This window comes from Embleya hyalina (genome assembly GCF_003967355.1).
Lineage (GTDB): Bacteria > Actinomycetota > Actinomycetes > Streptomycetales > Streptomycetaceae > Embleya > Embleya hyalina.
Genome location: NZ_BIFH01000014.1, coordinates 341,795 through 457,137 on the forward strand (window position 1 = coordinate 341,795; position 115,343 = coordinate 457,137).

The 115,343-nt window shown below is 72.7% G+C and carries 86 protein-coding genes and 2 pseudogenes (1 of these 88 cut by a window edge); 43 read left to right on the top strand and 45 right to left on the bottom strand.

Annotated features, from left to right (window positions below; all coding sequences use genetic code 11):
• The 3 genes in view from EMA17_RS05895 to EMA17_RS05905 are tightly spaced (each overlapping or abutting the next) and all read left to right on the top strand, a layout consistent with a single transcriptional unit that may run on beyond the window.
• On the top strand, window positions 1-466 hold the 3' portion of the coding sequence (locus EMA17_RS05895) for an ABC transporter ATP-binding protein (protein ID WP_246126470.1). It extends 365 nt beyond the left edge of the window; 466 of the gene's 831 nt are visible here — the last part of the coding sequence; the start codon falls outside the window, past its left edge; its stop codon occupies window positions 464-466.
• Window positions 467-1,381 (top strand): ABC transporter substrate-binding protein, encoded by a 915-nt coding sequence (locus EMA17_RS05900; RefSeq protein WP_126635836.1) that lies wholly within the window; start codon window positions 467-469, stop codon window positions 1,379-1,381. It begins immediately after the preceding gene.
• Entirely contained in the window at window positions 1,378-2,457 is a 1,080-nt protein-coding gene (locus tag EMA17_RS05905; RefSeq protein ID WP_126635837.1) for an LLM class flavin-dependent oxidoreductase, read from the top strand. The genes EMA17_RS05900 and EMA17_RS05905 overlap by 4 nt, the downstream gene beginning before the upstream one ends.
• Before the next feature lie 64 nt (window positions 2,458-2,521).
• On the opposite strand, the gene EMA17_RS05910 is transcribed toward EMA17_RS05905, so the two are convergent.
• Window positions 2,522-3,313 carry an SDR family NAD(P)-dependent oxidoreductase gene (locus EMA17_RS05910; protein ID WP_126635838.1) on the bottom strand — a complete coding sequence of 264 codons (792 nt, stop codon included), beginning with the start codon at window positions 3,311-3,313 and terminating at the stop codon, window positions 2,522-2,524.
• Between the two features lie 172 nt (window positions 3,314-3,485).
• Between EMA17_RS05910 and EMA17_RS05915 the strand changes: the two genes are divergently transcribed.
• Window positions 3,486-4,091: a TetR/AcrR family transcriptional regulator gene (locus tag EMA17_RS05915; protein WP_218042669.1), complete on the top strand. Its 606-nt coding sequence runs from the start codon at window positions 3,486-3,488 to the stop codon at window positions 4,089-4,091.
• Window positions 4,092-4,152: 61 nt separating this feature from the next.
• Window positions 4,153-4,848: a glycerophosphodiester phosphodiesterase gene (locus tag EMA17_RS05920; protein WP_246126471.1), complete on the top strand. Its 696-nt coding sequence runs from the start codon at window positions 4,153-4,155 to the stop codon at window positions 4,846-4,848.
• Between the two features lie 4 nt (window positions 4,849-4,852).
• Here EMA17_RS05920 and EMA17_RS05925 read toward each other — a convergent pair whose 3' ends face one another.
• Window positions 4,853-5,632: a helix-turn-helix domain-containing protein gene (locus EMA17_RS05925; protein WP_126635839.1), complete on the bottom strand. Its 780-nt coding sequence runs from the start codon at window positions 5,630-5,632 to the stop codon at window positions 4,853-4,855.
• Window positions 5,633-5,857: 225 nt separating this feature from the next.
• Here EMA17_RS05925 and EMA17_RS05930 point away from each other — a divergent pair, with 225 nt between their 5' ends.
• The 4 genes from EMA17_RS05930 (at window position 5,858) to EMA17_RS05945 (ending at window position 10,368) form a co-directional block, all read left to right on the top strand.
• Window positions 5,858-6,523, top strand: a complete 666-nt coding sequence (locus EMA17_RS05930; RefSeq protein ID WP_126635840.1) for a DUF4097 family beta strand repeat-containing protein — start codon at window positions 5,858-5,860, stop codon at window positions 6,521-6,523.
• A 15-nt stretch (window positions 6,524-6,538) separates the two neighbouring features.
• The gene (locus EMA17_RS05935) at window positions 6,539-7,495 is read left to right on the top strand and encodes an ATP-binding cassette domain-containing protein (protein WP_126635841.1); all 957 of its coding nucleotides are present in this window, start codon (window positions 6,539-6,541) and stop codon (window positions 7,493-7,495) included.
• Entirely contained in the window at window positions 7,492-8,286 is a 795-nt protein-coding gene (locus EMA17_RS05940) for an ABC transporter permease (RefSeq protein WP_126635842.1), read from the top strand. The genes EMA17_RS05935 and EMA17_RS05940 overlap by 4 nt, the downstream gene beginning before the upstream one ends.
• A 168-nt stretch (window positions 8,287-8,454) precedes the next feature.
• The gene (locus EMA17_RS05945; protein WP_246126472.1) at window positions 8,455-10,368 is read left to right on the top strand and encodes a serine/threonine-protein kinase; all 1,914 of its coding nucleotides are present in this window, start codon (window positions 8,455-8,457) and stop codon (window positions 10,366-10,368) included.
• A gap of 24 nt (window positions 10,369-10,392) precedes the next feature.
• Here the strand turns inward: EMA17_RS05945 and EMA17_RS05950 are convergent, their stop codons facing one another.
• Window positions 10,393-12,975, bottom strand: a complete 2,583-nt coding sequence (locus EMA17_RS05950; RefSeq protein WP_126636113.1) for a right-handed parallel beta-helix repeat-containing protein — start codon at window positions 12,973-12,975, stop codon at window positions 10,393-10,395.
• A gap of 20 nt (window positions 12,976-12,995) precedes the next feature.
• Window positions 12,996-20,615, bottom strand: coding sequence for an RHS repeat domain-containing protein (locus EMA17_RS05955; protein ID WP_126635843.1), 7,620 nt, complete (start codon window positions 20,613-20,615; stop codon window positions 12,996-12,998).
• A 171-nt stretch (window positions 20,616-20,786) separates the two neighbouring features.
• Here EMA17_RS05955 and EMA17_RS05960 point away from each other — a divergent pair, with 171 nt between their 5' ends.
• Window positions 20,787-21,632 carry a hypothetical protein gene (locus tag EMA17_RS05960; RefSeq protein ID WP_126635844.1) on the top strand — a complete coding sequence of 282 codons (846 nt, stop codon included), beginning with the start codon at window positions 20,787-20,789 and terminating at the stop codon, window positions 21,630-21,632.
• A 99-nt stretch (window positions 21,633-21,731) separates the two neighbouring features.
• Window positions 21,732-22,031 carry a hypothetical protein gene (locus EMA17_RS05965; protein WP_078978201.1) on the top strand — a complete coding sequence of 100 codons (300 nt, stop codon included), beginning with the start codon at window positions 21,732-21,734 and terminating at the stop codon, window positions 22,029-22,031.
• Between the two features lie 81 nt (window positions 22,032-22,112).
• On the opposite strand, the gene EMA17_RS05970 is transcribed toward EMA17_RS05965, so the two are convergent.
• From EMA17_RS05970 to EMA17_RS05985, 4 genes are all read right to left on the bottom strand, one after another.
• On the bottom strand, window positions 22,113-26,774 hold the full coding sequence (locus EMA17_RS05970; protein ID WP_126635845.1) for an FtsK/SpoIIIE domain-containing protein: 4,662 nt from the start codon (window positions 26,772-26,774) through the stop codon (window positions 22,113-22,115).
• Window positions 26,775-26,999: 225 nt separating this feature from the next.
• Window positions 27,000-28,124 (bottom strand): hypothetical protein, encoded by a 1,125-nt coding sequence (locus EMA17_RS05975; RefSeq protein ID WP_126635846.1) that lies wholly within the window; start codon window positions 28,122-28,124, stop codon window positions 27,000-27,002.
• Window positions 28,121-28,648, bottom strand: coding sequence for a sigma-70 family RNA polymerase sigma factor (locus EMA17_RS05980; RefSeq protein ID WP_126635847.1), 528 nt, complete (start codon window positions 28,646-28,648; stop codon window positions 28,121-28,123). Before EMA17_RS05980 ends, EMA17_RS05975 begins: the two co-directional genes overlap by 4 nt.
• A 149-nt stretch (window positions 28,649-28,797) precedes the next feature.
• A complete protein-coding gene (locus EMA17_RS05985; protein ID WP_126635848.1) occupies window positions 28,798-29,214 on the bottom strand; it encodes a winged helix-turn-helix transcriptional regulator in 417 nt (138 codons plus the stop codon).
• Window positions 29,215-29,343: 129 nt separating this feature from the next.
• On the opposite strand from EMA17_RS05985, the gene EMA17_RS05990 reads away from it, so the two are divergent.
• A complete protein-coding gene (locus EMA17_RS05990; RefSeq protein ID WP_126635849.1) occupies window positions 29,344-30,273 on the top strand; it encodes an NADP-dependent oxidoreductase in 930 nt (309 codons plus the stop codon).
• Window positions 30,274-30,824: 551 nt separating this feature from the next.
• On the opposite strand, the gene EMA17_RS05995 is transcribed toward EMA17_RS05990, so the two are convergent.
• Window positions 30,825-31,643 carry a DUF2127 domain-containing protein gene (locus EMA17_RS05995; protein WP_126635850.1) on the bottom strand — a complete coding sequence of 273 codons (819 nt, stop codon included), beginning with the start codon at window positions 31,641-31,643 and terminating at the stop codon, window positions 30,825-30,827.
• A 102-nt stretch (window positions 31,644-31,745) separates the two neighbouring features.
• Entirely contained in the window at window positions 31,746-32,363 is a 618-nt protein-coding gene (locus EMA17_RS06000) for a TetR/AcrR family transcriptional regulator (protein ID WP_126635851.1), read from the bottom strand.
• A 303-nt stretch (window positions 32,364-32,666) separates the two neighbouring features.
• Between EMA17_RS06000 and EMA17_RS06005 the strand changes: the two genes are divergently transcribed.
• Both EMA17_RS06005 and EMA17_RS06010 read left to right on the top strand, forming a co-directional pair.
• Complete coding sequence (locus EMA17_RS06005; protein ID WP_126635852.1) at window positions 32,667-33,848, top strand: thiolase family protein; 1,182 nt, start codon at window positions 32,667-32,669, stop codon at window positions 33,846-33,848.
• 91 nt (window positions 33,849-33,939) lie between these two features.
• The gene (locus tag EMA17_RS06010; RefSeq protein WP_126635853.1) at window positions 33,940-34,701 is read left to right on the top strand and encodes a 3-hydroxyacyl-CoA dehydrogenase; all 762 of its coding nucleotides are present in this window, start codon (window positions 33,940-33,942) and stop codon (window positions 34,699-34,701) included.
• A 301-nt stretch (window positions 34,702-35,002) separates the two neighbouring features.
• Here EMA17_RS06010 and EMA17_RS06015 read toward each other — a convergent pair whose 3' ends face one another.
• Window positions 35,003-35,686 carry a TetR/AcrR family transcriptional regulator gene (locus EMA17_RS06015; protein WP_126635854.1) on the bottom strand — a complete coding sequence of 228 codons (684 nt, stop codon included), beginning with the start codon at window positions 35,684-35,686 and terminating at the stop codon, window positions 35,003-35,005.
• Window positions 35,687-35,830: 144 nt separating this feature from the next.
• The gene (locus tag EMA17_RS06020) at window positions 35,831-37,855 is read right to left on the bottom strand and encodes a hypothetical protein (RefSeq protein ID WP_126635855.1); all 2,025 of its coding nucleotides are present in this window, start codon (window positions 37,853-37,855) and stop codon (window positions 35,831-35,833) included.
• A gap of 494 nt (window positions 37,856-38,349) precedes the next feature.
• On the opposite strand from EMA17_RS06020, the gene EMA17_RS06025 reads away from it, so the two are divergent.
• Complete coding sequence (locus EMA17_RS06025; protein ID WP_126635856.1) at window positions 38,350-39,159, top strand: GntR family transcriptional regulator; 810 nt, start codon at window positions 38,350-38,352, stop codon at window positions 39,157-39,159.
• Here the strand turns inward: EMA17_RS06025 and EMA17_RS06030 are convergent.
• Both EMA17_RS06030 and EMA17_RS06035 read right to left on the bottom strand, forming a co-directional pair.
• On the bottom strand, window positions 39,134-39,865 hold the full coding sequence (locus tag EMA17_RS06030; protein ID WP_126635857.1) for a GntR family transcriptional regulator: 732 nt from the start codon (window positions 39,863-39,865) through the stop codon (window positions 39,134-39,136). The genes EMA17_RS06025 and EMA17_RS06030 overlap by 26 nt on opposite strands.
• A gap of 108 nt (window positions 39,866-39,973) precedes the next feature.
• A complete protein-coding gene (locus tag EMA17_RS06035; protein WP_170222112.1) occupies window positions 39,974-41,506 on the bottom strand; it encodes an ArnT family glycosyltransferase in 1,533 nt (510 codons plus the stop codon).
• Between the two features lie 702 nt (window positions 41,507-42,208).
• Here EMA17_RS06035 and EMA17_RS06040 point away from each other — a divergent pair.
• The 3 genes from EMA17_RS06040 to EMA17_RS06050 all read left to right on the top strand — a co-directional run bounded on the left by EMA17_RS06040 (window position 42,209) and on the right by EMA17_RS06050 (window position 43,814).
• The gene (locus EMA17_RS06040; RefSeq protein ID WP_126635858.1) at window positions 42,209-42,748 is read left to right on the top strand and encodes a TetR/AcrR family transcriptional regulator; all 540 of its coding nucleotides are present in this window, start codon (window positions 42,209-42,211) and stop codon (window positions 42,746-42,748) included.
• Window positions 42,745-43,233 (top strand): DUF5360 family protein, encoded by a 489-nt coding sequence (locus tag EMA17_RS06045; protein WP_246126474.1) that lies wholly within the window; start codon window positions 42,745-42,747, stop codon window positions 43,231-43,233. Before EMA17_RS06040 ends, EMA17_RS06045 begins: the two co-directional genes overlap by 4 nt.
• A 98-nt stretch (window positions 43,234-43,331) precedes the next feature.
• A complete protein-coding gene (locus EMA17_RS06050) occupies window positions 43,332-43,814 on the top strand; it encodes a peroxiredoxin (protein WP_126635859.1) in 483 nt (160 codons plus the stop codon).
• A gap of 24 nt (window positions 43,815-43,838) precedes the next feature.
• On the opposite strand, the gene EMA17_RS06055 is transcribed toward EMA17_RS06050, so the two are convergent.
• Window positions 43,839-44,771, bottom strand: a complete 933-nt coding sequence (locus EMA17_RS06055) for a S1 family peptidase (protein WP_126635860.1) — start codon at window positions 44,769-44,771, stop codon at window positions 43,839-43,841.
• A gap of 255 nt (window positions 44,772-45,026) precedes the next feature.
• Here EMA17_RS06055 and EMA17_RS06060 point away from each other — a divergent pair, with 255 nt between their 5' ends.
• Both EMA17_RS06060 and fes read left to right on the top strand, forming a co-directional pair.
• Complete coding sequence (locus EMA17_RS06060; protein ID WP_126635861.1) at window positions 45,027-46,049, top strand: ABC transporter substrate-binding protein; 1,023 nt, start codon at window positions 45,027-45,029, stop codon at window positions 46,047-46,049.
• Between the two features lie 127 nt (window positions 46,050-46,176).
• Window positions 46,177-47,394, top strand: a complete 1,218-nt coding sequence (fes, locus tag EMA17_RS06065) for an enterochelin esterase (protein WP_126635862.1) — start codon at window positions 46,177-46,179, stop codon at window positions 47,392-47,394.
• On the opposite strand, the gene EMA17_RS06070 is transcribed toward fes, so the two are convergent.
• From EMA17_RS06070 to EMA17_RS06080, 3 genes are read right to left on the bottom strand one after another with little or no spacing between them, the layout of a single operon-like run.
• Window positions 47,380-48,960 carry an MDR family MFS transporter gene (locus EMA17_RS06070; protein ID WP_246126475.1) on the bottom strand — a complete coding sequence of 527 codons (1,581 nt, stop codon included), beginning with the start codon at window positions 48,958-48,960 and terminating at the stop codon, window positions 47,380-47,382. The genes fes and EMA17_RS06070 overlap by 15 nt on opposite strands.
• 23 nt (window positions 48,961-48,983) lie before the next feature.
• Window positions 48,984-49,199: an MbtH family protein gene (locus EMA17_RS06075; protein WP_126635863.1), complete on the bottom strand. Its 216-nt coding sequence runs from the start codon at window positions 49,197-49,199 to the stop codon at window positions 48,984-48,986.
• The gene (locus tag EMA17_RS06080) at window positions 49,186-56,490 is read right to left on the bottom strand and encodes a non-ribosomal peptide synthetase (protein WP_126635864.1); all 7,305 of its coding nucleotides are present in this window, start codon (window positions 56,488-56,490) and stop codon (window positions 49,186-49,188) included. Before EMA17_RS06080 ends, EMA17_RS06075 begins: the two co-directional genes overlap by 14 nt.
• 177 nt (window positions 56,491-56,667) lie before the next feature.
• On the opposite strand from EMA17_RS06080, the gene EMA17_RS51630 reads away from it, so the two are divergent.
• On the top strand, window positions 56,668-56,805 hold the full coding sequence (locus tag EMA17_RS51630) for a hypothetical protein (RefSeq protein ID WP_160161325.1): 138 nt from the start codon (window positions 56,668-56,670) through the stop codon (window positions 56,803-56,805).
• Complete coding sequence (locus EMA17_RS06085; RefSeq protein WP_126635865.1) at window positions 56,802-57,968, top strand: M20 family metallopeptidase; 1,167 nt, start codon at window positions 56,802-56,804, stop codon at window positions 57,966-57,968. Before EMA17_RS51630 ends, EMA17_RS06085 begins: the two co-directional genes overlap by 4 nt.
• 157 nt (window positions 57,969-58,125) lie before the next feature.
• Here the strand turns inward: EMA17_RS06085 and secA2 are convergent, their stop codons facing one another.
• From secA2 to fhuB, 3 genes are all read right to left on the bottom strand, one after another.
• Window positions 58,126-60,546, bottom strand: coding sequence for an accessory Sec system translocase SecA2 (gene secA2 / locus EMA17_RS06090; protein ID WP_126635866.1), 2,421 nt, complete (start codon window positions 60,544-60,546; stop codon window positions 58,126-58,128).
• Between the two features lie 411 nt (window positions 60,547-60,957).
• Window positions 60,958-61,893 carry a SigB/SigF/SigG family RNA polymerase sigma factor gene (locus EMA17_RS06095; protein WP_246126476.1) on the bottom strand — a complete coding sequence of 312 codons (936 nt, stop codon included), beginning with the start codon at window positions 61,891-61,893 and terminating at the stop codon, window positions 60,958-60,960.
• A gap of 134 nt (window positions 61,894-62,027) precedes the next feature.
• Window positions 62,028-64,415, bottom strand: coding sequence for a Fe(3+)-hydroxamate ABC transporter permease FhuB (gene fhuB / locus EMA17_RS06100; RefSeq protein ID WP_246126477.1), 2,388 nt, complete (start codon window positions 64,413-64,415; stop codon window positions 62,028-62,030).
• 160 nt (window positions 64,416-64,575) lie between these two features.
• Between fhuB and EMA17_RS06105 the strand changes: the two genes are divergently transcribed.
• The 5 genes from EMA17_RS06105 (at window position 64,576) to EMA17_RS06125 (ending at window position 69,380) form a co-directional block, all read left to right on the top strand.
• On the top strand, window positions 64,576-65,355 hold the full coding sequence (locus tag EMA17_RS06105) for a 2,3-dihydro-2,3-dihydroxybenzoate dehydrogenase (RefSeq protein ID WP_126635868.1): 780 nt from the start codon (window positions 64,576-64,578) through the stop codon (window positions 65,353-65,355).
• Between the two features lie 254 nt (window positions 65,356-65,609).
• A complete protein-coding gene (gene dhbC, locus EMA17_RS06110) occupies window positions 65,610-66,797 on the top strand; it encodes an isochorismate synthase DhbC (protein WP_170222113.1) in 1,188 nt (395 codons plus the stop codon).
• Window positions 66,794-68,461 carry a (2,3-dihydroxybenzoyl)adenylate synthase gene (locus EMA17_RS06115; protein ID WP_126635869.1) on the top strand — a complete coding sequence of 556 codons (1,668 nt, stop codon included), beginning with the start codon at window positions 66,794-66,796 and terminating at the stop codon, window positions 68,459-68,461. Before dhbC ends, EMA17_RS06115 begins: the two co-directional genes overlap by 4 nt.
• A gap of 48 nt (window positions 68,462-68,509) precedes the next feature.
• On the top strand, window positions 68,510-69,142 hold the full coding sequence (locus EMA17_RS06120) for an isochorismatase family protein (RefSeq protein WP_126635870.1): 633 nt from the start codon (window positions 68,510-68,512) through the stop codon (window positions 69,140-69,142).
• A gap of 7 nt (window positions 69,143-69,149) precedes the next feature.
• A complete protein-coding gene (locus tag EMA17_RS06125) occupies window positions 69,150-69,380 on the top strand; it encodes a phosphopantetheine-binding protein (RefSeq protein WP_126635871.1) in 231 nt (76 codons plus the stop codon).
• A gap of 9 nt (window positions 69,381-69,389) precedes the next feature.
• On the opposite strand, the gene EMA17_RS06130 is transcribed toward EMA17_RS06125, so the two are convergent.
• Together EMA17_RS06130 and EMA17_RS06135 are read right to left on the bottom strand one after the other, a co-directional pair.
• The gene (locus EMA17_RS06130) at window positions 69,390-70,631 is read right to left on the bottom strand and encodes a serine hydrolase domain-containing protein (RefSeq protein WP_126635872.1); all 1,242 of its coding nucleotides are present in this window, start codon (window positions 70,629-70,631) and stop codon (window positions 69,390-69,392) included.
• Window positions 70,628-71,869, bottom strand: coding sequence for a serine hydrolase domain-containing protein (locus EMA17_RS06135; RefSeq protein WP_246126478.1), 1,242 nt, complete (start codon window positions 71,867-71,869; stop codon window positions 70,628-70,630). Before EMA17_RS06135 ends, EMA17_RS06130 begins: the two co-directional genes overlap by 4 nt.
• Before the next feature lie 146 nt (window positions 71,870-72,015).
• Here EMA17_RS06135 and EMA17_RS06140 point away from each other — a divergent pair, with 146 nt between their 5' ends.
• The gene (locus tag EMA17_RS06140; protein ID WP_126635873.1) at window positions 72,016-72,390 is read left to right on the top strand and encodes an RNA-binding S4 domain-containing protein; all 375 of its coding nucleotides are present in this window, start codon (window positions 72,016-72,018) and stop codon (window positions 72,388-72,390) included.
• A gap of 48 nt (window positions 72,391-72,438) precedes the next feature.
• Here EMA17_RS06140 and EMA17_RS06145 read toward each other — a convergent pair whose 3' ends face one another.
• The 3 genes from EMA17_RS06145 to EMA17_RS06155 all read right to left on the bottom strand — a co-directional run bounded on the left by EMA17_RS06145 (window position 72,439) and on the right by EMA17_RS06155 (window position 76,232).
• Window positions 72,439-74,076, bottom strand: coding sequence for an APC family permease (locus EMA17_RS06145; protein WP_246126479.1), 1,638 nt, complete (start codon window positions 74,074-74,076; stop codon window positions 72,439-72,441).
• A 238-nt stretch (window positions 74,077-74,314) separates the two neighbouring features.
• On the bottom strand, window positions 74,315-75,526 hold the full coding sequence (locus tag EMA17_RS06150; protein WP_126635874.1) for a Cmx/CmrA family chloramphenicol efflux MFS transporter: 1,212 nt from the start codon (window positions 75,524-75,526) through the stop codon (window positions 74,315-74,317).
• Between the two features lie 124 nt (window positions 75,527-75,650).
• Window positions 75,651-76,232: a TetR/AcrR family transcriptional regulator gene (locus EMA17_RS06155; RefSeq protein ID WP_126635875.1), complete on the bottom strand. Its 582-nt coding sequence runs from the start codon at window positions 76,230-76,232 to the stop codon at window positions 75,651-75,653.
• Window positions 76,233-76,329: 97 nt separating this feature from the next.
• Here EMA17_RS06155 and EMA17_RS06160 point away from each other — a divergent pair, with 97 nt between their 5' ends.
• Window positions 76,330-77,571 carry a HEAT repeat domain-containing protein gene (locus EMA17_RS06160; protein ID WP_126635876.1) on the top strand — a complete coding sequence of 414 codons (1,242 nt, stop codon included), beginning with the start codon at window positions 76,330-76,332 and terminating at the stop codon, window positions 77,569-77,571.
• A 24-nt stretch (window positions 77,572-77,595) separates the two neighbouring features.
• Here the strand turns inward: EMA17_RS06160 and EMA17_RS06165 are convergent, their stop codons facing one another.
• Complete coding sequence (locus EMA17_RS06165) at window positions 77,596-78,246, bottom strand: TetR/AcrR family transcriptional regulator (protein WP_126635877.1); 651 nt, start codon at window positions 78,244-78,246, stop codon at window positions 77,596-77,598.
• Window positions 78,247-78,460: 214 nt separating this feature from the next.
• Between EMA17_RS06165 and EMA17_RS06170 the strand changes: the two genes are divergently transcribed.
• A complete protein-coding gene (locus EMA17_RS06170) occupies window positions 78,461-79,456 on the top strand; it encodes an alpha/beta hydrolase (protein WP_126635878.1) in 996 nt (331 codons plus the stop codon).
• Window positions 79,457-79,463: 7 nt separating this feature from the next.
• Here the strand turns inward: EMA17_RS06170 and EMA17_RS06175 are convergent, their stop codons facing one another.
• Together EMA17_RS06175 and EMA17_RS06180 are read right to left on the bottom strand one after the other, a co-directional pair.
• Window positions 79,464-80,093 (bottom strand): hypothetical protein, encoded by a 630-nt coding sequence (locus tag EMA17_RS06175; protein WP_126635879.1) that lies wholly within the window; start codon window positions 80,091-80,093, stop codon window positions 79,464-79,466.
• Between the two features lie 130 nt (window positions 80,094-80,223).
• Window positions 80,224-80,808: a TetR/AcrR family transcriptional regulator gene (locus EMA17_RS06180; protein ID WP_160161326.1), complete on the bottom strand. Its 585-nt coding sequence runs from the start codon at window positions 80,806-80,808 to the stop codon at window positions 80,224-80,226.
• A gap of 101 nt (window positions 80,809-80,909) precedes the next feature.
• On the opposite strand from EMA17_RS06180, the gene EMA17_RS06185 reads away from it, so the two are divergent.
• Window positions 80,910-81,407, top strand: coding sequence for a pyridoxamine 5'-phosphate oxidase family protein (locus EMA17_RS06185; RefSeq protein WP_126635881.1), 498 nt, complete (start codon window positions 80,910-80,912; stop codon window positions 81,405-81,407).
• Here the strand turns inward: EMA17_RS06185 and EMA17_RS06190 are convergent.
• The 5 genes from EMA17_RS06190 to EMA17_RS55925 all read right to left on the bottom strand — a co-directional run bounded on the left by EMA17_RS06190 (window position 81,383) and on the right by EMA17_RS55925 (window position 86,031).
• Window positions 81,383-82,201, bottom strand: coding sequence for a polysaccharide deacetylase family protein (locus EMA17_RS06190; RefSeq protein WP_246126480.1), 819 nt, complete (start codon window positions 82,199-82,201; stop codon window positions 81,383-81,385). The two genes, EMA17_RS06185 and EMA17_RS06190, sit on opposite strands and share 25 nt — an antisense overlap.
• Window positions 82,202-82,327: 126 nt before the next feature.
• A complete protein-coding gene (locus tag EMA17_RS06195; protein WP_126635882.1) occupies window positions 82,328-82,891 on the bottom strand; it encodes a rhodanese-like domain-containing protein in 564 nt (187 codons plus the stop codon).
• A 102-nt stretch (window positions 82,892-82,993) separates the two neighbouring features.
• Complete coding sequence (gene metX / locus EMA17_RS06200; RefSeq protein ID WP_126635883.1) at window positions 82,994-84,229, bottom strand: homoserine O-acetyltransferase MetX; 1,236 nt, start codon at window positions 84,227-84,229, stop codon at window positions 82,994-82,996.
• 36 nt (window positions 84,230-84,265) lie between these two features.
• Window positions 84,266-85,642 (bottom strand): bifunctional o-acetylhomoserine/o-acetylserine sulfhydrylase, encoded by a 1,377-nt coding sequence (locus EMA17_RS06205; protein WP_126635884.1) that lies wholly within the window; start codon window positions 85,640-85,642, stop codon window positions 84,266-84,268.
• A gap of 308 nt (window positions 85,643-85,950) precedes the next feature.
• On the bottom strand, window positions 85,951-86,031 hold the full coding sequence (locus EMA17_RS55925) for a putative leader peptide (RefSeq protein ID WP_371862968.1): 81 nt from the start codon (window positions 86,029-86,031) through the stop codon (window positions 85,951-85,953).
• Between the two features lie 520 nt (window positions 86,032-86,551).
• Between EMA17_RS55925 and EMA17_RS53235 the strand changes: the two are divergent.
• The 10 genes and pseudogenes from EMA17_RS53235 to EMA17_RS06250 all read left to right on the top strand — a co-directional run.
• Window positions 86,552-87,379, top strand: a pseudogene (locus EMA17_RS53235) (isopenicillin N synthase family dioxygenase); the annotation flags it as partial.
• 180 nt (window positions 87,380-87,559) lie between these two features.
• Window positions 87,560-88,915, top strand: a complete 1,356-nt coding sequence (locus EMA17_RS53240; RefSeq protein ID WP_218042713.1) for an O-acetylhomoserine aminocarboxypropyltransferase/cysteine synthase family protein — start codon at window positions 87,560-87,562, stop codon at window positions 88,913-88,915.
• The gene (locus EMA17_RS06215; RefSeq protein WP_126635886.1) at window positions 88,912-89,754 is read left to right on the top strand and encodes an alpha/beta fold hydrolase; all 843 of its coding nucleotides are present in this window, start codon (window positions 88,912-88,914) and stop codon (window positions 89,752-89,754) included. The genes EMA17_RS53240 and EMA17_RS06215 overlap by 4 nt, the downstream gene beginning before the upstream one ends.
• 102 nt (window positions 89,755-89,856) lie before the next feature.
• Entirely contained in the window at window positions 89,857-91,410 is a 1,554-nt protein-coding gene (locus EMA17_RS06220) for an ABC transporter substrate-binding protein (RefSeq protein ID WP_126635887.1), read from the top strand.
• 19 nt (window positions 91,411-91,429) lie between these two features.
• Window positions 91,430-92,398 (top strand): ABC transporter permease, encoded by a 969-nt coding sequence (locus EMA17_RS06225; protein ID WP_126635888.1) that lies wholly within the window; start codon window positions 91,430-91,432, stop codon window positions 92,396-92,398.
• On the top strand, window positions 92,395-94,146 hold the full coding sequence (locus EMA17_RS06230; protein WP_126635889.1) for a dipeptide/oligopeptide/nickel ABC transporter permease/ATP-binding protein: 1,752 nt from the start codon (window positions 92,395-92,397) through the stop codon (window positions 94,144-94,146). Before EMA17_RS06225 ends, EMA17_RS06230 begins: the two co-directional genes overlap by 4 nt.
• A complete protein-coding gene (locus tag EMA17_RS06235; protein ID WP_174861313.1) occupies window positions 94,143-94,955 on the top strand; it encodes an ABC transporter ATP-binding protein in 813 nt (270 codons plus the stop codon). The genes EMA17_RS06230 and EMA17_RS06235 overlap by 4 nt, the downstream gene beginning before the upstream one ends.
• A gap of 72 nt (window positions 94,956-95,027) precedes the next feature.
• A complete protein-coding gene (locus EMA17_RS06240) occupies window positions 95,028-95,510 on the top strand; it encodes a (2Fe-2S)-binding protein (protein ID WP_126635890.1) in 483 nt (160 codons plus the stop codon).
• A 5-nt stretch (window positions 95,511-95,515) separates the two neighbouring features.
• Entirely contained in the window at window positions 95,516-96,505 is a 990-nt protein-coding gene (locus tag EMA17_RS06245) for an FAD binding domain-containing protein (protein ID WP_126635891.1), read from the top strand.
• A complete protein-coding gene (locus tag EMA17_RS06250; RefSeq protein WP_126635892.1) occupies window positions 96,502-98,709 on the top strand; it encodes a xanthine dehydrogenase family protein molybdopterin-binding subunit in 2,208 nt (735 codons plus the stop codon). Before EMA17_RS06245 ends, EMA17_RS06250 begins: the two co-directional genes overlap by 4 nt.
• On the opposite strand, the gene EMA17_RS06255 is transcribed toward EMA17_RS06250, so the two are convergent.
• Both EMA17_RS06255 and EMA17_RS06260 read right to left on the bottom strand, forming a co-directional pair.
• A complete protein-coding gene (locus tag EMA17_RS06255; RefSeq protein ID WP_174861314.1) occupies window positions 98,677-100,374 on the bottom strand; it encodes a sensor histidine kinase in 1,698 nt (565 codons plus the stop codon). The two genes, EMA17_RS06250 and EMA17_RS06255, sit on opposite strands and share 33 nt — an antisense overlap.
• Window positions 100,375-100,489: 115 nt before the next feature.
• Window positions 100,490-100,996: a DUF2269 family protein gene (locus EMA17_RS06260; RefSeq protein WP_126635893.1), complete on the bottom strand. Its 507-nt coding sequence runs from the start codon at window positions 100,994-100,996 to the stop codon at window positions 100,490-100,492.
• A 221-nt stretch (window positions 100,997-101,217) separates the two neighbouring features.
• Here EMA17_RS06260 and EMA17_RS06265 point away from each other — a divergent pair, with 221 nt between their 5' ends.
• Together EMA17_RS06265 and EMA17_RS06270 are read left to right on the top strand one after the other, a co-directional pair.
• Entirely contained in the window at window positions 101,218-102,939 is a 1,722-nt protein-coding gene (locus tag EMA17_RS06265) for a glycoside hydrolase family 13 protein (RefSeq protein ID WP_126635894.1), read from the top strand.
• 228 nt (window positions 102,940-103,167) lie between these two features.
• Window positions 103,168-104,004, top strand: coding sequence for a Gfo/Idh/MocA family protein (locus EMA17_RS06270; RefSeq protein ID WP_218042671.1), 837 nt, complete (start codon window positions 103,168-103,170; stop codon window positions 104,002-104,004).
• Between the two features lie 14 nt (window positions 104,005-104,018).
• Here EMA17_RS06270 and EMA17_RS06275 read toward each other — a convergent pair whose 3' ends face one another.
• The 9 genes and pseudogenes from EMA17_RS06275 to EMA17_RS06310 form a co-directional block, all read right to left on the bottom strand.
• Window positions 104,019-105,197: an MFS transporter gene (locus EMA17_RS06275; protein ID WP_126635896.1), complete on the bottom strand. Its 1,179-nt coding sequence runs from the start codon at window positions 105,195-105,197 to the stop codon at window positions 104,019-104,021.
• A 368-nt stretch (window positions 105,198-105,565) separates the two neighbouring features.
• Complete coding sequence (locus EMA17_RS06280) at window positions 105,566-106,600, bottom strand: N-acetylglucosamine kinase (RefSeq protein ID WP_246126481.1); 1,035 nt, start codon at window positions 106,598-106,600, stop codon at window positions 105,566-105,568.
• Complete coding sequence (locus EMA17_RS06285; RefSeq protein ID WP_126635897.1) at window positions 106,588-107,874, bottom strand: family 4 glycosyl hydrolase; 1,287 nt, start codon at window positions 107,872-107,874, stop codon at window positions 106,588-106,590. Before EMA17_RS06285 ends, EMA17_RS06280 begins: the two co-directional genes overlap by 13 nt.
• The gene (locus tag EMA17_RS06290) at window positions 107,871-108,776 is read right to left on the bottom strand and encodes a carbohydrate ABC transporter permease (RefSeq protein WP_126635898.1); all 906 of its coding nucleotides are present in this window, start codon (window positions 108,774-108,776) and stop codon (window positions 107,871-107,873) included. Before EMA17_RS06290 ends, EMA17_RS06285 begins: the two co-directional genes overlap by 4 nt.
• Before the next feature lie 83 nt (window positions 108,777-108,859).
• A complete protein-coding gene (locus EMA17_RS06295; protein WP_126635899.1) occupies window positions 108,860-109,825 on the bottom strand; it encodes a carbohydrate ABC transporter permease in 966 nt (321 codons plus the stop codon).
• Between the two features lie 4 nt (window positions 109,826-109,829).
• A complete protein-coding gene (locus EMA17_RS06300; RefSeq protein ID WP_126636123.1) occupies window positions 109,830-111,119 on the bottom strand; it encodes an ABC transporter substrate-binding protein in 1,290 nt (429 codons plus the stop codon).
• A 305-nt stretch (window positions 111,120-111,424) separates the two neighbouring features.
• Window positions 111,425-112,636, bottom strand: a complete 1,212-nt coding sequence (locus tag EMA17_RS06305) for an ROK family transcriptional regulator (protein ID WP_126635900.1) — start codon at window positions 112,634-112,636, stop codon at window positions 111,425-111,427.
• A gap of 350 nt (window positions 112,637-112,986) precedes the next feature.
• Window positions 112,987-113,415 carry a carbohydrate-binding protein gene (locus EMA17_RS56320; protein WP_246126518.1) on the bottom strand — a complete coding sequence of 143 codons (429 nt, stop codon included), beginning with the start codon at window positions 113,413-113,415 and terminating at the stop codon, window positions 112,987-112,989.
• A 36-nt stretch (window positions 113,416-113,451) separates the two neighbouring features.
• Window positions 113,452-115,335: pseudogene (locus EMA17_RS06310) on the bottom strand (M4 family metallopeptidase); the annotation flags it as partial.
• Between the last annotated feature and the right edge of the window lie 8 nt (window positions 115,336-115,343).

Sequence of the window (115,343 nt, forward strand, 5' to 3'; positions counted from 1 at the left end):
GTCCGGCGGCGAGGCACAACGTGTGGCGCTGGCCCGGGCGTTGGTGCGCGAGCCGGAACTGCTGCTGCTCGACGAGCCGTTCGCGGCGCTGGACGCGCTGACCCGGATGCGCATGCAGGACCTGGTGGGCGAGCTGTGCCGGGTGCACCGGCCCGCCGTGCTGCTGGTCACGCACGACGTCGAGGAGGCGATCCGGCTCGCCGACCGGGTCGCGGTGCTGCGCGACGGCAATCTGGTCACCGACGAGATCGTCGCCGTGGACCGACCGCGCGACCCGACGGATCCGGCCTTCGCCGCACTGCGCAGGCGGCTCCTGGCGGACCTGGGGGTCCGGGTCGCGGACGGTCCTGCCGCGCCTTCCGCCTCCCCGAAGATCCCCACTGCCTCCCTTCCGGTCGCCACGGCCGCTCCCACCCCTTCCCCCGCGACTCCCGCCACCGTCCCGTCCACGTCCGGAGTGATCTGAATGACCGTCACCATCGGTGTCCACGGCAGCAATCCGTCGCTGTACCTGCTCGCCCGACTGGGCATCCTCGAACGTGCCCTCGAACCGCTCGGCGAGACGGTGACCTGGTTGCCCGTGGAGGGCACCCGGGTGGGCGAACTGCTCGGCGCCGGCACGATCGACTTCGGCGGTACGGGGTCGACGCCGCCGATCGTCGGGCAGGCGCAGGGCCACGACCTCGTCTATGTCGCGGTGTCCGCGCCGCGTCCCGAGCACGGCGCGCTGCTGGTCGCGGACGAGGGACCGGTGCGCACCCCCGCGGACCTCGCGGGCGGCACGGTCGTGCTGAGCATCGGGTCGTGGCAGACCCACTTCGTGGCCAAGGCGCTGAACGACGTCGGCCTGTCCTATCGGGACGACATCACGCCGGTGCGGCCGGCGGCGGGCCAGGACCAGGCGGCGCGGCTGCGCGCCGGCGAGATCGCCGGGTGGGTCGCGCAGGGTCCCGAACTGGTGGCCGCGCGGCGCGAGTCGGGCCTTCGGGTGCTGCACCGGGTCGGCGACGTGATCACCGACCGCTCGGTGTTCTTCGCCCGCCGCGCGTTCGCCGAGGAGCGCTCGGAGGTGGTCGCGACGGTGGTGGCCGCGCTGCGCGAGGCCGACGCCTGGGCGGCGGCGCATCCGGAGGAGGCGGCCGAACTGCACGCGGCCGAGTTGCCCGGCACCCGGGCCGATTGGGTCGAGGCGCTGGCGGCGCTGCCGTGGCGGCTGGAGCCGGTGCCGGCGTCGTTCATCGCCGAACAGCAGGAGGCCGCCGACATCTTCGCGGCCAACGGGTTCATCGACCGCCCGATCACGGTGGCCGACGCGCAGGCGGCGGAGTTGTCCGCGCCGGTGGCCCGGGTGCTCGCGGCTGCGGACGGTGCGGGCCGATGAGTCCCGAGGTGTTGTGGTATGTGATCCCGCGCGAGGGACCGTATCCGTGGGAACCCGCCGGGCGGCGGCCGGTCGACCTGGCCTACCTCCAGCAACTGGGCGGCGCGGTCGATCGTTTGGGCTTCAGCGGGGCGCTGCTCGCGACGGACCTGTACGACGTGTGGTCGCTGGGCAGTGTGCTGGCCGCGGCGGCGCCGACGTTTCGGCCGCTGCTCGCGGTGCATCCCGGATTGATCGCGCCGACGTTGCTGGCGAAGATGGCGCTGAGCTTCGAGGCGCTGTTCGGCCCGGGGCGGTTGCGGTTCAACGTGGTCAACGGTTCGACCGAGGGACTGCGCGAGTACGGGCTGCATCTCGAACACGACGAGCGGTACGAACTCAGCGCCGAGTACTGGGACATCGTCAAGCGGCTCACCTCGGGCGAGGTCTTCGACCACAAGGGCACGTTCTACGACCTCAAGCAGGCCGGTGCGGGGCTGCGCGAGCTGCATCGGGACGGCGGGCACGTACCACTGTGGTTCGGTGGTTCGTCGCCGGCCGGGATCGAGATGGCCGCCGAGCATGTCGACGTGTATCTGACCTGGGGCGAACCGCCGCACCTGCTGGCGGAGAAGCTGGCGAAGGTGCGCGAGCGGGCGGCGGCACACGGGCGTTCGTTGCGGATCGGGTTGCGGCTGCACCTGATCGTCCGGGAGAGCGAGGACGAGGCCTGGGCGGCGGCGGATCGGCTGCTCGAGGTGACCAGTCACGCGACGTACGCCCGGCAGTTGGGGCAGGCGGCCGACGCCGACGGGGTGGGCTGGGAGCGGCAGTTCCGCCAGCACGGGGGCCGGGTACCGGCGCGGGCCCGGGAGTTGGAGGTGTCGCCGAACCTGTGGCCCGGGATGGGCCTGTTCCGGCCGGGACCCGGCACGGCCGTGGTCGGCAGTACCGCTCGGGTGATCGAGCGGTTGCAGGAGTTCGAGGCGCTGGGCGTGGATACGTTCATCCTTTCCGGCAATCCGCTGCTGGAGGAGGCGTATCGGATCGGCGAGACGGTGTTGCCCGCGCTCGGGGTGCGGCCTCGAGTGGGGTGATCCGCCGTGTCGATCGGCAGGGCCGGTGCGGTCGACCGCACCGGCCCTGCCCCGGCCGCGGGGGTCAGGCCGCCTTGAGCGCGCCTCCGTCGACGAGGTGGTCCGTGCCGGTGACGCTGCCGGCGAGCGGGGAGGCCAGGTAGGCGACCGCGGTGGCCACCTCGGCCGGGTCGACGAAGCGGCCGGTGACCATGCCCGACGCGCCGGGCAGGGCGTCGAGCAACTGCTCGTGGGACAGGCCCATGACCGCGGCCAGTTGGGCGCCGTAGCCGTCCGGCGCCTCCCACATCGCGGTGCGCACCGGACCGGGGGAGACCGTGTTGACCCGGACACCGCGCGGGCCGAATTCCTCCGCGACGGCCTTGCCGAACGCGGTGAGCGCGGCCTTGGCGGTCGTGTACGGCACCGGCCCGCTGTGCGGCACTCGGCCGCCGAGCGAGGAGATGTTCACGATCGCGCCGCGTGTGTCGACCAACGCGGGCAGCGCGGCCCGGGTGGCTCGTACGCCGGCCAGGAAGTTCAGCTCGAACGAGGCGAGCCACTGCTCGTCGGTGAAGCTCAGGAAGCCGCCGGCCTGCGACTCGCCGCCGGCGTCGCCCCCGCCGACGTTGTTGACCAGGACGTCGAGCCGGCCGAACTCGGCGACGGCCCGATCGACCAGTCGGCTCGGGCCGTCGGGTCGGGTCAGATCGACGGCCATGGTCGCGGCGCCGGTCGCGGCCAGTTCCGGGGTGATCGTGCGGGACGCGGCCAGGACCCGGGCCCCTTCGGCGACGAGCGTGGACACGACGGCGAGCCCGATGCCGCGGCTCGCACCGGTCACGAGGGCGGCCTTGTCGGTGAGGCGCAGGTCCATGGGAACTCCTTGAGGCAGTGGCAGGCAGGTGGCAGGCAGATGGCGGGTGGGCAGGTGGTGCCGATGATCTTCGGTGACCGACATGCTGCTTCGGTGATGCGTTGAACCTAGAACATGCATCATTAATGTCGCAAGTATGAATCGACCGGCGTCGTTGCCGTACAGTTCGAAGGTGACTTCCCCAACAGACGGAACCGGTGGCCGGGCGCGACCGCTGCGCGCGGACGCGGAGCGGACCGTGCGCGCGATCCTGGAGGCCGCCGAGCGGGTCCTGAGCGCCAATCCCTCGGCCACGATGGAGCAGATCGCCGAGGCGGCCGGCGTGGCGCGGACCACCGTGCACCGGCGCTTCGCCACCCGCGACGCGCTGATCGTGGCGATGACCCGGTGGGCCACACAGCAGTTCCACGACGCGGTGACGGCGGCCCGGTCGGACGCCACGCCGCCGGCGGTGGCGCTGTACCAGGTGACCGCGAACGTGCTGCGGGTCAAGATCGCGTGGGGCTTCGCGATGAACGCGCTGCGCACCGACGACCCCGAGGTCGCACACCTGCACACCGACGTGCTCGATCGTTGCGATCGGCTCTTCCGCCGGGCGCGCGAGAGCGGGCTGCTGCGCCCGGAGGTGGACCTCGACTGGACCCGGCGCGTCTACTACGCGCTGATCCACGAGTCGGCGCAGGACGACCGGGGCGAGGACGCGGACGTGCTCGCGACCCGGATCGTGGACACCCTGCTGCGCGGATTCGGCGCCTCGGACGGGCCCACGACGCGATGAACCCGGGGTGGTCGTGGCGCGTGTACGGTGTGCCCGCCGGTCCCCGATCGAGAGGTTTGTCGTGACCCTGGCCGTGGCCCACCGAGGCGATCCCCGGCGCTACCGGGAGAACACCCTGCCGTCGCTGTCGAGCGCGCTGGACCGCGGGGCCGACCTGGTCGAGATCGACCTGGAGGTGACCCGGGACGGACACCTCGTACTGCTGCACGACGCGACGCTGCGCCGGTTGTGGTGGCGCAACGCGCGGGTGCGCGAGTTGACCCTGGCCGAGGTCCGGGAGATCGGCCGGCGCGGGAGGTATCGGGTGCCGAGCTTCGACGAGGCGTTGGACCTGATCAAGGGCGGCCCCGGTGGGTTGATGGTCGACTTCGGCGAGATCGAACTGGCCGGTCCCGCGACCGAGGCGGTCGCCCGGCACGGGCTGAACGAACAGATCCTCTACGTCGGTGGACCGGTCGCGATGGGCATGGTCCGCGAGCACGCGCCCGAGGCGCACATCGGACTCAGCGGCGAGTCGTTCGCGGGGGTGCCGGGCGAGGACGTGCTGCGGACGCTCCGGCCGGAGTACATCAACCTGCGCTGGCGGGCGTACGACGCGGAGTCGGTGGCCCGCTGCCATGCGGACGGATACGGCGTGAGCGCCTGGACGGTGGACTCGCCCCGGGTGATGCGCAGGCTGTTGGACATGGGTGTGGACATGATCATCAGCAACCGGATCGGTCGATTGCTCGACGTGGTGGCGGCACGGCGGGACTGAGCGGTCACCGCGCCCGGCGCTCGGCGGACGGACCGCGATCCGTGCCCGGTTCGGTCGGTGGGGTGGGGGTTGCCTCGGTGTTTATGTAGAGGATCTCGCGGGCCTGCTCGGCGGCGCGGGTGATGCTCTCGCCGACGAAGTCGACGAAGCGGGCGACGTTTTCGAGGCGGACGGCGGCCGGCGTGTCGGGGCCGAGGATGCCGACGCCCTGCCGTGCCGTCTCGGCCAGTCGCGCGTTGGCTCGGGCGGTGGCGACCATCGCCTGGAACCAGACGTCGTTGTCGACGCTGTAGTGCTCGCGGCGGCGTTCGTCCCGCTCCCGGCGGATGAGGCCCTGGACCTCCAGGAACGCGATCGCCTTGGACACCGACGCCGGGCTGACCCGGAGGCGCCGGCCGAGTTCGGCCGCGGTGAGGCTGCCCGCGTCGGTGACGAACAGGCAGGTCAATACCCGGGACATCATCTTGGGCAGGCCCTGCTCCATGAGGAGGGTGGTGAACGTCTCCTCGTATTCGCGCACCGCCGCCTCGTCGCGCCCGGGCGTGTCCGCCGGTGCCTGCGCGTCCCGGGGCGCGGCCTGCCGGCGCCGGTGGGCGCGGCGCTCGGTGGCGCGGTGGGCCAGGTCGGCGCGGTAGCCGGTGGGCCCGCCGTTGCGCGTCACCTCACGCGTGACGGTCGAGGTGGGCCGGTCGAGACGTCTGGCGATCTCCGCGTAGGCGAGGCCGTCGGCCACCCCCAGTGCGATCTGCCGCCGTTCCTCCTGGGTGAGTCTGCCTCCCGGCATCACGATCTCCCTCCACGCTTCCTTGATCGCGCAAGCATAGCGTTCACTCTTCGGTCAATGCAACGATCATGGAGTCTTCGTTGCATTGAAATCGAATCTGTTGCAACGAATAATGGGCTCTGAGCTGGGCTTATATGATCCTTATGCAACATGGACGTTGCGGGATCCACAAACGCAACGTAGCGTTTCCCAAGTCAGAAACGACAAGCGCAACAGGAGAGCACGATGCAGACGTTCGACACCCCCGGACCGATATCCGCCGTCCTGCACATCCCCGCCGGGCGGGTACAGGTCATCGCCGCCGATCGCACCGACACCACGGTCGAGGTTCGGCCCGTCAACCCCGCCAAGGGCCGCGACGTGGAGGCGGCGCGGCGGATCACGGTCGAATACGACGACGGCGTGTTGCGGATCGCGGCCCCGAAGGCGAAGGCCCCGCTCGTCGGCGCCTCCGGGTCCGTCGAGGTGACCGTTCGGCTGCCCGCGGGCTCCCGGATCGAAGGCAAGGCCGTCGCCGCCGAGTTCCGGGCCGTCGGGCGGTTCGGCGACGTCGTCTTCGACGGCGCGAACGGCGCGATCAAGCTCGACGAGGTCGCGAGCGTCCGCCTCACCGCCCTCGCCGGCGACGTCTCGGTCGGCCGCCTGGCCGGCTCCGCGGAGATCAGCACCCAAAAGGGCGACATCCGGATCCACGAGGCGGCGCGCGGCACGGTCGTCCTCCGCACCCTGATGGGCGACGTGTCGGTCGGCGCCGCCCGAGGCGTCTCCGCCGCGCTGGACGCCGGCACCTCCTACGGGCGGATCGACAACGCGCTCGGGAACACCGGCGTCGCCGAGCTGCACATCCGCGCGACCACCGACCACGGCAACATCGACGCCCGCAGCCTCTGAGGAGCAGCGACCATCATGACGATCCCGGCCATCGCGGCGAACGGGCTGCGCAAGTCGTACGGCGACAAGGTCGTCCTCGACGGCATCGACCTGACCGTCGCCGCCGGCACGGTCTTCTCCCTGCTCGGCCCGAACGGGGCCGGCAAGACCACCGCCGTGAAGATCCTCTCCACCCTCGTCACCGCGGACGCCGGCGAGCTGTGGGTCGGCGGTCACGACCCGGCCGCGAACCCACAGGCGGTGCGCGCCGCCATCGGTGTCACCGGGCAGTTCTCCGCCGTGGACGGCCTGATCACCGGCGAGGAGAACATGTGGCTCATGGCCGACCTGAACCACCTGTCCCGGCGGGACGGGCGGCGCACGGCCGCCGAGTTGCTGGAGCGCTTCGACCTCACCGACGCCGCGAAGAAGCCCGCCTCCACCTACTCCGGCGGCATGAAACGCCGCCTCGACATCGCCATGACGCTGGTCGGCGATCCGCGGATCATCTTCCTCGACGAGCCGACCACCGGCCTCGACCCGCGCAGCAGGCACAACATGTGGGGGATCATCCGCGAACTCGTCTCCGACGGCGTCACCGTCTTCCTCACCACGCAGTACCTGGACGAGGCCGACGAACTCGCCGACCGCATCGCCGTGCTCGACGACGGGAAGATCGCCGCCGAGGGCACCGCGGAGGAGCTCAAGCGGCTCGTCCCGGGCGGCCACGTCCGGCTGCGCTTCACCGACCCGGCCGCCTACCGGGCCGCCGTCGCCGCGCTGCGCGAGGTCACCCCGGACGAGGAGTCGTTGTCGCTGCAGATCCCCAGCGGGGGCAGCCAGCGCGAACTGCGCGCCATCCTCGACCGGTTGCACGCCGCGGCCATCGAGGCGGACGAGCTGACCGTGCACACCCCCGACCTGGACGACGTGTTCTTCGCCCTCACCGGCGGCACCGGCATCCCCGACCAGCCCAAGGAGACCGCGCGATGAGCTCGTTCACCCTCGCCGTCCGCGATTCGTCCACGATGTTGCGCCGCAACCTTCTGCACGCGCGGCGCTACCCGTCCCTGACCCTGAACCTGCTGCTCACGCCGGTCATGCTGCTGCTGCTCTTCGTCTACGTCTTCGGCGACACGATGAGCGCGGGCATCGGCGGCGGCGGTGCGGACCGCTCGGACTACATCGCGTACCTCGTCCCGGGACTGCTGCTGATGACCGTCGGCAGCACCACGATCGGCACCGCCGTCTCGGTCGCCAACGACATGAACGAGGGCATCATCGCCCGCTTCCGCACCATGGCCATCCACCGCGGCTCGGTGCTCGTCGGGCACGTCATCGGCAGCGTGTTGCAGTCGATCCTGAGCGTGGCCTTCGTCGGCGTCATCGCCGTGGCCATCGGCTTCCGGTCCACCGACGCCACCGTCCCGGAGTGGATCGCCGCGTTCGGGCTGCTCGCGCTGTTCTCCCTGGCGCTCACCTGGATCGCCGTCGGCATGGGTCTGATCAGCCCGAGCGTCGAGGCCGCGAGCAACAACGCGCTGCCGCTGATCTTCCTGCCGCTGATCTCCAGCGCCTTCGTCCCGGTCGACGCGATGCCGGGCTGGTTCCGGCCGATCGCCGAATACCAGCCGTTCACTCCCGCCATCGAGACGCTGCGCGGTCTGCTGCTCGGCACCGAGATCGGACAGCGGAACGGATGGTTGGCCATCGCCTGGTGCCTGGGGCTGACCGTGCTCGGCTACCTCTGGGCGACGGCGAAGTTCGACAACGACCCGCGATGACCGCGCGGACCACCTCCGCCGCCGGTCCCGCCCCGGGGCGGCGTACCGCCGACACCACGTCGGTGTACGCCGCCCCGGCGGCGTGCGTCGGCCGCCTCGGCGAGGGATCTGCCCACGATGCGGCCGGCGGTGCCTGTTGTGGGAGTCCTGATTTGTAGGGTGTGCCGCATGACCCCGGGCATACCTGGCAGACGCGTGATCGACGGCCGCTTCGAGTTGCTGGAGCGGCTCGGTGGTGGCGGCATGGGCTTGGTCTGGCGGGCGCGCGACCTGGCCCTGGAACGCGAGGTCGCGCTCAAGGAGGTCCGGCCGCCCGACCCGGCTCTCCTCGAGGACGATCCGACCGCCGCCCGGATGTTGCGCGAACGGGTGTTGCGCGAGGCGAGGTCGCTGGCCCGGCTGAACCACCCCCACGTGGTGACGATCCATCACATCGTGGACGCGGCCGAGGTTCCACACCCGTGGCTGGTGATGGAACTGGTCCCCGGCGGATCCCTGCACGACCGGCTGGCCAACGGGCCGATCGCCCCGGCCGAGGCCGCCGCGATCGGTCGGGGCGTACTGTCCGCGCTGAGCGCCGCGCACGCGGCCGGGATCCACCACCGCGACGTGAAGCCCGGCAATGTGCTGCTGCGCGCCGACGGCAGCCCGGTCCTGACCGACTTCGGCATCGCCGCGCTGCGCGAGTCGACCAGCCTGACCGCGACCGGGGACCTGATCGGCTCACCCGAATACATCGCGCCGGAGCGCATCCGCGGCGAGGAGGACAACGCCGCGTCGGACCTGTGGTCGCTCGGGATGATGTTGTACGTGGCGGTGGAGGGGGAGCACCCGCTGCGCCGGGCGACCAGCCTGGCCACACTCGCCGCGGTGCTGACCGAGACGGTGCCGGCGCCGGGCCGCGCGGGGGCGTTGCGACCGGTATTGGAAGCGCTGCTGGTTCGGGACCCGGCGGCTCGGCCGGACGCGGCGCGGTTGGACGCGCTGCTCGCGGCGGCCGCGGGCGAGCCGGGCGCGCGGCCCTCGTCGCAACACACGACCTCGGCGCTGCCGGTGGCGGACGCCCTGGCCTGGCAGCCGGGCGATCTCGGCGGTGGTCGGGCGGTCGACCCGGGGTGGGACTCCGGGTCCCGTTCCGGTCTCGATGCCGCGTTCGGGGCCGACACGGGTTCGCGGTCCGGGCCCGCCTGGACGGGGGCGGATCGGGTCGGGCCCGCCTGGGCGGGCGCGGATCGGGTCGGCGGGGGATCGAACTCCGGCTCGTGGCAGGGGGCTTCGGCGGACTCCTCGGACGAGGTTCCGGTCGGGTCGGCGGCGGCCGGGACGCCCGGAGCGGGCTCGCCGTACGGCTCGGCGTTCACCCCGGCGACGCCCGAGTCGGCGGCCCGGCAGCGGGCCCGGCGCAACCGGATCGTCGGTGGCTCGGTGGTCGCCACCGCCCTGGTCGGCACGCTGGTCGCGGTGCTCCTGGCGTCCCAACTCCGCGACTCGGGGTCGGACTCGGCCGGGGCCGGGGCCAAGCCGACGGCGACGCGACCGACCATGACACCCGATGCGCGGGGGAGTTCGCCGGACGACGAGCCGACGGAGCCGGCCGAGCGACCGTCGCCGACCCGGTCGGCGTCCAAGCCCGCCGCGGACAAGGAGAACCTGATGACGCCGGCCGGGATCCGCGGCGTGATCGAGTCGATGAAGCCGGTCATCGGCGGCACGAAGGTCAAGTCGATGAGCATCCACGACAGCTTCGCCTCGGTCGACGCACCGGTGCCCGGCAATGCCCGCCTGCAGGACCGTTATTCCTATCGCGACGGGAAGACCACGAAGGACACCGGTTTCGGCCGAACGGGTGACGACGAGAAGACGATCGACCTCACCAAGGTCAACTGGGACGCCTTGCCCGCCCTGTTCGCCAAGGCGGACAAGGAACTCGGCATCACCACGCCGAAGACCCGCTACGTGATCGTGGACCTCGGCCTGGTCGACCGGGTGCCGTCGCTGAAGGTATATGTCGGCGACGACTACGGCTCCGGCTATCTGCGGGCCGACCTGGACGGCAAGGTGCTCAAGATGTACCCGCGCTGAACCCCGCGCCGGTGCGGCGCGGCGTCACGAGGCCAACGACGTCGGCAGATCCGCGACCTCCAACGCGATCAGCTGGGCCGCGTCCGGGTGTTCGAGTTCGGCGACCCGGCCGGCCTGGCGCTCCGTCATCTCCTGGAACGCCTGGCGGGCCGAACGCCCGTTGCCGAAGCCGCCGCCCCGGGACATGCCGGCGAACAGCGCGAGCAGTGCGGTGCGCGCGGCGGGGGTGAGTTCGTAGCGGTGCCGCTCGGCCTGGTGCTCGACGATGGCCACCAACTGCTCGGCGTCGTAGTCCTCGAAGAGCAGCGTGCGGGTGAACCGCGACGCCAGGCCCGGGTTGGAGGACACGAAGCGGTCCATGTCGTCGGGATAGCCCGCCGCGATCACCACCACGTCGTCCCGGTGATCCTCCATCAGCTTCACCAGCGTGGCGATCGCCTCGGAGCCGAAGTCGTTGCCGCCCGCGAGCGGGGAGAGCGAGTACGCCTCGTCGATGAACAACACCCCGCCGATCGCCCGGTTGAACGCGGCGGCGGTCTTGGGCCCGGTGTGACCCACGTATTCGCCGACCAGCGCGCTGCGGTCGACCTCGACCAGGTGCCCGTGGCCGAGCAGGCCCAGCGCCTTGAGCAGGCGGCCGTACAGCCGGGCCACCGTGGTCTTGCCGGTGCCCGGGTTGCCCGCGAAGACCAGGTGCCGGCTCAGCGGCGGCGCCGGCAGCCCGGCCTCGACCCGCAGCCGGACCGTCTGCATCAGCTTGGCCATCGACGCGACGTCGCGCTTGACCCCGTCCAGGCCGACCAGTTCGCCGAGTTCGGCCAGCAGGTCGGTCAGCTTCTCCTCGACCACCTCCGGCCGATCCGGCACCGGCGGCGCGGCGGCCGGGTCCGGCCCGACGCCCACGGTCGCCGCGGGGGCCGGTCGCGCGCCCGGCACCACGCCGCCGAGCGCCGGATCGCAGTCGTCGAACACCGGCGCGGCCTCCGGGTCCGTGCTCAGGTCGTCCGTACAGTCGCGCAGCCGACAACGCCGGAACAGCGGATCCGCGCCGCCGCCCACGTGCAGCGCGGCGTAGCCCGCGCCGATCACATCGCAGCCGGTGTAGGTGCCGCCGGCCTGCTCGGCCACGAACAGCCCGTTCTTTCCCGGGCGTTCGATCCGCACGCCGTGCACCGTCGGCCGGGCGCCGGTCCACACCACCAGGCCCGACCCGGTGCAGTCCTCGATCGAGCCGCCCGCCAACTCGGCCCGCGAGCCCGCGTCGAAGACGATGCCCGCCGCACCCGCGCCGGTGACCCGGTTGCCGGTCAACTCGGCGACGCCCTCGCCGGTGACCTCGATCCCGGTGCGCCCGGCGGCGCGCACCGTACATCCCGACACCCGCGACCCGGTGGGCGACGCGATGCCGATCCCGGTCGTGGTGTCCGCGACCAGGCAGCCGGAGAGCGCGGCCGAGGAGCGGCCGGTGATCGCGATCCCGCTCATCGCGGCGGCGGAGACCGTGCAGTCGGTCAGCTCGACCCGGGCGGTGTCCGCGGTGTGCACGCCGTGTTCGGGGGTGCCCGCCACCCGGCAGTCGGCCAGCCTGAGAACGGCGGTACCGGCCGCGTGGACCGAGCCGAAACCGGAGTCGAGGATGCGGCAGTCGGTCAACTCGGCCGCCGCGGCCTCGGTGAGCAGCACCCCGTTCGTCGCCGAGCGGCGCACCGCGCAGCCCTGTGCGAGCACCCGCGCGTTGCCGTCGAGCACGATGCCGGCCGCGGCGGCGTCCAGGATCCGACAGTCGGTCAGTTCGGCCCGCGCGCTGCCGCCCAGCCGGATCCCGGCCGCGCCCGGCGCGCTGACCCGGCTCTCGCTCGCGGCGGCCGAGGAGGCGTCCTCCAGGAGCAGGCCCACCCGCCCGCAACCGTGCAACACCGAGTCGACCAGGCGCAATACGGCCCGGCCGCGCAGCCGGATCCCGGAGCCGGAGGTGGCGTCCAGGCGCAGCCGGGCGATGCCGACCCGGGCGCTGCCGGAGACCACGATCCCGGTGCCCTCGATCGTGCCCACCTCGACGTCCTCCACCCGGGCCCGCGCGTCGCCGGACACGTGCAGTCCCGCGAGCCGCGCGCCGGTCACGCGCGTGCCGGTGAGCAGCAGCGCCGACGTGGTGCCGCCGGCGGTCGGCGGTGCGTCCAAGTCCGGGTCGGCGCCGTCGGGTTCGTCCCGATCGGGCCCGCCGCGCACCTCGATCCGGCCGCCCCGGACCGCGCAGTCGGCCACGATCAGGCCCGCGCCCGGACCCACGCTGACCGCCGGCGCGTCCCCGCCCGCGCCCTGCACGGTCAGCCCGTGCACCGCGCAGTCCGCCGCGTCGACCGTGATCGCCGGCCCCTCCGCGCTCGCGGTCAGCACCACCTCGCCCCCGCCCGGTTCCGGACGCAGCGTCACCGACCGGGCCAGCACCAGGGATTCGGTGTAGTGGCCGGCCTCGATCAGGACGGTCGCGCCCGGCGCGGCGGCCCGTACCGCGTCCGCGATCCGGCGGTGCGCGCCCCGGCCCTTGGCGGCCACCCGGACGGGCGGCGCGCCGGCGCCGCCGGTGTGCCGCTCGACGCTCGACATCTGTGCGCTACGCACCTTCGCTACGCATCCTTCTGCTGGTACCAGGCCGGGTCGATCCCCGCGCGCACCTTGGGCAGCAACCACCCGTTGAACATCTTCTCGCCGATCTTGAAACCGATGTTGAGCAGGAACTCGCTGACGCCCTGGCGGTGGAAGAACCGACCGCCCGCGGCGTTGAGGAAGCCGATCCGGGCAAGGGAGACACTGCCCGTGCTGACCACGCCGGACAACGAGGCGATCCCGCCGTCGCCCAGCGCCTCCCAGCCGAAGACCTTGTGGGTGAGGCCGTCGGCGCCCTTCACGCCGAACACGCTCGCGTTGATGCTGCCGTTGACCAACCCGGCCAGCATGCCGACGCCGGCGCTGTAGCCGAAGTCGTAGGTGCCGCTGCGCCAGCGCACTGCGGTCTCGTTGCCCGCCCACTCGTTGGCCCACGTCTTGTCGTGGTTGCCCGGCCGGCGGTTCCAGTGCTTGCCGCCGTCGATGTTGCCGTAGCCGCTCTTGAAGTCGCCGAGCTTGCGGAAGCCGTCCCACTTGTTCTCGTGCACGAAGGCGCCCACGCCGCCCTTGATCACGCCGCCGACGGCCGCGTTCAGCGCCGCCTTCTGCCAGTCGGTCTCGGTCAGGCTCTTGCCCTGCGCCCTGGCGTTGATGTCGGCGACGATGATGTTCGCGGTGAACTCGATGGCGAACTCCTGGGCGAACTCCAGCGCGAGCTTCTTGCCCAGGACCGACCCCCCGCTCTGGTAGGCGGCTTCGGCCAGGTGGATCGAGCCGGTCGGCAGGACTCCCGGGATTCCCGTCAACGCGGTGCGGAACCGCGTCACGTCGATCCCGGTCATGTCGCCCTTCCAGGGCATGCGCTGACCCTCGCGGACGCGCCGCACCCAGCCGCGCACCTCGGTCACCTGGCCGCGGAAGTCGTACTCGCTGCCGACCACGCGCCACCTGCCCAGCGAGTCGGTGGTGATCACCGCGCCGCCGTCGGTACGCCGGGCCAGCAGGTTGCCGTCTCCGTCGTAGCGCCGCCACTGGCCGCGCCACGCGTCCCGTTCCAGGAACTGCCCGTCGGGCAGGGCCGATCGGGTGCGCACGGCGGCGCCGTGGTCGAACTCCTTCCAGGTGGCGGTGTTCGGCGACGTGGCGCCGCCCGGCCCGTACTCGCGTACCCGCGCCGGAGCGTCGGTGATGTGCGGCGGGGTCTCGCGGATCACCAGCGTCTCGCCCGTGGTGGGCACGAACCGGTCGCGGAAGAGCAGGTTCCGGCCGTCGAGCGGGGTCGCCTGCCAGCCGCCGGCGCCCTCGGCCGCCTTCGGGTTCCACCACACCCGCTCGTGGGTGCCCGTGCCCGGCTGGGGCATGATCGCGCCCGCCCGGTCGAACTTCCGCCAGGTCCAGGTATCGGTGCCGGGCGCCTGCCACGCGTCGACGTAGCGGCCGTCGTCGAGCATGCGTCGTTCGCGGACCAGGTTGTTGTGCGCGTCGAAGTCCCGGAACGAGTCGTCGAACGGCAGCTTGGGGTCGTCCGAGCTGCGGAACAACACCCGTTTGCCGGACTCCCGCACCTGCCCGGCGGCATCGAGCCGTTCCCACTGCCAGGTCTTCGCGGTCGACGAGCCGTGCGCGACGATGGTGACCGACCGGTTGTCGGCGAGCTGCCAGGTGTCCCGCCGGCCGGCCACGTAGCCGTGGGCGTCGTATTCGACCCAGTTGCCGCGCGGGTTGGGCGCGACCGGGGCCTCGGGGGCCGGCGTCGCCGCGCCCGGGGTTCCGTGCGTGGGCGAATCCGGCGTGGCGTAGTGCCGGATGTTGCCGTTCTCGAAGCCCTCGCGAACCATCTCCCAATGGGTGACGACGCCGTCCGCGTTCGTCACCGGCCGGAAGTCCTGCCAGTTCCGCCCGCCGGGCCCGCCGGGGGTGTCCAGGCGGTAGCCGGTGACGTCGCCCTTGCTCCACGGGGTCGTTCCGGCGGGGGCGTTCGCGTGCGGCCGTACCGTGTCGCCGGCCTTGAGGGTCGTACCGTCGGCCAACTTGGTCTGTGAGCGGGCGAAGGTGCCGTCGGCGAGGATGTCGAAGGAACTGCCGTCGTCGCCGACGAAGCGTGTGCCGTTGCCGTGCGGGACCAGGTTGCCGTCCGCGCCGACGACCGACTTCTCCCAGGTGAACACCTGGTAGCGGGTGTCGGAGGCGAGGAAGGCGTGGTTGCCGGCCGGGTCCGTCCGGTTGTCGGCCAGCCACTTGCGGGCCCAACTCGGCGGGCGCTGTTCGGAGACCCGGGTCGTGGTGAACGTCGAACCGTCCGCCTCCACCACGTGTTTCCCGGCCTCCTTGCCCTGCGGCGACAACTCGTCCCAGGACGCCTTGCGGAAACCGTCGGCGCCCAGCGGGTGTTCGAGGTAGTGCCGGGCGTGGTCGGTCCGGTGCAGTTCCCCCCACTGCTTCTGGACCAGTTCGCCCGCGTGGTTGCCCGCGCCCGGGCCGTGTCGGTCGCTCCAGCCGCCGTCCCAGTGCGTGGTGCGCGGACCGCTCGCCAACTCGTTGCCGGCGCCGTCGAAGCGGTGCCAGGTCCAGCCGTCGGTGCCCTTGACGCCGAGGGTGTGACCGGCCCGACCGTCGAACTTCTGGATGGTGTCCCGGAATTCGCGCACCGTGACGAAGTGTCCGTCGACGTCGGTGTAGCCGAAACCGGATGTGTCGAACTTGCGCGAACCCTGGCCGAGGGGCGTGCCGTCGGCGCCCCACTCGATCCACTTGGTGCGGTGGCTGAAGGTGCCGAAGCCGCTGAGGTCGGTACGCCGGAACGCGTCGAGGGTGGTTCCGCCCGGCAACATCCGGCGCTCGAAGATCACCACCCGGTCGGGCGAGCTCGACTTCAGCCGCAGCCCGCCGTTGGCCGCGCCGCTCGTGTCCACCGTGCCGTGCTGGAACTCGTTGTGGGTGAACGGGTCGCCGGGGGAGTCGGGGTGGAAGTCCTGACGCCAGGTCGGTGTCGGGGTGCTGTGGTCGACGACGTACTGGTGCCCGGTCATCCGACCGTCGTCCAGCACGTTGAAGGCCTCGCGGGTGACCGTGCCGTTCGTGCCGAACTCGTGGAACTCGCCGTGGCGCGGGGTGTTCGGGTGCACGACGTCGATCCGGTAGCCGGTGTGCGTGCCGTCGGCGGCGGTGAGCCGGGTGAGCCGCTGCTCCGCCGGAAGCGGGTTGCCGTGCAGGTCGGTGAGGGTGTCGCCGACCGCGAACGGGCCCTGGCCGGTGCGACCCAGCCTGGTGCCGTGCTCGAAGGTGTTCGTGACGGTGTCGTGGCGGAACGAGTGGCCGGTGGCCGGATCGGTGACGCGGTAGCCGTTGTCGACGACGGTGACGGCGCGGTCGGTCACGCGGGCGCCGTTGGCGTCGGTGAGCACCCGGTCGGCGCCCTCGCCGACCACGAAGCGGGCCTCGCCGGGGCCGCCGACGGCGATGCCGCGTTCGATCAGGGCGCCGTCGGCACCGTGCAGGGTGGACACGTTCGTGCGGGTGTCGACGACCCGGAAGCCCTGATCGGTGACCGTGGCGGTGTGGTGCGGCACCGGGGTGCCGAGCATGTCGGTGACGTGGCGGTTGGTGCCCTCGCCGACCACGAAGCGGGGCTCGGCGCTGCCGCCGAGGGCGATGCCGTGTTCGCCGACCCAGCCGTTCGCGGCGTAGCGGGTGCTGTGGCCGCCGGCCGTCTCGGTGACCCGGTAGCCGCCGGCGCCGAGCGGGGTGACCTCGACGCCGGCGACGGGGGTGCCGCGTACGTCGGTGAGCACGGGGCCGGCGCCGCGGTCGACGATGAAGTGCGGCTCGCCGAGTTCGGTCAGGCCGAATCCGCGCTCGATGGCGACGCCGTTGGCGTCGTAGCGCACGGAGCGGCCGGTGGCCGGGTCGGTGATGTGGTAGCCGTTGTCGAACTCGGTCAGCCTGCGGTCGGTGATCGGCTTGCCGTGCACGTCGGTGAGGACCGAGGGTCGGCCTTCGCGGAACAGCACGAAGTGCGGGTCGCCGGAGAATCCGGTGAGTACGAGGCCGCTTTCGGCGATGGTGCCGTCGCCTCGGTAGCGGGTGGTTTGTCCGCTGGTGGGTTCGGTGACGCGGTAGCCGCCGTTGGTGGTCGGGGTGACGTGTACGCCGTCGATGGCGTTGCCGTGGAGGTCGGTGAGTGTGGGGCCGTGTTCGCCGGGGACGACGATGTGCGTGTCGCCGGCGCCGTGGAGCGCGAGGCCGCTTTCGGCGATGGTGCCGTCGCCTCGGTAGCGGGTGGTCTGTCCGCTGGTGGGTTCGGTGACGCGGTAGCCGCCGCCGTCGGTCGGAGTGACGTGCACGTCGTCGATGCGGGTGCCGTGCAGGTCGGTCAATACCGGGCCCCGCTCGCCGCGGACGACGAAGTGCGGCTCGTCGAGACCGCGGAGCGCGACGCCGTGTTCGACGACGCGGCCGTCCGTGCCGTATCGCACCGAGCCGCCGGTGGCGGGATCGGTCACCCGGTAGCCGTTTTCGAACGGGGTGAAGACGCTGTCGGTGATCGGCTTGCCGTGCGCGTTGGTCAGTATCGGCGGCCGGGCGTCGTTGCCGTGCACCACGAAGCGGGGCGCGCCGGTCCCGCCCAGGGCGATGCCCTGCTCGGCGACGGCCCCGTTGGTGCGGTAGCGGACCGTCTGCCCGCCGGTGGTGTCGGTGACCCGGTAGCCGCCGCGCACCACGGTGACGTCGAAGCCGAGGACCGGGTCCCCGTTCGCATCGGTGAGGAACGGCCGACCGCCGCCGTCGTCCACGACGAACCGGGGCTCACCCGGCGAGTGCAGCGCCAGGCTCTCGTCGAGGAGGCGGCCGTCGTCGCCGTACCGGACGGAGTGGCCGGTCGCGGGGTCGGTGACGCGATAGCCGTCGCGCACCGGTGTGCGCACGGTCGCGCCGTCGAGGTTGGTCGAACCGGCGCCGACGTGCGCGGTGAGGTTCGGGTTCGGCGGCGGGACGGTCCCGGCGACCGACGTCGTCGGCAGCGTGTTGCCACCGCCGAGGTCGTGGGTGCCGCCGACCAGCCGCGGGCGCTCCAGCAGGCTCTGCGCCTGGATCTGGGCCATGCCCTTGTCGATCCGGGCCGGATCCACGCCCAGCGAGTCCAGCCGCGTGGTCGCGGTCTCCACCTTCGCCGAGGCGGTCTGCACCGCGATCTTGGCGTCGCGCTCGTACACGGACGGCGTGGACGAGCCGCCGGGGCGGACCTCCAGGTCGTGCAACACCTGCTGGGCCCGGCCGAGTTCGTTGCGCGCCGAGGTGAGGTCGCGCCAGGCCTCGATCCGGTTGGCCCGCAGCGGGTCGTCGGCTTTGCCGAACAGCGCGCCGATCCGGTCCGCGTCGCGCTGCCACAGCTGTTCCAACTGCGCGCCGGTGAGCCGGTTGGGCGGGCCGGCCAGGTGGCCCACGGGCGGCGGGGTCGGCGCGACGGCGACCTGGTTCCCGGTCGGCGTGCCGGGCCGCAACTCGCCGCCGCCGCCCGGGCCGTGCGGCGGCGGGGCGGTCGGCAGCGCGCCGGCATGCGCGGGCCCGTCCGGACGCGGCATCGTTTTCGGGCCGTGGTCGAGCAGGTCGAGCGCGTTCCCGGCGTGGTCCGGGACCAGGGCCGTCGGCGGCGGGCCGCCCGCGAGCGCCGTCGGGCTCGGCGCGGACAGGTTCGCCGTCGAACCGAACCCGGTCGACTGGAGCTCCACGTGCGGGGCGGGGGCGCCGTGGCCGGGCAGACCCGGGCCGGACAGGCCGTGGCCGGCCACGTTCGGCGCGGGCAGGCTCGGCGCCGGCAGGCCGTGGTTCAGGCCGGCCGCGGGCAGGCTCGGCGCGGTCACGTGGCCGGTCGGGGCGGGCAGGTGCGCGATACCGGCGCCGGCGCCCGGGGTGTTGGCGGTGACCAGGGACGGCACGCTCGGCGGGTGGCCGGCCCCGGTCCGGACCAGGTCGAGCGCGGACAGCGAGGACAGCGACGGGGTGTGCGTGACGCTCGAAAGCGTGGACGGGGTGGGCAGCGCGTGTACCGCGCCGGCCGCGCCGGTGGTCGGCGAGAGCTGCCCGATCGAGTGGACCGCGTTGAGCTCCATCCGGCCACTGCCCGCCGGCGTCGGCAGTTTGGCCCAGTCGCCGATCTGCACCATCTTCATGTCGCGCGCGCCGATGTCCAGGAGCGCGTCCATGCGGCGCACCGCGTCCGGCGCGAACTGCATCACCTCGCCGAGGGTGGTGGGGATGTGCAGGCCGGCGGGGGAGGTGACGGTCAGGTTCGTCGTCGGCAGGTCCAGGGCCTTCATCCGCAACTCGTTCGCGCCGAACCCGGACCAGTCGCCGGCCCGGATCCGGGCCAGGTCGCCCACCGGCATCTCGGGCAGCGCGCCCAGGTGCGGCGTCGTCGGGATCTGGCTCAGGCCGCGCCCGCCCGCGCCGAGCAGCGGCGAGGCGTAGCGGAACTTGCCGAGCACACCACGCTCGTAGAAGCCGATCTGCAACGCGCGCTTGAGCCCGAACCGGCTGATCTCGGCCGCGTCCACCGGCAGGATCAGCCGCAGCCACTTGGTGCCGCCGAGTTCGGACTTGAGGAACTTCCAGGTGCTGCCGGCCGCGCCCTTGACCATGTTCGGGATGGCGCGGAAAAGGGCCGGTATCGCCTTGAAGCCCTTGATCACCAGGAGGCCGCCCTTGAGCAGCGTGCCGCCGACCCACGACGGCAGTTTCAGCGCGGCCCCGCCCAGCCACAGGGCACCCGACTTGACCCAGCCGCCCGCGAGCCGGGCGAAGTCCTTCAGGCCCGGGATGAACGCGAACGAGCGGAACGCCCCCGCGTTGAAGGCGCCCTTGAGCGCGCCCCACGCGCCCTGGGCGAAGGGCTTGATGCCCTTGGTCCAGAGGAACTTCGCGCCGTCCTTGAACAGTTTGAACAGGTTCAGGCCCTTGGTGGTCGGCGCGATCATGCCCAGACCCGCCAGGAACAGGTCGAGCAACCCGGCCTTGCCGTTGGCGACGTCCACCGCGGTCTTGACGAACAGGACCAGGTTGATCCCGATCGCGAGCAGCGCCAGCGGACCGCCGAGGAGCAGCGCGGGCAGGATCAGGATGATCGCCAGCCAGTTGAACGCCTCCCAGAACAGGTCGCAGTTCGACACCGGCTGCTTGATCCCGGTCGCCGCGCTGTTGAGCACCTTCGCGGCGGTCTCGGCCTGGGTGCGCTGGGTGCCGCCCGCGTTGCGCGCGGTCGTGCCGTACGTGGCGCGCTGCGGATCCTCCAGGGGCAGGTCCCGGCCGTTCGCCAACGCCGTGTCGGCGACCCGCTGCTGGGCCTCCATTACGTCCACGTACGTGTGCAGCGCCTTGGCCGAGTGCTCGAACGCGTCCGCGATGCTGGTCACGAACTCGCGGAGCGGGCCGCTGATCTTCTCCCGCAGCGCGTCGGCGGTCTGCCCGACGAACGCGCCATTGCCCGTCTTGTCCAGGACCGAGTTCAACGCGTCGTCGATCTCGCGGGCGACCTTGCCCAGGCTCTCCATCGAGGTGATCAGTGTGCGCAGCCGAACGGGGTCGCCCGGGGTGGGATCGGTGCTCAGGCCGATCGCGTTCCAGTCGGTGGGGCGATTGCCCATGACCCGTCGTCTCCTCGCCGTGCTCGCCGGACCTCGCCGTGACCACGCCCGGGCCCACCGGACGGTTCATCCGACGACGTGTCGCGGCCGCGATGAACCGTCCGGTGGGCCCGGGCGTGGTCACGGCGACGGATCCGGCCGAGGGATCCGCGATGCCCGACGGGAGCGGACGTGGTCGACTTCGCGCTGGACTACAGCACGCTGGCCGAGGCCAAGAAGGACATGTACGACCTGGCCGACCGCATCTCGCCCACGCTCAAGTCGAGCGACTTCGCGACCCTGGGCAAGGGCGGCTACACCGACGCCCAGGCGGTGTTCGGCGACCCGACGCTGACCACCGCGTTCCGCAGCCTGTACCGGCTGTCCGCGGGCCCGATGACCCGCGCCGAGGACCTGCTGAAGAAGCTCGGCGACTGCTTCGGCAAGGTCGGCGACGCCTACTTCAACGCCGACGCGCAGATCACCGAGGGCCTGGGCGTGATGGGCGCCACGATGGGCCTGGCGGAGTGGCGCAACAAGGTCGCCGCCTGGAAGTACAAGCAGGACCACCTGGACGAGTGCGCCAAACCCGGACCCGACGGCACACTCCCGGAGTTCTGCAAGGCCACCGACCCCGGCGACAAACCGCCGCTGGACAAGGTGATCACCACGCCCAACGGCGGCCGGATCGAGACCCACCTGACCCTGGACGCGGACGGCAACGTGATCAAGGAGGAGACCAAGGTCGTCAGCAACGGCCAGACCTACACCTCGGTCACCACCTACGACTCGAGTCGGCTGAACTACACCACCGTGTCCACCGCGCCGGACGGTGGCGTGACCACCACCGAGACGCACCTGAACGCCAACGGGGGCGGCACGCAGAAGGTGGTCGACTCCGAAGGAAAGACGCACACCTACGCGCGCGCCGACGGCAAGCACGAATGGGTGGACACCACACCCAAGCCGCCGGAGAAGCCCGTCCCGCCGGGCGGTGGCGGCGGTGGTGGCGGCGGGCGCATCCCGCGCCGCGACTGAGCCGCCGTCGTACACCCCCATCGCCCGGCAGCCCCTGTAGCTCCCCGTAGTCCCCGTTCGTCGTACCCCCACGACGAGCCGATCTTCCCTGGAGGAACCATGCCCGATATCGCACTCGACTTCGGCCGCATCGACGAGGTCGCCGGCAAGTTGACCAAGGCGAAGGAGACCATCACGCCGATGATCAACACGCTGCTCTCCGACGTGAACGGGCTGCTGGACAACGGCATGGTCTTCAAGGAGTCGAGCCCGGCCATGCGCGAGGCCTACTCGAAGTTCAACACCAGCCTGACCGCCGCCGTCGACGGCATCCTGATCTTCTCCGAGATGTTCGCCAAGATTCGCACCCAGATGCACGAGATGGACGTGGAGATGGCGAAGAACCTGAAGAAGAGCTGAGCCGGCGCCGAACCCGTTCGGGCCGCTTCCCTCGGCGGGAAGCGGCCCGAACTCGTGTGCCCGACGCGGGGGTTCGTCCGGCTACTCGGCCGATCGCAACACCGTCAGCGGCACCTGCACCGCCATCGGCGCGCCGCCCGGCCCCGCGGTCCACGCCCGCCCGGGTACGGGCGGCGCCGAGCGCACCACGTTCGTCGGCAGTCGTACGCCGATCATGTCGCCCTCCTGCATGTTCTTCGGCGCGAGCAGGACGCCGCTGCGACTGCCGCGTCGGGCCGCGGTGAGCCAACTGCCCATCGCCACCTGAAGGGCGTCGTAGGACCCCGCGTACAGCAGCCCCTGCCCCCGGTCGCGGCCCGCGATCGCCAGGTCGCGCAGCACCCGGTCGGCGGCGGGCATCCCGAGCAGTTCGGCGTCGTCCACGACCACCACGCGCGGACCGGACAACTCCTCCAGGGCCCGCTCGACGGCCTCGGCGGCGGGATCCTCCTCGGTCAGCAGCCGCACCTGGGGGTGTTGTGCCAGCCCGCGCAGCGGCGACTCGCGCGGGGTGAGCACCACCAGCGAGGTGCCGCCCGCGAGCAACGACACCGACAAGGACGCGAGCGTGGTGCTGCGCCCGGTCCCGGCGGGCCCGATCACGCAGAACACCGACCTGGCGGCGAAGTCCGCCCCGATCGGCTCCGCACGGTCGCCACCGATGCCGAGCAGGCCCCACATCGGGCGGCGCGACTCGGCCGGCACCCGCTCGTACGCGGCCGCGAACTCGACCACGCGAGGCAGCGTCGGGATCGGCACCGGCATACGCTCGCGCGGCACCGAGGCATCGCGCCGGGCCGCCGCCGTGCCGATCCGGCGCAGCGCCTCGGCCTGCTCCTGTCCGCTCGGATCGGGCGCGAGCAGCGCGACCTGACTCTCCGTCTGGGACAACACGTGCCAGCCGCGACCGGGTGAGATCACCGCCGGCACCTTGCGGATCGGCATGCCGGCCATCTGGTAGTCGCTGCGATCCGCCTGGCGCAACAACAGTTTGTGGTCGTTGTGCGCGGACAACCGCCCGCTCAGCAGCGCCCGTTCGGACGTCGCCACGATGTGGATGCCGGCCGCCGCGCCCTCGCGCAGCAGGCGCATCGTGTCGTCCACGAGCCGGCCGCCGTCGTGGTCGTCGAGCAGCGCGACCAGGGAGTCCCAGCCGTCGAGCAGGATCACGATGTGCGCGGGCCGCTCGGCCGCCGGGAGGATCCGGCGCAACTCCACCAAACCGGCGGCGTTGTGCGCACTGCACCGTTCCTGACGCTCGGTCAACTCGCGGACCAGATAGCCCAGCAGCCGCCCCATCCGCTCCATGTCGTGCCGCGAGACCACCGCGCCGCAGTGCGGCAGGGTCTCCAGCGCGGCCAGTCCGCCGCCGCCCGCGTCGATCCCGTACAGGTGCACGTCGGCGCAACTCGCCGTGGCCGCCGCGGAACCCCCGAGGGTGCGCAACACCTGGGTGCGGCCCGAGCGCGGCGAGCCGATCACGTACAGGTGGCCGAACGTGGCCAGGTCCATCGTGGTCACCCGCTGCTCCTGGAGTTGCGGAACGTCCTCCAGGGCGTAGGGGATCGGTGGCGGGCAGGAGTCGGACGCGTCGACGTCGGCCCGCTCCACCGGCGGCAGGTCGTCCACCAGTACGCGCTCCGCCAGGGGCGGCAACCACGGGCTGGGCAGCGGGCGGTAGTCGGGCAGCGTCTCGGCCGCCTCGCGCAGCGCCAGGACCAGGGCGTTGAGGTCGGTCGGGTTGGGCGTGTCCGCGGTGTCCGGGCCCTCGTCGATCGTCGGCAGCGACGCGGGCCGGCCCAGGCCGGCCAGGGTCAGTTCGGTGGCGCGCACCGCGCGGGTCGGACCGGTCTTCTCGGCGGCGCCGCCGGGGACGGGCCGCTCGGCGCCCACCCACGCGGCCTGGAACGGCACCGCGGCGTTCGGTCCGGTGCGGATCAGCGCCCGGCCGGGCGTGCCGGCCGAGATGTGCACGGCCTCCATGGTGTCGATGATGTCCTGGCTCTCGCCCGCGTCGGTCACCCGCAGGGCGATCCGCAGGTTGGTGTTCGCGCGGATGTCCCCGGTGACCACGCCGGCCGGCCGCTGGGTGGCCAGCACCAGGTGGATCCCGAGCGAACGGCCGCGCTGGGCGATGTTGATCAGCCCCGCGACGAAGTCGGGCACCTCGCGGACGAGGGTGGCGAACTCGTCGATCACCAGGATCAGTCGGGGCAGCGGCGCCAGGGTGGGGTCGCCGGCGCGCTTGCCCCGGTACTCCGGGTGGTCCTTGGCGCCGACGTCGGCCAACAGCTGTTCGCGGCGCCGCAGTTCCGCCGCCAGCGACTCCAGCGCCCGGGTGGCCAGATGCTCGTCCAGGTCGGTGACCATGCCGAGGGTGTGCGGGAGTTCGGCGCACTCGCTGAACGCGCTGCCGCCCTTGTAGTCGACCAGCACGAAGGTCAGCTCGTCCGGGCGGTTGGCCACCGCGAGCGCGGACACGAAGCTCTGCAACAACTCGGACTTGCCGGACCCGGTGGTACCCGCGATCAGGCCGTGCGGACCGTCGCGCACCAGGTCGATGCGCAGCGGACCGTCGTAGCCGGCACCCAGGGTGAACGTGGTCGAGGCCGGGCGGCGGGCCCAACGGGCCAGGAAGTCGGCCGCCTTCGGCGGTTCGGCGTCGACCAGGTCGAGCAGCTTGACGGTCTGCGGCAGGCCGCTGTCGTGTTCGGGGCTGACGTCGCGCAACGGGGCCAGGGCCCGGGCCAGTTGCTCGCACCACGCGGCGTCCACGTGGTCGGCGCGTACGTCCGTCACGTCGGGCAGTCCGGTCTGGCGCACGGTGAGGTGGCGGCCGGCCGCCAGCACGACGGCGGTGCACTCCTCCGGCAGCAGCCGCTCGCGTTCGTCCAGACAGACGCTGAACACCCGGGCCGCCGGGCCCTCGGTGAGCACCTGGACCATGCCGGGCACCTCGCGCAACTGCCGGGCGCCGTCGGCGATCACCAGGATGTCGGGGCCGCTGAACATGGCCTGGCCCATCGACGAGCCCATGCTGCGCTGTCGGCTCTGGATCTGTGCGACCAGTTCGGAGATGCGGTTGGCGGTGGATTCCGGGTCGGTGCCGAGCAGGGCGACCGGCGCGGCGGAGCGGGATTGCGGGCGCAGGTGCGGCAACCACCGCACCCAGGCCCAGTCGCCGGCCCGCTCGGGATCGGTCAGCACCACCACGCGCAGGTCGCGCGGGCTGTGCAGGACGGCGGACTGGATCACCAGCCAGCGGGCCAGCGCCTGGATCGGCTCGGTCGCCCCGGCCACGCCGAGCACCCCGTGGTCGGGGATCTCGACGCCGATGGGTGTGTCGGGCAACGTCCAGCTCGCGGTGCGGTGATGCTCGTCCCGGGCCGGGTCCTCGACCTCCTTGACCGACGGCTGGTCGACCGTACCGATCCGCAGGACCAGGTGGTCGGCGTCGCGGCGGCGTCGCTCCCACAGCCTGCTGCCCGGTCCGGTCGCGATCAGCGCGACGGCGGCCGGGTCGGGGCCGACCTCGGCGCGGACGATGCGCTCGCGGCGCACGGCGGTGCGGATGTCGTCGTGCAACACGCGCAGCCGGCGCCGGTACTGGACCCCGTCGAGCTGGTGTTTGACCCGATTGCTGCGGCGGCCGGAGACCCAGTTCGCGATCGCCATGAACGGGCTCATGATGCAGAAGATCAGATAGAAGTACGAGTGGAAGAACCCGACCATCGCCAGGCCCATCACCAGCGGGGCGATCATCACCAGCAGCGGGAACGGCACCCGGTTCGGCTCCAGCGGCGGCGAGGGCAGCCGGATCTTCTCCGCGTCCAGGTGCGGGGCGATCCGGGGCGGCCGGTTGTAGTCCAGGCCGATGCCGTCGTCGGAGGGCGTCACGTCGGCGTCCGCCTCGACCGGTCCGCGCAGGCGCAGCAGCGCCGGGCCGACGACCAGGTCGGACGCGTGCGGCCAGGGGGTGCCGGGCGGCGCCTGGGGGCGGATCACCGGCTCCTTCGGCGGGGCGATCCGGGCGCTCTCCCGCTCGACCTTGCGGTCCGCCTCGCGCTCGTCCTCCAGGATGCGTTCCTCGTGCTTGCGGGGCAGCGCCGCGGCGGCGGTGATCGCGTCGGTGGGTGGCGGCGCCACCTCGCGGCCGTGCACCGCGCCGTCGTCGGGGCCGGTGCGATGCCAGTACGCCGAGCCGTCCGGGCACACCGTCACCCACAGGCCCCGGGCCGGTACGCCGGGAACCGGCAGCCGGATCGCACAGCCCTCGTCGGCGCCGATCTCGTGGCTGCCCGGGCCCAGCGGCCAGACCCGGCCGGTGTACGGGCCGGACACCGCGTGCACCTGGACCAGGGTCTGCGGATCGAAGGGATGCCGGGGGGCGTGCACGCGGTCGGGCTCGGCGGGCGGGGCGCCCAGGCCCAGGACGGTGGCCTCGCGGATCCCGGAGACGGTCAGCGGGGCCTGCGGGTCGAGCACGGCGTCGCCGAGGTAGAGCGACCGTCCGGTCGCCGGCGCCTCGCCGTCCAGGAACGCGCCCAGGTCGGCGGCGCCGGCCCCGGGGGCGTCGTCGGCGGGCGCGGCCGGGCGGTGCACGGCGGTTGCGAGGTCCGCCACGATGCTCCCGGGCGGGAGGTCCAGGAGATGGTCGCGGCGCAGGCCGTCCGCGGCGTCCACGGTGGTGACGGTGAGTCTCACGTTGGTCGTGCTCCTGGGGGGTGGGGGACGGGGACGGGTCCGGTCGACCGGGGGTGTCGGCGGGGAGGGGTCGGCGTGGGCCGGGGCGTCGGCCGGGACGGGCCGGGATGTCGGCGCACGCCGGACCGGTGCCCGCCGGGCGTGTCCCGAAGCCCGCGTGCCGGTGCCCGGCGGGGGATCGAGGACACGCCTTCGGGCCGCCCGTCCGGCGTGTGGGGACGCGGGTCACGCGTCGATGGAGACGCCGCTCGGCTTGTCGGTGTCGGCGGGCTCGGTGAGGTCGTCGTGCGCGGGGGGCGGGACCTGTGCCGGGACCCGCGCCCGGGCCGTGGGGGGCGGCGCGGCCGGAGTCGGGTCGGGGTCCAGGTCCGGGTCGATCCCGGCCGGGGTCGGGTGTACCGCGTCCTCCGTGGACCAGGGCGGCAGGCGCCACACCGTCGCCGCCACCGCGCGCGGCAGGGGGCGTGCGTCCACCCGCAGCGGCGTGCCGTGCACGAGCAGCGCGCCGTTCGGCGCGACCGCCAACAACCGGGCATGGCCTCGGGGTCGGCCCGTGGTCAGCACCGACACGGGCGAGGCGGCGGGCAACTCGGGGGTGTCGGCGCAGGCCACCACCTGCGGGTAGCGGCGGGTCGCGGCGACGGTCGCGGCGTGCGCGAACGCCTCGGCGGCGGTCGGGCCCGCGTAGCGCGGATGCACCCCGGCGGCGACGGTGACCGCGCCGGCCGGCAACCTGGCGTCGAGTTGGGCGGCCAGCGACTGCACGGTCGCCCGCGCGCCGCGCCGCTCGCCGGAGACCGCCAGCACGCGCGGTCCGGTCAGCAGGTCCAGGAAGACCACCGCCTCGTGCCGGGTGCCGATCGCGACCAGCAGCGGCGTGGGCCCGGATCCGGGCTCCAGGTCGGCGCGGGCGATCCACCACAGGCGCGGGTCGAGTTCGTCCACCGCCCACGGCTCGGCGGGCACGGGCAGGTCCGGGCCGCAGCCGACCAGCACCCCCACCACGTCGCGCTCGACCAGGACGGCGTACGGGCGCGCGTTCGCGCTCACCTCGGCCGCCAGCATCGCCGCGTGCTCCGCGTCCGTCCAGGTGCCGGGCGCGCGCAGCGTGCGGACCAGGAGTCGGCGGCGCCGGCGGAACCGCACGAGTGCGGCGATCGGCTCGGCGAACGCGGCCGCGGTGAGCGCGATCTCGCGGCGCAGCCGACGCCGGACGAAGCGCCAGCCGCCGCGCCGCATGGCGGCCCAGTGGGCCAGCGCGAACACGAGGACCAGGATCCCCGTCCAGCCGAGCAGGGTCATCACATCGTGTCCGGCGACCCGCATGGCAAGGTCCTCGGAGCCGGTCATCCGCTCTCCTCGATCGCGGCCGGCTCGCGCCGGATCGCCGCGATCCCGTGGTAGGTACGGGACTTGACCGTCCCGTGCGGTATCCCCAGGGCGCGTGCGACGTCGGCGCCGCTGCGGTCGAGCAGGTGCACGTGCGCGACCGCCTCCCGGTGCGGCGGCGCCAGTCGGCGCAACGCCCCCACCAGTACGCAACGATCGACCACCGACGCCGCCGGGTCGGGCACCGTGGGCAGCCCGGTGAACTCGCTCGGGTCGATGCCCACCGGCAACGAACGATTGCGCCGTCGGGCGTCCACGGCCAGATTCCGGGCGACCCGGAACAGCCACATGCGGATCGGGCGACCGTCCCAGTCCAGGCGGTCCGCGGCCTCCCAGGCCCGTAACAGCGTTTCCTGGACGACGTCTTCGACCGTGTGCAGATCCGCCCCCAGGATCCCGCTCACATATCTGCGCAACGGCATGCTCTCCGCCATCAGCAGGTCGATCCGCCGCTCGCGCTCGTAAGTCTCCCGGCCAGGCGACACGAAACTGGGCTCCTCGGAGGCTCGGCCGGCGTCCGTTCCGCCGGTCAAGATCACGATAGGGAGCGGGAATCACCCCCCGGCGGACCGGGAAATGAACAGCGGGCGATCTTCTGGCGGACCCTCGGTGTCCCGGGTCGGTGCTACCCGAATCACCGACGGTCCGGGCCCATTCGTGCGGCGTCGTAGCGTTCGCGGGCGCGGTCCACCTCGGGGATGTGCTCCTCCGCCCAGGTCTTGACCGCCCGCATGAGCGGCAGCAGGCTCGCGCCGAGCGGGGTCAGCGCGTAGTCGACGCGGACCGGGACGGACGGGGTGACGGTGCGTTCGACCAGTCCGTCGCGCTCCAGGTTGCGCAGGGTCTGGGTGAGCATCTTCTGACTGACCCCGGCCACCCGTCGGGACAGGTCGCTGTAGCGCCGCGGGCCGTCGGCGAGTGCGTTGACGAGCAGGCTCACCCACTTGTCGCTGATCCCGTCCAGGAGTCGGCGGGCCGGGCAACTCGCCATGTACGCGTCGAACTCCGTGCGGGCCTCGGCACGGCGTTCGGCGGCGGTGCGCGTGGCCATGGCTCTCCTTCGGGTGGGATACGCACTTCCGGGTGGGTACTTACTCCCAGAGAGTAGCTTTTCCTAGGTTGGCGGTCGAGGGGCCGGGAGTCCGGCCCGTGGCCGCGGAGAGTGCGGGAGTGGTGGGTCATGCGTGCGGTGGTCGCTCGGGCAGGTGCTTCGGTGGTCGAGGTCGTGGACGGGCCGGTGTGCGAGCCGGGGCCCGGTCGGGTGCGGATCCGGGTCGCGGCGGCGACGGTGAATCCGGTGGACCTGATGGTGGTGGAGGGCGCGCCGGTGCGGTTCGGACTGGTGCGGGAACGTGAGGTGTTCGGGCTCGGGTGGGACGTCGCGGGCGAGGTGGACGCGGTCGGGGCGGGCGTGGCGGGGTTCGCGGTCGGCGACGCGGTGCTCGGGTTGCGCGACCGGTTGGACGTACGGACCGGCGCGCTGGCCGAGTTCGTGGTGCTGGACGCCGACGCGGTGGCGCCGCGACCGGTCGACCTGGATCCGGTGGCGGCGGCGACCATCCCGCTGAACGGCTCGACGGCGCGGCAGGGGCTCGACCTGCTCGGCTCGGCGGCGGGGGACACCCTGCTGGTCACCGGGGCGGCGGGCGGGGTCGGCGCGTTCGCGGTGGAACTGGCGGCGGCGCGCGGGATCCGCGTGGTTGCGGTCGCGGGGGCCGCCGACGAGGCGTCGGTGCGCGACCTCGGCGCGAGCCGGTTCGTCCCGCGCGGCGCCGACCTGGCGGACCGGATCCGGGCGCTGGTACCCGGCGGGGTGGACGCCGCGCTCGATGCGGCGATGCTCGGCCCGGACGCGTTGGACGCGGTTCGCGCCGGCGGGGCGTTCGTGGCCGTCAACGCGGGCGCGGCGCCGCCCGGACTGCGCGGGATCCGGGTGCATCAGGTGTGGGTCCGCGCCGATGCGACACAGTTGGCCGAACTCGCGACGGCGGCCGGGAAGGGCGAACTGACCCCGCGCGTGGCCCGGACCTTCCCCTTCGCCGACGCCGCCCGGGCCTTCGCGGCGGTGGCGGAGGGCGGCCTCCGCGGGCGGGTGGTCCTGGTGCCGTAAGCCGAACACGGATCGCAAGACCCCGACCCCAACCACCGGACCCACGCCGAAAACCCTCGCAGCCCACCGACCCGCCCGCGACCCGGCCCCCGGGCGGGGTGCCGGACCCGGGGGAGCCAGCCCCCCGGGCGAGGAGCCGATCCCCGGGCGGGGTGTCGGGTCAGGGCGTGGTCCGGCTTCCGGGCGGGGTGTCGGGCCAGGGTGCAGTCCGGGCTCCGGGCGGGGTGCCGGGTTTGGGTGCGTGCCGGCCTCCGGGCGAGGAGCCGATCTCCAGGCGAGGTGCCGGACCAGGGCGTGGTCCGGCTTCCGGGCGGGGTGTTGGCCCCCGGGCGGGGTGTTGGGCCAGGGTGCGGCCGGGCTTCCGGGCGGGGTGCCGGGGCCCGGGTGCCGGGCGAGGAGCCGATCCCCGGGCGAGGTGCCGGGCCTTGGTGCGGTCCGGGCTTCGGGTGTGGGTCGGGGTTCGGGTGGCGTGCCGGGTTTTCGGTGTGGCCGGGGCCGGGTGGATCGATTTGGCGCGCCGCGTGGCGACAAGCGGGTGCCTCGGCCGGCGTTCACGTGGTGCGTGCGGACGGCGGCTTGGTCGTGTGTACCTGCTCCTCCCACGGCTGCCGGGGCGGCCCGGGGTGGATCGCCTCGTCGATCTCCAGGAGCGATTCGCTGTGCCGCTCGCGCTCGAACGCCTCGGCCCCGCCGCGCACCCCGAACAGCCGCTTGGCGACGATGATGTAGACCACCGCGAGGATGTTCAGCACCAGCGTGCCGACCTTGAACCAGCTCACGTGCTCGCGCATCTCGTAGCCCTCCAGCGGCAGGAACGCCGCCGTGGCGACCACCGTGAGGTATTCCGCCCAGCGCTTGAGGTACCACAACCCGACCGCCTCGACGATCTCGACTACCGCGTAGACGACCATCCCGATCGCCACCCAGATCAGGGTCGAGCGTTTGTAGTCGAACGTCTTGCGGATCGAGTCGACGATCGGCGAGTGGTCCAGGTCGTAGTGGAAGTGCTCGGCCACCGGCCGGAACGCGGTCAGGTCGTCCTCGAACAACCGGCGCACCGAATCCTGCGAGTTGCTGAACCGCCAGACCGCGTAGGCGGCGAGCAGGATCAGTACGCCGCGCGCGGCACGTTCGATGGACAGGAAGCGCAGGATCAACACGTCGCGCAGCGCCCGACCGCGCATCACCACCGGCGCGTCGCCGGCGGGGCCGCGGCCCTTGACCTCGCCGAGGACGTAGTCGCCGCAGCGCAGGCAACGCCACGCCTCGCCGACCGGCGTGGTCGCGTGCAGCCGGGCACGCAGCGCGGGTTCGTCGGGAGCGTACGTCTCATGGCCGCGCCGTGCGCAGGCCCGTCGATTCCAGTCCACGCGGTGAAGTTACGGTCTTGCGGACCGGTCACGTTCACGTTTCGACCGGGTTCGTACCAAGGATTGGTCATCGAAGCGTGAAATGAGGACGTACGTTCCGGATCAGGGCGCGCCGTTCCCGGCGAGAACGTGGTCCAGACTCGCCGCCCACTGCCGTACGACCGCCCGCCGCCGCTCGTCGTAATCGATGACCAGGGCGCTGATGCCGAGCCCGCGGGCCACGTCGAGGGTGGCCTCCACGGCGGCGGACACCCCGGGCAGCGAGACGTCGGCGTCGAGCAGTTCGACGGCCATGTCGTATATCGCCGCGGTCAGTCGCAGATCCAGCGGGATCACCCGTGCGCGCAGCACGGGATCGTTGACCGCGGCCGTCCACAGGTTGAGCGCGGCCCGGTACAGGGTGCCCCGGAACATCGCCGCCAGTGCCTCGACCACCGCCTCGGTGTGCGCGGGGCCGGGCGGGATCCGGGCGCCGTCCAGGCGGGTACGGGCGACCAGGTCACCGGCGATGTGGTCGATCGCGGCGGTGAACAGGTCCTCGCGGGTGGGGAAATGGTGCTGTACGGCGCCTCGTGAGACGCCCGCGCGCTCGGCGACCACTGTGACGGTGCCGCCGAGCCAACCCAGCTCGGCCAGCACGTCGACGGCGGTGTCCAGGAGTCGGGCGCGGGTGACACGACTGCGGTGTTGACGTGGTTCGCGTACTGGTGCGCTGGTCACGTAGGTCAGCCTAACCCCCGGGACGGGTGTCGATGCCGCTTTTGTCGGTTGACGTGCACGGTATCGCCGGGACGCGCCCGCGGATGCCGCCGTCCGGGTCGATGCTTGACAGGGTTTGCGCGGGCGGGTCGAATGTCTTAGCGAACGTTCAGTAACCTTGCCGGCGGGACCCTGCGGGAATCCGGGAACGGCCGGCCCACAGCGGGATCGCGGCACGATCGCGCGGACCGCGCACCGGATGCCACGACCGGGTCAAACCGTCGCGGTGCGCCGGTTCCACCGTCGTGAAGGAGACGCAACGCCATGACCACAGCCGTCGTCGTCGACGCCGTACGCACCGCCTCCGGCAAGGGCAAGCCCGGTGGCGCCCTGTCCGGCACCCACCCCGTCGACCTGCTCGCGCACACGCTGCGGGCCCTGGTCGAGCGCAACGGCCTGGACCCGGCCCTGGTCGAGGACGTGATCGCGGGCTGCGTCACCCAGGGCGGCGACCAGTCGCTGAACATCGCCCGCAACGCGGTCCTGGCCGCCGGATTCCCCGAGGGCGTGCCCGCCACCACGGTGGACCGGCAGTGCGGATCCAGCCAGCAGGCCGCGCACTTCGCCGCCCAGGGCGTGATCGCCGGCGCGTACGACATCGTGATCGCGGCCGGTGTCGAGTCGATGAGCCGGGTGCCGATGGGCCTGGCCTCGAACGGCGGCAACCCGTTCGGCGGCGACCTGCTCGCCGGGCGCTACCCCGAGGGCCTGATCCCGCAGGGCTACTCGGCCGAGTTGATCTCGGCCCGGTGGAACCTGGACCGGGAGACGCTGGACCGGTTCTCCGCGCGCTCACACCGCCTCGCCGCGCGGGCCGCCGCCGAGGGCGCGTTCGACCGCGAGATCGTGCCGATCACCGTGGCCGGCGGCGTGCACCGGGTGGACGAGACGGTGCGTCCGAGCACCTCGGAGGAGGGACTGGCCGGGCTCAAGCCCGCGTTCGTGGACGAGGGCATGGCCGCGCGCTTCCCGGAGATCGATTGGCGGATCACCCCGGGCAACTCCTCGCCGCTGACCGACGGTGCGTCCGCCGCGCTGATCATGAGCGAGGAGCGGGCCGACGCGCTCGGCCTGACCCCGCGCGCCCGCTTCCACGCGTTCGCGGTCACCGGCGACGACCCGCTGCTGATGCTCATGGGCGTGGTCCCGGCCACCCGCAAGGTGTTGGAGCGGGCCGGCCTGGGGATCGACGACATCGACGCGTTCGAGGTCAACGAGGCGTTCGCGCCGGTGCCGTTGGCGTGGGCGGCGGAGGTGGGCGCCGACCTGGAGAAGGTGAACCGGCGCGGCGGCGCGATCGCCATCGGGCACCCCCTCGGCGCCTCCGGCGGGCGGCTGCTGAGCACGCTCCTCGGGGTGCTGGAGGCCACGGGCGGGCGGTACGGATTGCAGACGATGTGCGAGGGCGGCGGGATGGCCAACGCGATGATCGTCGAACGGCTCTGAGGTCGGGTCGTTCGTTCGGTCGCTCGGGTTTTTCGGCCGGGTTCGTCGGCCGGGTTCTTGTCAGTGAGTAGCGAGTTACGGAGACACACGTATGCGCATCGAAGGCACCACCGCCCTGATCACCGGCGGCGCCTCGGGGCTCGGCCTGGCCACCGCCGAACTGCTCGTCGCGAAGGGAGCGTCGGTCGTGCTCGTCGACCTGCCCTCGTCGCAGGGCAAGGGGGTGGCCGAACGACTGGGCGAGCGCGCCCTGTTCGTCCCCGGCGACGTCACCCGCGAGGACGAGGTGCGGGCCGCGGTGGAGGCGGCCGACGCGGACGGCACGCTGGCGATCACGGTCAACTGCGCGGGCATCGCGAACGCGGCTCGCACGGTGGGCAAGAAGGGCGCCTTCCCGCTGGACGTGTTCGCCCGCGTGGTCAACGTCAACCTGATCGGCACGTTCAACGTGCTGCGCTTGGCCGCGGAGCGGATGAGCACCCACGAGCCGGTGGACGGCGAGCGCGGCGTGGTGGTCAACACGGCGTCGGTCGCCGCGTTCGACGGGCAGATCGGGCAGGCCGCCTACAGCGCGTCCAAGGGCGGGATCGCGGCGATGACGCTGCCGATCGCGCGGGACCTGTCGGGGTTGGCGGTGCGGGTGATGACGATCGCGCCCGGGTTGTTCGAGACGCCGCTGCTCGGGTCGCTGCCGGAGGCCGCGCGGGAGTCGCTGGGGGCGCAGGTGCCGCACCCGAGTCGGTTGGGGCGGCCGGCGGAGTATGCGGCGCTGGTCGCGCACATCGTGGAGAACCAGATGCTCAACGGGGAGGTCATCCGGCTGGACGGGGCGATCCGGATGGCCCCGCGGTGAGCTCGGCGCCGGGCCGCAGGGGGACCTGGCCTTCGGCCTGGGTCTTTTGGCCTCGAACGCCGGCCGGGCTGGATGTGGGCCGGAAAGGTTCGGCCGGCGTATCGCATTGGTTGGGTGAGGTGGCCTCAGACGCCAGCCGGGCTGGATTTGTTCGGGCTGGATGTGGGCCGGAAAGGTTCGGCCGGCGTTTCGCATTGGTTGGGTGAGGTGGCCTCAGACGCCGGCCGGGCTGGATTTGCCCGGGCTGGATGTGGGCCGGAAAGGTTCGGCCGGCGTTTCGTATTGGTCGGGTGAGGTGGCCTCAGACGCCGGCCGGGCTGGATTCGCCCGGGCCGGATGTGGCCGGGCCGGGTTTGCCTGTGTAGCCGACCGTGGACAGGGAGATTTGTACGTAGCGGTCGGCGATTTGTTGCGGGGTCAGGGGGCCCGTGGGGCGGTACCAGTCGGCTACCGCCTGGCAGCAGGTGATGACGGCGCGGCCGGCGTCGATCGGGTACGGGGTGGTGAACTCGCCCAGGGCCACGCCGTCGCGGACGGCGGCGTGCATCAGGGATTCGAGTTCGTCGCGCATCGCCACGTAGCGGGCCCGGTTGGCCGGCTCCAGGCTGCGCATCTCGGTGTCCAGGAACGCCAGCGGCGCGCGGTTGGCCATGTACAGGACGATGCACTCGACCAGCGCGGCGAATCGCGCGGCCGGCGCTTCCTCGGCCTCCTCGAGCGCGGCCCGGCAGCGGCCCAGGGCGGCGTTCATCGAGCCGATCAGCAACTCGACGAGCAGGGCCTGCTTGTTCCGGTAGTGGTAGTACAGCGCCGGCACCGTCACGCCCACCCGACGGGCGATGTCGCGCACCGTCGTGCCGTGATAGCCGTGCTCGTCGAACGCGGCGAGCGACGCGGCCAGGATCGGCGGCAGCAGCAGCGGTCGGTATCCGCGCCAGTCGGTGTGACCGTCGGCGCGCAGATCCGCCGCCAATGGCTCCGCCATGGGTCCGCCTCCTGATTCCGCGGACTTGCTCCGGCCGTCCCGGGACGCATCGTCTTGGTTGCCGCATTCTAACGATCGCTCGCTCGGTACCCGTACCCGTGCGCCGACCGCGCGACCCGGACCGCGGTCCGGGTCGCGCCGGGATCAGCCGCCGATCTCCTGCAGGGTCTTGACCAGCTCGGCGAAGCCGATGCCCACCTCGTCCAGCACCCGGAGCAGGGCCGGCGGCGGGTCGCCGATCTGGCGGTTGAGCGGGCCGACGCGGCCCGGGACGCTCGCCAGGTCGCCGCCGCGGAAGCGCGACTCGGGGTCGGCCGGCGGGCGTATCTGGTAGCTGCGCCAGTTCCGGGCGGGCCAGTTCAGCAGGGTCAGGTCGGGCGCGTGCCAGGCCATGAACGCCCAGCGGCGCTCGTTGCCGGCCTGGATCAGCACCGGCTCGCCGTACTGCGCGAGCCGGGTCGCGGCCACCGCCGCGATCGGGACCGGGTTGCCGAACGAGCCGGTGATCCGCCAGATCCCGTCCTCGATGCCGGCCACCCAGCCGTGCGCGGCGAATTCCTCGATGGCCTCGGCGTACGGGCTGTCCTCGGCCGGCGCCGGGGCGAAGGTGGTGGTGCCGGCCGACTCGAACTCGGTCCCGGACGCGACGTAGAGCGGCGGCGGGGTCACCACCGGAGCCGGAGGGGTCGGCGCGGGCGTCGGAGCGGGCGTGGCGACCTCGACCGGGCGCGGCGGCGGGCTCACGGGTGCCGCCGGCGCCCGGGGCGGCTCGGGAGCCTTGGGCGCGGCGGGAACGGGAGCCGGAATCGGCGCGGCCGGCGTCGGTGTCGGCTCCGTACGTGGCGTCACCCGCCGCTCGCTCGGCCGTGCGGCCGTGGCCGGGCTGTACGCGAAGACCACGCCGGAGTGCGTCACGCCGCCGTCGGCGCGCGGGAGGCTGCCCCGCACCGCCGGGCCCTGACCGGCCGCCGGCGGGAAGGTCGCGCTCGTCGCACCGGCCGGGACGACCCCCAACTCCCGCCAGGAGCCCGCCGATCCGTCGACGGACGTGGCGATCGTGACCGGCTCGCGGGCGGGCCCGGCGAGCACCACGTGCAGCCCCGCGCCGTCCGCCCGGGCGCCGAGCAGGACCAGTTCGGGCATGGCCGCCACGCCGCGCAGCGCGTCCAGGTCGGCGGGCGCGACGGTGCGGCCCTCGCCGAGCGGCAGGACCGGGTCGCCGACCGTGTGTACCGCGAGGTCGAGGCCGCCGCCGGCCGCCGCGGTGGTGCCGAGGCCGGCCCGGCTCAGGTCCGCGTTGCCGGTCAGCGCGGACCACTGCCCGCCGATCCGCCACTGCATGAACCGGCCGTGTGTCAGCCGCTGTTCGGGCAGCACCCGCACCTCGGCGGGTCGCCCCGCGAGGGCCGAGCGCAGCACCGCGCCGGAGTGGCCGGACCAGTTCTCGTGTACGCCCAGCACCACCCGCGCGGGAGCCAGCCGGGCGATCGACTCGCGCAACGTCTCACCGTCCGGGTCCAGGGCGGGGGCGTACAGGTGCAACTCGTCCACCGGACCGCTCGGGAGCCGGTCGAGCAGCGGGCGGTCGAGGTTGTCCAAGAGCCGGGCCTCGGGACCCGGGGTCTCGTCCGCCAGGATGTGCCGCTCGGTCAGCAGCCCGGCGATCTCCCGCAGATGCTCCGCGGCCCACGGCGCCATCGCCACCGCGGCCAGGTCCGGCAGCTTGTCCAGCCAGTCCGCGACGTCGGCGAGCAGGGCGTTGGAGGCGTCGTCCTCGGTCTCGACCACCGTCCACAGGCGGTCGTCGCCGGCCCAGCCGGGCAGTGCGGGGGTGCCGCCGCCGATCGCGATCCGGCACGCGTGCTCGCCGATCAGTACGACCAGCTTGGCGCGCAGCGAGCCGGGACACACGGTGGGTGCGTAGAGGTAGTCCCGACCCGCGCCGCGCACCCGGCTCGGGTCGTGCGCCTCCTGGGCGGCGTCGCCGAGGATGGCGACCCGGGCGGACAGGTCCCGGGCGAGCGGTACGGCGACCCGCTCCAGGAAGGGCAGGTCGACGCCGAGGCCGAGGAACAGCGCCTCGTGCAGGGCGGCCCCGTCGGCGCGCTCGCGCCATTCGCGCAAAAGCGTGACGGGGGATGCGGATCGGGTGTGCTGCGACGCGGTCATATGTCGATGTCCAAGGTCGTTCGTCCCGAGGGGGTGGCGTGCGGCTGCGGCTCGCGGATGCGGTCGGTGGAGCCTTCGACACGGTTTCGATGGTAGGCCCGGTCGCGCCGTGGACGAGGGGGATCGGCGGGCGGAGGTGCCCCCGGCCGGACGCCGAGCGGCGTACGGGCCGCGCAGGTCACGCCGGCGAGCATCCGAAACCACCTTCCTCGTCGCGAGGATCATCGCAGGAGCCGGTCCCGGGGAGGGCGAAGGCCCCACCTGCCGGGCGCCACGACGGGCCATGTCCGGGGGCGACGCGCCCCCGCGTCCATGTCGCCGATCCTGCTGTCTGAGATATTAGGCGCACGGTTCCGGGCAGGTGCCGGCCGCCTCGGGATCGTGTGGCGTGAGTGCCCGGACGAGCCGATCCGGGCGGCGATCGGGCTTTGCCGGTCTTCGCCGATTCGTGTGCGCGGACCCGACCGCGGCCGGGATGCGGAGAGAATCCGGGCATGACATCGAGCTCGCCGGCGCGCCCGAAGAGCCGGACCGCCGTTGCCCGCGAGGTGATCCGACGGCGCATCCTGCGCCTGGAGATGCCGCCCGGGACGGTCTTCAGCGAGGGCGACCTGGCCGCCGCCCTGGACCTGGGCAAGACGCCGGTGCGCGAGGCGCTGAACCTGCTCACCCACGAGAGCCTGGTGGCGGTCGCGCCGCACTCGGGCTATCTGGTCATGCCGGTCACCCTGCGCGACGTCCGGGAACTGCTCGAACTGCGCGTGACGGTCGAAACGTTGCCGGCCCGCCTGGTGGCCGCGCGGGCCGAGGGCGCGGCCGGTCTGGACGCGGCGGCGCTCGCGTGGTGGCAGGCGACCAGCGGGGAGCGGACGGACGCGGTGCCGACGCCGGTCCGGGGCCTGGCCGACGCCGCCGCGCTGGCCGAACGGGCCGGCAACGCGCGGGCGGCCGAGGTCGAGGGGTACGTACTGCGCCACCAGCTGCGGCACCTGTACCTGGCCACCGCGCTCGGCGACCCGTGCTGGCCCGCGCCCGACCGCTCCGCGCTGCCGGCCGCGCTGGCCGCGGGCGACCCGGACGGCGCGGCGGCCGTGGTCGAGGACGGGATCCGGGCCCTGGGCGCGGCGCTGTTCGCGGCGCTGGTGCCGGTGGTGGCCGCGTACCTGGACCGGCCCGCGGCCGGCGGGCCGGCGGGCCCACCGCCCGACGCGGTACTCGACCTGGACCTGGGCACGCTGCTCCGCGACGGTGTTTGCGACGTGCGGCCGGGCCGGGTGATCACCGCCGAGGCGACGGCGCGGTGATGTTCACGTCGAGCAGCGCGTCGTTGGCCAGCAACGTGTCGAGCACCCGCTCCCGACAGCCGGTCAGCCGGGTGTGCGCGGCCCGCCCGGCCGCCTCCGCGTCGCCCTCCGCCAGCGCGTCGAGGAGCGGACCGTCGTCGCCCGCGATCACCCGCAGGTGCGGCCCGTCGGCGGTGACGCACAACCGCAGCAGCCGGTGGTGGGCGTACAGCGTGCCGGCCAGCGCGCGCCGCAGATGCCGGTTGCCCGCCAGATCGGCGATCACCAGATGCAGCCGGGTGTACCGGTCCAGCCAGGCGTCCGGCCCGGACACCGGGGTCGGCGTACGCACCCACGCACCCTCGCGCGCCGGCGCCGTGCCGACCTCCGCCGCCCGCCGGGCCACCGCCGCCGAGGCGTCCCGGGCGAGCACCCGATGCAGGTCGAACAACTCGCGCGCGGAGCGGAGCGTGACCCGGGTGACCCGGTAGCCGCTGCGCGGGATCACGTCGACGAACCCGTCCTCGGCCAGCAGCGCCAGCGCCTCGTGTACGGGTGTCTTGCTCATGCCCAGTTCCTCGGCCACCGCCTTCTCGGTGAACCGCGCCCCCGGGGCCAGCTCCAGGTACAACACCCGGCGCCGGATCTCCCGATACGCCGAGCCGGTCAGCGACCCCGGTCGCCCCTCGCCACCGGTGCGGTACCCGGGCGGACTCGCCTGCGCCATGACACTCCTCGGGACTCGATACGACTCGGTCGGGTGCGATGTGGTGCGGGTGCGGGTGGGACGTGGTGCGGTGGGACGTGCCGTGGTGCGCCTCGGTGTCGTGCGGGCTCAGTAGAAGTGCCGCAGGTCGGGCCAGATGCGGGACCAGGGCTTCGTGGTGCCGGCGCACAGCTCGACCACCGCGTGTTGTTCCTCGTTGTCGACCCCCTTGCCGTTGTCCACCCGGGTGACCAGCCGGCAGTCGACGAAGTCGCGGTAGCGCGCGCTGACTTCGCCCTCGCGGACGACCACGACGGGCCCGTCGGCGCGGTCCGGCGGCGGGCCCCAGTCGGCGAAGGACATGTGGCCCGAGTACGGCCTCGGCAACCCCCGGGCCGGACCGTAGCGGTCCAGCGCGCCGGCCTCGCCGTAGTTGCCCGCGAACAACACCGCCCGGCCGCGCCGGTCCGGCGGGATCCGCCCCCAGGCCACCGCCGCCGCGTCGGCCAGTTCCGGCCAGCCGATCTGCTCGCCCTGTTCGGGGTTGATCCCGATCACCGCGTTCACCCGTCCGGCCGGCAACAGCGGCAGCGCGACGACCGCACTGGTGACGGTGGCGACCAGGAGCATCGAACCCACCGGTACCCGCCGCCCGGGCCGGCTCGCGGCCCACCGCACGGTCGGCTCGCACCCCGCCGCGACCAGCACCAGAAGCAGCGGCAGCGCGTAGTACGACTTGCCGCCGGAGGCGATCACCAGCACGCACAGGATCGCGTAGCCCGGCACTATCGAGCGGGCCCAGCCGATCTGCGGTCCCCGCAGCAGCCGTCGCGCGCCGGCCACCCAGATCGGCACGAACAGTGGCGACAGGTAGGCGATTTGCAGCGGGACGAACATGATCCGGTTCTCGGTGCCGTCGTCCGTGCTGATTCCGCCGGCCACGGTGAACTGCGGCCAGCCGTGGGTGGCCTGCCACCACAGACCCGGCGCGCTCAGCCCGATCGCGATCGCCGCGCCGCCGACCAGCCACCGGCTGCGCAGCACCTCGCGGGGGCCGACCGCGAACAGGCCCACGAGCAGGGCGACCACGAGGTAGCCGACCAGGTACTTGTTCAGCATCGCGAAGCCGACGGCGGCACCCACCGCGAGCCACCAGCGCCCGTCGCCGGTGCGCAGCAGCCGCAGGACGAACCACGCGATCAGCAGCCAGGCGACGATGTCCAGGGTCGCGGTGGACCACAGGTGACCGATGCCGAGCACGATCCCGGAGGTGGCCGCGCAGGCCGCCGCGAGCAGCTGGCCGGCCCGTCCGCTGCCGAACTCCCGGGCGATCAGGGCGACCAGGAGCACCGTCCCGGCGCACGCGAGGGCGGCGAATATCCGCAGGTCCTGCGGATCGTCCCCGAACAGTTCGCCGGACGCCCGGGCGAGCAGCGGGGTCAGTGGAGGCTGGTCCACGTAGCCCCAGGCGAGATGTCGACCGGCCACGACGAAGTAGAGCTCGTCGCGGTGGAATCCGTAGCGCGCGGACACCGCCGCCTGCAGCGCGAATACCGCGACCATGATCAGCACGATCGGTCGCTTGGCGAGCGGGGGCAGGGCGGGCGGGGCCGGGGCAGGCAGCAACGGTTCGGTCGACGTGCCTTTCTCCACACGGCTCATTAGGTCATGGTGCCGGATCGACGAGCGGTACGGCAGAGACTCGCGCGCAGGTCCGGACAACAAGTCGGGTCGGTCGAACGCACGGCCCAACGTCGACGGGACGGAATCGGGGACGCCCGTTTTCCGGCACGATGACCGGATCCCGGCGCACACCGTCCTTCGGGCGTGGCCTGCCATGGACATGCGGGGTTCGGGGCGCTCGGTCGCGGGCCGGTACCGCCTGCGCGAGCGGTTGGGTGCCGGGGGCCCGGGCGTGGTCCGGCGCGCCAGCGACGAGTCGTCGCCCGTCGAGGTCGCGCTCGAACAGGTGACCGTCGGCGACCGGCCGCCGGACGCGGAACGCGAGCGGCGGGTGGCCCGGGCCATGCGCGAGTCGCGCAAACGCCGCGCGAGCGTCCGCACATCGTCGGGCGGCCACGACGCGGCACCCGGCCGACGCGTTGCCCCGACGTCGCGGGCGGCGACGAGGGCACGGCAACCGAGTGAACGCTCTCGGGAATCGGGCCGGTCGTATCCGCCGTGGTGGTCGTACCGCTCGACTCCCGACGGCCGGCGGCGGGCCGGTCGCACCGGGGCAACTCCCGTGTGGCGGAAGGCGGATCGGGACCGTGTCCGGGGCGGGCGACTGCTACCGTGGATCCCGACCGTCCGGACGGTCCGGGCGGCTCGGGTGAGTTTTCACCCGGGGACGGGGGTGTGCCGATGCGTGATCGATTGTTGGACGCGGTGGAACGGGTACTGGTTCGGGACGGCGTGGAGTCGGTTCGGCTGGACGCGGTGGCCCGGGAGGCCGGGGTCAGCAAGGGCGGGCTGCTGCACCACTTCCCGAGCAAGCAGGACCTGGTGCGCGGGGTCGTCGAGCGACTGGCCGATCGGTTCGAGGCCGCGCTGCCCGAACCCGGGGCGCCGCCCGGGGCGTTCGCGCTGGCCTGGTTGCAGGCGAGCATCCCGGCCGAGTCGCCGACCGGTGATCGCAGCGGCGCCGACCAGGTCCCGCTCGCGCTGCTCGCCGCGGCGGGCGGGCCGGACGTCCTGGCCGCGCTGCGGGACCGCTACGCCCGCTGGCAACTCCGGCTCGCCGCCGACGGTCTGGAGCCGGCCGTGGCCGATCTGGTCCGGATGGCCGTCGACGGCTGGTGGGCCGCGCGGCTGTTGGATCTGGGCGTGCCGCACGACGACGCGCACACCGAACTGCGGGCGCTGCTCGTCGAGTTGATCCGTACCCGAGGCGGCGCGGGGTGAGCGCGGGCGTGGGCGCGTGTGCGCGCGGGCTGTTCCCCGGCGGCGCGAGCCGTGCCGTGTCCCGGGCGCGGACCGTCGACGTGATGTGCTTCACCCGGGTCTCGATGGCCGTCGCCGACGTGGGCTTCCTGCTCTACTGGACCGTCACCCTCCTCGCGCTGCTCCCGGCCGAGTACGCGTACAAGGACTACGCCGATCCGGTGATGAGCGACTGGAACCACTCGTTCGCGCCGCTCGACGTCGCCGCCGCGGTGACCGGGCTCGCCGCGCTGCGCGCGGGGCGGCGGATCGCCCCGGAGCGGGTGCATCCGCTGCTGCCGATCTCGCTGCTGCTGAGCTCCGTCGCCGGCCTCCAGGCGGTGGTGTTCTGGACCCTGCGCGGCGACTTCGCGATCGAGTGGTGGTTGCCCAACCTGTTCCTGCTGCTGTTCCCGCTGCCCGCGCTCGCCGTGCTCGTGCGGCGTACGACGATCGCCCGGCCCTGACCGGGAGGGGTAACGTCACCACCCGGAACGCTCCGCGCTCCGCGCCCGCGGGCGGCTTTCCGGCCCGGACGTCCGACCCCTGCGAGGAAGCCCACCACGTGTCCAAGACCCCCGACATCGGCGCTCCGGCACCGGACTTCACCCTCGACGCGGTACGCCTGACCGAGGGCGAGGCGATCCGCGAACCGCTCACCCTGTCCGCGCAACGCGGCCGTCCGGTGGTGCTGGCCTTCTATCCCGGCGACGACACCGCGGTGTGTACGAAGCAACTGTGCTCGTACTCCTCGGGTTTCGAGCAGTTCACCGATCTCGACGCGGTGGTCTGGGGGATCAGTCCGCAGGGACTCGACAGCCACGAGCGCTTCGCCCGCAAACACGGCCTGCGGATGCCGCTGCTCGCCGACACGGAGCATCGGGTCGTCGAGTCCTACGGCATCGGCATGGGCGGCAAGGCGCTGCGCCGGGCGGTGTTCATCGTGGACGCCGAGGGTGTGCTGCGCTGGAAGCACGTGGCGCTGGTCGGCCTCACCTACCGGGGAGTCGACACGCTGACGGCCCAATTGAGGTTGCTCGACGCCTGAGTCGCGGGCCGGGGGCGCCCGTCGTCAGAAGTTCAGCGGTTGCACGAAGGTCGGCGCCCCCTCGGTCGGTCCGCCGCTGATCAGGGCCACCCCCGTGGAACCGGTGTGGACCGGGCCGCCGGAGTCGCCGGCGGCGCCGGATTGGGTGCTGCGGGCCAGGCCGGTGACCGGGCCCTCGGGATAGTTGACGGTGACGTCGACGGCGTCGATGGTGCCGCAGCGGGTGCCGCCGGCCGCGCCGGTGCCGCAGACCCGGTCGTCGAGGTGGGGGCGGCCGAAGGCGGTGATCGTGGTGATGGCGTCGCCGTCGAGGATGTCGGGGGCCAGCGTGACGCCGTCCGCGCCGGGGACGAAGGCCCAGTCGGCGCCGGGGAAGCGGGAGTCGTCGACGGTGCCGATCCGGGTGCCGGTGCCGTCGTACCAGGTGGGCGCGTCGTGGGCGCAATGGCCCGCCGTCGTGGTGGTGTTCGGGCGATACCCGTTGAAGCCGGCGGTGCACACGAAGACCGTGCCGGTGAGGCCGCTGTACAGGGTGCTGCCGCCGTGGAAGGCCGCCGCCCGCGGCGCCGCCTCGCCCGCCGGCGCCCGGGCCACGCGCGGGCGCATGGGGGTGTCCACCTCGGTGATCTCGACCAGCGCGGGTACCAGGCGGGCGGCCGTCAGGAAGGCCGTGGTGAGCGGATCGGCGGCGCCGCGCAGGGTGGCCAGGGTCAGCGTGCAGCGGCGGTGGTCGACGTACCAGTACTGGCCGGAGCCCGCCCGGCCGTCGAGCGCGAGCGCGTCGAGGCGGCCGTGCAGCGCGTGTAGTCGCTCGAGCCGGTCGGTCGGGCAACCGGCGCCGGCCGGGTCGGCGCCGGCCGGGCCGGCGAGCGAGGTGAGCACGAGGACGGCCGCCGCGGCCATCACCCCCGTCGACCGCGTCACGGTGCTCCGCGTGGTCCGCGTGGTGCGCTTCATGCGGAAGACCGTACGGATCACGCCCGGTTCGGGCCGGTGAACCGGGCCGAGGTCACCCGATCGGGCGCCCCATGCCCGGATCGGAGCGTGGGCATGGGGCGATTCCGCATCCGGTGGCGCGTCGATCCGCGCGGGCGGATGTGTTCGCCGGCCCGGACCACCTTGCGCCGAATACGCAAGGTAAGGCTAACCTAAGTGGCGTCCTGGGGGTGTTGCCGTGTTCGCCCCCGCCCTTTCTCGCGCCCGGAGCCCCACATGCCCACTTCTCTTCGCCCGCTCGTGACCGCTCGGCGGCGCGCGGTCCGGTTGCTCGCCGTGGCGGGAGCGGCCGGTCTGCTGCTCACCGGATGCGGATCCGACTCCGACTCCAAGTCCGACTCGAAGCCCGCCGCGAGCCAGGGCGGCGGCGGGGGCGGCGACTCGGCCGGCGGCACCCGGACGGTCAAGGACGCCACCGGTACCGCCGTGCAGGTACCGGCCAATCCGAAGCGCGTCGTGGTGCTCACCCAGGAGGACCTGGACGCGGTGCTCGCGCTCGGCGTCAAGCCGGTGGGCATCACCAACGGCCAGGGCCTGGACAAGCCGCCCGCCTACCTGGCCGACAAGGTCAAGGGCATAGAGGTGATCGGCAACCTGCTCCAGCCGGTGATGGACAAGGTGATCGCGGCCAAGCCCGACCTGATCCTGGCCGGCGACATGCAGGACACGCAGATGCTCGGCCAGTTGCGCAAGATCACCCCGGCGACGCTGGTGACCATGGCGCCCACCGACGACTGGAAGTTGTCCTTCCGCGGCGTCGGCAACGCGGTCAACAAGCTGGAGCAGGCGAACAAGGTGATCACCGACTACGAGGCCAAGGCCAAGAAGACCGGCGAGGACCTGACCGCGAACAAGGGCGCCGCGGTCAGCATCGTGCGCTGGAACCCGAACGGCCCGAGCTGGATGGAGAAGCGCCAGTTCGCCAGTGGCGTGGCGCTGGACATGGGCCTGACCCGGCCGAAGGCGCAGGACAAGGACGGCAACGCGCACACGCCCGCGCTGAGCCTGGAGAAGATCTCCGAGATCGACGGCGACTGGCTCTTCCTCGGCACGCTCACCGCGGATGGCGCGAGCGCGCTCAAGGAGGTGCAGAGCAAGCCGGCCTACAAGGAGTTGAACGCCGTGCAGAAGAACCACGTGGTCACGGTGGACGGTTCGGTGTGGTCCACGCGCGGCGGGCCGCTGGCGGCCGACGTGGTGCTCGGCGACATCGCGAAGGCGCTGTCGGCGACCTCCTGAGCACGGGTCGGGGGGCCGGGCCCGGTGATTCCGGGCCCGAGGACCCCGACCGCGGCCCCGGGCCGACCGGCTTCGGCCGACTGTCGGCGATTCGACTGTTCTCGATCTGCGGAAGGCGACCGGCACCATGGACACCCCGATCCTGCACGCGCTGAGCCGGGCGGTCGACGCCGGACGCGTCGACGCCTGCGCCGAGTTCTGGGCCCGGGTCGAGGCGGTCGGCGCCCCGCTGATCGAGCCCGATCCGGACGATCCCGGGCAGCGGTTGGTCACGTTCGTGTGGCGGGACGACCCGGCCGGGCCCGCCGGCGACGTGCTGGCATTGCTGCACACCTTCACCGATCGGGACCGGCACGCGGGCGATCTGACGCCGCATCTGCTGCGTCGGGTGCCGGGGACGGACGTACGGGCGATCACCCATCGGCTGCCGGCCGGGCTGCGCGCGTCGTACCAGTTCTTCGTCGGCACCGGCTCGCGGGCCGACACGCTGCGTACCGATCGGGCGGCCTGGCTGGGCGTGTTGGACGCCGCGGTGCCCGATCCGTACAACCACGCACCCACCCTGGCCGCCCGGGACGGCCGCAACCCGTCCTCGGTACTCGCGCTGCCGGACGCCCCCGCGCAGCCGTGGGCGCGGCGTCGGCCGGGGATCCCGCGCGGCCCGCGCGAGGACACCACGGTCGACGGCCGCCGGGTGAGCGTGCTGCTCCCGCCCGCCATGGGACGACAGCCCTGCCGGGTCGTGGTGCTGCTGGACGGGGAGGTGTGGGGATCGGTGCTCTCGATCGGCGACACCCTCGACAACCTGCACGCCGACGGCCGCATCCCGCCGACCGTCGCGCTGCTCGTGGACACGATGGGCCGGGAGCGGCGGATGGCCGATCTCACCTGTAGCGAACCGTTCGTGGACTGGCTCGCCGACGTGTTGCTGCCGTGGGCGGGCGAACGGTACGGCGTCTCCACGGACCCGGCGCACACCGTACTGGCCGGGCAGAGCGCGGGCGGGCTGACCGCCGCCTTCGGGGCGTTCCATCGGCCGGACCGCTTCGGCAACGCGCTGTCCCAGTCCGGGTCGTTCTGGTGGCCGGACCCGGACGAGACCAACGACGGGCCCGAGTGGTTGACCCGGCGGTTCGCCGCGACCGAGCGGTTGCCGATCCGGTTCCACCTCGAGGTGGGCCTGCTCGAATGGATGCTCGTGGCCGAGAACCGGCGCCTGCGCGATGTGCTGCGCGAGCGCGGATACCCGCTCACCTACACCGAGTTCGACGGCGGCCACGACTACGCCTGCTGGCGCGGCGGGCTCGCCGTCGGACTCGTGGGACTGCTGTCAGCCGGCGGCTGACGCGCCGGAGGGCGTGGCCGCCTCGCCTCGGCCCGCGGCCTCGCCCCCGGCGATGACGTCATCCCCGCGCTCGACCCGGTCCTGGCTCGGCTCGGTTGGGCTCGGCTCGGCGTCGCTCGGTTTCGCGTCGTTCGGTTCCGCGTCGTTCGGCTCGTCGCCGTGCGGCTCGTCGTCGAACGGCGGCGGTGCCGGCGCCTCGCGCGGCAGCCGCAGGGCGAACAGTGCGCCCAGGGCGACCAGTCCGGCCGTGACCCAGATCGCGGCCCGATACGGCCCCGGCGCGCTCGCGTCGTGTCCGTCCGCGCCGCCGGCCTCGATCACCGCCGCGCCGGCCGCGATGCCCAGCGAGCCGCCGAGCGTGCGCACGATGGTGAACAGGGCCATCGCGTGGCCCATGTCCGGCGGTTCGATCTCGCCGAACCCGGCGATCTGTACGGTCAGCACCGCCGTGCCCAGCACCAGCCCGACGCAGAACATCAACACCCGCACCGCCCAGGCGTGATCGGCCACCCCCGGCAGCGCGAGCGTGCCGAACACCAGGGCGGCCAGGACCAGCGCGGGAGTGGTCAGCTGGCGCGGGCCGAGTCGGGGCAGCAGACGGTCCACCACCTGTGAGGCGAACATCAGCCCGACCGCCTCCGGGAACACCCCGAGCCCGGCGTCCAACGCCGAGGCGCCCAGCGCCGCCTGATAGAGCAGCGGGAAGACGAACAGCACGCCCATCAGCCCCGCCGAGGTGACCAGGGCGAGCGCGGTGGCCGCGCCGAACGCCCGATCGCTCATCAGTCGAAGCCGCAGCAGCGGTTCCTCGGAGCGCAGTTGATGGACGATCGCGACCACGAGCAGGATCAGGCCGAGCAGGCCGCACACGGCGATGGCGGGCGTGGTCCACCCCTGCGACGGGCCGAAGCCGAGCGCGTAGGTGAGCAGCCCGAGGGTGGGCGTGGTGAGCCAGAACCCGATGCGGTCGAACGGGCCGACCACACCCGCCCGATGCTCGCGCAGCCCGTACAGGCCGAGCAGCACCGCGGCCGTGCCGATCGGCACGTTGACCAGGAACAGCCAGTGCCAGGAGAGGTGTTCGGTGAGGAAACCACCCAAGGGCGGGCCGAGGGCCGGCATCAGCGCGGTCGGCACGATCAGCCACTTGGCCAGCCGCATCCGCTCGTGCGGCGCGAACGCCGTGAACAGGATGGTCATCCCGACCGGCGTGAGCAGCCCGCCCGCCAGGCCCTGGACCACCCGGGCCAGGACCAGCGAGACCAGGTTCTGCGACAACCCGCACGCGGCCGAGGCGGCGGTGAACACCGCGAGCGAGCCGAGGAAGACCCGCTTGGTGCCGTAGCGGTCGCTCAGCCGCCCGGCCACCGGCAGCGCGGCCACCAACGCGACCAGGAAGGCGATCTCGACCGTATTGGCGGCCACCGCCGGGCGATCGAAGTCCTCCGCGATGGTGAGCAGCGCCGGGTTGACGATGGTCGAGTCGAGGCCGTTCATGCACATCGCGGCCGTGTAGACGAGCACCACGATCCAGGCGGAACCCCGGCTCGTGGCAGTACGGGTCACGCCCTGTCCGGTGTGTTCCGGGTTCACCGCGCGACCGGGCCGAGGTCGGTCCAGTGCGCGGTGACCCACTCCAGCGCGGCCGGGCGCGGGCACGGCCCGTGCGCGATGGCCCAACCGTCCGGCACGGCGGCGAAGTCCGGCCACAGGGAGTGCTGACCGAGGTCGTTCACCAGCACCAGGAACTCGCCGTCCTCGTCGTCGAACGGGTTCGTCGGGGTCTCGCGATCACGGCTGCTCATCGGTCTTGCTCTCCAATGCGGTCAGGCGGCCGGCGACCACGCGGGCGATGTGCGCGATCGGGCCGGGCAGGGTCATGTCCTTGTGCGAGCAGGCCACGTTCGTGGTGTCGATCCGACCGCTCACGTACGGGATCCAGGTCTCGGGAGTCAGCGTGTCGTCGATGGTGTCGACGGTGGCCCGGAAGAAGAGCACGTCGCCTTGGAAGACCCGGTGGTCGAAGGCGCGGACGAGGTGATTGGTGTTGAGGTAGATGTCGCCCAACGCTTCGATCGTGGCCGGCTCCAGACCGGCCAGCGGGCTGCCCTCGCGGCGCAACACCTCGATCACCGGGCCGAGTTCGAGCGGTGCGCCGGCCAGGCTCTCCGGTCCGTAGCCGCCCATCGTGAGCAACGCCTCCAGCGCCTCGGCGCGGTCCGGGACGGGCAGTTCGCGAAAACCCTCGGCCGGATAGGCGTCCAGGATGGCGAGCAGCTCGACCGGCAGACCCAGGTCCTGGAGCCGGGTGGCCATCGCGTGCGCGATGATCCCGCCGGTGGACCAGCCGAGGAGCCGGTATGGGCCGCTCGGGTCCACCTCGCGCAGGCGGTCCACGTAGTGCGCGGCCAACTCCTCCAGCGTGGCGGGCAGCGGCTCGTCGGCCGTCGCCGCGCCGACCCCTTGCGCCTGGAGCCCGTGGATCGGCACGTCGGCCGGCAGATGCCGGATCAGTCCCGCGTAGCACCACGACAGCCCGCCCGCCGGATGCACGCAGAACAGCGGCGTACGGTCGCCGGGAGCGGCCGGGCGCAGCGGCAGCAGTACGTCCAGCGCGTCGGTGCGGTCGGTGACCTCCAGGGCGGCGTCCAGGCCCGCGGCGGTGGGTGCCTGGAAGACGGTGCCGATGCCGATGTCGACGCCGAGCGCGGCCTTGATCCGACCGGCCAGGCGTACCGCGAGCAGCGAATGGCCGCCCAGGTCGAAGAAGTTGTCGTCGATGCCGACGCGGGGCACGCCCAGGACCTCGGCGAGCAGTGTGCAGAGCAGTTCCTCGCGCGGCCCGCGCGGCGCCCGCCCGGTGGTGGTGGTCGGGGTGTACTCCGGGCGCGGCAGCGCCTTGCGGTCGAGTTTGCCGTTCGCGGTCAGCGGCAGGCGGTCGAGGACGACCACGGCCGACGGGACCATGTGCACGGGCAGCGTCGCGGCGGCGTGTTCGCGCAGCGCGGGCCCGTCGGCGGCCGGCCGCACGGCGGGTTCGGTGGTGGGTACGGCGGTGGGTTCGGTGACCACGTAGCCGACCAGGCGTTTGTCCCCCGGGGTGTCCTCGCGCAGGATCACCGCCGCGTCGGCGACCGACGGGTGTGCGGCCAACACCGCCTCGATCTCGCCGAGTTCGACCCGGAAGCCACGAATCTTCACCTGCTGGTCGGCGCGCCCGAGGTAGTCGAGCGTGCCGTCCGCGCGGCGCCGGGCCAGGTCGCCGGAGCGGTACATCCGGGTGCCGCGCTCGCCGAACCGGGCCGCGTGCGGGTCGGCGACGAAGCGCTCGGCGGTGAGCGCGTGCCGACCCAGGTAGCCCCGGGCCAGGCCCTCGCCCGCGACGTACATCTCACCGGTCACGCCGGGCGGCACGGGCTGGAGGTATCGGTCCAGGACGTAGACCCGCAGGTCGGGGATGTTCACCCCGATCGTGCTCGCCGTGCCGGCGGCGGCCGAGGCGCGGTCCAGCGGATGGTAGGACACATGCACGGTGGTCTCGGTGATCCCGTACATGTTCACCAGGCGCGGCGCGTCGTCGGCGTGCCGCTCGTACCAGTCGGCGAGCCGGGCCGGCTCCAGTGCCTCGCCACCGAACACCACGTAGCGCAGCGAGAGTTCGCGACCGGGGCGCTCCCGGTCGGCGGCCACCGCCTGATGGAACGCGGACGGCGTCTGGTTGAGCACGGTGACCTTCTCACGCGCGAGCAGGTCCAGGAAGGCGGCCGGGTCCCGGCTGATCGCGTGCGGCACCACCACCAACCGGCCGCCGAACAGCAGCGCGCCCCACAACTCCCAGACGGAGAAGTCGAACGCGTAGGAGTGGAACAGGGTCCACACGTCGTCCGGGCCGAAGCCGAACCAGTGGTCGGTCGCGGTGAACAGGCGCGCCACGTTGTGGTGGGTGACCGGTACGCCCTTGGGCCGGCCGGTGGATCCGGAGGTGTAGATGACGTAGGCGGGGTCCGACGCGCGCAGCGGGCGTTTGCGTTGGGCCTGGGTCAGGTCGAAGCCCGGATGGGCGTCGGCCTCGTGGCCGTCCACATGGATCCGGGGCAACTCGTGTGCGGGCAGGCGCGGTGCGGTCGCGGTGTCGGTGAGCAGCGCGGCGGGCCGGGCGTCGTCGAGCATGTAGGCCAGCCGGTCGGCCGGGTAGTCGGGGTCCAGGGGCAGGTAGGCGGCGCCCGCCTTGGCCACCGCGAGCAGCGCGACGACCAGGTCGAGCGAGCGGGGCAGGGCGAGCGCGACGATGTCGCCGGGGCCGATGTCGCGCGCCACCAGGAGCCGGGCCAGGCGGTTGGCCCGGGAGGAGAGCTCGGCGTAACTCAGCGACAGGCCCTCGCAGTCGGCCGCGATCTGCCCGGGGTGCTCCGCCGCGACGCGCTCGTAGCGGGCGACCAGGGTGGTCGAGGAGGTCGCTGTCGCGGTGGGGCCGACGTTCCATTCGACCAGTGCGCGGTGGCGTTCGGCGTCGTCGAGCAGCGGCAGTCGGTCGATCGGGGTATCGGGATCGGCGACGGCGGCGCCCAGCAGCGCGGCGAGCCGGCGGGACAGGCCCAGCGCCGTGGTCCGGTCGAACAGATCGGTGCGGAACTCCAGGAAACCGCCCAGGCCCAGCCCGGGTTGCTCGCCCACGTTCAGGGTCAGATCGAACTTCGCGGTGCCGGTCGGGGTGGCCACCATCCGCGCGCGCAGCGGGCCGAGCGCGAACTCGGCGTCGGGACGGGACTGCCAAGCGATCATCACCTGGAACAGCGGGTGCCGGGCCAACGATCGGGCCGGATTGAGTTCGTCGACGACCCGGTCGAAGGGCAGGTCGGCGTGGTCGTACGCGGCCAGTGTCGCGGTACGGACCCGGTCGAGCAGGGTGCGGAAGTCGGGAGAGCCGGAGGTGTCGGTGCGCAGGACCAGGGTGTTGACGAAGAACCCGACCAGGTCGGCGGTGGCGTCGTCGTCGCGGCCCGCCACCGGTGTGCCGAGCGGGATGTCGGTACCGCAGCCGTGCCGGGTGAGCAGCGCGGCGAACGCGGCCTGCACGGCCATGAACACGCTGGTCCCGCCCGCCCGGGCCAGTTCGACCAGGCCGGCGTGCGTGGTGGCGTCGAGCCGGAACGGCACGGTGTCGCCCGCCGTCGAGGCGATCCGGGGCCGGGGCCGGTCGGTGGGCAGCGCCAGTTCGTCGGGCAGCCCGGCCAACGTCGCGCGCCAGAAATCGAGTTGCCGGCGGGCGAGAGGGGTCGGGTCGCCGGGGTCGCCGAGCAGTCGGGCCTGCCACGCGACATGGTCCGAGAAGCACACCGGCAGCGGCGCGAGATCGGGCGCGTGGCCGGCGGCGCGCGCGGTGTAGGCGGCGGCCAGGTCGCGGGCGAGCGGGGTGGTGGAGGCGCCGTCGCCGGCTATGTGGTGCAGCAGCAGGACCAGGGTGTGGGTGGTGCGGTCGGCGGTGAACAGCGTTGCACGCAGCGGTGTTTCGACGGCGAGGTCGAACGGGTGGCGCACGGCGGCGGCGAATTCGGCGGCGGAGGCCGCGATGTGCAGGGTGGGGCGGGCCTGATCGGGGCTCAGGATGCGCTGGTACGGCGTGTCCTCGGCGGCCGGATGCACGGTGCGCAGCGTCTCGTGCCGGTGGACCAGGTCGGCCAACGCGAGGTCGAGCGCGGCGCGGTCCAGCGGTCCGGTCAGGGTCAGCACCAGCGGGATGTTGTAGGTGGGGCTGGGCCCTTCGAGCCGGTACATGAACCACAACCGCTGCTGGGCCGGGGACAGGGGCAGCCGGTCGGTGTCGCGCGGGACGGGGGCGAGTACGGGACGCGGCTCGGGACGGGCGCCGGCGCGGGCCAGTTCGGCCAGGCCGGCCGGGGTCGGCCGGCGGAAGACGTCGGCGAGGCCGATCGGGGACCGGAAGCTCTCCCGGGCCCGGGCGGCCAACCGGGCGGCGAGCAGCGAGTGGCCACCCAGTTCGAAGAAGTCGGCGTTGCGGTCCGGTTGTTCGGGCAGCGCCAGCACGGCCGCGAACAGATCGCACAGGATCTCCTCGTGCAGTCCGCGCGGGCCCTCGCGCAGGCCCGGCGCGGTCGGCGCGGGCTCCGGCAGCGCTCGATGGTCGATCTTGTCGTTGGCGGTGCGCGGCAGCGCGGGCAGCACCTGGATCGCCGCCGGCACCATGTGCTCGGGCAGCACGTCGGCCAGGTGCGCGCGCAGCGCCTCGGGCGCGGGGGAGCGGCCGGCGACGGGAACCGCGTAGCCGAGCAGGCGTTTGCCGTGCGCGGCCTCGCGGGCGATCACCACGGCCTGGGCGATGTCGGGATGGGCGGCCAACACCGCCTGGATCTCGCCGGGTTCGATCCGGAAGCCGCGGATCTTGACCTGCTCGTCGGCGCGCCCGAGCAGTTCGAGGGTGCCGTCGGCACGGCGGCGGGCGAGGTCGCCGGTGCGGTACATCCGGGCCCCGGGGTCGCCGTGCGCGGCGCCGAACGGGTCGGCGACGAAGCGTTCCGCGGTCAGGTCGGGCCGGCCGAGGTAGCCGCGGGCCAGGCAGGCGCCCGCGATGTGCAGTTCGCCGGTGACGCCGACCGGGGTCGGCCGCAGCGCGCCGTCCAGGACGTAGGCGCGCGAGCCGCGCACGGGCCGGCCCACGCCGTCCGGGCCCCAGAAGTAGGCGTCGACGGTGGTCTCGGTCGGCCCGTACAGGTTCAGCGGCCGGCTGCCGGGGGTGGCCGCCAGTCGGCGCCACAGCGGCTCGGGCACACTCTCGCCGCCCACCACCAGGATTGCCGGGTGATGCCCCTCGGGATCCAACAGCCCGTCGGTCAACAGGACTTCGGCGTAGGTGGGGGTGACGTCCAGGTAGTCGAGGCGGTGTTCGCGCACGTAGGCGATCAGTGCGCCGGGGTCGCGATAGGTCGCGTCGTCGAGCAGGTGCAGTTCGTGGCCGTGCACCATCCACAGGACCGGGTCCCACGACGCGTCGAACGCGAACGACGCGCTGTGGCCGATCCGCAGCCGCTCCCGGCCGGTGCGTTTGACGGCGGGCGCGATGTGGTCGGTGCCGTGCCCGGCGTACAGGTTGGCGAGCGAGGCGTGGGTGACGGCGACGCCCTTGGGCCGGCCGGTGGAGCCGGAGGTGTGGATCACGTACGCGGTCTGCTCGGGGCGCGGCGGTCGCGGGGCCCGGTCCGGGTGCGCGGAGAGCCGGGCGCGGGTGCTCGGCTCGTCCAGGACCAGGGTGCGGATGCGGTGCGGGGGCAGGGCCGCGAGCGTCTCGGCGGTGCCGATGAGGCACGCGGGACGGGTGTCCGCCAGCACGTCGGTGATCCGCCGGGCGGGGTGGCCCAGGTCGAGGAACTGGCAGACGCCGCCCGCCTTGAGCACCGCGAGCAGCGCGACGGCGGTGTCGGCGCCGCGGTGCAGGGCGACGGCGACCGGGACCTCGGCGCTGACCCCGGACGCGATCAACTCGTGCGCGAGCCGGTTGGCGGCCGACTCGAGTTCGGCGAACGTCCGCACGTCGACGCCGGCGCGGACCGCGATCGTGTCGGGGGTGCGCGCGGCCCGGCGGGAGTACAGCTCCGGGAGCGTGGCGTCGACCGGCGGTTCGGCTCGGCCCTCGGTTGCCGCGCGCACCTCGGCGGGGGTGAGCAGGTCGATCCGGCCGATCGGCAGTTCCGGCGACTCGTGCAGCAGCGTGACCAGGCCGTCGAGGTAGCGCAGCAGGCCGCGTTCGTGCTCGGCCAGGGAGGTCGGGTCGTAGTGGTCGCGGTGCGCGTCCAGGTCGATCCGCAGGCCGCCGGCGGGGGTCGGCACCACGCCGATGGCCAGGTCGTCGATCGGACCGGCGGCGAGGTTGTGCACCCGGCCGACCGCGTCGCCGAAGGCCAGGTCGCCCTCGAAGGTCTTGATGTTGACCATCGGGCCGTAGAGCGGCTGTTCGCGACCGGAGGTGCCCAACTCGCGCAGCAGGTCCTCCTGGCGGAACCGCTGGTGGCGGCGCACCGCGCGCAGTTCGAGCACGACCCGGCGCAGCAACTCGCCCGCCGTGTCGCGGGGTCGCACCGCTATGCGCATCGGCAGGATGTTGACCGCCATCGCGGGCGTACGCAGGGCGGTCACGCCGCGCCGGTTGAGCAGGGGCAGCCCGAGGGTGATCTCGCGCGCCCCGGTGACGCGGTGCAGGTATCCGGCGGTGGCGGCGAGCAGGAGTTCGGCCCAGGTGGCGCGCACGGTGGTCGCGGCCTCGGTGAGGCGAGCGGTGCGTTCGGCGTCGAGTTCGATGGTGCGGTGCGGGTTCGGTGAGGCGGGGGAGTGCGGTTCCGCCCGCGATGGCGGAACCGGCGTGGTGGATCGGGATCCGGCCAAGGTCACGGATCGGGGGCGGTCCGCGAGATGTTCCAGCCAGAATGCGCGATCGGTGTCGTACGCTTCGCTGGCTCGGTAGTCGGCCTCCTCCGCGACCAGTTCGCGCAGGGTGCCGAAGGGGTTGGGGGTGGTCGGGACATGGGTGGCGAATCCGGTGTACAGCTCCGCGACGCGCCGGCCGATCAGGGTGAGCGCGTACGCGTCCACGGCGATGTGGTGGACGCGTCGGTACCACCAGTGGCGGTCGTCGGCGAGCCGGAACAGCGCGTGGGTGACCAACGGACCGGTGGTCGGGTCGATCGGCCTGGTCAGGTCGGCGCGCAGCCACTCCTCGGCCGCCGCCTCCGGATCGGCGGCGGTGCGCACGTCGATGCGGTGCAGGGGGTCCTCGCGGCCGTCGGCGGTGGATCGTACGCCCTGGACCGGGGTTCCGTCCGGCCCGATCGACACCAGCAGGTTCAGCGTCTCGGCCTCGGCGCCCACCTGGCGCAGGGCCCGCGCGAACAGGTCGGCGTCCAGCGGGCCGCGGATCTCGATCCGGTCGGCGGTGTTGTATTCGGGGTCGTCCGGGGCCAGGGCCTGCGCGTAGTGGATGCCGGCCTGGGCGGCGAGGAGGGGAAGCCGGACGGATTCGGGGACTTCGGGGCCGTCCCGACTCGGGTCGGCGTCCGTGACCGTGGGCTGGGCCGGGTAGTGACGCATGGTGTGGGGACTCCCGGGATGCGACGAGGGCAGGCGGAGCGTACCGATCCCCGGCACGCCAACTTAGGTAAGCCTAAGCTATCTTTCGAATGCTCGACGGGGTGCCCCGGGGAGCGGCGGAACTCGATCAGGCGGAGCTCTCGATCAGACCGAGCTCCCGAAGGGACGGAGCTCTCGGTGACGTGCGCGACGCGGCTCGCGAAGGAGCGGTCGGTGCGGCTCGCGTCGGGGCTCTCGGTGCGGTTCCGGACGCTGCTCTCGAAGCGGCTCTCCATGCAGCTCTCACCGAAGAACATGAACTGGAGCGGAACATGAGCGTGGTCGACGTGGCGAACCTACCGGCCTCGGACGCCGACCGGGCCGCGATTCGTGATCGAGTGCTGACGAACCGCGACGAGTTGCTCGCGCTGAGCCGACGCATCCATGCCTACCCGGAGCCGGCGTTCGCCGAACACCGGGCTTCCGCTTGGTGCGTGGAACTGCTGCGGGCGCACGGCTACGCCGTCACCGCGCCCGCGCACGGTCTGGAGACGGCCTTCGTCGCGACCGTGGGCACGGGGCCGGTGACGGTGGCCATCGCGTGCGAATACGACGCGCTGCCGGGCCTGGGCCACGCGTGTGGACACAACCTGATCGCGGCGGCGGGGGTCGGAGCGGCGCTGGCGCTCGCCCCGGTCGCCGAGCAACTGGGCCTGACCGTACGGGTGATCGGTACGCCGGCCGAGGAGCGCGGTGCGGGCAAGGCGCTGTTGCTGGAGGCGGGCGCGTTCGACGGGGTGGACGCGGCGATGATGGTGCACCCGTGTCCGTTCGAGGTGGCCGAATTCCGCTCCTTCGCGCTCGGCACGCTGTCCGTGGAGTTTGTGGGCACCGCGGCGCACCCGAGCCTGAATCCGCACGAGGGCCGCAGCGCCGCCGACGCGCTGACGGTGGCTCAGGTCGCCCTCGGGCTGCTGGGGCGGCAGTTGCCCGCCGACTGGCGGGTGCACGGCATCACCACGGCGGCGGGCACCGCGCCCAACGTGGTCCCGGAGCGGGCCACGGCGGAGTACGAACTGCGCACCACCGACGCCGCCGACCTGGCCGAACTGCGCACCCGGGTGGAGAACTGCTTCCGCGCGGGCGCCTTGGCCATCGGGTGCGAGGTGCGCCTGACCCGCCCCGAGCCGGACTACCTCGACTTCCGCACCGACCCGACCCTGATCGCCCTGTGGCGCGCCAACGCCCGGGAACTGGGCCGCCCGGAGCCCACCACCCGCCCGCCCTTCGCCTGTACCGATATGGGCAACGTCTCGCACGTCATCCCCACGATCCACCCGGTCCTCGACATCACCGGCGGCACCTGCGGCCCCCACGAGGCGGCCTTCGCCGACGCCGCCGTCTCCCCACAGGCCGACCAGGCCCTCCTCGACGCCGCCATCGCCATGGCCTGGACCACCGCCGACTACGCAACCCTGCGCCACAACACCCCCCACTGACCGCACCCCACCGACTCCCGGACACGTCGATTCCACGACCGACCACAACCCGGCCGGCGAGGCGGCCACCACCTGTGCGCCACGCCCGGAGCCGAGGCTTTCGGCTCGCCTCCAGGGGGACCCGTAGGGCTTTCCGCCGCTCGGTGTCGCTGGTTGTTCAGTCGTTGTCGGTCGAGGTGGGGAGGAGTTTTCGGGTGATTGTGGTGAGGAAGGGGTCGCGGAGGCTTTGGAAGGGTTGGTCGTCGATCATGTAGGTCCACGTGGTGCTGGGGCGGGTGAGGTCGGAGGCCTCCTCGTCCAGGCCGGACTTGGTGATCTTGGCGGTGTTCAGGGTTTCGGCCGCGGTGCGTTGGGCGCGTTGGAGCAACGGGGCGAAGGCGCGTTGGGTTTCGGCGTGGAACGCGTCTATCGGGTTCTGGCGGGCCAAAGCGCGTAGGTGGATACCCTCGCGGAGGTCGGCGGTGCGGGCCAGGTGGTCGGTCCAGGCGCGGTCGAGGGCGTGGAGGAGGAGTTGGCGGGCCGCTTCGGCCAGGACGGAATCGTCCACCTCTTCCACGAGTTCGGCCCAGCGGTCCGGGTTGAGGTCGGCCAGGACGACGGTCGCCGCGTCGTCGTGCAGGACGTCGTGGCGCAGGGACAGGACTTCCCGGCGTTGCAGGTGGAGTTGTTGGTTGTACATCCACGTGGTGCGGTGGGTGTCGAACAGGGCGCCTTCGGCGACGCGTTGGGCCTGTTCGACGTAGCGGCGCACGGCCGCGTCGAGGATGCGGCCGTCGGACTCCACCCGGGTGGCGCGCGGCGGGGGCTCGGCGGTGTGCCGAGTGATGGATTCGTCGTCGAGGCTGGTCAGGAAGACCGAGGTGCCCGGGTCGCCCTGGCGGCCCGCCCGCCCGCGCAGCTGGTCGTCCAGCCGTCGGGTGTGGTGTCGGCCGACCCCGACCACGAGCAACCCGCCCAGTTCGACGACCCGTTCGTGGTCGGCCTCGTCCGCGCCGCCGAGGCGGATGTCCGTCCCGCGCCCGGCCATCTGGGTGGACACCGTGATCGCGCCGATCGCCCCGGCCTCCGCGATGATCGCCGCCTCGCGGCTGTCGTCCCGGGCGTTGAGCACCGCGCACCGCAGGCCCGACTCGCGCAGCGCGGCGCCGATCCGCTCGGACGCGGCGACGTCGCGCGTGCCGATCAGGATCGGTCGGCCCGTGGCGTGGGCGCGTTCGACCAGGGCGATCAGCGCCGCGTCCCGGGACTCCTCGTCGTGGTAGAGCCGATCCGGCTCGTCCACCCGCACGCAGGGCAGGTTCGGCGGCAGGCCGCCCGTCTCCAACCGGTAGAACTCGCGCAGTTGCTCCGCGACGATCACCGCCGTCCCGGTCATCCCGGCCACCGTCGGATAACTCCCGATCAGGTCCTGCACGATCAGCTGGTCCAGGACCTCCCCGCGCGGTCCGGCGGTCAGCCCCTCCTTGGCCTCCACCGCCGCGTGCAGCCCGTCGGGCCAGCGCTGTCGCCGGGCGACCCGGCCGCGGTTGGCGTCCACCAGCTTGATGCCGCCCTCGCGCACCAGGTAGTCCACGTCCCGGCGCAGCAGCGCCCGTGCGTACAGGGCGACGTTGACCTGGGACAGGCGCGTGTCCATGCCCCGCGCGTACAGGTTGTCCACGCCCAGCGCCCGCTCCACCTCGGCCACGCCCGTGTCGGTGAGCTGTACGGTCATCGCGTCCGACGCGGCCTCGTAGTGCCGGCCCTCGACCAGGTCCGCCACCACCCGGGCCGCCTCCGCCTCGTCGGACCCCGCGGCCACTCCGCCGGCCAGGACGAGCGGGATCCGGGCCTCGTCGATCAGCACCGCGTCGGCCTCGTCGACGATCGCCACGTCCGGTGCGGGCAACACCGTTTCGGCGGCGTCCGTACGCAATCGGTCGCGCAGCGTGTCGAAGCCGACCTCGGTGACGGGCACGTGCACCACGTCCCGGCCGTACGCGGCCCGCCGCTCCGCGGGAGTGGATTCCTGGGTCACGTGCGCCACACGCACGCCGAGCAGGTCGTAGACGGGCCCCATCCACTCGGCGTCGCGGCGGGCCAGGTAGTCGTTCACCGACAACACGTGCACCCGGCGACCCTGGAGCGCGAACCCGGCCGCGGCCAGCGCGCCGACCAGGGTCTTGCCCTCGCCGGTGGCCATCTCCACCACCGTGCCGCGCAACAGGCTCAGTACGCCCAGGAGTTGCACGTCGTAGGCCCGCTCGCCCAGGGCCCGTCGGCCGGCCTCGCGCCCGAGCGCGCACAACTCGACCATGGCGTCGTCGTCCCAGGGCGTGCCCGGAATCCCGGACGCCCGGCCGGCACGACCGAACCGGCCGCCGGAGCGCGCGGCGGCCCCCGGTTCGGGATCCGCGCCGCCGACCCGTACCCGCAGCGTGTGTGCCGCCGCGCGCAGTTCGGCGTCGGACAGATCGCGCAGCGCCGACTCGCGTTCGGCGGCGCGCCGGACCAGGGGGCGCAGGCCGGTCGGGGCCACGGTTCCGGGTTTGCCCAGGAAACGACGGACGGACCGGGTGAGAGCACCGGACGAACCCACGGGTCCTCCACTTCCGCGGGGCGGGTGGCGCCCCTGTCGTCGGCGGCCGAGGCGACGGCGACGTCGATCGGATGCCGTGCGAAGCGCGGTGTGTCCACCCGCGCCCGCCGTTCCGTACCGCGCCCCCGTAAACCCGACCCATCACAACCTCGGCCCCACGGCGCCGGGGATCCGGTCGGTGCGGCCGTTCGGACAACGAAGCGAGGTCCACGGCTGTTCCCTGTTCGTGACCCGGATTCCCTGTCCGTGATCGCACACCCCCGATCCGTGACAACGACGGCGGGACTCGACCGGCGGGATCCGGCCGGCGGCCGACGCGGCGGGCCCGAACGGTCGGCACGGCGAACGACTCGGGGCGGGGCCGCGAGTTCACGCGGCCCCGCCCCGAGTCGATCCGTGCGCGAAGTGGGGTCAGTCCGCCAGCAGTTCCGTGCGCAGGCGGGTCAGGATGCGGCTGAGCAGGCGCGACACGTGCATCTGGGAGATCCCGAGTCGGGCGCCGATCTGGGCCTGGGTCAGCTCCTGGCCGAACCGCATCGACACGATCTCCCGGTCCCGCTCCGGCAACGCGGCCAGCAGCGGCTTGAGTACGTGCAGGTTCTCCGCGACCTCGTAGCCGGGGTCGACGTAGGACGAGCGGCCGGAGTAGCCGTCGCCCGGACCGTCCTCGGAGGTGGGCGCGTCCAGCGAGGCGGCGGAGTAGCCGGCCGCCGCGGTCAGCCCCTCCATGACCTCCTCGATGCCGAGGTCCAGGTATTCGGCCAACTCGGCGGGGGTGGGTTCACGGTCGAACCGACCGGTGAACGCGTCCCGCGCGCGGGCCAGTTCGAGCCGCAGCTCCTGAAGTCGCCGGGGCACGTGCACGGCCCAGCTGGTGTCCCGGAAGAAGCGCTTGATCTCGCCCGAGATGGTGGGTATCGCGAAGGTGGGGAACTCGGTCCCGAACGAGGCGTCGAAGCGGTCGATCGCCTTGATCAGCCCGATGGTGCCGACCTGGACCATCTCCTCGACGGACTCGTGCCGCGAGCGATAGCGGCCGGCCACGAAGCGGACCAGGGGGAGGTTGAGTTCGATCAGGGTGTTGCGCACGTATTGGTACTCGTGCGTGCCCTCCTCCAGCACCCTCAGTCGGTCGAAGAGGACCTTGGACATCGCTCGCGCGTCGCTCGCGGTCGGCTCCGCGTGATCGGGCGAGGCCAAGGCGTCGAAAACCCGGTCGGCGGACCCGTCGGACGCGCCGACCGGGGATTCCGGAGCCGAGGACGCGAGTGCCGGGAACGCGACGGAACGAGCCGTGTGAGCAATCTCCGCGGCGGCTGTGGTCGCGGTCGTCGTGCTCGGGTTCATCGTCTGCCTTCCCCTCTTGTCGTACACGGTGCGTGGGCGCGGTGCATTGTTCCGACGTCCGGGCATACTGCCCCGCCTCTTTCGGCGTACACCCCTTCGCCGCGGATTATTACGGTCCGGCCTCGACCCCCACCCTACGCGCGTGCCGCGCCGGACCTACCGAGCAGTACCCACAGCAGGAACGGGCCGCCCAGCACCGTGGTCACCACGCCGACCGGAATCTCCACGCCGTCCAGGACGATTCGGCCCAGCATGTCGGCCAGCACGATCAGGATCGCGCCGACCAGCATCGAGCCCAGGACGGGCACCCGCAGCGGCCCGGTCAGCCGTCCGGCGATCACCGGCGCGGCCAGCGCGACGAAGCCCACCGGCCCGCAGATCCCGACCGCCAGACCCGCCAGGCAGACCGCCGCGACCAGGCAGATCAGCCGGATCCGGCCCGGATCCAGGCCGAGCGAGGAGGCGGTGGAGTCGTCGAAGCGCAACACGTCAAGCTTGCGACCGAGCGCGAGGGCGAGCGGGACCAGCACGGCGAGCCCGATCAGTACCGGCCATGCCACGCTGTAGCCGCGCCCGTTCAGGCTGCCCGAACTCCATACGTACAGCGCGCTCGCGGAGTTGAGCGAGCGCCGGGCGAGCACCACCTGGGTGATCGCGGACGCCAGCGCGGACAGCGCCAGGCCGACCACCAGGACCCGATAACCGCGTTGGCCCAGCCCGCCGGCCACCGCGGTGACCACCACGGCGGCGACGAGCGCGCCGATCGGTCCGGCCCACCAGGCACCGAACGAGCCGCTCGCGCTGAAGCTGACCGAGACCAGGACGGCGGCGGTGGCGCCGTCGTTGACGCCGAGCAACTCCGGGGTGGCGAGCCGGTTTCGGGCCAGTGTCTGGGTCAGGCAGCCCGCGACGCCCAGCGCCGCGCCCGCCGCCGCGCCGGCCACGATCCGACCCAGCCGGAACTCGCGGACCAGCAGCACGTCGAAGTGGTCCCCCCGGCCCAGGATCGCGTCGAAGGTGCGGACCAGGCCCAGTTCGCGCTGGCCGGAGTACACCGACACCACGATCGCCGCGGCCAGCGCGACCGCGAGCAGCGTCGTGGCCAGCACCGACCGACCGGGCAACAGCAGGGAGAACCGACCCCGGCGCAACACCAGATGCTCGGGCAACCGGCGCACGCGCCGCACCAGCGCCGCCGAACGCGCGGCCTCGTCCGCGCGCGCCGCCTCGTGCCCGGGTACGGCCGCGTGCTCGGGCACCGGCTCGCCCGCACGCGCCACTTCGCTTCCCCGCGCCGCCCCCGCGCCCCCGCGCCCTCGCCCGATCAGGCGCCGCACCCGCGCGGCACCGCCGACACCCCCGCCCGACGCCGACATCGACTCCGGCGCGTCCGTCAGGCCCAGCGCGCCCAGCCGCCGCGACCGCACCACGCCGATCAACAGCGGTGCGCCGATCAGCGCCACGATCACCGAGACCGGCGCCTCGAACGGCCGGGCCACCACCCGGGCCGCGACGTCGGCGGCGGTCAGTACGGCCGCGCCGATCAGCGCGGAGAAGCACAGTTGGGCGAGGATGCGCGGACCGGCCAGGGTGCGGGCGAGGAAACCGGCGAGCAGGCCGAGGAAGGAGATCGGGCCGACCAGGGCCACCGACGACGCGGTGAGCAGCGTCACCGACACCGCGACCAGGGCCCGGGTCAGCGCCGGGCGATGGCCGAGCCCACGAGCCAGGTCGTCGCCCAGGACCAGCGCCGACAACGACCGCGAGACCAGCACCGCGAGCACGAACCCGCCCGCGAGCACCGGCGCGAGGCTGCCGAGCGAGTCGAAGCCCTGGATGCCGGCCAGCGAACCGAGGATCCAGAAGCGGAAGTTGTCGTACGCCTCGGTGGAGTTGACGATCAGGATGTTGGTGATCCCACCGAAGGTGGCGCTCAGCGCGGCGCCCGCGAGCACCAACCGCATCGGCGAACCGCCGCCGCGCCGGGCGGAGATGGCCAGGACCAGCAGTCCGGCGACGGCGGCGCCGGCGAACGCCCAGACCAGATAGCCGTATCCGGTCTGCACGCCGACCAGGGTGATGCCGAGCACGACGCCGAGCGAGGCGCCCGCGTTGACCCCGAGCAGGCCGGTCTCGGCGAGCGGGTTGCGGGTGACGGTCTGCAACAGGCAGCCGGCCGTGCCCAACGCGGCGCCGGTGAGCAACGCGGTCAGCGTGCGCGGCAGCCGCAGATCGCGAATGACAAGGGTCAGATGACTGTCGGAGCGGGCGCCGTGCCGGTTGAATATGTAGTCGAAGGCGCCGCCGACACCGACCTCGCCGGCGCCCACCGAAAGCGAGATCCCGGTCAGCACCACCACCGTCGCGGTCAACGCGATCGCGGCGATCAGGACCGTACGCCGACCGGCCGCGCGCCCCGAGGGGTCGTCGCGGTGATCGTCCGAGTGCGCCCCGGGCGTGGCGTCGGTGGACATGCTCGGCGGGTCACCCAGGTTTTGCAGAATCGGCTGATGCACAGTCATAAAGTGAGGCTAACCTAACCACCGAGCACCCTTGGAAGGCCGCATCACGCCGACTTCGAGCCCGCGGCGCGGGCCCCACCGGGATCGACCATGAGATCGATATTAGGTTAGGCTAACCTAAATCCCGACCAACGGGGTTGTGCTTGCCAAGGGGAGTTTCGTGCACCCATCAGACCTCGCCGGTCGCGTCGCGGTGGTCACCGGCGCCGCGCAGGGCATCGGTGCCGCCGTGGTGCGGGCCCTCGTCGACCAAGGCGCGACCGTCGCCGCCACCGACCGCAATCCGACCGGCGTCAAAGACCTGATGGCCGACGACGGCACCGACGCGGTGATCGCCTACCCGCTCGATGTCACCGACGCCTCGGCGGTCGACGCCACCATCGCCGCGATCGAGAACCACCTCGGGCCGATCGACATCCTGGTCAACGTGGCCGGTGTGCTGCGCGTCTCACCGGTGACCGAACTCACCGACCGGGACTGGGCCGACACGTTCGCGGTCAACACCACCGGCGTGTTCCACACCGGTCGGGCGGTGGCCGGACCGATGGCCGCGCGCGGGCGCGGCAGCATCGTCACGGTCGGCTCCAACGCGGTCGGCGTCCCGCGCACCGGGATGGCGGCCTACGCGGCCTCCAAGGCCGCCGCCACGATGTTCACGATGTGTCTGGGACTGGAGCTGGCACGCAGCGGTGTGCGCTGTAACGTGGTTTCGCCGGGTTCCACCGACACCCCGATGCAACGCGCCCTGTGGACCGACCCCGAGGTGCCGAAGCGGGTGCTCGACGGCGATCCGGCGACGTGGCGCACCGGGATTCCGCTCGGCCGGATCGCGGACCCCGCCGACATCGCCGAGGCGGTCGTGTTCCTGGCCTCGGACCGAGCCCGACAGATCACCATGCACAACATGTACGTCGACGGCGGCGCCACGCTGCACGTGTGACGAACGGGCGTTCCTCGTATGGGACTTCGACCACGACCCGCCCGCCGCACCTGCCCCCGCACCCCCGCACCCCCGCACCCCCGCGCGACGCAAGGCGACGCACCGCGCGCGGCGACCGGAACCGCAGACCGTGGAAGCGGACCGCGGCGCATCCGCTCGACGTGCCCCACTCGCCCGGCCCACCGGCAGACCGACCGGTCGTCGGTGCCGCACGGACTCCGTACCACCCCGTCGGAGAATCAAAGGAGCCTCAGGTGACCACCCCAGAAGCCACCGGCCTGGCCACAGTGGGCGCGGCGACCGCGCTGCTGGAGGCGTATCGTCCGGGCGACACACGCTTCTTCGCGTCCCCCACCCGCACCCTGCTCGCGCACGGCACGCAGGCCGAAGTCGTGCACGACACAAGGCCGTTGCCGACACGCGTGGCCGCGACACTGGCCGACGCGAGCCCGGTCGGCGGCCGGCCGCCGATCGTGCTCGGCGCGGTGCCCTTCGACCAGAGCGCACCCGCCGCGCTCGTGGTGCCCGGCACGATCGACTGGGGGCCGCCGCTGTCCGCCGACCCGCTGATCGCGCTGGCCGCTCCCGCGCCGCCGCCGACCGACTGGGACATCCGCCCTGTACCCGCGCCGGAGGCCTACCGCGCAAGCGTCGCCGAGGCGGTGCGGCGCATGCGCGCGGGGGCGTTCGACAAGGTCGTGCTCGCCCGCACCCTGGAACTGCACGCGGCCGATCCGCCGGACATACCCGTCCTGTTGCAGCGCCTGGCCCGTCGTGATCCGCAGGGGTACACCTTCGCGGTCCCGGGCACCCGGCCCGACCACACCCTGATCGGTGCCAGCCCCGAACTGCTCGTCTCCCGGCACGGCGAGCGTGTGGTCGCCAACCCGCTCGCCGGATCCGCCAAGCGCAGCACCGACCTGGCCGAGGACGTACGCCGCGCGATGGCCCTGCTCGAATCCGAGAAGGACCTGCACGAACACGCCGTCGTGGTGGCGGCCGTGCGGGACGCGCTCGCCCCGCTCTGCGCCACGCTGGAGATCCCGGAACGGCCGACCCTGGTCTGCACCGCCGCGATGTGGCACCTGTCCACCACCGTCACGGGCACCGTGGACCCGGAACGACGGCCCTCCGCCCTGGAGTTGGCCTGCGCGCTGCACCCGACGCCGGCCGTCTGCGGCACCCCGACCGGCACCGCGCGGCAGACCATAGCCGACCTCGAACCCTTCGACCGGGGCCTGTACACCGGCATGGTCGGCTGGGGCGACGCGGACGGCGACGGCGAATGGGTGGTCACCATCCGCTGCGCCGAGGCGGCGAGCGACGTGCTGCGTCTGTACGCCGGTGCGGGCATCGTCGCGGAGTCCTCCCCGGACGCGGAAACCGCCGAGACCGAGGCCAAGTTCCGCACCTTCCTGCACGCCGTGGCGGGTGAACGATGAGCACCCCGAGCGCCCCGAGCGCCCCGAGCGCCCCGAACCCCGGGCCGCCCGCGCCCACCTGGCCCGCCGAGTTCGCCGAGCGCTACCGCGCGGCCGGTTGGTGGCGCGGCGAGACCTTCGGCGGCGTCCTGCGCGACCGCGCCGCCGCGCACCCGGACCGGGTCGCGATCGTGGACGGCGAACGCCACTGGACCTACCGCGACCTCGACGAGCGAGCCGACCGCGTCGCCGCCGGACTGCTCGCGCTCGGCGTCGCCAGGGGCGACCGGGTCGTGGTGCAACTGCCCAACGTGGCCGAGTTCTTCGCCGTGATCTTCGGCCTGTTCCGGATCGGCGCCCTGCCGGTGTTCGCGCTGCCCGCACACCGCCGGACCGAGATCGGCCACTTCTGCGCGTTCAGCGAGGCCGTCGCCTACGTGATCCCCGACGTGTCCGACGGCTTCGACCACCGCACCCTGGCGAGCGCGGTACAGGCGGTCACACCCACGCTTCGGCACGTCCTGGTGGTCGGCGACCCGGGCGAACACACCGCGCTGGTCGACATCGAGCGCGACCCGGTGGAGATCACCGACCCGCCGGCCCCGGGCGATCTCGCCTTCCTGCAACTGTCGGGAGGCAGTACGGGTGTGCCCAAGCTGATCCCGCGCACCCACGACGACTACATCTACTCGCTGCGCGGCTCCAACGAGATCTGCGAGGTGGACGCGGACAGCGTGTATCTGTGCGCGCTGCCCGCGGCCCACAACTTCCCGCTCAGCTCGCCCGGCACGCTCGGCGCGCTGTACGCGGGCGCACGGGTGGTGTTGTGCCCCAAACCCACCCCCGACGTCGCCTTCGCCCTGATCGAACGCGAACGGGTGACCATCACCGGCGTGGTTCCGCCGCTCGCCCTCGCCTGGACCGAGGCCGCCGAGCGCGGCGGCTTCGACCTGGGCAGCCTGCGCGTACTCCTGGTCGGCGGCGCCAAGTTCAGCGAGGAGGCGGCTCGTAGGGTCGCCCCCACCCTCGGCTGCACCCTGCAACAGGTGTTCGGGATGGCCGAGGGCCTGGTCAACTACACCCGCCTCGACGACCCCGACGAGGTGATCGTCACCTCGCAGGGCCGACCGATCTCCCCGGACGACGAGATCCGCATCGTCGACGACGCCGACGTCCCGCTTCCCGACGGCGAGACCGGACACCTGCTCACGCGCGGCCCCTACACGATCCGCGGCTACTGGAACGCGCCCGAGCACAACGCGAGATCGTTCACCGAGGACGGCTTCTACCGCACCGGCGACGTGGTCCGCAGACTCGCCTCCGGCCACCTCGTGGTGGAGGGCCGGGCCAAGGACCAGATCAACCGGGGCGGCGAGAAGGTGGCGGCGGAGGAGGTGGAGAACCACATCCTGGCCCACCCGTCCGTGCACGACGCGGCCGTGGTCGCGGTACCGGACGCCTACCTGGGCGAACGCACCTGCGCGTACGTGATCCTGCGCGCCGGCGCCGAACCGCTCAAGCCCGTGGCCATCCGCCGCTTCGTCCGCGAACGCGGTCTGGCCGGCTACAAGGTGCCCGACCACGTCGAGTTCGTCGAGACGTTCCCGTATACCGGCGTCGGCAAGGTCAGCAAGAAGGACCTGCGCGCGGCCATCGCGGCCGGACTGGCCGCCCGGGCCGGCTGAACCCGCGTCGTCCACCCCCACACCACCTCCCGAAGGACCGCCTCCCCGATGGCACTGCCCAAGATCGCCCCCTATCCCATGCCGACCTCGGCCGACCTGCCGACGAACCGGGTGGACTGGACCGTGGATCCCACCCGCGCCGCGCTCCTCGTGCACGACCTCCAGAACTACTTCCTGTCCGCGTTCACCCCGAACGCCTCGCCGATCACCGAACTGCTCGCCAACGTCGCCCGCCTCAAGGACGACTGCGACCGACTCGGCGTCCCCGTGGTCTACTCCGCGCAGCCCGGCGGCCAGACCGCCGAACAGCGCGGCCTGCAGCAGGACTTCTGGGGCCCGGGACTGCCCGACGACCTGCACGCGGCGGCCATCGCCGCACCGGTCGCGCCCGGCCCCGCCGACACCGTGCTGACCAAGTGGAAGTACAGCGCCTTCGTCCGCACCGAGTTGCGCCGCTGGATGCGCGACCTGGAGCGCGACCAGCTGATCATCGTCGGGGTGTACGCGCACATCGGTGTGACCACCACCGCGTGCGACGCGTGGATGCAGGACATCCAGACGTTCGTGGTGGCCGACGCGGTGGCAGACTTCACCTCGGACAACCATCGCATGGCCCTGTCCTGGGCCGCCGCGAACTGCGCGGTGGTCACCGATACCACATCACTCTTCGCGGGAAAGTAGACCGGACATGGCCCTGACCCTCGAGCTGATCCGCACCGACGTGGCCGACATCCTCGGCGAGGACCCGGCGGACATCCCCGACGACGAGAACCTGGTCGACTACGGCCTGGACTCGGTCCGGGTGATGGCGCTGGTGGAGCGCTGGACCCGCGACCACGGGGTGAGCGTGGACTTCGCCGACCTGGCGGAGCGGCCGACGCTGGAGGGGTGGTCGGAACTGCTCGCGCCGAGGCCGTAGTCGTCCGGTTCACGGGTGGCGTGGATCCGGGGCGCACAGGGCGTGGTCGATCAGCGCCGCGGTCGCCGCGTCCACCCGTGCACCGCCCGCCTCGTCGTTCTCGTCGACGCCGTTGCGCACCACCAGGACCGCGCGGCGCCCGTCGTCGGTGACGCCGTTCTCGCTGGAGAAGCCCAGGTCGTCGCCGCCGTGTTGCCAGTATCGCCCGCCGCAGCTCAACTCGGTGCTCTCCAGGCCCAGACCGTAACCGCGTCCGGGCTCGTCGGGAATCGCACGCGTACGCCGCATCTCGGCCGATTCGGCGGGCCCGAGCAGCCGGCCGGACGACAAGGCGACGAAGAACCGGTCGATGTCGCTCGGCGTGCTGTGGATGGCGCCCGACGCGTCGGCGACGGTGTGGTTGAGCACGGTGGTGTCGGTCGGCCGGGTGTCGCCCGCGAAGGTGTGCTGCGCCTGTGCGTGCGGCCGGGGCAGATACGGATCGTCGTCCGGGACGCGGGTGTCGTGCAGGCCGAGCGGGCGGATGATGCGATCGCGGACCTCCTCGCCCCAGGAGCGGCCGGTGACCTGCCGGATGATCAGGCCCACCAGCAGGTAGTTGGTGTTCGAGTACGCCCACGAACTCCCCGGCTCGAAGCGGCTCGGCAGGGTCAGCGCGGCGGCGACCAGATCCTCGGCGCGATAGTGCCGGAAACGGTTCTCCCGGTAGCCGCGCGCCGAGTAGAGGGCGGGTACGGCGGCGGGCAGCGCGGTGTAGCCGGGGATGCCGCTGGTGTGTTGGAGCAGGTGGCGCAGGGTGATCCGGCGGCCGTCGTTGCCGTTGCCGCGCACCACGCCCGGGAGCCGGGCCTCGATCGGTTCGTCGAGTCGCAACCGGCCCTCGGCGACCAGTTGGAGCGCGACGGTGGCGACGAAGGTCTTGGTCGTGCTGCCGGTGCGGTAGTGGCCGTTCGGGGGCAGCGGGCGGCCGGTGTGGAGTTCGGCCTCGCCGCTGCGGGCGGTACGGACGGTGCCCGCGCCGCCGGGCGTCGGGCGAGCCGTGTAGTGCACGGTGACGCCGATCGCGCCGGCCGCGTGGACCGCGTCGGTGTCGCGTTGGAGACGGGAGGCACGGGAGGAGTCGGTGGGGGAGTCGGTGCCCGCGACCGCCGTCGCCGCGTGCGGGGCGGCCGCCGTCAGGGTCAGGGCGACGCCCAGGACCAGGGCCGCCGGGCGGGACGACCTTCCGCGGATCCGGTTCGGCGCGGTCATCGTCGCGCGCCCCCCTCGGGGCAGAGCAGGCGGTCGGTGAGCCGTTGGATCGCGACCTCGGCGCGCAGGCCGTGTTCGTCGTCCGTGTAGGTGCCGTTGGCCACGATCACCGCGCTGCGCCGGCCGTGCTCGGTGACGCCGACGCGGATCTTGGAGCCCTCGACGTCCCCGCCGTGGCCCCACCGGTACCCGCCGCACGGCAGCGGTTGGCGCATCAGGCCGAGACCGCACCGCACACCCGGCATCACCTGCTCGAAGTCGGGCGGCATCGGTACGGTCTCGCGCATCAGCGCGAGTTGCGCCGGCGGGAGCAGTCGGCCGCGCAGCAGCGCGGTGAAGAATCGGTCCAGGTCGGCGTGTGTGGTGACCAGTTCGCCGGCGGCGTCGGCCCAGGACATGTTGCGTACGGTCGTGTCCACCCACTCGTCCCGGTCCGGGAAGCGATGGTACGAGTGGGCGTACGGCGCGGGCAGGGTCGGGTCGTCGCCCGGGGCGTGGGTGCCGGTGAGGCCGAGCGGACGCAGCACCCGGGCACGCACCTCCTCGGCCCAGTGTCGGCCGGTGACCCGCTCGACGATCATCCCGGCCAGGACGTAATTGGTGTTCGAGTACTCCCAGTTCGGCGCCGGGTCGTCGGGCGCGGCGGGCGGGAAGCCCGGTGGGAACCGCAGCGCGGCGGCGACGAGTTCGGCCGGCCCCATGTGGCGAAACCGCATCCGCTCGAAGTCGGCGGCGGTGTCGCCGAGTTCGATGCTGTAGTTGTGCAGCCCACTGGTGTGTCGCAGCAGGTTGTGCACGCTCACCCGGCGTCCGTCGTTGCCGTTGCCGGCCACCACGCCCGGCAACCACCGGTCCACCGAATCGGTGAGCGACAACCGCCGCTCGGCGACCAGTTGCAGCACGACGCCGGCCACGAACGCCTTGGTGGCACTCCCGGCCCGCAACGCGCCGCCGCGCGGCATCGGTCGCCCGGTCCGCAGGTCGCCGACACCGGCACTCGCCTCGATCCGCTCGGACCCGTCCCGGAGCAGGATCGCGACATTGACGTAGCCGCCCTCGCGAAGCAGCCACTCCGCCTCCCGGCGCAGTCGCGCACCGCCTTCCTGTGTCCGCCGCGCGGCGGCGGCGGGCGCGGTGGCGACCGCGGCGGACCCGGCCAGCGCCACGGCCAGTACGCAGCACCGGCGACGGGTCACGGTGGTGGGATTGCCGGGCAGGTGGATCGTATTCGGGAACACGCCGACTCCTCGGGGACGCACGGGTACCCCCCGAGGGTCCCGTCCGACGGGGTGCCGCAACGATCGTGCGGACACCCGAACCGGCGGGGGTGGAGCCCGGTGCGCGGAGGTGGGGTCAACCGAACCGGGCCGGGTTAGAGTCGGGCATGGCAACAGACGAGGGGACGACCGTTCGGGTCGACAGTTGGATCTGGTCGGTGCGGCTGACCAAGACCCGCTCGCTTGCCGCCGCGGCCTGCAAGGCCGGGCACGTGCGGGTCAACGGGGACCGGGTCAAGCCCGCCCAGACCGTCAAGGTCGGGGACGAGGTGCGGGTGCGCGTGGACGGCTACGAGCGGATCGTCGTGGTCAAGCGCATCGTGCGCAAACGGGTCGGGCCGCCGGTGGCCGCCGAGTGCCTGACCGACAACAGCCCGCCGCGTCCGCCTCGGGACGACCTGATGGTTCCCCAACGGGATCGGGGCACGGGCCGCCCGACCAAGCGCGACCGCCGCCTCCTGGAGCAGTTCCGCGAACACTGACGGATGGTGCGGTGGGCCCACCGAGCGGAGTGGGCCCACCCAGGCGGGTCAGACCGCGCCGGATCCCGTCGACCCCTCGTTCTTCGCCGACCCGGCCGACCCCGGGGACCCCACCCACTCGACCACGGCGTCCCTCGATGCCACCGCACGCGGCAACGTCTCGCCGCGGAAGAACGACGGCGCGACGAAGCGATACCCGAGCATGAGCACCGCGCCCAGCAACAGCGCGCCGATCCCGGTCAGGAACACCCCGCCGAGTTGCCAGTGCGGCGCGAACGGCAGGGTCCAGTACGTCGTGCCGTAGTCCTTGTCCGAGTAGACGTAGCAGGCGTCGATGAAGAAGTACGCCAGCAGTGCGCCGCCGAGCCCCGGCATGATGCCCTTGGTGATCAGGTCGCGCCGACTGCGGGTGAGCACGCGCCGGTAGTACCAGACGCAGGCGAAGCCGGTGATGCCGTAGTAGAACGCGATGGCCAGGCCGATCGAACCGATCGAGTCGGTCAGTACGTTCGTGCTGACCCGGGTGATCGCCACGTAGAACGCCACCGACGCGATCCCCATGCCGACCGTGGACCAGGTCGGCACCTGGTTGCGGGTGTGCACGCGCGAGAACTTCGCCGGGATGGCCCGGTGCGCGGCCATCGACAGCGCGGTGCGCGCGGTGGGCAGGATGGTGGTCTGGGTGGACGCCGCCGACGAGGTCAGCACCATGAACACCAGCAACTTGGCCATGAACCAGCCGAATCCGACGCTGCCGAAGACGCTCGAACCCAGGCTGGACAGTACGTCCCCGGAGTTGTCCGGATTGGCCAGACCGTCGCCGGTGTCGCCGGCGCCCGCGAAGGACAGCGCCGAGGTGCTGATCAGGACGTAGATCAGGAGGAGCAGGACGGTCGAGATCACCGCGGCCCGGCCGGGGGTGCGCGCGGAGTCCGCGGTCTCCTCGTTGATCGACACGGCCGTGTCCCAGCCCCAGTAGATGAACACTGCGGCCAGGACGCCCTTCGTCAGCGCGTCGACCGAGTCGATCTCGAACGGGTCGAACCAGGACCACGCGACGTGGACCGAGCCGTCCGGGGCGTTGCCGAGATAGACCTTCCAGAGCGCGGTGAGGCCGAGGGCGACCAGGACCACGATCTCGATGGTCAGCAGCACCTTCTGCAGGTTGGCGGACAGTTCGATGCCGACGTAGCAGATCCAGGTCATCAGGATGATCCAGACCACGCCCGCGAACGTGGTCCAGAACGTGTCCTCGGCGAGGCCGTGGGCGCCGACCAGTCGGAAGCCGTACTGGCCGGCGATCTGCGCGAGGTTGGCCATCACGATGACGTCCGCGACGATGATGGCCCAACCGCCCATCCAGCCGGTCATCGGGCCGAACGTGCGCGATCCCCAGGTGAAGGTGGTGCCGCAGTCCGGGTTGTCCTCGTTGAGTTCCTTGTAGCCGTACGCGATCAGGAACATCGGGACGAAGGCCAGGACCATGACGATCGGCGATTGCAGACCGACGCCCGCGACGATGATGCCGAGGGTGGCGGCCAGACTGTAGGCCGGTGCGGTGGAGGCGAGCCCGATCACGACGCTGGACGCGAGGTCCAGGGCGCCGGTCTTGAGGCCCTTCTCGCCGGCTGCGCGACGCGGGAGCGGTTCGGGCGCGGAGGGTCTTGCGGGGTCGGTGGAGACCATGGCGAACCGTCCTGTCCTAGACGGATGTTTTCTACCCGTTCGACCGATATCGGACCATTGAAGCAGGGGATCAGATTAGACCCCCCGACAAGCCGTCCGGCAGCCCCGAAGGCCGGAAAAATCAAGGGAACTGATGTCGTGTCAGGCGAGTGGGGCGGGGAGCGTCGCGGAGTGCGGCGGGGTGGTCACCGTCGGCCACGACGTCGACACCGCGCCCCTCCCCGCCCGCGGGCGCCGCTCAGGCCGGCACCCGGGTCGGTTCGGGGGTCGTGTGCTCGGCGGTCGGAACGGCGTGCGCGGGTGCGCGCCCCCGCATGCGGGAGTCCGTCCAGGTGCTCGCCAGGGCGATCAGGCCCAGCGCGACGCCGACCCACGCGACGGCGGCGTAGTCGAAGCCGGCCGCGATCACCCGGCCGCCGAGCAGCGGGCCGACGGTGATGCCGACGTTGAACGCCGCCGTGTTGGTCGCGCCGGCGAGGGTGGGGGCGTCGGACGCGATGGCGAACACCCGGGCGTTGACGGCCGGGTTGGCCGCGAAGCCGCCCGCGCCGAGCAGGAAGACCAGGACGAGGGTGGCGGGCACGTTCCGCGCGGTCAGCGCGAGCAGCAAGGACACGACGACGATCGTGCCGAGGCTGCCGTACAGCGTGCCGAACGGGTGTTCGTCGGCCAGTCGTCCGCCGACCGTGATCCCGACCACCGCGCCCACCCCGTACCAGGACAACACCAGCGGCACCCACGCCTCGCCGATCCCGGTGGTGTTGGTCAGCATCGTGCCGAGGTAGCTGAACACCGCGACCACGGCGCCGAAACCGGCCGCCGTCGTGGTGTAGGCGACCCACAGTCGCGGTCGGCGCATGGAGCGCAGTTCGGTCCGGACCGAGCGCGGCGTCTCGTCCGCGGTGTGACCGCCGGGCAGGACCGCGTACACCGCGACCGTGCTCAGCGCGGTGAGGAGGGCGACCGCCCAGAAGGCGGCACGCCAGCCGGCCCAGTTGCCGATCATGGTGCCGAGCGGGAGGCCGACCACGGTGGCCAGGGACAGTCCGCCCGCGACCACCGCCATCGCCTTGGCCCGCGCGTTCGGGGCGACCAGGCCGATGGCGGTGACGGCCGCCACCGCCCAGAAGCCGGCATAGGCGATGGCGCTGACCACGCGGGTGGCGAGCACCACCCAGTAGCCGGGGGCGAGCGCGCCGACCACGTGGCCCAGGACGAATACGGCCTGGAAGGCGATCAGGGCGGTCCGTCGCGGCCAGTGCAGGGTCAGTACGGCGAGCAGGGGCGCGCCGACGACCATGCCGACGGCGAAGGCCGAGATCAGCAGCCCGGCGTCGGGGATGGAGACGCCGAGGTCGGCGGCCATCGTCTCCAGCAGTCCGGAGAGCATGAACTCCGAGGTGCCTTGGGCGAATATGCCGAGTCCGAGGACGTAGACGGCCAGGGGCATGGGGTACTCCCGAGTCGGTGGTGCGGGCGTTCATGTTTTGGAATGTTCAGTTCAAAATGGGGGCATGCATGGGCGGGGCGCGAGGGTGTGGTGGGCGCCGTGTCGGCTCGGCGCCCGCGGACCGCTAGAGCGCCGCGAGTGTCGTCTCCGCGATCGCCGTGAGCCCCGCGCGGTCCACCCCGCTGCGGGCGGCGAGTCGGATTCCCGACACCGCGCCGATCACCGCGTGTGCGAGCGCGTCGGCGTCCTTGTCCCGGTCGATGTCGCCGTCGAGCCGGCCGGCGTCGATGGCGGCCTTGATCGCGGCGTGCCGGCGGCGATAGTCCCGTTCGAGCAGCGCCGTCACCTCGACGTCGCGGCCGGACAGTTCGATCGCGGTGTTGACCACCAGGCAGCCGCGCCGGTCACCGAGGTGGTCGGTCTCGTCGACCACGATCGTGGTCAGCAGGTCGCGGATCTTGTCGTGCACGGGACGATCGTTCTCCAGGTTCGCGACCTGGACGCTCGTCATGTGCTCGATGTAGCGCCGCAGCGCGCGCAGGAACAGATCGCGCTTGCTGCCGAACGTGTTGTAGATGCTGCTGCGGCCGAGGCCGGTCGCGTCGCACAGGTCCTGCGTCGAGGTGGCCTCGTAGCCCGCCCGCCAGAACGCGTCGAGCGCGGCCTGGACCGCCTGCTCCTCGTCGAACTTCCGTGGTCGGGCCATGTCGAGCACGCTAGCAGGTTTTGTAATGAGTGGTCCAATAAGGTTGATCGCTCTCCGCCATCGACGCCGCACGTTCGAGAGGGAAGGATTGTCGACCATGGTGGAGTGGGGGCCTCTGGCCGGGCTGGACGGGATCGACTGGGCGGGTTCGGGACACGCGTACGGCTCGGCCGAGGACGTGCCCGAACAACTGCGCGCGTTGCGCTCGGCGGACGCGGGGGAGCGGGGGCGGGCGCTGGACGCGCTCTACGGCAACATCTTTCATCAGGGCAGTCGTTACGAGGCGACGGCGCAGGCCGTACCGTTCCTGCTCGCGCTCGTCGCGGACCCGGGCACCCCGGATCGGGCCGAACTGGTGCACCTGCTCGCGGCGTTGGCGATCGGATTCGACGAGGTGCACCTTCCCGACGGGGTGGCGATCGCCGACTGGCGCGCTGCGGTGGGTCGGGCGCGCGCCGAGGGCGAGGAGGGGGCACGGCGGCGGTTCGACGGGTGGATCGCGGAGGCCGACGGGGAGGTCGAGCGGCGGGCCAGGGAGCGGCGGCGGGACACCTTCGACTTCGAGAAGTCGTGCCGGGCGGCCGAGTACGAACTGCGCGCGTACGACGCGGTACGCGCCGGGGTGCCGACGCTGTGCGGTGTGCTGACCGACCCGGATCCGCGACTGCGGGCGGCGGCGGCCCACGCGGTCGGCTGGTTTCCCGAGGAGGCGCCGCGGATCCTGCCCCGGCTGCGCGACCTGCCGGCGACGGAACCGGTACCGGGCGTGGCGGCGAACGCGATCGTGGCGATCGGTCTGCTCGGCGACGCGGCCCAGATAGCCCCGCTGCGGGCGTACCACCAGGGCACCGACGAACCCCTGGCCCGCTGGGCGGCGGCGATCGCGCTGGCCCGGCTCGGCGCGGCCGACCTCGAGGTGATCGCCGAACTCGCCGCCTGCACGGTGGACCCGCCGACCGACGACGAGGCGGTCCCGATGGGGTTCTTCGACGGGGACCTGCGGGCCTACGCGTCGAGCAGCCTGGTCGCCCTCGAAGCCGGCGAACTCCCGGTCGACGTACTGGAATCGGTCCTGGCAGGGCTGTCCCGCACCTCCGGCCCGGCAGCCTTCGCCATCACGGACGCGGCACTCCGCCTGGCCTTCGGCACGGAGGCGCGGGCTACGCCGGCACCGGCCTTCGCCGACTTACCGGAGGCGCGGCGCCGGGTCGTGGCGACCCTGGCCGAACTGGACGTGGACACCTGGAAGTGGGTCAACTTCCGCGAGCTGCTGCGGGCGCGCGACCTGCCGGACGACCGGGCGGCCTGCCGGAGGTACGCGGGATTGGCGGAGGACTGAGCCCGTGCCCCGGCGGGGTGGTGGCTACCGCGTCGGCGGTGCCCGCAGCGTCTCCGGGTCGGTGGCGGCCGTCAGCAGGCGGGCGTGGATGGCGGTGCCGGCCCGGGTGTAGGCGCTCTCGTCGTCGTGCAGGACGCTGATGCCGTTGGCGGTTTCCAGGAACGCGATGATCTCGAAGACGAGTTGGGCCACGTCCAGGTCCCGGTGGGCCTCGCCCCGGGTCTTCGCGGCCTCGGCCTCGGCGATCAGCAGTGCGCGCCAACCACTCCAGGCACCGGCCAGCGCGTCGCGGACCCGGCCCGGGCGGGCGTCGAATTCGGCGGCGGTGTTGAAGAAGAAGCAACCACCGGGGAAGACCCGCTCGCGCGAGTAGGCGATCCAGCGCTCGGTCAGCCGCCACAGCCGGATCAGGCCGGCCGGCCCCTCCATCGCCGGGGTCACCACGTGGTCCACGTAGACCTCGATCGCCGCGCCGATCGCGGCGAGTTGCAATTCCTCCTTGGATCCGAAGTGGGCGAACACCCCGCTCTTGCTGATCTCCAGATCGCTCGCGAGCCGGCCGATGGACAGGCCCTCCAGTCCCTCCATCGAGGCGATGTCGGCGGCCCGATGGACGATCGCCTGCCGGGTGCGATCGCCCTTGCGGACTCGCCCGTCGGTCGCGGACGTGCTCATGACCACTCCTGTCTGCGCCGGCTCGACCGGTCCGGCCCCTCGGGTCGGCCCGCCGCCTGCTCGGCCGACCGGCGTCGATTATCCCGCTGTCGCGCCCGCCCCCGGGCCTTGACAGTCTTCGCCGACCTGATAAATAGTACGACCGGTCGTGCAATTTTGATACAACGGGTTGCATCCCATCCCGACGAACCACTCACCCAGGGGGCATGCGGACATGACCTATCCGAAGGGGACCGGCGCCATCGCCCGCCGGATCGATACCGAACCCGCCTCGACGGCAACGGCGCCGGCCGTTCCGAGGGACCCGGCGCGCCCCGTGGCGGGCGGTGTGCGGGCCGGGGAGACGTCCGCGCGGTTGACCCTGAGGGCGGTGACGGCGCTGTCCCCGAGGGCCGCCGGGGCGCTGGCGTATGTGCTGTTTCGGCGTCCTTTCGGGCGCAGTCCGGTCCGGCCCGCGGAGCGTTCGGCGCACCTGTTCGCGGTCACCGACACGTTGGACGTCGGCGGTCGGAAGGTCGTCACCTACCGCTGGGGCGACGGGGCCGATCCGGTTCTGCTGCTGCACGGATGGCAGTCCCGGGCCTCGCGCTTCGCGCCGTTCGTCGAGGAGTTGCGGGCCCGGGGCCTGACCCCGATCGGCTTCGACGCGCCGGGGAACGGGGATTCGGGCGGGATCGGGCCCACGGTTTTGGACTATGCCGAGATCGCCCGGCAACTCCAGGAGCGGCACGGGCGGTTCCGGGCCATGCTGGCGCATTCCTTCGGTGTGCTCGGGGCCTTCCAGGCGTTGCGCTCGGGAGTGCGGGCGGATCGGGTGGTGGCGATCGGCGGAGTGTGCGACATGGAATACCTGTTGTACCGGTTCAGCGCCCGACTCCGGTTGGACGCGCGGGTCGTGGCGCTGGTCCGGGAGCGGGCGGACGAGCGGCTGCTGGCCCCGGAGTCGGACATCTGGGAGCGGTTCTCCGCGTCCTACGGTCCCGAGCCGGTACGGGTGCCGATCCTGGTCGTGCACGACGAGGACGACCCGATGGCGACGGTCGATCAGGGGTATCGGCTCGCGGCGGCCCATCCCGACCGGGCCCGGCTGTTCGTCACCAGGGGACTCGGCCATCACCGCGTGATGAGCGACCCGGCCGTGGTCGCCGAGGTGCTGCGTTTCCTCGACGAAGCCGAGGCGCCCGTGCCGGCGGCCCGCCGGGTGGCGTAGCACGCTGTCACCCACCCGATGTGTGCCGCCGGCGGGGGTCGAGGCGCCACGGGGAGATCCCGGCCGAGGGCCACGGATACCGGTCGAGGACGCGCGAGGGCGTGGTGGTGCCCTCGTCGTCGTCGACGACGTGGAGGTAGCGCAGGCCGACGTAGTTCGCGGTCGGGTGGCCGGCGAGCAGCGGGCCGGCGAAGCTGCCGGTGCCCGTGGCCATGTCGGTGCGCGGGTTGGCGAGTTGGATGTACGTGAAGGTGCCCGCGCTCCGGGCGATCCAGCCGGTGAAGATCACCACGTGGCCGTCGGCGGTGTCGTCCAGCGCGTCGCCGGGGAGCAGGTCGTCGCGGTCGACCCGATCGGTGACCGAACGCCGGTCGAGGGAATCGGTGGTGAAGTCGGTGCTCGGCAGATGCCAGGCCATCGCGACCATTCCCGAGCAGTCCGTGCGGTAGTCGTGCGCGCCCTCGGCGTCCGGGGCGACGGCCTGCTGGTCGTACTCGACTCCGCGGTCGAACCAGTCCTCCGCCCGGGCCAGGACCTCCGAACGGGCGATGGCTCCACCACGCGTGGAGGCGGCCTCGGCCGCCGGCGCGGTGGTCAGGCCGAGGGCGGTCGCGGAGAGGAGGAGGGCGATCGTCACGCGGGCGCGGGTCCGGGCGCCGGCTCGGGTGTGACGGCGGGTCGCAGGAAGGTTCAAATGGTGCATTTCACTAGATTTATCCACAACATGGCAATCCCGACGCATCCGCCGGGGTGTGTCGGCCTGCGGATCAATCGCCCAGTGCCGCCCGGGACGCGGCCAGGGCGGCGGCCTCGATCGACCTCGGCGGGGTTCGGCCCGCCCCCAGGTGTCGGCGCAGCGCCGCGTACGGCACGTCGACCAGCGCGAACGTGACCCGCTCCAGACCCGCCGACGAGACGCGGCCGAAGCGCGCCCGGGTGTACGCCCGCAGCGCCTCGCGCACCGCGTCGTTGATCCCGGCGGGATCCGGACCGAGTTCGGTGGGCCAGTGGGCGACCAGGTCCTCGCGGCGATGCAGGAGCAACACCCGAGCCTGGTCCGGATGCTCCCGGGCCCAGCCCAGCACGGCCCGGATCGCCCGGTCGGCGCCGCGCTCGGGGTCCGGGTCGGCCAGCGCGGCCAGGAAGGGCTCCTGGAAGCGGTGCACGGTGCGCACCCACAGCCGGGCGAGCAGCACATCGCGCGACGCGAACCGGTGGTACACGGACCCGACCGGCGCCGCCGCCTCGGCGGCCACGGCCGCCATCGTCACCCCGGACGCGCCGGCCCGCGCGGCGACCCGCAGCGCGGCGTCGAGGAAGTCGTCGTCGCCGAACCTCGGTTTGCGGCCCACGTCCGTCCGCCTCACCCTCGTGCTTGATTTTTACTGGAACCATGATTCTAGTATGGAGTCACCAATATCGTGCAGGCGTTGTGAACGATCGGCGGTCGACCATGCCCATCACCCCCACCCTCCTCGACACGGCCCTGCGCATCGTGCGCTCCCACGGGTTGGGCTTCTTGGCCACCACCGACGAGCGCGGCGCGCCCCGGGTGCGCCTGGTGCAACACCTCGCGGTCGAGGACGACGCGACGATCTGGTTCGCCACCAGTCCGCGCTCGCGCAAGGCGCTCGACATCGGTGCCCGGCCCGAGGTGTCGTACTCGGTCGAGGATCGCCGGGCGGTCGCCTACGCGACGCTCCATGCCCGGGCCGAACCGGTCCACTCCGAGTCGGAGTCGATCGCGCGCTGGGACGAGACGCTGCGGCCGTTCTTCCCGGCGGGTCCGACCGGGGGCGACTTCGTGCTGGTGCGCCTGGTGCCGTATCGGGTCGAGGTGCTCGACTTCTCCGCCGGGGTGCACCCGGAGCCCTACGGGCTGGTGCCGGCGATGTCGGTGCTCTCCGGTGCCGGGTCGGGGTCGCCTCAGGCGGGGAAGTCGAAGCCGTAGCCCTGTTGCACGAGCCAGGGGAGCAACTGCTTGAGCGCGGCCAGGGTCTGTGCGCGGTCGCCGCCCGCGTCGTGCATCAGGATTATCCCGCCGGGCCTCAGCTCCTTCTCGGCGGTGGCCAGGATCTTGTCCGCGCCGGGGCGCTGCCAGTCGCGGGTGTCGTCGGACCAGTCCAGCGAGCGCATGCCGTACCCCGCCGCCATCGCGCGTACCTGCGGTGACCAGTCGCCGCCGGGCGCGCGGAACCAGTCGACCTTCGTGCCGGCTCCGGCCGCCGCGACGATCTGGTCGTGCGCGGTGGTGATCTCGTACTTGATCCGGGACAGCGGGCGCTTCGCGATGCCCTCGTCGTGGGTGACCGAGTGGTCGCACAGCCGGTTGCCGTCCGCGACGACCTCCTTGACCAGTTTCGGATTGGCCTTCGCGTTCGGGCCGAGCATGCAGAACGTCGCCTTGGCCCGGTACTGCTTCAGCAGCGCGAGCACCTGCGGCGTCCACTGCGGGCTCGGCCCGTCGTCGAAGGTCAGCGCGACCGTACGCCCGCCGGTCGCGGTCTTGCGCACCAGCGCGTCCGGCACCAGCGGCGCCGGTATCGATGCCTGCGGATCGGCCGCGGTGGGCGCGTCGGACGGTGGCGGACCGACCTCCGCCGACCCCTCGCGCCCACCCGGCGCGGCCTTGTCTCCGGAGCCGCCCGAATCCGACGAACACGCCGCGGTCCCGGCGGCGAGCACCCCGGCCACGGCGAGAACGGTCAGACGACGCAGGACACGGCGGGTGGGAAGGCTCGTCACCGGTGACTCCAAGCACTGTTCGGAACTACGGACACATGTCCGAACACGTACGCGGCCAACGGACGGGTTCCGCACCCGAAGCCCATTTTGCGGCGACTTGGCGTGCCCTTGGCCCTCGGCGGGAGGTCAGTCGCGGTCGAGGGCGCCGAGCGTGGCGGGCAGGTCGGGAGTTTCGGCGGCGGGGCGGTTGTAGGGGAGTCGGCCCAGTACGGCGGCCATGCCGCAGGTGTTCGTGACGGCGGAGAAGACCAGGCCGGAGCCGATCGCCGCGGACAGGAGGCGGGCCTTGGGCGCACCGCGGCCGGCGAGCAGGCCGAGCACCACGAGGGAGCCGGCGGCGAGCCGGACCTGGCGCTCCATCGGCCACACCCGGCGGGCGCCGTCCGGGGCGTCCAGGGCGTGGCCCTCGGCGGCCCAGGCCGAGGTGCCGCCGGTCAGGTGCGCGGCCTCGACGCCGGCGGCGGCCAACTCGGTGCGGGCCCGCTCGGAGCGGGCCCCGGAGGCGCAGACGATCAACAGTTCGGGATGCGCCGCCCGCTTGAGCACCGGCACCGCCTCGCGCAGCCGGTCCAGCGGGACGTTGTACGCGCCGGGGATGTGGCCCGTGGCGAACTCGCCGGGGGTGCGCACGTCGAGCACGGTGAACGCGGTCAACCGGGCGCGGACCTGCGCGGGAGCGAGGGCGGTCATGTGATCGGCCTTTCGACGGCCCGCCCGCTGCCGGGTCGGGGAGCCGCGCCGGTGCGTGGCGCGGCTCCCCGGACTCGACACCGGGTGGGGTGATGGGGAGGACTACCTTCCGGTAACGGTGGGATCGAGCAGAGCGTTCCGGTCGGGTGGCGGATTTCGGGTCGGCACGGGACGCCCGACCCGCCCCGCCCGCTCCGGGGGCTCGGCACCGTCGACCCGGTTCGCCCCTTCCGCCCGCCCCAGGAGTTCGGCGACCAGGGGAGCCACCTGGTCCAGTTCGAGCAGGAAGCCGTCGTGGCCGTACGCGGAGCGCACCACGCGCAGTGGGCCCGCGGTCGGGATGGCGTCGGCGAGGGTCCGCTGCTGGCTCGGCGGGTACAGGCGGTCGCTGTCGACGGCCGCGACCACCGTCGGGGCGGTGATCCGGGCGAGCGCCGCCGCCACGCCGCCCCGACCCCGGCCCACGTCGTGGCTGTTCATCGCCTCGGTCAGGGCCACGTAGCTGCCCGCGTCGAAGCGTGCGCTCAACTTGGCCGCGTGGTGGTCCAGATAGGACTCGACGGCGTAGCGGCCGTTCGGGCCCTCGCCCGGCTGTCGTCGCCGGCCGAAACGGGCGGCCAGTTCGGGCTCGCTGCGATAGGTGACGTGCGCGATGCGGCGGGCCAGGCCGAGCCCCCGCCAGGGCCCGGCCTCGGCCGGCCGGTCGTGGTAGTCGCCGTCGGCCCACCCCGGATCGGCCCGGATCGCGTGCAGCTGTGTCGAGCACCACGCGATCTGCTCGGCGCCGGCCGCCGCGGCGGTGGCGATCAGGAACAGCGCGCCGACCCGCTCCGGATGGCTCACCGCCCACTCCACCGCCCGCATCCCGCCCATCGACCCGCCCACCACGGCCGCCCAGCGCTCGACGCCCCACACGTCGGCGGCGGCCACCTCGGCGGCCACCTGGTCGCGAATGGTCAACCGGGGAAAGCGACTTCCCCAGGCCCGGCCGCCCGGACCGGGCGAGGCGGGGCCGGTGCTGCCCCGGCAACCGCCGAGCGCGTTCGGCGCGACCACGAACCAGCGGTCGGTGTCCAGCGCCCGACCCGGGCCGATCAGGCCGTCCCACCAACCGGGAGTGGGAAAGCCGGGACCGGCCGGACCGGCGACGTGGCTGTCCCCGGTCAACGCGTGCAGGACCAGCACCGCGTTCGAGCGGTCCGGGGCGAGCCGACCCCACGTCTCGTAGCCGATCCGGACCTCGGGCAGCACCTCCCCCGACTCGGTCCACAGCGGTGCGGGCAGGGTCAGCGAACGAGGCCCCGCCGGGGCGGGCGTGGTGTGTGCGGCGTGCGACATGGCGAGCGTTCCGTCCGAAGTTCCCGGCTTTCCCGGCTAGTTCGACTGCGCGGCGGCGCGGAATCCGGCCACCAGGTCGGCACGCAGGTCGGACAGCCCCTCGATGCCGACGGAGAGTCGGACCAGGCCCGGGGTGACACCCGTGGCCAGGCGTTCGGCGTCGGTGAGCTGGGCGTGCGTGGTACTGGCGGGGTGGATCACCAGGCTGCGCACGTCGCCGATGTTGGCCAGATGGCTGAACAGGGACAACGCGTTCACGAACCGGCGACCCGCCTCGACCCCGCCCGTCAACTCGAACGCGACGACGGCCCCGGCGCCGCGCGGCAGATAGCGCTTGCCCGCCGCGTACCACCGGCTGCTCGGCAGACCCGCGTAGTGCACGGTCTCCACCTCCTCCCGGCTCTGCAACCACGCGGCCAGCGCGCTCGCGTTCGCCACGTGCCGCTCGACCCGCAGCGACAACGTCTCCAGGCCCTGGAGGATCAGGAAGCTGGTCAGCGGCGCGATCGAGGCTCCCACGTCGCGCAGCAGCTGCACGCGCAACTTCGCCGCGTACGCGCCCGGGCCCAGATCCGGCCAGTAGCGCAGCCCGTTGTAGCTCGCGTCGGGCTCGGCGAAGCCGGGGAACCGTTCGGCGTGCGCGCCGAAGTCGAAGGTGCCGCCGTCCACCACGACGCCGCCGATCGCGGTGCCGTGCCCGCCCAGGAACTTGGTCGCCGAATGCACCACGACGTCCGCGCCGTGCTCGATCGGCCGCAGCAGATACGGCGTGGGCACCGTGTTGTCCACCACCAGCGGTACACCGGCGGCGTGCGCGACGTCGGCGACCGCCGCCACGTCCAGCACGTTGGCGCGCGGATTGCCCAGCGTCTCGGCGAACAGCAACTTCGTCCGCGGCCGGATCGCGGCCCGCCACGCGTCGAGGTCGTCCGGGTCGTCGACGAAGGTGACCTCGACGCCGAGCTTGGGCAGCGTCCAGTGGAACAGGTTGTACGTGCCGCCGTAGAGCGACGCGCTGGACACGATGTGGTCGCCCGCCGCCGCGAGGTTGAGCACCGCCAGCGTGGTCGCCGCCTGCCCGGAGGCCGTCGCGACCGCCGCCACGCCGCCTTCGAGCGCCGCCACGCGCCGCTCCAGCGCGTCGGTGGTGGGGTTGTGGATCCGGGTGTAGATGTGGCCTTCCTCGGACAGGTCGAACAGTCCGGCCGCGTGGTCGGTGTCCCGGAAGACGAACGAGGTGGTCTGGTAGATCGGCACCGCGCGGGCCCCGGTGGTCGGATCGGGCTCGGCGCCGGCGTGCACCTGCCGGGTCTCGAAGGACCACGACGCGGGGTCGTCGGTACGTACGGGGTCGTCGGCGCCCACGGGTTCGGCTTCGACGACGGGCGGCGTGTCGGTGGCTTCGAGGGTCATCGGGAAACTCCTTGCGGGGTACGGGTGTCGGCGGCGGACGCGGGCAACGACGGGTGGAGCCGGACCGATTGCGGATACGCGGGAGCAGGCCCCGGGCGTGCGGCGATCGGGCGTGCCGCACCGACCGCACGGCACGCGGCGAAGCGGCCGCGAGGCGGGCGTGGTTCGGCCACCCGAAGGCCCGGGCCGAAAGGGCCCGCGCACGGGGGAGCGGGAAGCGGGAAAAGGCGGGGCGCGGCGGAGCCGGCGGGTCAGCGCCCGGACTCACACACCGCGCGAACCACCGGGACCGGAGCGGTCACCGGGGTTCAGTGGGACATGCGACACGCCATGCTGGTCACGCGCACGAGATCCACGTGGCGGCGACTGACGAGCATGGGGCAGGACATGGCGGCGAGTGTAGGCGGCCCGAAGCGGTTTGCGCCACGGGGTACCACCCGGCGCTCGCCGTCGGCCGGTCCCGGACCCGCGTCGCGGCCGTCGCCCCGCTCGATGTCCGACCCGTACCCTTACGCGTCGTCTACCGGATGTGACGGAAAGTCCGCTGGACCAACACGCCTTCCTCGTGCTTACATCACGGCCATGACTCCGCGTCAGGTCGCTTCCGTGCTGCTCGACCCCTTCTGGGTGGGTCGACGAGCCGACCACTTCGACCAGATCTGTCGCTGACCCCTGCGCTCGTGCGGTGCGCTCTCGCGCCGCCGAGCTGGTGTGTGCCCGCCCCCGCGTGACCGATGTCGGTCCGCCGCGCGCCGGCCCGCCCGCCTTCCGCGTCGCCGCCCTCCGGGCCGGCACGCCATCCGTACCCGATCTCGCCCCACCCGCCGCGAATCCGCCGCGCCGCGTTCGGCCCCGTCCCGGGCCGACGTCCGGCACGGCGTGCCCGAGGCTGTACCGAGGACCCCAGTCATGGCAACCAGCGCACCGCCCACCACCCTGCCCGTGATCGACATCTCCCGATTCCGCGACCCCGCCGCGGACCCGGCCGCCTTCCTGGCCGAACTCCGCTACGCGGCAAGGGAGATCGGCTTCTTCTATGTGATCGGCCATGGCGTCGACCCGGAGCTGCGGGCCCGCGCCCTGGCGGTCTCGAAGCGCTTCTTCGCGCTGCCCGAGGCGGACCGGCTCGCGGTGGAGAACATCAACTCGCCACAGTTTCGCGGGTACACCCGCACCGGCACCGAGTACACCGAGGGAGGGCCGGACTGGCGCGAACAACTGGACATCGGCCCCGAGCGGGCGGCGCTCGACCTCGGCCCGGACGATCCCGCCTACCTGCGGCTGATCGGCCCCAACCAGTGGCCGCCCGCGCTGCCCGAACTGCGCGAGACCGTCCTCGCCTGGCAGGCCGAGGCGTTGCGGGTCAGCCGCGAGGTGCTGCGGGCGCTGGCCGCCGCGCTCGGCCAGGACGGCGGCTACTTCGACGAGTGGTTCGACGAGGAGGCCGCGGTCCACGTCAAGGTGGTGCACTACCCGGGGCGACCCAGCGCCGACGTGGACCAGGGGGTGGGCGCGCACAAGGACTACGGCTATCTCGCGCTGCTCCAGCAGGACGAGATCGGCGGCCTCCAGGTGCAGGCCCGGGACGGCTCCTGGATCGACGCGACGCCGCTGCCGGACGCGTTCGTGTTCAACATCGGCGAGATGTTGGAGATCGCCACGCGCGGCTACCTGCGGGCCACCCGGCACCGGGTGATCGCTCCCCAACCGGGCGTCGACCGCTACTCGTTGCCGTTCTTCCTCGGCCCGCGCCTGGACGCCGTCGTCGAACCGCTGGACCTGCCCGCCGAGTTGGCCGCCGAGGCCGACGGGGTCACCGAGGACCCGAGCAACCCGCTCAAGCCCGCCTACGGGGAGAACGCGCTGATCGGATGGCTGCGATCGCATCCGCGCGTGGTGGAGCGGTGGTGGTCCGACCTGCTCCCGGGCGCCGCCGGAACACCCGACCCCCGACCCGCCTTCGAGACGCTCCAGGTGCACGCCGGCGCCCGCCCCGACCCGGCCACCGGCGCCCGCGCCGTGCCGATCTACCTGACCAGCAGCTACGTCTTCCGCGACGCGGCGCACGCGGCCGACACGTTCGCGCTCACCGACCTGGAGACGCACGCGTACACCCGGCTGTCCAACCCCACCACCGCCGTGGTGGAGGAGCGCGTCGCCGCACTGGAAGGCGGCACCGCGGCGGTGGCCGTGGGCAGCGGTCAGGCCGCCACCACCCTCGCGCTGCTCAACCTGGCCCGCGCCGGCGACCACCTCGTCGCGGCGGCCTCCCTGTACGGCGGCACCCGCACGCTGCTCGAACACACCTTCGCCGACCTGGGCATCGAGGTGAGCTTCGTCGACGATCCGGACGACCTCGACGCCTGGCGCGCCGCGATCCGCCCGGGCACGAAGGCGCTGTTCGGCGAGAGCGTCGGCAACCCGCGCGGCAACGTGCTCGACCTGGCCGCCGTCGCGGAGATCGCGCACACCGCGGGTGTCCCGTTCGTGGTCGACAACACCGTACCCACGCCGTACCTGCTCCGGCCGATCGAGCACGGCGCCGACATCGTGGTGCACTCCACCACCAAGTTCCTCGGCGGACACGGCACCGCGATCGGCGGGATCGTGGTCGACGGCGGCACCTTCGACTTCGGCGCGCACGCCGACCGCTACCCCGGCCTGGTCGCACCCGACCCGACCTATCAGGGCCTCTCCTTCTGGGAGCGGTTCGGTCCGGACCGGATCGCCTACGCGCTGCGCCTGCGGGTACGGCTGTTGCGCGACCTCGGCCCGGCGGTGTCGCCGCTGAACAGCTTCCTGCTGCTCCAGGGCATCGAGACGTTGTCGCTGCGCCTGGACCGGCACACCGCCAACGCCGAACGGGTGGCGGCCTGGCTCGCCGCGCGGCCCGAGGTGGTGCGGGTGGACCACCCGAGCCTGCCCACCAGCCCGTGGCACGCGGCGGCTCGGCGCTATCTGCCGCGCGGCGCGGGGGCGGTACTGTCGGTGGACCTGGCCGGCGGCCTGGCGGCCGGGCGGCGCTTCGTCGAGGGGCTGCGGCTGTTCAGCCACCTGGCCAACATCGGCGACGCGCGCAGCCTGGCGATCCACCCCGCGTCCACCACACACGCGCAACTGGAACCCGATCAGCGGCTACACGCCGGGGTGACCCCCGGGCTGGTCCGGCTGTCGGTCGGCCTGGAGGGCATCGACGACCTGCTCGCCGACCTGGAACGCGGCCTGGCCGCCGCGGCCGCCGGCACCGACGTCCCCGAGGAGGGCTCCCGATGACCACCCGTCAGGCCGTGCACGAAAGCCGGATCCGCGGTGCCCGCGGCGAGTTCCACCTGCGCGTCTGGCCCGTCGGGGGCGAACCCGTCGCGGTCGTGCTCTTCCTGCACGGGCTCGGCGAACACGCCGGCCTGCACGAGCCGTTGGCGCATCGACTCAACGCCGACGGGATCGAGGTGTGGGCCCCCGACCAGATCGGCCACGGCCTCAGCGACGGCACCCGGGTCCTGGTGGAGAGCCTGGACGCGCTCGCCGACGACGCCGAGCTGGTCCTGGCGCGGATCACGGCGGGCCGCCCCGGAGTGCCGCTGATCCTGGCCGGCCACTCGCTCGGCGCGGCCGTCACCCTGCTGCTCGCGGGCGAGCGAGCCGCCGCCGGGGCCGCCCGCGCGCTGGTCCTGGCCGGCGCCGGGACCGGGTTGTCGGCGGGCGAGAGCGGGCTGCGCGCGCTGCTCGCCGAACACGACATCGACCCGATGTCGCTGCGCAAGGACCCGAGCGAACTGTGCGGAAACGCCGAGTACGCCGAGCGGTTGCGCAACGACCCGCTGGTCTGGTCCGGCGGCCTGCGCCCCGAGACGCTGGACGCGCTGGAAGCCGGCGGCGCGCGGATCGCCGCACTGATCGCCGACGGCGCGATCACCCGGCCGGTGCTCTTCGTCCACGGCGAGGCCGACGACCTCGCGCCCGCGAGCGCGGTCCGCGCCGCCGCCGAGACGCTGCCCGACGCCCGGGCCCGGATCTACCCCGGCGACCTGCACAACGTGCTCGCCGAGCGCGACAGCGCCCGAGTACACGACGAGATCGCCGAGTTCGTGCTGGCCGCCGCCCACGCCTGAGCCGCCGGCCCGAAGGCCGCAGGGCCCCGCCGTCCCACCCCGCGCGGCCCCGCCCCGCCACGTCACCCCGCACCACCCCACCCGCAAGGAGATCGATCCACCATGCGCCGCTCCGCGCTCCGCATCGCCGCCGTCCTCGCCCTGGCCGGACCGGTCCTCGCCGCGTGCGGCTCCGGCGGCACCCCGAACCCCGCCGCCGACGGCGCCAACACCCAGGCCCCGGCGCCCGCGGACAGCGCGCTCGACCCGAACGCCACGGCCCGGGTGCGGCTGGTCCTGGAGCCCACCAGCCTCAACCTGACCACCACCGCCGGCGTCGCGCTGGAACAGGTCCTGCTCGACAACGTCTACCAGGGCCTGCTCGGCGTCGACACCAACGCCGACAACAAGATCGTGCCCGCCCTGGCATCCGGCTTCGAGACGTCCCCCGACGGCCTCACCTACACCTTCCACCTCACCCCGGGCGCCGCCTTCCACGACGGTTCGCCGGTCACCGCCGAGGACGCCGTCTGGTCGCTCCAGCAGGTGCTCGCGCCCGGCTCCAAGCAGCCGAACGCCAAGACCCTGGCCACGATCGCGGGCGTCGCCGCACCCGACCCGGCCACCGTGGTGATCACCCTCAGGCAGCGCGACACCAACCTCACCTGGGCACTGACCCAGCGTCAGGGCGTGATCTACAAGAAGGGCACCGACTTCGCCAAGCTGGACACCACGGAGAACGGCACCGGCCCGTTCAGGCTCGACGGCTGGCAACGCGGCTCGGCGATCACCCTCGTGCGCAACGACGCCTACAAGGGCGCCAAGGCGAAGGTGGCCAAGGTCGTGCTCAGCTACATCCCCGACCGCAACGCGGCGAACAACGCGCAGGCCACCGGTCAGACCGACATCGAGACCGCCGCCGAGGCCACGCTGCTCCAGCCGTTCACCGGCAACGACAGGTTCACCGTGCTGCGCGGCACCACCACCGACAAGTACACGCTGGCGATCAACAACGCCAAGGCACCGCTCAACAACCCGGCCGTGCGGCACGCCATCCGGCGCGCGATCGACAAGGACGCGCTGATCAAGTCCCTCGGCGGGGCGGGAGTTCGGCTCGGCGGGCCGATACCCACCTCCGACCCGGGCTACCAGGACCTGACCACGATCGACCCGCACGACGCGGCGGCGGCGAGGAAGGCGCTCGCCGACGCAGGGGTCGGCGAGCTCAAGCTCACCCTGAAGATCCCCAACATCTATCCGGCCGCGATCGGCGACGTCCTGGTCTCCAACCTCAAGGACGCGGGCATCGAACTCACGGTCAAGCAACAGGAGTTCACCGCCTGGCTGAGCGAGGTGTACACCGCGAGGGACTACGACCTGAGCCTGGTCAACCATGCCGAGCCGCACGACGTCGGCAACTTCGCCACCCCCGGCTACTACTTCGGCTACGACAACGCGGAGGTGCGCGACTGGTACGCGCAGGCCGTGGCCGCTCCCGACGAGCGCACCCGCACCGACCTGCTCGCCCGGATCGGCCGCCGGGTCGCCGAGGACGCCGGCGCCGACTGGCTGTACCAGGCGCAGACGCTGACCGTGGTGCGCAAGGGCGTCAGCGGCGCACCCCAGCACCACACCAGCAGCCGGCTCAACCTCGCCGGCATCGGGATCACCAAGTGAGCTCGGATCGGGGTCCGGCATGACCGTGTTCGTCGTGCGCCGGCTCGGACTGCTCGCGTTGTCCCTGCTCGGCGCGAGCATCCTGACCTTCGCCCTGCTTCGACTGCTCCCCGGTGATGCCGCCGCCTCGGTCGGCGGCATCACCGCCGACAAGGCACAACTCCGGTCGATCCGACACGACCTGGGTCTGGATCGGCCGCTGATCGCGCAGTACTGGACCTGGCTGACCGAGGTACCCACCGGTGATCTCGGCCACTCGCAGCTCAACGGCTCCTCGGTGACCGGCGAACTCGGCGAGAAACTGCGGGTCACCGGCCCGCTCGTGCTCGGCGCGCTGGTCCTGGCGCTCGTCTTCGCGGTACCGCTGGGGATGCTCGCGGCGGTGCGCCGGGAGCGGCGCGACGGTACCGCGATCAGCGTGGCGAGCCAGCTCGGGATCGCGCTGCCCACGTTGTGGGTGGGCCTGTTGCTGATCCTGCTGTTCGCCGTGCAGACCCCGCTGCTGCCGGCCCAGGGCTTCCCGGTGGAGGGCTGGGCCGACCCCGGCGAGGCGAGCCGCAGTCTGGTGTTGCCGACGCTGACCCTCGCCCTGTCCGAGGGCGCGGTGCTGCTGCGTTTCGTGCGCTCGGCCACGCTCGACGTGCTGCACCGGGACTACCTGCGTACCGCGCGCGCGGCCGGGCGTACCCGCACCGGTGCGCTCCTTCGGCACGGGCTGCGCAACGCGGCCGGGCCGGTGTTGTCCATGCTCGGCGTACAGGTCGCCGCCCTCCTGGTCGGAGCGATCGTGGTGGAGAAGGTGTTCACCCTGCCCGGCGTCGGCTCGATGCTGGTCGCCGACGTGGGCAACCGGGACCTGGTCAAGGTGCAGGGCGAGGTGATGCTCCTGGTGGCGATCGTGCTGTTCGTCGGCTTCCTGGTGGACATCGCCCAGCGGTTGATCGACCCGCGCCTGGCGGACGTTCGGGTCCGGGAGGTGACCGGATGAGGGCGCGAATCGCCGTCATCGGTGTGCTGCGCGCGCTGTCGCGCGACCGCAACGGCCTGATCGGCGGCACCCTGGTCGCGATCCTGGTCGGCGCGGTGCTGCTGTCGCTGGCGTGGACCCCGTACGACCCCACCGCCGTCGATCCGAACTCGCCCTGGCTGCTCCCGTTTTCGGACGGGCACGTGCTCGGGACGGACATGCTCGGGCGGGACCAGTTCAGCCTGATCCTGGTCGGCTCCCGGGAGACACTGGTGATCGCGCTCGTCTCGGCGGGAATCGCCGCCGCGCTCGGCGTGCCGCTGGCGTTGGCGGCGGCGCTCGGACCGCGCCGGTTCGCCGCCGGAGTGGTGCAACTGGTCGACGTGGCCATCGCGTTCCCGGCGCTGCTCACCGCGATGATCCTGGCCGCCGTGTTCGGCGGATCGGTGTGGACCACGGCGAGCGCGATCGGCGTCGCGTTCGGGGTACACCTGGCCCGGATCGCCCGGGCCGAGATCGAGCGGGTGGCCGGCACCGACTACGTCCTGGCCGCCGCCGCGAGCGGATCGAGCACGGGGCGCACCATCCGGCGGCACATCCTGCCCAACATCGCGCCGACCCTGCTGGTCCAGCTCTCGCTGGTGATGGCGGTGGCCTCGCTGACCGAGGCGGCGCTGTCCTACCTCGGCTACGGCAGCCCCGCGCCCGCCGTGTCCTGGGGCCGGATCCTGCACGACCAACAGCCCTACATCTCCGCCCGGCCGCTGCTCGTGGTCTGGCCCGGACTCGCCGTCGCGCTGACCGTGCTGGGCTTCAACCTGCTCGGCGACGCGCTGCGGGACGCGACCGATCCGCGCCTGCGGCACGGGGGATCGGGGGCGGTCGCCAAGGCCGACGGCGAGCGCGCGGTGCGGGCGATTCGCCCGCCCGCCGCGGTCGCCGGCGCGCTCCTGGAGATCACCGACCTCACCATCCGGATCGCCGGCCGCACCGTGGTGGACGGCGTCGACCTGACCCTCGCGCCGGGCGAACGGCTCGGCCTGATCGGCGAGTCCGGCTCCGGCAAGTCGCTCACCGCGCTGGCCGTGCTCGGCCTGCTGCCCGAGGGCGCCGAGGCCACCGGCAGCATCCGGCTCGACGGCGCCGAACTGCTCGGCCGCTCCGAGCGCGAACTCGCCCGAATCCGCGGCGATCGGGTCGCCATGGTCTTCCAGGAACCGCTCACCGCGCTCGACCCGACCATGCGCGTCGGCCGGCAGATCGCCGAACCGCTGCGCCTGCACCGGGGCATGACCCGCCGTCGGGCCGACGAGGCGGCGATCGAGCTGGCCGCGCGGGTGGGCCTGCCGGATCCGGCCGACCTGGTCCGGGCCCGGCCGCACCAGCTCTCCGGCGGGCAACGCCAGCGGGTGGGCATCGCGATCGCCCTGGCCTGTCGACCGGCGCTGCTGATCGCGGACGAGCCGACCACCGCGCTGGACGTGACCGTGCAGCGGGACATCCTCGCGCTGCTCGACGAGCAGGCCCGGGAGCAGGGCACCGCGCTGCTGTTCATCACGCACGACCTCGCGGTGGTGTCCTCGGTGAGCGATCGCGTCGCGGTGCTGCGCGGCGGGCGCACGGTCGAGCAGGGGCCGCTGGAGACGATCCTGCACGACCCGCGCGCGCCCTACACGCGCGCGCTCCTCGCCGCCGCGCGAGCGACGGCGTTCGCCCCGATCGAGGCGCCGGCCGAGATCCCCACCGACTCCGTGGAGGCCGCGTCGTGACCGCGCCCGCCGTACTGCTGCGTGCCGAGGGCCTGACCCGGACCCATCGGCTGCCGCGTCGTTCGTTGTGGGCCCCACCCGGGCGGCGGTACGCGCTGCGCGGGGTGGATCTGACGCTGGCCGAGGGCGGCGCGCTCGGCGTGGTCGGCGAGTCCGGCGCGGGCAAATCCACCCTGATCCGGCTGCTGCTCGCCCTGGACCGGGCCGACGGCGGCACGATCCGCTACCGCGACCGCGAGGTCCGTCCCGGGCCGGCCCGCACCCTGGCCTGGTTCCGGCGCGAGGTGCAGATCGTGCTCCAGGACCCGATGAGCTCGCTCGACCCCCGCGCGCGCGTGCGCGACATCGTGGCCGAACCGCTCGAATGCCTGGGCGTCGCCGGCGACCACGACGCGCGGGTGGACGAGGTACTGGCCGCGGTCGGTCTGGACCCCGACACCCGCGACCGGTACCCGCACGAGTTCTCCGGCGGCCAGCGGCAACGCGTCGCCATCGCCCGAGCCCTCGCCCCCGATCCGCGCGTGCTGGTCGCCGACGAGCCGGTCAGCGCGCTCGACGTGTCCGTCCGGGCGCAGATCCTCGACCTGCTCGGCGACCTCAGGACCCGGCTCGGCCTGTCCCTCGTGCTGGTCTCGCACGACCTCGGCGTGGTGCAGCACCTGTGCGACGAGGTCCTGGTCCTGAAGGCGGGCGAGGCCGTGGAGTCCGGCCCGACGGCGCGGGTCCTGGGCGACCCGAGCCACGCGTACACCCGGGACCTGCTCGCGGCGATCCCCACGCTGCCCGCGCCGAGGGCGTCGGTCGTGTAGCGCGCGCGGCGGGCGGGTAGCAGCGCTGATCCCGGGTCGGCACGGCTCGGGTGCGCCCACCCCGGAGGGACCATGTCGATCGAGCCCGCCGCCGACGAAGTCGAACTGCGGGTCAACGGCGACCCGCGCCGGATCCGCGTCGACCCGCGCGTCACCCTGCTGGACGCGCTGCGCGACGAGTTCGGGCTGACCGGCCCGAAGAAGGGCTGCGACCTCGGCCAGTGCGGCAGTTGTACCGTGCTGCTCGACGGTCGCCGGATCACCTCGTGCCTGACCTTCGCGGTGATGCACGACGGACGCGAGGTGACCACGATCGAGGGCCTGGGCGGGGATCCCGAGGGTGAGTTGCACCCCGTACAGCGGGCGTTCGTGGACCACGACGCGTTCCAGTGCGGCTTTTGCACCCCCGGGCAGATCATGGCCGCGGTCGCGCTGCTCGACGAGGGCCACGCCGGGGACGACGACGAGATCCGCGAGTGGATGAGCGGCAACCTGTGCCGGTGCGCCGCGTACCCGAACATCGTCACGGCGATCGCCGCCGCGGCCGGGCGGTGACCGCGATGCGCCCCTTCACCTACACCCGTCCGGACGAACCCGCGCACGCCTGGGCCGAGCTGGGCCCGGACGCGATGTACATCGCCGGCGGCACCAACCTCGTCGACCTGATGAAGTGCGGCGTGGCCGGCCCCGCCCGGTTGGTCGACATCGGCGGGCTGCCGCTGGGCGGGATCGGGTCGGACGGCGACACGCTCCGGATCGGCGCCCTGGTCCGCAACAGCGACCTGGCCGCGCACCCGGTGGTGTCCGAGCGCCTGCCCGTGCTCGCCCAGGCCCTGCTCGCCGGCGCCTCGCCGCAACTGCGCAACCTCGCCACACTCGGCGGCAACCTGATGCAGCGCACCCGGTGCGGCTACTTCCGCGACCCGTCGATGCCGTGCAACAAGCGGCTGCCGGAGAGCGGCTGCGCGGCGCTGGACGGCGACCACCGGGGCCACGCGGTGCTCGGGACGAGCGAGCGGTGCATCGCCACCCACCCGTCCGACCTCGCGGTGGCGCTGCTCGCGCTGGGCGCCCGGGTACGGATCGACGGACCCGGCGGCCCGCGCGTGGAGCCGATCGACGCCTTCCATCTGCCCCCGGGGGACACCCCCGAGCGGGAGACCACGCTCGCGCACGGCGAGTTGATCACCGGGGTCGAGGTGCCGCTGACGGCACTGGGTGCCCGTTCGCACTACCTCAAGGTGCGTGAGCGGGCCTCGTTCGCGTTCGCGATGTGCTCGGTGGCGGTCGCCCTGGACGTCCGCGAGGGCACCGTTCGTGACGCCCGGATTGTGCTCGGCGGTGTGGCGACCACGCCGTGGCGGGCGGGCGCGGCCGAGACCGCGCTGATCGGCGCACCGCCGGGCACCGCCGCGTTCGCCCGGGCGGGGGAGGCGGCCACCGAGGGCGCCCGGCCGCTGCGGGACAACGGGTACAAGGTCGAACTCATCCGTCGCGTCGTCGCCCGCGCGCTGACCACGCTGACCACCGTGGAAGGGGACCGCGGATGAGCCCGGAGGATCCGTGGATCGGCCGCCCCCAGGCGCGGGTGGACGGTCCGGTCAAGGTCACCGGTACCGCGATGTACACCGGCGACGTGGCCCTGCCCCATCTCGCCCACGCCGTGCTGCTGCAGAGCACCGTCGCCAAGGGCCGGATCCTCGGGACGGACGTCGCCGCCGCCGAGCGCGCACCGGGCGTGCTGGCGGTGTGCGCATCCGACGGCTCGCTGGGCATCGGCCCGGTGGCGTCCTACTACTCGGCGGACAACGGGCCGATGGGCGACGGCCGTACACCGCTGTCCGACGCGGTGATCCACCACCACGGGCAACATGTCGCGATGGTGGTCGCGGAGTCCCGGGAGCAGGCGTGCGCCGGCGCCGAGCTGATCCGGGTGCGCTATCGCGAACAGGCGCCGCTGGCGCGGATCGAGGACGCGATCCCGCAGACCCCGCCGGGCCGCGAGGACGTGGTCCGGGGCGACCTGACCACGGGCCTGGCGGTGGCCGACGCGACGGTCGAGGCGTACTACGAGACCCCGCCGCAGCACATGAACCCGATGGAGCCGTGCGCCACCACCGCGCGCTGGACGGGCAATCGGCTCACCGTCCACGACTCGACGCAGCACGTCTTCGGGGTACGGGCGGCGCTGGCCGAGGCATTCGGGCTGCGGCCCGAGGACGTTCGGGTGTTGTCCGGCTTCGTCGGCGGCGGCTTCGGCAGCAAGGGCACGGTGTGGCCGCACGTGTTGCTGGCCGCGGCGGCGGCGCGGCTGGTCGGCCGACCGGTGCGCCTCGCGCTCACCCGGCCGCAGATGTTCACCTCGTGCGGCGTGCGCCCGCCCACCCGGCAGCGGGTGGTGCTCGGCGCGCGGCGGGACGGCCGGTTGACCGCGATCGCCCACGACGGCACCACGGCGACGTCCTTCGGGGAGAACGTGGTGGAGAACACCGGCGGGACGACCGCGATGTTGTACGCCTGCCCGAACGTGACGATCCGTCAGCGCATCGTGCGGCTCGACATGCAGGCGCCGACCTTCCAGCGTGCGCCGGGCCGGGCCCCGGGATCGTTCGCGCTGGAGTCGGCCCTGGACGAGTTGGCGCACGAACTGGGGGTCGATCCGCTCGAGTTGCGGCTGCGCAATCACGCCGACACCGATCCCTCGTCGGGTCGACCGTGGTCGAGCAAACACCTGCGCGAGTGTTACCGCCTGGGCGCCGAGCGGTTCGGCTGGGACCCGGACGACCGTACGCCGGGCACCCGTCGCGACGGCGACGTGCTGATCGGCAGCGGGATGGCGAGCGCGACGCACGAGATGGACCCGGGACCGGCCGCGGCCTACGCCGAACTGCGGGTCGACGGCACCGCCGTGGTGGGCGTCGCCTCGCACGAGATCGGCACCGGCACGTACACCGTCTTCGCCCAGATCGCCGCCGACGTGCTGGGCGTCGGGCCGGACCGCGTCTTCGTGCGGCTCGGCGACACCGAACTGCCGGAGGCGCCGCCATCGATCGGCTCACAGACCGTGGCCTACGTCGGCCCCGCGATCCGGCGGGCCTGCGAGGCGGTGCGCGACGACCTGCTGGCGGGCGCCCTGGCCGACCCCGAATCGCCGCTGTACGGGCGGGAGATCGGCACGATCGAGTTCGGCGGGGACACGTTCGTGGGTGAGCTGTCCCGGATCGGCTCGCCGTCGATCTCGGCGATCGGCCATGCCCATCCGGACGCCGGATCGCCCTACGCCGTGCACTCGTTCGGCGCCCAGTTCGCCGAGGTCGCGGTGGACGCGCGGACGGGGACCGTGCGGGTGCGGCGGATGGTCGGCGCGTTCGACATCGGCCGGGTGATCAATCCGCGCACGGCGCGCGGCCAACTCGTCGGCGGGATGACCTTCGGTCTGGCCCAGGCGTTGATGGAGGCGACCACGATCGACCCGCGCCGGGGGCACGTGGTCGAACCCCACCTGGCGGGCTACCACCTGCCGACGAACGCCGATGTCGGCGCGCTCGACGTGCTGTTCGTGGACGTCCCGGACCCGCACATCGGCGACGTCGGCGCGCGGGGCGCGGGCGAGATCGGCGTGGTCGGCGCGGCGGCGGCGATCGCCAACGCGGTCTTCCACGCGACGGGGGTGCGGGTGCGGACGTTGCCGATCACGCCGGACCGGGTGGTGACGGCCGGATCAGGGCTGGGGTGGGGGGACTTCGGCGGGTGACCGGGGTTTCCCGCCGCGGCCCGCCGACCGGCGCTCGGACGCGCTCTCGAGCCCGGGTCGTTCGGCTTCGGGTCGTTCGGCTTCGGTGTCGGGCCGCTCGGCCGCCGGGAGGGTGAGAACGATACGGGTGCCGGCGGTGTACTCGGGGTCCAACCCGATCGTGCCGCCGTGGAATTCGACGATCTTCTTGCACATCGCCAGGCCCATGCCGTTGCCCGGATATGCCTCGCGGGTGTGCAGGCGCTGGAATATCACGAAGATGCGATCCGCCTGGGACGGATCTATGCCGATGCCGTCGTCGGTCACCGAGATCCGCCACATCCCGTCCGCGGCCTCGGTCTCGGCCTCGACCGAGACCCGGACCGGCCGATCCGGCTTGCGGAACTTCACCGCGTTGGCGATCAGGTTCTGCACGACCAGGGAGAGCTGGGTGCGGTCGCCGCGCACGGTGGGCAGCGGCGTGCGCCGGACCTCGGCGTGCGCGTCCCGGATGGCCAGGTCCAGATCGCCGATCACCGTCTCGTACACGGCGTTCAGGTCCACCGATGCCTCGGTGGCCGGACCGCGGCCCATCCGGGAGAACGCGAGCAGGTCGTCGATCAGGGTCTGCATCCGCACCGCGCCGTCCACCGCGAAGTCGAGGTAGCGGTCGGCCCGTTCGTCCAACTGCCCGTGGTACCGCCGGTCCAGCAGGCGGCAGAAGCTCGCGATCTTGCGCAGCGGCTCCTGGAGGTCGTGCGAGGCGACGTAGGCGAACTGCTCCAGGTCGGCGTTGGACCGGCGCAGTTCGGTGGCCTGCTCGTCCAGGCGATGCCGGGCGTCGTCGGAGAACGCCAACTCGTCGGCCAGTCGGCGGCGCATCGCCTCCATCGCGTGGGCCAACGCGCGCAGGTCGGCGGGGCCGGTGGGGATGATCTCGTGCCGGAAGTCGCCCCGGGCCACCGCGTTGGCGTCCGCCACCAGTCGGCTCATCGGCCGGGTCACGCCGTGCCGCAATCCGGCGAACACCATGATCGCGCCGCCGGCGACCACCAGCGCTATCCCGCTGAACACCCAGGTGCGCAGGTCGCGGACGTCCTGGAGGTCGGCCCTGGCGCTGTCGCGCTGCCGCTGGAGGCGGTGCTGCTGCGCGAGGGTGGCGATGCGCAGCGCCGGGTAGGCGGAGGTGTCGGCGACGGCCGCGCGCACCTCCGCCGGCGGCTCGCTCCCGGGCGGGACGGCGAGCGCGGGCCGGACCACCCGGTCCTGCCACGCCCGCGCCCGCTCCTGCACCACCCGCAGTTCGTCGCGCGCGGTCGGGTCGTCGCGAAACAACTCGCGCAGTACGGCGGCCTGCTCCTGCTCGGTGGCGCGGCCCGTGGCGTAGCCGTCCAGAAGCGAGGCGTCGCCGGTCCACACATAGCCGCGCACCGCGGCGTCCTGGTCGGCGTACGCCGTCTCCAGGCGCACCGCGGCGATCAGTGCCGGCGAACTGTGGTCCACCAGCCGTCCGTTCACCGAGGTGGAGTGCGAGAACACCCACGCGCCGAGCGCGGCGAGCAGGGCCGATACGACCAGTGTCGTGGCGACCCCGACGAGCAGCCAACGTCTGGTGTCCCAGCCGTGCCGCCGGGTTCCGATCCCCGGCGCCCCCGACCCGGCGCCGACCGCCTCGTGTCGCTCCACCACACCGTCCCCATCGTGCCCATCGCGCCGAGCCCGCCGGCGGCGGGCCGGACATCGTGCGAGGACCGATACCTGCCCGAAACGGCGATCTTTGCACCTGCCGAGCGACGGCGGATCAGGCGCCGGTGGAGGACCCCGGCCGGGCGATCATCAAGACGGTCACGGTGGCCCACAGCAGGTTGAACACGCCGGTGAGCATGCCCAGCCGCACGGTGGCGCGGTGGAAGGGGGACAGCGGATCGGGGGCCGCGGTCGTGGCCGCGGTCGTCCCGCCGTCCGGCGTCCCGACGTCGGCCAGCAGCGCGCTCTGTCGCGGCAGCACCGCCAACCCGAGGACCGCGGCGGCGATCGCGGTCAACACCATCGACACGATCAACCACGCGTCCCCCACCACGTCCATCTGCAGGGCGACCCCCAACCCGAAGACCGGCACCACCACGCCGACGACCGCGTAGACCCGACAGGTGCGGTGCAGCCCGCGCACCACCGCCGCGGCCCGCCCGTCCGCCGGATCGGCCCGCGCCTGCCGGACGGCGGGCGGGAACATACTCGCGGCAACGGTCACCGGCCCGACCGCCAAGATCGCGGCAAGCACATGTACGGCAAGCAGAAACTTCGTCACCAGCCGAGGCTAAAACCCGCCCGAAGCCCGCACGAGTGGCAACGGTGCCGGCCACCAACGGATTATCGCCAAGGGCTGCCGCGCCGTCGTCGCGTGCGACGCGTCGACCGCCGCGGTCGAAATCCGGGGGTTCGCGGACGCGAGGGCGGGTGGCGGGTGACAGTGGAGGGACCGGGGCACCTCGGGTGCTCCGCGTGCCCGGGGAGAGGGGTCGGTGGGTCGTGGCGAGTGGTGATGGGGAGCGGGCGGCGGAGCCCTGGTGGAAGTCGGCGGTGGTCTATCAGATCTATCCGCGGAGTTTCGCGGACTCCGACGGGGACGGGATCGGGGATCTGGGCGGGATTCTGGCGCGGCTCGATCATCTGGTCGGGCTCGGGGTGGACGTGGTGTGGTTGTCGCCCGTGTATCCGTCGCCGCAGGACGACAACGGCTACGACATCAGCGACTACCGGGACATCGAGCCGATGTTCGGCACGTTGGCCGACTTCGATCGGCTGGCGGCCGCGATCCACGAGCGTGGGATGCGGCTGGTGATGGACCTCGTGGTCAACCACACCTCGGATGAGCACGCGTGGTTTCGGGAGTCGCGCGAGGGGCCGGACAGCGTCAAGCGGGACTGGTACTGGTGGCGCCCGGGGCGGCCGGAGCGCGGGGCGGTGGGGGAGGAGTCGGCGGCGCCGAACAACTGGGGATCGTTCTTCTCCGGATCGGCGTGGCAATACGACGACGCGAGCGAGGAGTACTACCTGCATCTGTTCTCGCCGAAGCAGGCCGATCTGAACTGGGAGAACCCGGAGGTCCGCCGGGCGATCCACGCGATGATGCGCTGGTGGCTCGACCGCGGGGTGGACGGGTTCCGGATGGACGTGATCAACCTGATCTCCAAGCATCCGGACCTGCCGGACGGCGAGCCGGCGGGCGACGGGCTGTACGGCGACGGGTCGCCGTACTACGTGAGCGGACCCCGCGTGCACGAATACCTCGCGGAGATGCATCGTGAGGTGTTCGCCGATCGGCCGGAACGGGTGCTCACCGTGGGCGAGATGCCGGAGGTGACGCTGGAGCACGCGCGGCTGTTCACCGACCCGGCGCGCGGCGAGGTGGACATGGTCTTCCAATTCGAGCACGTGGGGCTGGACTTCGGGCGGCACAAGTTCGACGTGCGGCCGCTGCGGCTGACCGCCCTCAAGGAGTCGTTGGGCCGCTGGCAGACGGGCCTGGCCGAGGTGGGCTGGAACAGCCTGTACTGGAACAACCACGACCAGCCCCGGGTGGTGTCCAGGTTCGGCGACGACGGGCCGCGATACCGGGTGCGTTCGGCGACGATGCTGGCCACCGTGCTGCACCTGCACCGGGGTACGCCCTACATCTACCAGGGCGAGGAACTGGGCATGACCAACGCGCCGTTCGCCTCGGTCGAGGACGTCCGGGACATCGAGGCGCTGGGCCACTACCGACAGGCGATCCGGGCCGGCGAGGACCCGGCGCGGGTGTTGGACGGGCTGCGTGCGCGCGGGCGGGACAACGCGCGTACGCCGATGCAGTGGGACACGTCCGAACACGCCGGATTCACCACCGGCACACCGTGGTTGCCGGTCAACCCGAACCACGCCACGATCAACGCGGCGGCGGCGCTGGCCGACCCGGAGTCGGTGTACCACCACTACCGCCGGCTGATCGCCCTGAGACACGGCGAACCGACCGTCGTACACGGCGACTTCACCATGCTGCTGGCGGACGACGAACGGCTGTACGCGTTCACCAGGCACTACCGGGACACCACACTGCTGACGCTGGCCAACTTCACCGGCGAGCAGGTGCGGATCCCGGCGGACCTCGCGACCGAGTGGGCGACGGCCCCGCTCGTGCTCGGCAACGTGGGCACGGCGATCGACCCGATGACGCTGCGACCGTGGGAGGCGCGCGTACAGCGCAAGGGGTAGCCGGCCGTGTGGGTGTCGCCGGGTCGAGGCGTGGCCGCACCCGCCGTGACGGGCGGGGGCGCCGACGGGCCCGGGCCGGTGGCGGCGCGGGGGCGGCGTCGGGTGGGTCGTAGGGTCGGGTCGCCTTGATCGTTGCCTGGAAGGGATGTTTGGGTCGTGCGTCTTGCGTTTGCCGGGTTCGCCCATAGTCACCCGTTCACCGATGCCGGAGTGGCTCGGGATCTGGGGGTGGACGGGATCGACGGATGGGACGGTGGCGAGCCCGCGCGGTTCGCGGCGTTTCGGGAGCTGTACCCGTGCGAGCCGGCCGCCTCGCTCGCCGAACTGATCGCTCGGCGGCCGGATGCGGTGGTGGTCACGGTGCGGCCGGCCCTGATCGCGGCGACCGTGGCGCGGGTGTTGCGGGCCGGGCTGCCCTGCTTCGTGAACAAGCCGGCGGCGGCCTCGGCGGGTGCCCTTGCCGAGTTGGACCGGGCCGTGACGGGGCACGAGGAGCGCTTCCTGACCTCGTCCGTGCTGCGCTTCGCGCCCGCCGCGGTGGACCTGGCCGAGCGCCTGGCGGGGCGACGGGTGCTCGGGGCGCGGGCGTTGGTCCGGCACGACATCGCGGGCTTCCTGACGCCGGAGCGGGCCTGGCAGGACGATCCGGCCGAGGGCGGCGGCACGCTGGTCTCGCTCGGCCTGCACGGCGCCGAACTCCTCGACGCGGTGGCCGGTCCGGGCGCGCGGGCGGTGGCGGCGAGCCGGTCGGTGCTGGTGCGTCCGGCCACCCGCTCCGAGGACACGGGCACGATCCTGGTCGGCTGGCCGGACGGGCGGCCCGGCACGATCGAGGTGTCCGGGGCGGGCGGCGAGGAGGTGTACGAGGTGGCGGCGCAGACCGAGGACGGGGTACACACCACCCGCCTCGGCGGCGCCCCCGACTGGCAGGAGGCCCTGGGCTACCGCGCCACGATGCGCACGATCCTGGCCATGGCGGGCGGCGCGGCGTCGCCGTTGCCGTGGTCGCGGAGCAGGGCGGTCCTGGAGTGCGTCGTCGACGCGGCGACGATGGCCCGGGCCTGACCGGGCCCGCCGCGTCACGGGCGAGTGGTGGTGGCCAGGCGGAGGATGGGCAGCGAGGCCAGGAGCAGGATCGGCAGGAGCAGGAACGCGGTACGGACCGGCATCAGGTCGGTGGCCACGCCGAGCAGGAAGGGCGCACCGCCGGCGGCCAGGGTGGTGGCCCCGGCGAGCCGGGAGACGGCCAGGTCGGTTCGGCCGTCCGCCGCGCGGATCGCCGTCGCGGTGGCGAGGGGGAACTGCACGGACAGGCCCAGGCCGGAGAGGAACAGGCCGGTATAGCCGAGCCACGGCACCGAGGCCGTCCAGAACACCACGAAGCCGACCAGGTTGACCGCGACGGCACCGCCGTACAGCCGATCCAGCGGCACCCACAACACCAGCCGCCCGCCCGCCAGTCGGCCCAGGCACAGGCCGGCCACCACGGCGGTCATCGCGGTGGCGGCGGCACCCTCCGACATCCCGGTACGGTCGCGCAGCAGCGTGGAGGCCCACAACGACAACGAGAACTCCACCGCCACCGAACACACCGTCAACAACCAGGCCCACCAGTAGGCGGGCGGCAGCCCCCGGGTCGGCGCCTCGGGACGGTCCGGTGTCGGTCGGGTCGGCGGGCCCGGATCCGGGATCGGGGTTCGGCCGTACACCAGGGCCAGGGCCGCGAAGAGCACGGGGACCACGACCATGGCCCAGCGCCAGCCGGGGCCGGAGGAGTCCATCACGCCGATCAGCAGCGGGGCGGCCGTACCCACGCCGGCGGCCAGGCCGTTGGCCTCGCTGAGGGCGCTCGGCCCGGCGATCGGACCGTGGTGGTCGGCCAGCGCCGTACCGGCCACGTTCACCACCAGGAAAGCACCGAACCCGCACAGCAGCGCCGCGCCCAACGACACGGCCGGGGTATCCGCCGCGCAGTACGCGAGCACGCCCAGACTCAGCACCACGCACCCGGTCCACAACGTGCGCCCACGCCCGAAGCGGCGCATCGGCCGGTCGCCGAGCAGCGCGATCAACACGCCCGCCGCCGCATAGGCCGTACTGTGCAGCGCGGCCACGGCGTTGCTCACACCCAGTTCGTCGCCGAGCAGCGTGACGGAGGGACCGAAGCAGTACAGGAAGTAGCCGAACGCGGCCATGTGCAGGTACAGCGACCAGGTCGCCCGGTCGCGGACCAGCCCCGGCGCCGAGCCGTCGCTCACGCGAGATCGTCCACAGTCGTCCCCATCCGCATCGTGTGGGCCCCGTCGCGGATGAACCGCCCCGCCCCGGATCGTATGCGATCCACGTGAACACACGGTGCCCGAACGACCACGAAACCCGGACCCGGGGCCGCACGGCCCGGCCACCGCGTCCCGGCCACTCCGACCCCGGGTCGACAGCGGCCCCGCGCCGCCCCGTGGCCGCTCCCAAGGCGGTCACGCCCCGTCGCTCCGAAGCCGGCCGGCGCGACGCCCGCCCGACGCCCCGGCCACCGCCGGACGACCCGACCCGACCCGGGCCGCCCGCCCCCGTCCCCTCCGCCCCGTCTTCCCCCCGGCCCCGTCCCCCACCGACACCGACCGCCCGCTCAGCCCGCCCCCGCCGACCACCCCTCGCGCAGCCGCCGCTCCGCCGCTCCGCCCTCGTCCGCCGGCGCCCGGCCCTCGCCGCGCAGGCGATCGAGCCCGAGCAGGGCCGCGCCCACCACCGGAGGGTCCGACGCGACCTTCAGCACCGCCCTCGGGGCCACCTCCAGCACCCGCCGGGCCACCGCCGCCATCAGCAGCGGCGGCTCCGCGGCCAGCACGCCGCCGCCGAGGACCACGTCGGCGGCCTCGCCCAGCAGGTCCAGCCGTCCCAGCGCCGTCACCGCCAGCACCGCGATCTCGGCCGCCTGCCGCTCGACCACCTCGCCCGCCACCGGGTCGCCCGCCTCGGCCACCCGGAACAACAACGGAACCAGTTCGTGCAGTCGCTCGGCCGGCAGCTCACCCAGGTGCACCGCCTCGGCCACCGCGGTCGCCGACGGCAGACCGAAGTGGTCGGACGTGGCCGCGGCCAGCGCCGTGGCCGGTCCCCGACCGTCCTCGGCCCGCACCGACGACCACATCACCTCCTCCATCAGACCGATCCCGCCGCCCCAGTCGCCGGTCATCCGCCCGAGGGCCGGGAAGCGCGCGGTGCGCCCGTCCGGCAGCAGGCCCACGCAGTTGATCCCCGCGCCGCACACCACCGCGACCCCGCGCGGCGCGTCCGTACCCGAACGCAGCACCGCGAAGGTGTCGTTCCCGACGGTGACCGTGCGGCTCCACCCCCGGTCCTCGAACTCCTTGCGCAGCCGCAACTCCTCCACCGGCAGGTCGATGTTGGCCAGGTAGGCCGCGACATGCTCCACCGGCCCGACCCCCGCCGCCGTGCGCAGCACCTCCTCGACCAGCTCGGCGATCGCCTCCGCCGCCGCCTCGTGGCCGAGCACGTACGGCTTGTAGCCCGGCCCGCGCGCCCGGCCCCGGACCCGACCGTCCGCGTCGACCACCGCGACATCGGTCTTCGAATTGCCCGCGTCGATCGCGAGCACGGCCGGGGCCGACCCGGGCGAGGCGTCCCCGGTCACCGCGCCCACGGAAGGTGCTCCTTGCCCGCGGCAAGGAGCCGATCGGTGAGCGACTCGGCGATGTCGTACTGCCCGACCAGCGGGTGCGCCAACAACGCGGTGAACACCCGGTCCCGCCCGCCGCGCAGCGCCGCGTCCAGGGCCAACTCCTCGTACGCCGCGACATGCGCGATCAACCCGGCCTGCAACGGCCCGACCGGCGCCACCGGCAGCGGCGTCGCCCCGTTCGCGTCGATCCGGGACTGCACCTCGATCACCGCGTCGTCCGGCAGGAACGGCAGGACACCGTTGTTGCGCACGTCGGCGACCTGGATCCGGGACGCCTCGTCGGTGCCCTTGCCCATCAGCGCGGCGACCAGCGCCACCGCCGCCTCCGAGTAGTACGCCCCGCCCCGGCGCTCGAGCAGCGCCGGCTTCGTGTCCAGGGTCGGATCCGCGTACAGTTCCAGCAGTTCGCGCTCGATCGCGGCCACCTCCTCGGCCCGCGAACCGGTGTGCCGCTGCGCCGAGACCACCGCGTCGTGCGCGTAGAAGTAGCGCAAGTAGTAGGAGGGGACCGTGTTCTGCCGGTACATCAGATCCACCGGCAACTCGATGTCCGCCGCGATCGCGGCCCCGTGCTCGGCCAGCAGGCGCGGCAGCAGGTCCGGCCCGGGCGCGCCCAGGTCGTCCAGCACGTGGATGCCCCGCTCCCAGGTCAGGTGGTTCAGCCCGACGTGGTCCAGACGCAGCCGATCCGGCGCGACGTCCAACAACGCGGCGAAGCGCCGCTGGAAGGTGATCGCGACATTGCACAACCCCACCGCACGATGGCCCGCGTCGAGCAGCGCCCGGGTGACGATGCCCACCGGGTTGGTGAAGTCCACGATCCACGCGTGCGGCGCGACCCGACGGACCCGCTCGGCCGCGTCCAGCACCACCGGCACCGTGCGCAGCGCCTTGGCCAGGCCGCCCGCCCCGGTGGTCTCCTGTCCCACGCAGCCGCAGTCCAGCGGCCACGCCTCGTCCTGCGCCCGGGCCTGCTGACCGCCCACCCGGAGCTGGAAGAGCACCGCGTCGGCGCCCTCCGCGCCCGCGTCCAGGTCATCGGTCAGCACCACCCGCGCCGGGTGTCCATAGCGGGCCAGGATTCGGCGGACCACCGCGCCGACCGACTCCAGGCGTTCCACCACCGGGTCCACGAGCACGAGTTCGTCGACCGGCAGGTTCTCGCGCAACCGGCCGAGGCCGTCCGCGAGTTCGGGAGTGTAGGTGGACCCACCGCCCACCACCGCAAGCTTCAACCCTTTACTCCCGTCAGTGTCACGCCCTCGATGAACGCCTTCTGGGCGAAGAAGAACACGAGGATCACCGGCGCCATCACCAAGAGGGTGGCGGCCATCATGAGATTCCAATTGACCTGATGCGCGCCCTTGAACGACTCCAGGCCGTACGACAACGTCCACGCGCCCGGATTCTCCGAGGCGTACACCTGTGGACCGAAATAGTCGTTCCAGCAATAGAAGAACTGGAACAGCGCCACCGCCGCGATCGCCGGCCGGATCATCGGCAGCACGATCGAGATCAGGATGCGCAACTCGCCGCACCCGTCCACCCGGGCCGCGTCCAGGTATTCGGACGGGATGGTGAGCAGGAACTGGCGAAGCAGGAAGATGGTGAACGCGTCGCCGAAGGCCATCGGGATGATCAGCGGCCACAACGTTCCGCTCAGGTGCATCTGCTTGGCCCAGAAGATGTACATCGGGATGACGATCACCTGGGGCGGCAACATCATCGACGAGATCACCAGCATCAGCGCCACGCCCCGGAAGCGGAACCGGAACTTGGCCAGCGCGTAGGCCACCGGCAGGCTGGAGACCACGGTGAACAGGGTGCCGAGCCCGGCGTACATCAGCGTGTTGCGCCACCAGGTGCCGAAGCCGGGGGTCCTCATCACCTCGGTGTAGTTGCCCCACTCCCACGACGTGGGCCACAGATGGCTGGTCAGCGCCTGTTTGTCGGACATCACCGAGGTCAGGAACAGGAACACGAACGGAAGGATGAAGAACAGCAGGGCGGTGACGGCGAGCGTGTGCACGCCGATCCAGTTCAGTACGCGCTTGCGCCGATGCGGCTGCGCCGGTGTCCGGGCGGGCGCGGGCGGAGGCACGACGCCGGCCGCCTCGGCCGTGACGGTCTGGGCCATGTAACCGATCCCTTCTGGGCACGGTGGATCGTCGAACTCGGGGTCTTGGCAGGGTGGTTGGCAACGGAGCGAGCGGGTCGCGCTCAGTCGTCGTCCAACAGCCCCGACCGCCGCCGAAGCAGCACGAACGTGAACGTCATCGCGATGGCGAACAGGATCAGCGAGATCACGCACGCGGCACCGGTGTTGAAGGTGGAGAACCCTTCCTGGTACACGAGTTGCGGCAGTGTCAGGGTGGTGCCCTGCGGATAGCCCGGCTCGAACGGCTGGCCGGAGTTGCCGATGACGCCGCTGGCGACCTTCCCGGCGACCATCGCCTGCGTGTAGTACTGCATCGTCTGGATCACCCCGGTGACCACCGCGAACAGCACCACCGGCGTGATCGCCGGCCAGGTGACGTAGCGGAACTTCTGCCACGGCCCGACGCCGTCCAACTCGGCCGCCTCGTACTGCTCGCGCGGCACGTCCAGCAGCGACGCGGTGAAGATCACCAGCAGGTCGCCGATGCCCCACAGGGCGAGCAGGGTGAGTGCCGGCTTGGACCAGTCCGGATCGGTGAACCAGCCCGGCTGCGGCAGTCCGGCGTCGCCGAGCAGGTTGTTCACCGGCCCGGTACCGGGGTTGAGCAGGAACGCGAAGCCGATCGTGGCGGCCACCGGCGGCGCCAGATAGGGCAGGTAGGCCAGCGTGCGGAACAATCCGGACCCGCGCTTGAGCCGGATCGCCAGCATGCCCAGACCGAGCCCGAAGATCACCCGCAGGGTGACCATCACCACGACCAGCCACAGCGTGTTGCGCAACGCCTGCCACAACGCCGGATAGTCGTTGAGGACGTAGTTCCAGTTGCGGGTGCCCACCCACACGGGCGGGTTGATCAGGTCGTAGCGCGTGAACGAGTAGTACACGGTCGCGCCGAGCGGATACGCGAAGAAGACCGAGAAGCCGATCAACCACGGGGACAGGAACGCGAGCGTGCGCAGGTTCCGCCGGCGGCGCTGCCTGCGCAGCGCCGCCGGGACCTTCGCCGCCGCGGGGGCGGTCGTGGTCATCGGATCACTGGACCTGGGCCACGTCGGTGTCGATCTGCTTGTCCAGATCGGCCAGGCCCTTGCTCGGGTCGCCGCCCCCGCCGGCCTCCCACTTGTACGCGAACTCCTGGAAGGTCACCTGGTACTTGCCGCCGTTGGGGCTGGCGGGCGTGGTGTTGCTCGCCGGGTGCTTGAAGGCGTCGATGAACGGCTTGAAGTGCTCGTCGTTCGCCAGCGGCGACGCGGCCAGCGCGGCGTTGGTGGTGGGCACGTTGTGGATCGCCCCCGCGAGCTGGTTCAGCGCGTCGCTGTCGGTGGTGACGAACTTGACGAACTCCCAGGCGGCCCGCTGGTGGTGGCTGGACTTGGCGATGCCGATGGTGGTGCCGGTCAGGTAGCTGCGGCCGTACTTGTCCAGCTGGTCGTCCGGGACCGGGAACGGCGCGGTGCCGTAGTTCAGGTTCGGCGCGTCCTTCGCGATCATCGCGGTGCGCCACTCGCCGTCCATCGTCATCGCGAGCTTGCCGCTCATGAACGGGTTCTCCGCGGAGAACTCCTCACCGAAGGTGGTGCGGAACTTCTCCAGCTTGTCGAATCCGCCCTGGCTCTCGACGAATTTCTTCTGCCAGGCGAGGAACTGCGGGACCGTCGGGTCCTTGGACAGGGCCGACTTGCCGTCCGGCGTCTGGTAGGTCGGACCGTACTGGGCGAGCACGTGCGCCGGGGTGAACTCGTAGGCGTGGAAGGTGGGCAGGAAGCCCGCGACCTTGAACGTGCCGTCACCGTTGAGCTGGTTGAGCTTCTTGGCGGTCTCGACGAGTTCGGACATCGTCTTCGGCGGCCCGGCGATGCCCGCCGCCGCGAACATGTCCTTGTTGTAGTAGAGCCCGTAGGAGTCCGCGAGCAGCGGCAGCGCGCAGCGCTTGCCCTGGAACTGGGTGTAGTCCATCACCGCCTTCGGGAAGGTGGTGGCGGGGTCGATGTTGGACTGGGCCAGCCACGGCGCGAGGTCGATCCACGAGCCCGACGAACAGAACTGCCCGACGTTGTCCGTGGTGAACGAGGAGACCACGTCCGGGCCCTTGCCCGAGCGGATGCCCTGGGTGATCTTGTCGTCGGTCACGTTGGAGACGATCTTGACCGTGATGTTCGGGTGCGACGCGTTGAACCTGGCGACCAGGTCCTTGACCGCCTTGGTCTCGCTCTCGGCGCTCCAGCCGTGCCAGAAGGTGATCGTGACCTTCTTGTCGGGCGCCTCCGAGGCGCCGGTGCCGGACCCCGAGCCGCCGTCGTCGCCGGCGCACGCGGAGGCCATCAGGGCGAGCGTGGCGGCGCACGCGAGGGTCGTGAGGGAACGACGGAGCCGTGGGAGTCTGTGCACTGGGTCCTCCTCCGGAGATGGCGGCGGCGCGGCCGGGACGAGCGGCGCCGTGGTCCTGGCGGTGGTACGGGGTGCTGCCGGTGGCGCTGGGATGTGCCCGGACAGGGGTGGGCCCGGGCGGGGGTGTGCCCGGGACGGGGTGCGCCCGGGCGCCGGCGGGTCGCGGCGGTGGTCGGCGTCGGATGGCGCGCGTACGGGGAAGGGCGTACCGGATGGGCCTACGGGGTGTGTGTGGTGCGTCAGGTCGTGGTGAAGACGACGTCGCGGGCGACGTCGAGCGCCGCGTGCACGGCGCCGGTGAGCACGGGGTTGGCGGGCACGTCGCCGAGCACGACGCGTGGGCGCGGGATCGCGAGGCGGTGCAACTCGTCCACCACGCGTGAGCGCAACGCTTCGCCGCCGGCCATCGGGATGGCCCCCGACAACACGACGAGTCCCGGATCCAGGACCGAGACGATCACCGCGATTCCCACCGCCAGCCGGTTCGCCAACTCGTCGAGGAAGGCGCCGCCGCGCGGTTCGGTCGCCCGCACCGCCCGGGCGACGGCCTGCGGCGCGGTACGACTGCCCACGCCGTAGGCGCGGGCCAGGGACAACACGGCGGGCGCGCCCGCGAGTTGCTGGAAGCCGCCGGTATTGCGCCGGCTGACGTCGTGCGGCAGCGGCGCGCCGGGCATCGGCATGTAGCCGACCTCGCCCGCGCCGCCGGTCGAACCTCGGTGCAGCCGGCCGCCGATCACGATCGCGCAGCCGATTCCCTCATCGACCCACAGCAGCACGAAGTCGCCCGCGTCGCGGGCCGATCCGTCCCGCTGCTCGGCGAGCGCGGCGAGGTTGACGTCGTTCTCCACGTCCACCGTCAGGCCCAGCGCCTCGCGGATCTGGTCCAGCACCCCGGGGGAGTGCCAGCCCGCGAGGTGGCGGCCGTAGCGGAACTGCTCGGTGGTCGGGTCGAACGCGCCCGGGATGCCGATCACCATGTGTGCGAGATCGGCGAGGTCGAGCCCGGCCGGCTTGGCGGCGGCCCGGACCGCCTCCCGGATCCGGCCCGGTGTATCGGCCGACTCCCGGCGCGGGGTGGCCAGTTCGTGCTCGCCCACCACCCGTCCGGTCAGATCGGCGATGGCCACCCGGATCCGGGCGGGCGTGACGTCCAGGCCCGCGACGTGCCCCGCCGCCGGGTTGATCTCGTACAGCTGGGCGCCGGGCCCCCGGCCGCCCTCGGTGGTACCGACCCCGACGACCAGGCCCGCCGCCTCCAGGCGGGAGAGCAGCTGAGAGGCGGTCGGCTTCGACAAACCGGTCATCGAGCCGATCTGGCCCCGGGACAGCCGCCCGTGCCGCAAGAGGAGTTCGAGCGCGGCCCGGTCGTTGATGGCCCGCAAAAGGCTCGGCCGCCCGGCCTGCTCCCGCCCGGACGCTGCCGCGCCGCGCTCGGTGCTCCCGGCCATGAGCGGTCTCCCTTTCGCCACTGTTAGGAAACCTTCCTAAGAGTTGTAGAGGAAATTAGGCCCGCCCTCTCGGCACTGTCAAGGGTGTCCGGCAAGGTCGTTCACCTTGCCCGACAAGGGAGTCCGTCCGCCGGGGCCGGCGAAGGGCCCCGACGTGCGGCTGCCCGGCGGGCCCACCTGCGGGCCTGCCGGGCAGCACGATCGAAAAAGCCGGGAACCGGGAACCGGGAGTGGAACCACGGGTGGAGCTACGGGTGGAGCCGTGGACGAGTGCTACCGGTGGGTACTACCGACCCGAAATACCCGCAGGCAGACCCGACTTCACGCGGACTCCGCGCGGGCCGATGTGCTCAGCACGGTCCGAGGTCGAGCCACACCCCCCACTGTCCGGTGGTTCCGGGGGTTTCGCCCTGGGTCCACCACTTGGCGCGGTAGGTGTGCCCCTGGTACGAGACGGTGTTGCCGCCCACGTAGACGGTGTTCGCGTCCCACGGGGGCGCGGAGCAGTTGCCCGGACCGGTGCCGACCGTCAGTCGGTAGTCCACGCTGTGCGTGGTACCGGTACCGGTGGCGGTGACCGTCACCGTGTACGTCCCCGCCGTCGCCGTGGAACTCGCGGACAACTTCAGCGACGACGAAGCGCCGGACTGGATGGTGCCGGGGGTGAACACGGCGGTCACGCCGTTGGGCAGGGTCCCGGTGGACAGCGTGAGCTGCTGCGGGGTGCCGCTGGTGGTCGCCGTGGTCAGCGACGTGGTGACGTCCCCGCCGGGCGTCACGGTGCCCTGGGTCGGGTTGAGCGAGACGGAGAAGTCGGGGTTGCCCGGACCGGAGCCGACCGTCAGCTGGTACTGCGCGCTGTGCGTGGTGGCGGTGCCGGTGGCGGTGATCGTGATCGGGAACGACCCCTGGGCCGCGCCCGAACTCGCCGTGAACTTCAGCGACGAGCTGTTGCCCGACTGGACGGTGCCCGGGGTGAACACGGCGGTCACGCCGCTGGGCAGGGTCCCGGTGGTCAGGGTGAGCTGCTGTGCGTTGCCACCCGTGGTCGTGGTGCCGACGGAGGTGGTGACGTCACCGCCGGGCTGCACGCTGCCCGACGTCGGGTTGAGCGCGAGAGAGAAGTCGTCCGGGTTGCCGACGCAGGTCGGGTCGCCGGTCTGTGCGGGCAGGCTGACGGCGTCCCACGCGGCCTTGGTCTTGTTGAACAGCGCGCAGGTCGGGTCGAGGCTCTTCGCCGCGGTCAGCGTCGTGGTGCGGTACTTCTTGTAGGTCATGCCGCTGGTCTTGAGCAGCATGCCGCCGTAGAAGACCTTGCCCGCGTTCTGGATGCCGACGCCGGTCAGCGTGGTGCTGTTGCAGGTCGGGCTGCCGGGCTTGCCGTTGCCTGCCGGAGCGGTGCCCTCGGCGAGCAGGTAGAACCAGTGGTTCAGCGGACCGGCCGCCTTGTGCACCTCGGTGTTCGGGATCGAGGAGCTGTAGCAGTCGGGGTCGCCGTTGGTGGACGGCTTGTACATGTAGCGGATCGGGCCCTGGCCGACCAGGTTGACGGTCTCGCCCACCGTGTAGTCCGGCGAGTCGAAGGAGGTGGGCTCGTTCGTGTACGCCTCGGTCAGCGCGCCGAAGATGTCTCCGGTGCCCTCGCCGAGTCCGGCTTCACGGCTGGTGCCGCCGGGGGTGAACTGGTCGATGCCGTGGCCGAATTCGTGGCCCACGACGTCCATCGAGCCGATCCACTGGTTGGCCTGGTTGTGGCCGATGGAGACGGAGGAGCCGTCCCAGTAGGCGTTGACGTCGTTCAGGCCGACCTTGACCGGCCAGCTGCCGCCGGTGCCGTTGTGGCCGTTGCGACCGAGCCAGTCCTTGAGCATGTTCCATTCGTTCTGCGCCGCCCACATGACGTCGACGCAGCCGGTCTCCTTGCTGGACGCCTGGCCGTTGCCCCACGAGTCGGTGGACTTCGTGAAGACCTGGCCGGTGGCGTTGTCGGCGCAGCTCAGACCGGGACGGGTGGTGTCGCGGAGGGAGTACGAACCGGCCGAGCCGCTGGTCTGGATGGTCAGCGGATTCGGGCCGTTCCACTGGCTGTTGCCGGTACCGGCCTTGACGTCGTCGACCTTGTCCAGGACCTGGCCGGTGCTCGCGTCGACGAACACGTGCAGTCGGCTGGGGGCGGTGTCGGTACGGCCGGTGACCACCGTCTCCCACGCCAGGTTGCTGTTGCCGTCCAGGACGTGGACGACGAGGCGGTGCGATTCGACCTTGTCCACGACCGGAAGCTGGGCCTTGGACGTGGCCTCGGCGGTGCCCGCGGCCACGGTCGCCCGGGTCGGGACGGATATCTGCGCGCTGGTCGCGGCCTGGGTCCCGCGGACCCGGCCCTGACCGTCGGCCATGACCACCGCGTCGCCGCCGACGACCGGCAGGCCGCGGTAGGTGCGCTGGTACGCGACCGAGTACAGGTCGTTGATCCAGGGGGTGACGAGCTGACGTTCGAACTTCTCGTCCGGGCCCTTCGCGAGGGCGTCCAGACCGTTCGCGACTGCCCGGTCGGCGGCGGATACCGCCTTGTCCTGCGAGCTTGCGGGGGGAGGGGAGGACAGTTCGTCGGTACCGGCCGAGGACGAGCCGGCCGCGCCGATCGCCAGGCCGGCGATCAGGGCGAGGACGGTCCCGGCCGTGGTCGTTCTGCGATTCATCGAGGCTC

Coding starts and splice junctions, on each gene's coding strand:
- EMA17_RS06085 (WP_126635865.1), top strand. CDS start 56,802: ATGAGCGTGGTCGACGTGGCGAACCTACCGGCCTCGGACGCCGACCGG.
- EMA17_RS06225 (WP_126635888.1), top strand. CDS start 91,430: ATGACCGTGTTCGTCGTGCGCCGGCTCGGACTGCTCGCGTTGTCCCTG.
- EMA17_RS05975 (WP_126635846.1), bottom strand. CDS start 28,124: ATGACCGGCTCCGAGGACCTTGCCATGCGGGTCGCCGGACACGATGTG.
- EMA17_RS06095 (WP_246126476.1), bottom strand. CDS start 61,893: ATGAACCCGAGCACGACGACCGCGACCACAGCCGCCGCGGAGATTGCT.
- EMA17_RS06125 (WP_126635871.1), top strand. CDS start 69,150: ATGGCCCTGACCCTCGAGCTGATCCGCACCGACGTGGCCGACATCCTC.
- EMA17_RS06170 (WP_126635878.1), top strand. CDS start 78,461: ATGACCTATCCGAAGGGGACCGGCGCCATCGCCCGCCGGATCGATACC.
- EMA17_RS55925 (WP_371862968.1), bottom strand. CDS start 86,031: ATGTCCTGCCCCATGCTCGTCAGTCGCCGCCACGTGGATCTCGTGCGC.
- EMA17_RS06215 (WP_126635886.1), top strand. CDS start 88,912: ATGACCACCCGTCAGGCCGTGCACGAAAGCCGGATCCGCGGTGCCCGC.
- EMA17_RS06195 (WP_126635882.1), bottom strand. CDS start 82,891: ATGACCGCCCTCGCTCCCGCGCAGGTCCGCGCCCGGTTGACCGCGTTC.
- EMA17_RS06300 (WP_126636123.1), bottom strand. CDS start 111,119: ATGGCCTCCGCGTGCGCCGGCGACGACGGCGGCTCGGGGTCCGGCACC.
- EMA17_RS05990 (WP_126635849.1), top strand. CDS start 29,344: ATGCGTGCGGTGGTCGCTCGGGCAGGTGCTTCGGTGGTCGAGGTCGTG.
- EMA17_RS05905 (WP_126635837.1), top strand. CDS start 1,378: ATGAGTCCCGAGGTGTTGTGGTATGTGATCCCGCGCGAGGGACCGTAT.
- EMA17_RS06030 (WP_126635857.1), bottom strand. CDS start 39,865: ATGGCGCAGGCGAGTCCGCCCGGGTACCGCACCGGTGGCGAGGGGCGA.
- EMA17_RS05910 (WP_126635838.1), bottom strand. CDS start 3,313: ATGGACCTGCGCCTCACCGACAAGGCCGCCCTCGTGACCGGTGCGAGC.
- EMA17_RS06120 (WP_126635870.1), top strand. CDS start 68,510: ATGGCACTGCCCAAGATCGCCCCCTATCCCATGCCGACCTCGGCCGAC.
- EMA17_RS06080 (WP_126635864.1), bottom strand. CDS start 56,490: ATGCGTCACTACCCGGCCCAGCCCACGGTCACGGACGCCGACCCGAGT.
- EMA17_RS06150 (WP_126635874.1), bottom strand. CDS start 75,526: ATGCCCCTGGCCGTCTACGTCCTCGGACTCGGCATATTCGCCCAAGGC.
- EMA17_RS05965 (WP_078978201.1), top strand. CDS start 21,732: ATGCCCGATATCGCACTCGACTTCGGCCGCATCGACGAGGTCGCCGGC.
- metX (WP_126635883.1), bottom strand. CDS start 84,229: ATGTCGCACGCCGCACACACCACGCCCGCCCCGGCGGGGCCTCGTTCG.
- EMA17_RS05985 (WP_126635848.1), bottom strand. CDS start 29,214: ATGGCCACGCGCACCGCCGCCGAACGCCGTGCCGAGGCCCGCACGGAG.
- EMA17_RS06240 (WP_126635890.1), top strand. CDS start 95,028: ATGTCGATCGAGCCCGCCGCCGACGAAGTCGAACTGCGGGTCAACGGC.
- EMA17_RS06155 (WP_126635875.1), bottom strand. CDS start 76,232: ATGGCCCGACCACGGAAGTTCGACGAGGAGCAGGCGGTCCAGGCCGCG.
- EMA17_RS06140 (WP_126635873.1), top strand. CDS start 72,016: ATGGCAACAGACGAGGGGACGACCGTTCGGGTCGACAGTTGGATCTGG.
- EMA17_RS06005 (WP_126635852.1), top strand. CDS start 32,667: ATGACCACAGCCGTCGTCGTCGACGCCGTACGCACCGCCTCCGGCAAG.
- EMA17_RS06055 (WP_126635860.1), bottom strand. CDS start 44,771: ATGAAGCGCACCACGCGGACCACGCGGAGCACCGTGACGCGGTCGACG.
- EMA17_RS06035 (WP_170222112.1), bottom strand. CDS start 41,506: ATGAGCCGTGTGGAGAAAGGCACGTCGACCGAACCGTTGCTGCCTGCC.
- EMA17_RS06075 (WP_126635863.1), bottom strand. CDS start 49,199: ATGAGCAGCCGTGATCGCGAGACCCCGACGAACCCGTTCGACGACGAG.
- EMA17_RS06220 (WP_126635887.1), top strand. CDS start 89,857: ATGCGCCGCTCCGCGCTCCGCATCGCCGCCGTCCTCGCCCTGGCCGGA.
- EMA17_RS05955 (WP_126635843.1), bottom strand. CDS start 20,615: ATGGGCAATCGCCCCACCGACTGGAACGCGATCGGCCTGAGCACCGAT.
- EMA17_RS06130 (WP_126635872.1), bottom strand. CDS start 70,631: ATGACCGCGCCGAACCGGATCCGCGGAAGGTCGTCCCGCCCGGCGGCC.
- fes (WP_126635862.1), top strand. CDS start 46,177: ATGGACACCCCGATCCTGCACGCGCTGAGCCGGGCGGTCGACGCCGGA.
- EMA17_RS06165 (WP_126635877.1), bottom strand. CDS start 78,246: ATGAGCACGTCCGCGACCGACGGGCGAGTCCGCAAGGGCGATCGCACC.
- EMA17_RS06290 (WP_126635898.1), bottom strand. CDS start 108,776: ATGGCCCAGACCGTCACGGCCGAGGCGGCCGGCGTCGTGCCTCCGCCC.
- EMA17_RS06305 (WP_126635900.1), bottom strand. CDS start 112,636: ATGGCCGGGAGCACCGAGCGCGGCGCGGCAGCGTCCGGGCGGGAGCAG.
- EMA17_RS06010 (WP_126635853.1), top strand. CDS start 33,940: ATGCGCATCGAAGGCACCACCGCCCTGATCACCGGCGGCGCCTCGGGG.
- EMA17_RS06185 (WP_126635881.1), top strand. CDS start 80,910: ATGCCCATCACCCCCACCCTCCTCGACACGGCCCTGCGCATCGTGCGC.
- EMA17_RS06230 (WP_126635889.1), top strand. CDS start 92,395: ATGAGGGCGCGAATCGCCGTCATCGGTGTGCTGCGCGCGCTGTCGCGC.
- EMA17_RS05925 (WP_126635839.1), bottom strand. CDS start 5,632: ATGCCGGGAGGCAGACTCACCCAGGAGGAACGGCGGCAGATCGCACTG.
- fhuB (WP_246126477.1), bottom strand. CDS start 64,415: ATGACTGTGCATCAGCCGATTCTGCAAAACCTGGGTGACCCGCCGAGC.
- EMA17_RS06025 (WP_126635856.1), top strand. CDS start 38,350: ATGACATCGAGCTCGCCGGCGCGCCCGAAGAGCCGGACCGCCGTTGCC.
- EMA17_RS06205 (WP_126635884.1), bottom strand. CDS start 85,642: ATGACCCTCGAAGCCACCGACACGCCGCCCGTCGTCGAAGCCGAACCC.
- EMA17_RS06060 (WP_126635861.1), top strand. CDS start 45,027: ATGCCCACTTCTCTTCGCCCGCTCGTGACCGCTCGGCGGCGCGCGGTC.
- EMA17_RS05935 (WP_126635841.1), top strand. CDS start 6,539: ATGACGATCCCGGCCATCGCGGCGAACGGGCTGCGCAAGTCGTACGGC.
- EMA17_RS05945 (WP_246126472.1), top strand. CDS start 8,455: ATGACCCCGGGCATACCTGGCAGACGCGTGATCGACGGCCGCTTCGAG.
- EMA17_RS06250 (WP_126635892.1), top strand. CDS start 96,502: ATGAGCCCGGAGGATCCGTGGATCGGCCGCCCCCAGGCGCGGGTGGAC.
- EMA17_RS06115 (WP_126635869.1), top strand. CDS start 66,794: ATGAGCACCCCGAGCGCCCCGAGCGCCCCGAGCGCCCCGAACCCCGGG.
- EMA17_RS06015 (WP_126635854.1), bottom strand. CDS start 35,686: ATGGCGGAGCCATTGGCGGCGGATCTGCGCGCCGACGGTCACACCGAC.
- EMA17_RS05900 (WP_126635836.1), top strand. CDS start 467: ATGACCGTCACCATCGGTGTCCACGGCAGCAATCCGTCGCTGTACCTG.
- EMA17_RS06020 (WP_126635855.1), bottom strand. CDS start 37,855: ATGACCGCGTCGCAGCACACCCGATCCGCATCCCCCGTCACGCTTTTG.
- EMA17_RS06145 (WP_246126479.1), bottom strand. CDS start 74,076: ATGGTCTCCACCGACCCCGCAAGACCCTCCGCGCCCGAACCGCTCCCG.
- EMA17_RS06040 (WP_126635858.1), top strand. CDS start 42,209: ATGCGTGATCGATTGTTGGACGCGGTGGAACGGGTACTGGTTCGGGAC.
- EMA17_RS05950 (WP_126636113.1), bottom strand. CDS start 12,975: ATGTCGAGCGTCGAGCGGCACACCGGCGGCGCCGGCGCGCCGCCCGTC.
- EMA17_RS05930 (WP_126635840.1), top strand. CDS start 5,858: ATGCAGACGTTCGACACCCCCGGACCGATATCCGCCGTCCTGCACATC.
- EMA17_RS06295 (WP_126635899.1), bottom strand. CDS start 109,825: ATGACCACGACCGCCCCCGCGGCGGCGAAGGTCCCGGCGGCGCTGCGC.
- EMA17_RS06245 (WP_126635891.1), top strand. CDS start 95,516: ATGCGCCCCTTCACCTACACCCGTCCGGACGAACCCGCGCACGCCTGG.
- EMA17_RS06160 (WP_126635876.1), top strand. CDS start 76,330: ATGGTGGAGTGGGGGCCTCTGGCCGGGCTGGACGGGATCGACTGGGCG.
- EMA17_RS05940 (WP_126635842.1), top strand. CDS start 7,492: ATGAGCTCGTTCACCCTCGCCGTCCGCGATTCGTCCACGATGTTGCGC.